The organism is Pseudomonas sp. P2S-1, from assembly GCF_057197725.1.
This window is the reverse complement of sequence record NZ_CM170068.1, coordinates 5698042-5813384: the sequence shown is the minus strand read 5'-3', so window position 1 is coordinate 5813384 and position 115343 is coordinate 5698042. Positions and strand designations below refer to the sequence as shown.

105 protein-coding genes (1 of these 105 running past the window's edge) are annotated in these 115343 nt (G+C 63.7%); 53 read left to right on the top strand and 52 right to left on the bottom strand.

Translation table 11 applies throughout. The features are described 5' to 3' along the window. Positions 1 to 6 precede the first annotated feature (6 nt). Together AC2CQI_RS26090 and AC2CQI_RS26085 are read right to left on the bottom strand one after the other, a co-directional pair. Positions 7 to 1353 (bottom strand): HAMP domain-containing sensor histidine kinase, encoded by a 1347-nt coding sequence (locus AC2CQI_RS26090; protein WP_484578320.1) that lies wholly within the window; start codon positions 1351 to 1353, stop codon positions 7 to 9. Next, a complete protein-coding gene (locus tag AC2CQI_RS26085; RefSeq protein ID WP_484578319.1) occupies positions 1353 to 2036 on the bottom strand; it encodes a response regulator transcription factor in 684 nt (227 codons plus the stop codon). The genes AC2CQI_RS26090 and AC2CQI_RS26085 overlap by 1 nt, the downstream gene beginning before the upstream one ends. A gap of 481 nt (positions 2037 to 2517) precedes the next feature. On the opposite strand from AC2CQI_RS26085, the gene AC2CQI_RS26080 reads away from it, so the two are divergent. From AC2CQI_RS26080 to AC2CQI_RS26060, 5 genes are all read left to right on the top strand, one after another. Next, positions 2518 to 3129, top strand: a complete 612-nt coding sequence (locus tag AC2CQI_RS26080) for a glutathione S-transferase family protein (RefSeq protein ID WP_484578318.1) — start codon at positions 2518 to 2520, stop codon at positions 3127 to 3129. Between the two features lie 33 nt (positions 3130 to 3162). Further along, entirely contained in the window at positions 3163 to 5196 is a 2034-nt protein-coding gene (locus AC2CQI_RS26075; protein ID WP_484578317.1) for a 2Fe-2S iron-sulfur cluster-binding protein, read from the top strand. Positions 5197 to 5211: 15 nt separating this feature from the next. Next, positions 5212 to 5676, top strand: coding sequence for a nuclear transport factor 2 family protein (locus AC2CQI_RS26070; RefSeq protein ID WP_484578316.1), 465 nt, complete (start codon positions 5212 to 5214; stop codon positions 5674 to 5676). Positions 5677 to 5780: 104 nt separating this feature from the next. Beyond that, positions 5781 to 6671 carry a LysR family transcriptional regulator gene (locus AC2CQI_RS26065; protein WP_484578315.1) on the top strand — a complete coding sequence of 297 codons (891 nt, stop codon included), beginning with the start codon at positions 5781 to 5783 and terminating at the stop codon, positions 6669 to 6671. Positions 6672 to 6776: 105 nt separating this feature from the next. Continuing rightward, positions 6777 to 7283: an acyltransferase gene (locus AC2CQI_RS26060; RefSeq protein WP_484578314.1), complete on the top strand. Its 507-nt coding sequence runs from the start codon at positions 6777 to 6779 to the stop codon at positions 7281 to 7283. Positions 7284 to 7357: 74 nt separating this feature from the next. On the opposite strand, the gene AC2CQI_RS26055 is transcribed toward AC2CQI_RS26060, so the two are convergent. After that, the gene (locus AC2CQI_RS26055; protein ID WP_484578313.1) at positions 7358 to 9241 is read right to left on the bottom strand and encodes an amidohydrolase; all 1884 of its coding nucleotides are present in this window, start codon (positions 9239 to 9241) and stop codon (positions 7358 to 7360) included. 218 nt (positions 9242 to 9459) lie between these two features. On the opposite strand from AC2CQI_RS26055, the gene AC2CQI_RS26050 reads away from it, so the two are divergent. The 4 genes from AC2CQI_RS26050 to AC2CQI_RS26035 are packed head-to-tail and all read left to right on the top strand — an operon-like array spanning position 9460 to position 14783. Continuing rightward, a complete protein-coding gene (locus AC2CQI_RS26050) occupies positions 9460 to 11658 on the top strand; it encodes a GNAT family N-acetyltransferase (RefSeq protein ID WP_484578312.1) in 2199 nt (732 codons plus the stop codon). A 1-nt stretch (position 11659) separates the two neighbouring features. Then, positions 11660 to 12229, top strand: a complete 570-nt coding sequence (locus AC2CQI_RS26045; RefSeq protein ID WP_484578311.1) for a hypothetical protein — start codon at positions 11660 to 11662, stop codon at positions 12227 to 12229. Further along, the gene (locus AC2CQI_RS26040) at positions 12226 to 13275 is read left to right on the top strand and encodes a peptidoglycan-binding protein (protein WP_484578310.1); all 1050 of its coding nucleotides are present in this window, start codon (positions 12226 to 12228) and stop codon (positions 13273 to 13275) included. Before AC2CQI_RS26045 ends, AC2CQI_RS26040 begins: the two co-directional genes overlap by 4 nt. Before the next feature lie 32 nt (positions 13276 to 13307). Further along, a complete protein-coding gene (locus AC2CQI_RS26035; RefSeq protein ID WP_484578309.1) occupies positions 13308 to 14783 on the top strand; it encodes a ComEC/Rec2 family competence protein in 1476 nt (491 codons plus the stop codon). 58 nt (positions 14784 to 14841) lie between these two features. On the opposite strand, the gene guaA is transcribed toward AC2CQI_RS26035, so the two are convergent. The 4 genes from guaA to AC2CQI_RS26015 form a co-directional block, all read right to left on the bottom strand. Beyond that, positions 14842 to 16419 (bottom strand): glutamine-hydrolyzing GMP synthase, encoded by a 1578-nt coding sequence (gene guaA / locus AC2CQI_RS26030; RefSeq protein ID WP_075806685.1) that lies wholly within the window; start codon positions 16417 to 16419, stop codon positions 14842 to 14844. Positions 16420 to 16538: 119 nt separating this feature from the next. After that, the gene (guaB, locus tag AC2CQI_RS26025) at positions 16539 to 18008 is read right to left on the bottom strand and encodes an IMP dehydrogenase (protein WP_484578308.1); all 1470 of its coding nucleotides are present in this window, start codon (positions 18006 to 18008) and stop codon (positions 16539 to 16541) included. A gap of 85 nt (positions 18009 to 18093) precedes the next feature. Further along, positions 18094 to 18651 (bottom strand): sugar ABC transporter ATPase, encoded by a 558-nt coding sequence (locus tag AC2CQI_RS26020; protein WP_075806683.1) that lies wholly within the window; start codon positions 18649 to 18651, stop codon positions 18094 to 18096. Between the two features lie 24 nt (positions 18652 to 18675). Further along, positions 18676 to 19440 (bottom strand): sulfite exporter TauE/SafE family protein, encoded by a 765-nt coding sequence (locus AC2CQI_RS26015; RefSeq protein WP_484580668.1) that lies wholly within the window; start codon positions 19438 to 19440, stop codon positions 18676 to 18678. 115 nt (positions 19441 to 19555) lie between these two features. Here AC2CQI_RS26015 and AC2CQI_RS26010 point away from each other — a divergent pair, with 115 nt between their 5' ends. Together AC2CQI_RS26010 and AC2CQI_RS26005 are read left to right on the top strand one after the other, a co-directional pair. Continuing rightward, the gene (locus tag AC2CQI_RS26010) at positions 19556 to 20446 is read left to right on the top strand and encodes a LysR family transcriptional regulator (protein WP_484578307.1); all 891 of its coding nucleotides are present in this window, start codon (positions 19556 to 19558) and stop codon (positions 20444 to 20446) included. Between the two features lie 51 nt (positions 20447 to 20497). Continuing rightward, positions 20498 to 21250 (top strand): transglutaminase-like domain-containing protein, encoded by a 753-nt coding sequence (locus AC2CQI_RS26005; protein ID WP_484578306.1) that lies wholly within the window; start codon positions 20498 to 20500, stop codon positions 21248 to 21250. Positions 21251 to 21538: 288 nt separating this feature from the next. On the opposite strand, the gene AC2CQI_RS26000 is transcribed toward AC2CQI_RS26005, so the two are convergent. From AC2CQI_RS26000 to AC2CQI_RS25965, 8 genes are read right to left on the bottom strand one after another with little or no spacing between them, the layout of a single operon-like run. Further along, on the bottom strand, positions 21539 to 22756 hold the full coding sequence (locus AC2CQI_RS26000; protein ID WP_484578305.1) for a DUF1302 family protein: 1218 nt from the start codon (positions 22754 to 22756) through the stop codon (positions 21539 to 21541). A gap of 3 nt (positions 22757 to 22759) precedes the next feature. Further along, positions 22760 to 25897, bottom strand: a complete 3138-nt coding sequence (locus AC2CQI_RS25995; protein ID WP_484578304.1) for an outer membrane lipoprotein-sorting protein — start codon at positions 25895 to 25897, stop codon at positions 22760 to 22762. A gap of 29 nt (positions 25898 to 25926) precedes the next feature. After that, complete coding sequence (locus tag AC2CQI_RS25990) at positions 25927 to 26976, bottom strand: flavin-containing monooxygenase (protein WP_484578303.1); 1050 nt, start codon at positions 26974 to 26976, stop codon at positions 25927 to 25929. Next, positions 26977 to 27321 carry an acyl carrier protein gene (locus tag AC2CQI_RS25985; protein ID WP_484578302.1) on the bottom strand — a complete coding sequence of 115 codons (345 nt, stop codon included), beginning with the start codon at positions 27319 to 27321 and terminating at the stop codon, positions 26977 to 26979. It abuts the gene before it with no gap. After that, the gene (locus tag AC2CQI_RS25980; RefSeq protein ID WP_484578301.1) at positions 27318 to 29030 is read right to left on the bottom strand and encodes a fatty acyl-AMP ligase; all 1713 of its coding nucleotides are present in this window, start codon (positions 29028 to 29030) and stop codon (positions 27318 to 27320) included. Before AC2CQI_RS25980 ends, AC2CQI_RS25985 begins: the two co-directional genes overlap by 4 nt. Further along, positions 29027 to 30217 (bottom strand): cysteine desulfurase family protein, encoded by a 1191-nt coding sequence (locus AC2CQI_RS25975; RefSeq protein WP_484578300.1) that lies wholly within the window; start codon positions 30215 to 30217, stop codon positions 29027 to 29029. Before AC2CQI_RS25975 ends, AC2CQI_RS25980 begins: the two co-directional genes overlap by 4 nt. Positions 30218 to 30228: 11 nt before the next feature. Next, a complete protein-coding gene (locus AC2CQI_RS25970; RefSeq protein ID WP_484578299.1) occupies positions 30229 to 30588 on the bottom strand; it encodes an iron-sulfur cluster assembly scaffold protein in 360 nt (119 codons plus the stop codon). Positions 30589 to 30617: 29 nt separating this feature from the next. Beyond that, positions 30618 to 31802 carry a LuxE/PaaK family acyltransferase gene (locus tag AC2CQI_RS25965; RefSeq protein ID WP_484578298.1) on the bottom strand — a complete coding sequence of 395 codons (1185 nt, stop codon included), beginning with the start codon at positions 31800 to 31802 and terminating at the stop codon, positions 30618 to 30620. Positions 31803 to 32212: 410 nt separating this feature from the next. Between AC2CQI_RS25965 and xseA the strand changes: the two genes are divergently transcribed. The 7 genes from xseA to AC2CQI_RS25930 all read left to right on the top strand — a co-directional run bounded on the left by xseA (position 32213) and on the right by AC2CQI_RS25930 (position 42346). Then, positions 32213 to 33592, top strand: coding sequence for an exodeoxyribonuclease VII large subunit (gene xseA, locus AC2CQI_RS25960; RefSeq protein ID WP_484578297.1), 1380 nt, complete (start codon positions 32213 to 32215; stop codon positions 33590 to 33592). A gap of 4 nt (positions 33593 to 33596) precedes the next feature. Beyond that, complete coding sequence (locus tag AC2CQI_RS25955) at positions 33597 to 34421, top strand: peptidoglycan DD-metalloendopeptidase family protein (RefSeq protein ID WP_484578296.1); 825 nt, start codon at positions 33597 to 33599, stop codon at positions 34419 to 34421. 323 nt (positions 34422 to 34744) lie between these two features. Next, positions 34745 to 36421, top strand: coding sequence for a 2-isopropylmalate synthase (gene leuA / locus AC2CQI_RS25950; protein ID WP_075806679.1), 1677 nt, complete (start codon positions 34745 to 34747; stop codon positions 36419 to 36421). Positions 36422 to 36678: 257 nt separating this feature from the next. Further along, on the top strand, positions 36679 to 38631 hold the full coding sequence (locus AC2CQI_RS25945; RefSeq protein ID WP_484578295.1) for a methyl-accepting chemotaxis protein: 1953 nt from the start codon (positions 36679 to 36681) through the stop codon (positions 38629 to 38631). Positions 38632 to 38775: 144 nt separating this feature from the next. Then, positions 38776 to 40170 (top strand): hypothetical protein, encoded by a 1395-nt coding sequence (locus tag AC2CQI_RS25940; protein WP_484578294.1) that lies wholly within the window; start codon positions 38776 to 38778, stop codon positions 40168 to 40170. Between the two features lie 8 nt (positions 40171 to 40178). Continuing rightward, complete coding sequence (locus tag AC2CQI_RS25935; protein ID WP_484578293.1) at positions 40179 to 41321, top strand: merozoite surface protein 3b; 1143 nt, start codon at positions 40179 to 40181, stop codon at positions 41319 to 41321. Continuing rightward, a complete protein-coding gene (locus tag AC2CQI_RS25930; protein ID WP_484578292.1) occupies positions 41318 to 42346 on the top strand; it encodes a DUF6384 family protein in 1029 nt (342 codons plus the stop codon). The genes AC2CQI_RS25935 and AC2CQI_RS25930 overlap by 4 nt, the downstream gene beginning before the upstream one ends. A gap of 145 nt (positions 42347 to 42491) precedes the next feature. Here the strand turns inward: AC2CQI_RS25930 and AC2CQI_RS25925 are convergent, their stop codons facing one another. Genes AC2CQI_RS25925 through zwf form a run of 3 tightly spaced genes read right to left on the bottom strand, consistent with a single transcriptional unit; the run spans position 42492 to position 45358 of the window. Then, positions 42492 to 43169: a bifunctional 4-hydroxy-2-oxoglutarate aldolase/2-dehydro-3-deoxy-phosphogluconate aldolase gene (locus tag AC2CQI_RS25925; RefSeq protein ID WP_075806674.1), complete on the bottom strand. Its 678-nt coding sequence runs from the start codon at positions 43167 to 43169 to the stop codon at positions 42492 to 42494. 16 nt (positions 43170 to 43185) lie between these two features. Next, positions 43186 to 43899, bottom strand: a complete 714-nt coding sequence (gene pgl, locus AC2CQI_RS25920; RefSeq protein WP_484578291.1) for a 6-phosphogluconolactonase — start codon at positions 43897 to 43899, stop codon at positions 43186 to 43188. Beyond that, positions 43886 to 45358, bottom strand: a complete 1473-nt coding sequence (gene zwf / locus AC2CQI_RS25915; protein ID WP_075806672.1) for a glucose-6-phosphate dehydrogenase — start codon at positions 45356 to 45358, stop codon at positions 43886 to 43888. Before zwf ends, pgl begins: the two co-directional genes overlap by 14 nt. A gap of 210 nt (positions 45359 to 45568) precedes the next feature. Between zwf and AC2CQI_RS25910 the strand changes: the two genes are divergently transcribed. Continuing rightward, positions 45569 to 46429, top strand: a complete 861-nt coding sequence (locus AC2CQI_RS25910) for a MurR/RpiR family transcriptional regulator (protein ID WP_178392090.1) — start codon at positions 45569 to 45571, stop codon at positions 46427 to 46429. 139 nt (positions 46430 to 46568) lie between these two features. Here the strand turns inward: AC2CQI_RS25910 and AC2CQI_RS25905 are convergent, their stop codons facing one another. From AC2CQI_RS25905 to edd, 9 genes are all read right to left on the bottom strand, one after another. Next, positions 46569 to 47876, bottom strand: a complete 1308-nt coding sequence (locus AC2CQI_RS25905; RefSeq protein ID WP_075806670.1) for a carbohydrate porin — start codon at positions 47874 to 47876, stop codon at positions 46569 to 46571. Next, positions 47846 to 49039: an ABC transporter ATP-binding protein gene (locus AC2CQI_RS25900; RefSeq protein ID WP_075806669.1), complete on the bottom strand. Its 1194-nt coding sequence runs from the start codon at positions 49037 to 49039 to the stop codon at positions 47846 to 47848. Before AC2CQI_RS25900 ends, AC2CQI_RS25905 begins: the two co-directional genes overlap by 31 nt. Positions 49040 to 49042: 3 nt before the next feature. Beyond that, positions 49043 to 49864 carry a carbohydrate ABC transporter permease gene (locus tag AC2CQI_RS25895; protein WP_075806668.1) on the bottom strand — a complete coding sequence of 274 codons (822 nt, stop codon included), beginning with the start codon at positions 49862 to 49864 and terminating at the stop codon, positions 49043 to 49045. Further along, complete coding sequence (locus AC2CQI_RS25890; protein WP_484578290.1) at positions 49857 to 50765, bottom strand: carbohydrate ABC transporter permease; 909 nt, start codon at positions 50763 to 50765, stop codon at positions 49857 to 49859. Before AC2CQI_RS25890 ends, AC2CQI_RS25895 begins: the two co-directional genes overlap by 8 nt. A gap of 126 nt (positions 50766 to 50891) precedes the next feature. After that, positions 50892 to 52157 (bottom strand): ABC transporter substrate-binding protein, encoded by a 1266-nt coding sequence (locus AC2CQI_RS25885; RefSeq protein WP_484578289.1) that lies wholly within the window; start codon positions 52155 to 52157, stop codon positions 50892 to 50894. A gap of 222 nt (positions 52158 to 52379) precedes the next feature. Further along, positions 52380 to 53795: an ATP-binding protein gene (locus AC2CQI_RS25880; protein ID WP_178392089.1), complete on the bottom strand. Its 1416-nt coding sequence runs from the start codon at positions 53793 to 53795 to the stop codon at positions 52380 to 52382. 19 nt (positions 53796 to 53814) lie between these two features. Next, on the bottom strand, positions 53815 to 54525 hold the full coding sequence (locus AC2CQI_RS25875; protein WP_075806664.1) for a response regulator: 711 nt from the start codon (positions 54523 to 54525) through the stop codon (positions 53815 to 53817). 27 nt (positions 54526 to 54552) lie between these two features. After that, entirely contained in the window at positions 54553 to 55524 is a 972-nt protein-coding gene (locus AC2CQI_RS25870; protein ID WP_075806663.1) for a glucokinase, read from the bottom strand. Beyond that, entirely contained in the window at positions 55521 to 57347 is a 1827-nt protein-coding gene (gene edd / locus AC2CQI_RS25865; protein WP_075806662.1) for a phosphogluconate dehydratase, read from the bottom strand. The genes AC2CQI_RS25870 and edd overlap by 4 nt, the downstream gene beginning before the upstream one ends. 221 nt (positions 57348 to 57568) lie before the next feature. Here edd and gap point away from each other — a divergent pair, with 221 nt between their 5' ends. The 4 genes from gap (at position 57569) to AC2CQI_RS25845 (ending at position 62952) form a co-directional block, all read left to right on the top strand. Continuing rightward, positions 57569 to 58570 (top strand): type I glyceraldehyde-3-phosphate dehydrogenase, encoded by a 1002-nt coding sequence (gap, locus tag AC2CQI_RS25860; protein ID WP_075806661.1) that lies wholly within the window; start codon positions 57569 to 57571, stop codon positions 58568 to 58570. 126 nt (positions 58571 to 58696) lie between these two features. Next, positions 58697 to 59215, top strand: coding sequence for an RNA polymerase sigma factor (locus tag AC2CQI_RS25855; RefSeq protein WP_075806723.1), 519 nt, complete (start codon positions 58697 to 58699; stop codon positions 59213 to 59215). A 78-nt stretch (positions 59216 to 59293) separates the two neighbouring features. Next, positions 59294 to 60253, top strand: coding sequence for a FecR family protein (locus AC2CQI_RS25850; RefSeq protein ID WP_075806660.1), 960 nt, complete (start codon positions 59294 to 59296; stop codon positions 60251 to 60253). A gap of 119 nt (positions 60254 to 60372) precedes the next feature. Continuing rightward, entirely contained in the window at positions 60373 to 62952 is a 2580-nt protein-coding gene (locus AC2CQI_RS25845) for a TonB-dependent receptor (RefSeq protein WP_075806659.1), read from the top strand. A gap of 134 nt (positions 62953 to 63086) precedes the next feature. Here the strand turns inward: AC2CQI_RS25845 and arcD (AC2CQI_RS25840) are convergent, their stop codons facing one another. Beyond that, a complete protein-coding gene (gene arcD, locus AC2CQI_RS25840; protein ID WP_075806658.1) occupies positions 63087 to 64514 on the bottom strand; it encodes an arginine-ornithine antiporter in 1428 nt (475 codons plus the stop codon). Between the two features lie 415 nt (positions 64515 to 64929). On the opposite strand from arcD (AC2CQI_RS25840), the gene arcD (AC2CQI_RS25835) reads away from it, so the two are divergent. The 12 genes from arcD (AC2CQI_RS25835) (at position 64930) to AC2CQI_RS25780 (ending at position 79156) form a co-directional block, all read left to right on the top strand. Next, positions 64930 to 66357, top strand: a complete 1428-nt coding sequence (gene arcD / locus AC2CQI_RS25835) for an arginine-ornithine antiporter (RefSeq protein WP_075806657.1) — start codon at positions 64930 to 64932, stop codon at positions 66355 to 66357. A gap of 33 nt (positions 66358 to 66390) precedes the next feature. Then, positions 66391 to 67647, top strand: coding sequence for an arginine deiminase (gene arcA, locus AC2CQI_RS25830; protein WP_075806656.1), 1257 nt, complete (start codon positions 66391 to 66393; stop codon positions 67645 to 67647). A gap of 69 nt (positions 67648 to 67716) precedes the next feature. Next, the gene (locus tag AC2CQI_RS25825) at positions 67717 to 68727 is read left to right on the top strand and encodes an ornithine carbamoyltransferase (RefSeq protein ID WP_484578288.1); all 1011 of its coding nucleotides are present in this window, start codon (positions 67717 to 67719) and stop codon (positions 68725 to 68727) included. Between the two features lie 113 nt (positions 68728 to 68840). Continuing rightward, a complete protein-coding gene (gene arcC, locus AC2CQI_RS25820; RefSeq protein ID WP_075806654.1) occupies positions 68841 to 69770 on the top strand; it encodes a carbamate kinase in 930 nt (309 codons plus the stop codon). Positions 69771 to 69827: 57 nt separating this feature from the next. Then, positions 69828 to 70190, top strand: a complete 363-nt coding sequence (locus AC2CQI_RS25815) for a DUF5064 family protein (protein WP_075806653.1) — start codon at positions 69828 to 69830, stop codon at positions 70188 to 70190. 95 nt (positions 70191 to 70285) lie between these two features. Further along, positions 70286 to 71794 carry a sigma-54-dependent transcriptional regulator gene (locus AC2CQI_RS25810; protein WP_075806652.1) on the top strand — a complete coding sequence of 503 codons (1509 nt, stop codon included), beginning with the start codon at positions 70286 to 70288 and terminating at the stop codon, positions 71792 to 71794. Positions 71795 to 72082: 288 nt separating this feature from the next. Continuing rightward, positions 72083 to 72466 (top strand): glycine cleavage system protein GcvH, encoded by a 384-nt coding sequence (gene gcvH, locus AC2CQI_RS25805; RefSeq protein WP_075806651.1) that lies wholly within the window; start codon positions 72083 to 72085, stop codon positions 72464 to 72466. A gap of 10 nt (positions 72467 to 72476) precedes the next feature. Next, on the top strand, positions 72477 to 75332 hold the full coding sequence (gene gcvP / locus AC2CQI_RS25800; protein ID WP_075806650.1) for an aminomethyl-transferring glycine dehydrogenase: 2856 nt from the start codon (positions 72477 to 72479) through the stop codon (positions 75330 to 75332). Between the two features lie 139 nt (positions 75333 to 75471). After that, positions 75472 to 76848, top strand: a complete 1377-nt coding sequence (locus AC2CQI_RS25795; RefSeq protein WP_075806649.1) for an L-serine ammonia-lyase — start codon at positions 75472 to 75474, stop codon at positions 76846 to 76848. A 27-nt stretch (positions 76849 to 76875) separates the two neighbouring features. Beyond that, entirely contained in the window at positions 76876 to 78000 is a 1125-nt protein-coding gene (gcvT, locus tag AC2CQI_RS25790) for a glycine cleavage system aminomethyltransferase GcvT (RefSeq protein ID WP_075806648.1), read from the top strand. A 356-nt stretch (positions 78001 to 78356) separates the two neighbouring features. Beyond that, a complete protein-coding gene (locus AC2CQI_RS25785; protein ID WP_010220199.1) occupies positions 78357 to 78569 on the top strand; it encodes a cold-shock protein in 213 nt (70 codons plus the stop codon). Positions 78570 to 78667: 98 nt separating this feature from the next. After that, positions 78668 to 79156: an RDD family protein gene (locus AC2CQI_RS25780; protein ID WP_484578287.1), complete on the top strand. Its 489-nt coding sequence runs from the start codon at positions 78668 to 78670 to the stop codon at positions 79154 to 79156. 164 nt (positions 79157 to 79320) lie between these two features. Here AC2CQI_RS25780 and lptG read toward each other — a convergent pair whose 3' ends face one another. Both lptG and lptF read right to left on the bottom strand, forming a co-directional pair. Beyond that, positions 79321 to 80382, bottom strand: a complete 1062-nt coding sequence (gene lptG, locus AC2CQI_RS25775) for an LPS export ABC transporter permease LptG (RefSeq protein ID WP_075806646.1) — start codon at positions 80380 to 80382, stop codon at positions 79321 to 79323. Further along, positions 80375 to 81490, bottom strand: a complete 1116-nt coding sequence (gene lptF / locus AC2CQI_RS25770; protein WP_075806645.1) for an LPS export ABC transporter permease LptF — start codon at positions 81488 to 81490, stop codon at positions 80375 to 80377. Before lptF ends, lptG begins: the two co-directional genes overlap by 8 nt. Positions 81491 to 81791: 301 nt before the next feature. On the opposite strand from lptF, the gene AC2CQI_RS25765 reads away from it, so the two are divergent. The 5 genes from AC2CQI_RS25765 (at position 81792) to rlmF (ending at position 88326) form a co-directional block, all read left to right on the top strand. Continuing rightward, positions 81792 to 83285 (top strand): leucyl aminopeptidase, encoded by a 1494-nt coding sequence (locus AC2CQI_RS25765; protein ID WP_484578286.1) that lies wholly within the window; start codon positions 81792 to 81794, stop codon positions 83283 to 83285. A gap of 42 nt (positions 83286 to 83327) precedes the next feature. After that, the gene (locus tag AC2CQI_RS25760) at positions 83328 to 83756 is read left to right on the top strand and encodes a DNA polymerase III subunit chi (protein ID WP_075806643.1); all 429 of its coding nucleotides are present in this window, start codon (positions 83328 to 83330) and stop codon (positions 83754 to 83756) included. Between the two features lie 5 nt (positions 83757 to 83761). Beyond that, positions 83762 to 84127 carry a DNA polymerase III subunit chi gene (locus tag AC2CQI_RS25755; protein ID WP_075806642.1) on the top strand — a complete coding sequence of 122 codons (366 nt, stop codon included), beginning with the start codon at positions 83762 to 83764 and terminating at the stop codon, positions 84125 to 84127. Between the two features lie 227 nt (positions 84128 to 84354). Next, positions 84355 to 87201, top strand: a complete 2847-nt coding sequence (locus AC2CQI_RS25750) for a valine--tRNA ligase (protein WP_484578285.1) — start codon at positions 84355 to 84357, stop codon at positions 87199 to 87201. Positions 87202 to 87363: 162 nt separating this feature from the next. Beyond that, positions 87364 to 88326 (top strand): 23S rRNA (adenine(1618)-N(6))-methyltransferase RlmF, encoded by a 963-nt coding sequence (gene rlmF, locus AC2CQI_RS25745; RefSeq protein ID WP_484578284.1) that lies wholly within the window; start codon positions 87364 to 87366, stop codon positions 88324 to 88326. A gap of 131 nt (positions 88327 to 88457) precedes the next feature. On the opposite strand, the gene AC2CQI_RS25740 is transcribed toward rlmF, so the two are convergent. After that, the gene (locus AC2CQI_RS25740; RefSeq protein ID WP_009398256.1) at positions 88458 to 88739 is read right to left on the bottom strand and encodes an HU family DNA-binding protein; all 282 of its coding nucleotides are present in this window, start codon (positions 88737 to 88739) and stop codon (positions 88458 to 88460) included. Positions 88740 to 89146: 407 nt separating this feature from the next. On the opposite strand from AC2CQI_RS25740, the gene yejK reads away from it, so the two are divergent. From yejK to AC2CQI_RS25725, 3 genes are all read left to right on the top strand, one after another. Further along, positions 89147 to 90154, top strand: coding sequence for a nucleoid-associated protein YejK (yejK, locus tag AC2CQI_RS25735; protein WP_075806639.1), 1008 nt, complete (start codon positions 89147 to 89149; stop codon positions 90152 to 90154). Positions 90155 to 90271: 117 nt separating this feature from the next. Next, the gene (locus AC2CQI_RS25730; protein ID WP_484578283.1) at positions 90272 to 91477 is read left to right on the top strand and encodes a DUF2599 domain-containing protein; all 1206 of its coding nucleotides are present in this window, start codon (positions 90272 to 90274) and stop codon (positions 91475 to 91477) included. Positions 91478 to 91529: 52 nt separating this feature from the next. Then, positions 91530 to 91958 carry a hypothetical protein gene (locus AC2CQI_RS25725; protein ID WP_075806637.1) on the top strand — a complete coding sequence of 143 codons (429 nt, stop codon included), beginning with the start codon at positions 91530 to 91532 and terminating at the stop codon, positions 91956 to 91958. Here AC2CQI_RS25725 and AC2CQI_RS25720 read toward each other — a convergent pair. From AC2CQI_RS25720 to AC2CQI_RS25655, 14 genes are all read right to left on the bottom strand, one after another. Beyond that, on the bottom strand, positions 91930 to 92244 hold the full coding sequence (locus tag AC2CQI_RS25720) for a GIY-YIG nuclease family protein (RefSeq protein ID WP_075806636.1): 315 nt from the start codon (positions 92242 to 92244) through the stop codon (positions 91930 to 91932). The two genes, AC2CQI_RS25725 and AC2CQI_RS25720, sit on opposite strands and share 29 nt — an antisense overlap. 44 nt (positions 92245 to 92288) lie before the next feature. Then, positions 92289 to 92759, bottom strand: coding sequence for a nuclear transport factor 2 family protein (locus AC2CQI_RS25715; protein ID WP_484578282.1), 471 nt, complete (start codon positions 92757 to 92759; stop codon positions 92289 to 92291). Between the two features lie 92 nt (positions 92760 to 92851). Then, positions 92852 to 94129 carry a CynX/NimT family MFS transporter gene (locus tag AC2CQI_RS25710; RefSeq protein ID WP_484578281.1) on the bottom strand — a complete coding sequence of 426 codons (1278 nt, stop codon included), beginning with the start codon at positions 94127 to 94129 and terminating at the stop codon, positions 92852 to 92854. A 15-nt stretch (positions 94130 to 94144) separates the two neighbouring features. After that, positions 94145 to 94789, bottom strand: coding sequence for a FadR/GntR family transcriptional regulator (locus AC2CQI_RS25705; RefSeq protein WP_372239152.1), 645 nt, complete (start codon positions 94787 to 94789; stop codon positions 94145 to 94147). A 184-nt stretch (positions 94790 to 94973) separates the two neighbouring features. After that, the gene (gene hisC / locus AC2CQI_RS25700) at positions 94974 to 96020 is read right to left on the bottom strand and encodes a histidinol-phosphate transaminase (protein WP_484578280.1); all 1047 of its coding nucleotides are present in this window, start codon (positions 96018 to 96020) and stop codon (positions 94974 to 94976) included. Between the two features lie 2 nt (positions 96021 to 96022). Beyond that, a complete protein-coding gene (hisD, locus tag AC2CQI_RS25695) occupies positions 96023 to 97348 on the bottom strand; it encodes a histidinol dehydrogenase (protein ID WP_075806631.1) in 1326 nt (441 codons plus the stop codon). Between the two features lie 126 nt (positions 97349 to 97474). Further along, positions 97475 to 98110, bottom strand: coding sequence for an ATP phosphoribosyltransferase (gene hisG, locus AC2CQI_RS25690; protein WP_075806630.1), 636 nt, complete (start codon positions 98108 to 98110; stop codon positions 97475 to 97477). Positions 98111 to 98205: 95 nt separating this feature from the next. Next, positions 98206 to 99471: a UDP-N-acetylglucosamine 1-carboxyvinyltransferase gene (gene murA, locus AC2CQI_RS25685; protein ID WP_075806629.1), complete on the bottom strand. Its 1266-nt coding sequence runs from the start codon at positions 99469 to 99471 to the stop codon at positions 98206 to 98208. Positions 99472 to 99496: 25 nt separating this feature from the next. Then, positions 99497 to 99736 carry a BolA family protein gene (locus AC2CQI_RS25680; RefSeq protein WP_009398240.1) on the bottom strand — a complete coding sequence of 80 codons (240 nt, stop codon included), beginning with the start codon at positions 99734 to 99736 and terminating at the stop codon, positions 99497 to 99499. A gap of 116 nt (positions 99737 to 99852) precedes the next feature. Then, positions 99853 to 100158, bottom strand: a complete 306-nt coding sequence (locus AC2CQI_RS25675; RefSeq protein WP_075806628.1) for an STAS domain-containing protein — start codon at positions 100156 to 100158, stop codon at positions 99853 to 99855. Further along, on the bottom strand, positions 100155 to 100808 hold the full coding sequence (locus AC2CQI_RS25670; RefSeq protein WP_484578279.1) for an MlaC/ttg2D family ABC transporter substrate-binding protein: 654 nt from the start codon (positions 100806 to 100808) through the stop codon (positions 100155 to 100157). Before AC2CQI_RS25670 ends, AC2CQI_RS25675 begins: the two co-directional genes overlap by 4 nt. 9 nt (positions 100809 to 100817) lie before the next feature. After that, on the bottom strand, positions 100818 to 101285 hold the full coding sequence (mlaD, locus tag AC2CQI_RS25665; protein WP_075806626.1) for an outer membrane lipid asymmetry maintenance protein MlaD: 468 nt from the start codon (positions 101283 to 101285) through the stop codon (positions 100818 to 100820). Beyond that, entirely contained in the window at positions 101285 to 102082 is a 798-nt protein-coding gene (gene mlaE / locus AC2CQI_RS25660) for a lipid asymmetry maintenance ABC transporter permease subunit MlaE (RefSeq protein ID WP_075806625.1), read from the bottom strand. The genes mlaD and mlaE overlap by 1 nt, the downstream gene beginning before the upstream one ends. After that, positions 102083 to 102892 (bottom strand): ATP-binding cassette domain-containing protein, encoded by an 810-nt coding sequence (locus tag AC2CQI_RS25655; RefSeq protein WP_075806624.1) that lies wholly within the window; start codon positions 102890 to 102892, stop codon positions 102083 to 102085. A gap of 290 nt (positions 102893 to 103182) precedes the next feature. On the opposite strand from AC2CQI_RS25655, the gene AC2CQI_RS25650 reads away from it, so the two are divergent. The 10 genes from AC2CQI_RS25650 to AC2CQI_RS25605 all read left to right on the top strand — a co-directional run bounded on the left by AC2CQI_RS25650 (position 103183) and on the right by AC2CQI_RS25605 (position 110181). Continuing rightward, entirely contained in the window at positions 103183 to 104157 is a 975-nt protein-coding gene (locus AC2CQI_RS25650; protein ID WP_075806623.1) for a KpsF/GutQ family sugar-phosphate isomerase, read from the top strand. Beyond that, positions 104157 to 104678 (top strand): KdsC family phosphatase, encoded by a 522-nt coding sequence (locus tag AC2CQI_RS25645; RefSeq protein ID WP_009398228.1) that lies wholly within the window; start codon positions 104157 to 104159, stop codon positions 104676 to 104678. Before AC2CQI_RS25650 ends, AC2CQI_RS25645 begins: the two co-directional genes overlap by 1 nt. Positions 104679 to 104686: 8 nt before the next feature. Continuing rightward, complete coding sequence (gene lptC / locus AC2CQI_RS25640; protein WP_075806622.1) at positions 104687 to 105259, top strand: LPS export ABC transporter periplasmic protein LptC; 573 nt, start codon at positions 104687 to 104689, stop codon at positions 105257 to 105259. Next, positions 105246 to 105770: a lipopolysaccharide transport periplasmic protein LptA gene (lptA, locus tag AC2CQI_RS25635; protein ID WP_075806621.1), complete on the top strand. Its 525-nt coding sequence runs from the start codon at positions 105246 to 105248 to the stop codon at positions 105768 to 105770. Before lptC ends, lptA begins: the two co-directional genes overlap by 14 nt. Beyond that, a complete protein-coding gene (gene lptB / locus AC2CQI_RS25630) occupies positions 105770 to 106495 on the top strand; it encodes an LPS export ABC transporter ATP-binding protein (protein ID WP_075806620.1) in 726 nt (241 codons plus the stop codon). Before lptA ends, lptB begins: the two co-directional genes overlap by 1 nt. 175 nt (positions 106496 to 106670) lie before the next feature. Continuing rightward, the gene (locus AC2CQI_RS25625) at positions 106671 to 108164 is read left to right on the top strand and encodes an RNA polymerase factor sigma-54 (protein ID WP_075806619.1); all 1494 of its coding nucleotides are present in this window, start codon (positions 106671 to 106673) and stop codon (positions 108162 to 108164) included. Between the two features lie 81 nt (positions 108165 to 108245). Next, positions 108246 to 108554: a ribosome hibernation-promoting factor, HPF/YfiA family gene (hpf, locus tag AC2CQI_RS25620; RefSeq protein ID WP_075806618.1), complete on the top strand. Its 309-nt coding sequence runs from the start codon at positions 108246 to 108248 to the stop codon at positions 108552 to 108554. A gap of 12 nt (positions 108555 to 108566) precedes the next feature. Beyond that, positions 108567 to 109031: a PTS IIA-like nitrogen regulatory protein PtsN gene (ptsN, locus tag AC2CQI_RS25615; RefSeq protein ID WP_484578278.1), complete on the top strand. Its 465-nt coding sequence runs from the start codon at positions 108567 to 108569 to the stop codon at positions 109029 to 109031. A gap of 2 nt (positions 109032 to 109033) precedes the next feature. After that, the gene (gene rapZ / locus AC2CQI_RS25610; protein ID WP_075806616.1) at positions 109034 to 109888 is read left to right on the top strand and encodes an RNase adapter RapZ; all 855 of its coding nucleotides are present in this window, start codon (positions 109034 to 109036) and stop codon (positions 109886 to 109888) included. 20 nt (positions 109889 to 109908) lie between these two features. Next, positions 109909 to 110181 (top strand): HPr family phosphocarrier protein, encoded by a 273-nt coding sequence (locus tag AC2CQI_RS25605; protein WP_484578277.1) that lies wholly within the window; start codon positions 109909 to 109911, stop codon positions 110179 to 110181. A 45-nt stretch (positions 110182 to 110226) separates the two neighbouring features. On the opposite strand, the gene AC2CQI_RS25600 is transcribed toward AC2CQI_RS25605, so the two are convergent. From AC2CQI_RS25600 to pmbA, 7 genes are all read right to left on the bottom strand, one after another. After that, complete coding sequence (locus tag AC2CQI_RS25600) at positions 110227 to 110418, bottom strand: hypothetical protein (RefSeq protein WP_484578276.1); 192 nt, start codon at positions 110416 to 110418, stop codon at positions 110227 to 110229. Between the two features lie 398 nt (positions 110419 to 110816). Continuing rightward, on the bottom strand, positions 110817 to 111710 hold the full coding sequence (locus AC2CQI_RS25595) for a ZIP family metal transporter (RefSeq protein WP_484578275.1): 894 nt from the start codon (positions 111708 to 111710) through the stop codon (positions 110817 to 110819). A gap of 11 nt (positions 111711 to 111721) precedes the next feature. After that, on the bottom strand, positions 111722 to 112333 hold the full coding sequence (locus tag AC2CQI_RS25590; RefSeq protein WP_075806612.1) for a superoxide dismutase: 612 nt from the start codon (positions 112331 to 112333) through the stop codon (positions 111722 to 111724). Further along, a complete protein-coding gene (locus AC2CQI_RS25585; protein ID WP_075806611.1) occupies positions 112333 to 112794 on the bottom strand; it encodes a tetratricopeptide repeat protein in 462 nt (153 codons plus the stop codon). The genes AC2CQI_RS25590 and AC2CQI_RS25585 overlap by 1 nt, the downstream gene beginning before the upstream one ends. A gap of 30 nt (positions 112795 to 112824) precedes the next feature. Next, a complete protein-coding gene (locus AC2CQI_RS25580) occupies positions 112825 to 114201 on the bottom strand; it encodes a class II fumarate hydratase (RefSeq protein WP_075806610.1) in 1377 nt (458 codons plus the stop codon). Then, the gene (locus tag AC2CQI_RS25575; RefSeq protein WP_075806609.1) at positions 114194 to 114586 is read right to left on the bottom strand and encodes a FagA protein; all 393 of its coding nucleotides are present in this window, start codon (positions 114584 to 114586) and stop codon (positions 114194 to 114196) included. The genes AC2CQI_RS25580 and AC2CQI_RS25575 overlap by 8 nt, the downstream gene beginning before the upstream one ends. Positions 114587 to 114790: 204 nt before the next feature. Next, positions 114791 to 115343, bottom strand: partial view of a metalloprotease PmbA gene (gene pmbA, locus AC2CQI_RS25570; RefSeq protein WP_075806608.1) — the final stretch only. 794 nt of this gene lie beyond the right edge of the window; only the last 553 of its 1347 coding nucleotides appear in the window; its start codon lies beyond the right edge, outside the window — the gene reads right to left on this strand; it ends in the stop codon at positions 114791 to 114793.

The window sequence follows — 115343 nt, the reverse complement described above, 5'->3', positions numbered from 1 at the left end:
AGCTCATTAACTTTCTAAACATTCCTCGCCGACGGGCAGTCGCAGGTGCAGGATCAGCCCAGGTTGGCCGTTGCTGGCCCAGAGCTGGCCGCCTTGCAGTTCGATGGCGCGGCGGGCGATGGCCAGGCCCAGGCCGAAACCGGCGCCGCTACCGGCCAGGCGCTGGTAGGGTTCGAAGATCCTTTGCAGATCTTCATCGGGCACGCCCGGTCCCTGGTCGCACAGCTGGAAATGCCAGAACTCGCCTTCGCGCTGTCCGCTGAAGGTCACCGTTGCGCCAGGTGGCGAATGGCGGATGGCGTTGCGCAGCAGGTTTTCCAGGGCCTGGGCCACGCTGTCCAGATGGCCGTGGATCCAGCAATCGGTGCTCAGGTCGCTGGGCAGGCGGGAACGTTCCCAGCCGCTCTCGAAGCAGCAGTCCTCGCACAAGGCTTCCCAGACCGAGAGCATCTGCACCGGTGCGCTGGGCAGTTGCGGCTTTTCCGTGTCCATCCAGGCCAGGTCGAGGGTGTCTTCCAGCAGGCGCTGCATATCGTCCACTTCCCGGTCCAGGCGCTGGCGCAACTGCTCGGGCGGCAGGCCGCTGTCATGGGCGATACGCAGGCGTGCCAGCGGGGTGCGCAACTCGTGGGACAAGGTGCGCAGCAACAGGCGCTGTTGTTCCAGGCTGCGGCGCAGGCGTCCGGCCATATGTTCGAAAGCCTGGGCCAGTTCGCCGAGTTCGTCGCGGCGGTTTTGCAGGGGAAGGCCCGGGCTGTCCAGGTCGTCCGCGCGCAGGGCATCGGCACGGTCGCGCAGGCGGTTGAGCGGTACGACAAGCTGGCGATAGAGCAGCAAGCCGAGGAGCAAGGCGAGCAGCGCCGGGGCCACGCCGTGGGTGACCACATGGGTCCAGGGGGTCAGGCCGGTGGGCAGCAGGCGTTCCGGCAACTGTATGACCAGGCGCCCGCTCTCGGGATGCTCGGGGAACTCGATGCTGACGTAGGGCAGTTCATCCTGCAGGCGCTTGCTCATGGGCCAGTCGAGCTTGCGCATGAAGGTCAGGTGGCTGGCCTCCTCGGCGCTGAACGGCGTGGTGCCGAGGCTTTGCAGCCAGGGCCCGACCAGCGCCACCCAGGTGTCCTCCTCGCTCGCCAGTTTCTGCCGGTAGGCCTCGGCGCCCTGCGCACCGCCTTCGCGCCAGGCCTGTTCCGCTTCCCCGGCGTAATGAGCCAGGTATTCCTGGTCGGCCGGACTGAGGAAGTAGGTGCTGCGCTCCACCGACAGGCCCCAGGTCCAGATCAGCCAGGTCAGCAGCAGGCAGAAGCCGACCAGCAGCAGCGCCAGCTTCCACAGCAAGGGATGACGGCGCATCAGGACGGCTCCGACTCCACCAAGATATAGCCCTGGCTGCGCACCGACTGGATCTGCAGATGCAGCGCACCGATGGCCGCCAGCTTGCGCCGCAGGTTGCACACGTGCACGTCGAGGCCGCGGTCGAGGCGGGTGTAAGCGCGGTGCAGCACGGTCTGGTAGAGAAAAGCCTTGCTCAGCGCCTCGCCGGGGTGGGCGCGCAGGGTCGCCAGCAGACGGTATTCGGAGCCGGTCAGGCCGGCATGGCGGCCTTGGTGCAGCACGTCCTGGCCGTCGTCGTCGAGGGTGGTCGCGGGCTTCTCGATACGCTTCTGGTCCAGCGCCACCCGGCGCAGCAGGGCATCGACCCGGGCATCCAGCTCGGCCAGGCTGAAGGGCTTGGGCAGGTAATCGTCGGCGCCGCGGGTGAAGCCGCTGATGCGGTCCTGTTCGGCGCCGAGGGCGGACATCAGCATCACCGGCACGGCCTGCTCGCGGCGCAAGCGGTCGAGCAGGGTCAGACCGTCGATGCCCGGGAGCATGATGTCCAGCAGGATCAGGTCGAAGGTGTCCTGCGCCAGCACCGCCTGCGCCTCGCTGCCGTTCTCGCAGGCGTGCACGCTGAAGCCGCGGCGCTGGAAATGCTGCTGGAGGTCCTGGCGCAGGTTGAGGTCGTCTTCGGCGAGGAGAAGTCTGGGAGGCACGGGTGGGCTCGGGGCGGGAAGTGATTGCAATTGCGAATCATCCCACTTCATTGGGGAGCTGAGCAACGCCTCCTGTCATATGCGTGAGAGCCAGCGAGCGACGCGTACCCTGTGGGAGCGGGTTCACCCGCGATAGGGTAGTGAGCCCACCACCGTAATCGCTGGCAAGCCAGCTCCCACAGTGACCGTGTCGTGCCCAAGATTGATGGCTGGCAGTGAACCCTGTGGGAGCTGGCTTGCCAGCGATTGCGGTGGTGAATCCAACATCGTAATCCCGGCGATCCGGTGAACCCGCTCCCATAGGGTTCCCTTACATTGCCTGGTCATTACAAAAGAATGACGAGCTCGTCCATCGATTATTCCACCTGAAGCAATAAAGAACTGCCCAGAAAGCGTATTCCGCCGAAATCCATCCAGTTCCACACTGTGCACACGGATCGGGACTCACCCCGCCCCGCTCACTACAGTCAGGAGCCGGACCATGAAGATTCATCACCACCCCCTCTCGGGCCATGCCCATCGCGCCGTGCTGTTCGCTTCGCTGCTGGGCGTGCCCCATGAGCTGGTCGAAGTGGACCTGGCCGCCGGGGCGCACAAGTCGCCGGCCTTCCTTGCCCTGAACCCCTTCGGGCAGATTCCGGTACTGGAAGATGGCGAGATCGTGATCGCCGATTCCAACGCGATGCTCGTCTACCTCGCCAAGAAAGCAGGCCGCACCGACTGGCTGCCGGAAGATGCCCTGGGCGCCGCACGGGTGCAGCGCTGGCTGTCGGTCGCGGCCGGCGAGCTGGCCTACGGCGCCTGCGCCGCACGCCTGATCACCGTATTCAACGCGCGCTTCAACGCCGAGGAAGTGATTGCCCGTGCCCACGTCATGCTCGGGCATCTGGAACAGCACCTGGCCGATCGCCAATGGCTCGCCGCCGACCATCCGACCCTGGCCGACGTGGCGATCTACAGCTACGTGGCCCAGGCGCCGGAAGGCAATGTCGACCTGTCCGACTACCCCGCCGTCAACGCCTTCCTGCGCCGCTTCGAAGCGCTGCAGGGCTTCGTGCCCTTCACCCAGAGCCGCGCCGGCCTGAGGGCCTGATATCCACTGAAGCACTCCGCAGGAGCCACGAACATGGCCGCACACCTGAGCAAACTCTCCACCTGGCATGAAGGCGAGAAATTCATCCAGGAGAAAGTCGGCGTCGCCGAACGCATGGAAGGTGTCGGCCAGCGCGTGGTCCGGGACTTCATGCCCGACCAGCATCGTGAGTTCTACGCCCAGTTGCCGTTCATGGTACTGGGCAGCGTGGACGCCGGGGGCGATGCCTGGGCGACGTTCCTTGAAGGCCAACCCGGCTTCATGCAATCGCCCTCGCCCACCCTCCTCGACATCGCTGCCCGCCCGGACCCGCTGGATCCGGCCGCGCCTGGGATGTTCGCCGGCGCGTCGGTCGGACTGCTCGGGATCGAACTGCATACCCGGCGGCGCAACCGCATGAACGGCGTACTCTCGCCGCTCGACAAGGGTTTTCGCGTCGAGGTGGACCAGAGCTTTGGCAACTGCCCCCGCTATATCCAGTTGCGCGACTTTTCCTTTGCCCGGGATCCGCAGGTTGCTGTCTCCGGGCAGCTTGAGGAGCTCGAGCAACTAGATGCGTCAGCCCGGAACCTGATCGAAGGTGCCGACGCGTTCTACGTCGCCACCTACGTCGACCGCGAGGAACGCCGGCAAGTCGATGTGTCCCATCGTGGCGGCAAGCCGGGCTTCGTCCGCGTGGGCGAAGACGGCCTGCTGACCATCCCGGATTTCAACGGCAACCTGTTCTTTTCGACCCTGGGCAATATCCATCTCAACGGCAAGGCCGGGCTGCTGTTCGTCGACTACCAACGTGGCGACGTGCTGCAGATGACCGGCGATGCCGAGGTGGTTTTCGATTCGCCGGAAATTGCCGCCTTCCAGGGTGCCGAGCGGCTGTGGACCTTCCGTGCCCGGCGCATCGTGCGCCGGCCCGGCGGGCTCGCCTTGCGCTGGGCGTTCCAGCAGGACGGCGAGGCAGAAAGCGCGCTGATGACCGGCGACTGGCAGCAGGCCGGGGTACGCCTGCGCGCTGCCGAACTGGCTACGCAATGGCGGCGCTTCAAGGTGGCACGGGTGGTGCGCGAGAGCGCGGCCATCCACTCCTTCCATCTGGAACCGGAGGATGGCGCGGGCGTGCTGCCTCATCTGGCCGGACAGCACTTGCCGATCCGCGTGAGGATCGCAGGCGCGGACAAGCCGTTGATCCGCACCTACACCCTGTCCACCGCACCCTCCGATGGGTATTACCGCATCAGCGTGAAGCGCGATGGGTTGGTGTCCACCTGGCTGCATGAAAACCTGCGCGAGGGCGACACGCTGGAAGCCCGTGCACCGGCAGGTGACTTCACCCTTGATGCTACAAGCAGTCGCCCGGTGGTCCTGCTGGCCGGCGGTGTCGGCATTACCCCGATGCTGGCGATGGCCCGACACCTGGCCTTCGAGGGCCGGCGTATCCAGCGGATGCGGCCGGTCACGCTGTTCTACGCTGTGCGTTCGAAACAGGAGCGGGCCTTCGACCGCGAACTGGGCGAGTTGGGTATCAAGGTTGTGCGGGTACTCAGCGACACCCGCGATGCCGAGGAAAGCACCGATTACGACGCGGCAGGCCGGATCGACATGCCGCTGCTGGGTCGACATCTGCCGTTCGGCGACTACGAGTTCTATCTGTGCGGTTCGCCGTCTTTCAGCCAGGGGCTTTACGACGGGTTGCGCAGTTATGGCGTGGCGGACGAGAGGATCCATGCCGAAGCCTTCGGGCCGGCGTCGCTGAAGCGTTCCGGTGGTGAGCAGCCAAGCGCACCGGCCGGCCCGCCGCCCGCCACCACGTCGATACCGGTGACCTTCATCGACTCATTGAAAGAGGCCCGCTGGGAACCCGGCTCCGGCACCTTGCTGGAGCTGGCCGAGGCCCGCGGTCTGGACCCCGCATTCAGCTGCCGTGAAGGCCATTGCGGCACCTGCAAGACCCGCCTGCTCAAGGGTGCGGTCAGCTACCTCAAGGAACCCGCCGCCAGGGTTGGCGACAATGAAGTCCTGATCTGCTGCGCGGTCCCCGCCGGCCAGGACCCGATTCAACTTTCACTGTGACCCAGGAGATCTGCCATGTCCCGTCCACCACTGCCCCCGTTCACCGAACAGAGCGCCATCGAGAAAGTCCGCCTGGCCGAGGATGGCTGGAACAGCCGCGATGCCGCCAAGGTCGCCTTGGCGTACACCCTCGACACCCGCTGGCGCAACCGTGCCGAGTTCGTCAACAACCGCGCCGACGCCGAGGCCTTCCTCACCCGCAAATGGAACCGCGAACTGGAGTACCGCCTGATCAAGGAACTCTGGGCCTTCACCGGCAACCGCATCGCCGTGCGCTATGCCTATGAATACCGCGACGACAGCGGCCAGTGGTTCCGTGCCTATGGCAACGAGAACTGGGAATTCGCCGAGGACGGCCTGATGCGCGCCCGCCACGCGAGCATCAACGAACAGCCGATCCGTGAAGAAGAGCGCCGCTTCCATTGGCCGCTGGGCCGTCGTCCGGACGATCATCCGGGCCTGAGCCACTTCGGTTTCTGACACTGGAGCAGGAAATGGCACATAATCCCGGGCACCCCGACGGTGTCCCGGGCCTCACCGGAGACACTCAAGACAAGCGATTGAAACGAAGGAAACACAGCGCAATGGATCGTTGGCTGGCAATGCGGGTGTTCGTCAAGGTGGCGGAAACCGAGAGCTTCGCCAAGACCGCCCGGGCGGTGCATATGAGCGCGCCGGCGGTGACGCGGATCATCGCCGCGCTGGAAGACCTGGTGGGTGCCCGCCTGCTGGTGCGCACCACCCGCTCGGTCAAGACCACCGAGGCCGGGGCGCGCTATCTGGCCGATTGCCGGCGCATCCTTGGCGATATCGCCGAAGCCGAGGCGGCAGCGGCCGGGCATTACCGCGAGCCGTCCGGCACCCTCGCGATCACCGCGCCAATCCTTTTCGGGCAGTTGCATGTGCTGCCGATCATCACCGAATACCTCGACGCCTACCCGGGCATGCACGCGCGCACGCTGTTCATCGACCGCCAGGTGAATATCGTCGAGGAAGGTCTCGATGTGGCCGTGCGCATCGGGCATCTGCCGGATTCGGGGTTGACTGCGGTGCGGGTCGGGGCGGTACGGCATGTGATCTGTGCCGCGCCGGGCTACCTGGAGAAACGTGGTACACCGCAAACCCCCGTCGACTTGAAGGACCACCGCATCGTCGCCTCCAACAGTTCCTGGGCTTCGCCGGAATGGCGCTTTGCCGGAGGGCAACGGGTCTCCATTGACCCTGTGCTGATGTGCAATACCAACCAGGCGGTGATCGATGCGGCGCGTTCGGGATGGGGCGTGACCCGAGTGCTGCATTACCAGATCGGGCCGGCGTTGCGGGAGGGGGAATTGCAGGTGGTACTGGAGGATTTCGAGGAGCCGCCGTTGCCGATACACCTGGTGTATCCCCAAGGACGGCAAGCTCCGGCCAAGATCAGGGCTTTCGTCGATCTCGCGGTTTCGCGACTGCGTGACAACCTGCTGTTCGCTTGAGGTAACATCGCTCGTTTCATCCCGTGTTCTCGCAGGCCATTACCTTGCACAAGGTCGAGTTCCGCCCGGCCACGGCATTTAGTCAGACATTCATAAGGAATGAGCATGAGCTCCCCGAAAGACACCCAGGACACCGCTGCCGCGAACAACTACTTCGTACATGCCCTGGCTGACGTACACGCAACGGCGATCGGCGAAAAAACCACGATCTGGCAGTACTGCGTCGTCCTCAAAGGCGCGCGCATTGGTAGCAACGTCAACATCTGCTCGCATTGTTTCATCGAGAACGACGTCGTTATCGGCGACAACGTAACCGTCAAGAACGGCATCTACGTCTTCGACGGCATCACTCTGGAAGACAACGTCTTCGTCGGCCCGAACGTCACCTTCACCAACGACAAGAGCCCACGTTCGAAGGTCTATCCGAGCGAGTTTCCGCGGACGCTGATCAAACGCGGTGCATCGATCGGCGGTGGGGCGGTAATCCTGCCAGGGATCACCATCGGCGAAAACGCCCTGGTCGGTGCCGGTGCCGTGGTAACCAAGGACGTGCCGGCCAACGCGGTGGTCTATGGCAACCCGGCGAAGGTCCAGCGGACGCTGGAAGGCTGAGTACTGAAAAGAAAGCCTGCAAGCATGCGGGCTTCCGAGGGCAATCCCCGGTGCAGCACCGGGGTGCACTTACTTCACAGCAGCACCGAATGCACCTTGCGACCACTTACCCAGGTCTCGAGTACACCGATATCACGCATGCCGGCGGCATGCTTCCTGGCGGGATGTTCGACAGGATGCTTCGCCTGCCACTGCAACGGATCCTGCGCGAGGATCACCAGGTCAGCCTGCTTGCCCTGGAGCAGCGAGCCGATCTGATGGTCAAGGTGGCATTGCCAGGCGGCATCGATGGTCACCGCACGCAGAGCCTGGTGCACATCCAAGCACTCATGCTCGTTGAGCACGATGTTCCGCCCCGGCACACCCACCGCGCCCTCCATCACCCGACCGATCGCCTGCTCCATGTAGCGCAACGGACCGAACGGGGTCACGAAGCGGTCGCTGTGCAGGCTGATACGCAGACCGCCTTTCAGGGCCGAAGCGCAACGGTCCAGCAGGTTCGCACGCTTCTCGCCCAAGATGGTGCCCTGGAACGCATTGCCCCAGTAGCCGACATGGCCGATCAGGAAACTTGGCGAGATCGCCATGCGCTGCATCTGGCCAATGGTCTCGTCATGCAGCAGCGAGCAGTGTTCGATACGGTGGCGCTGCTCGGCCCAGGACGGCTTGGTCGGGAACGGCTTATCGGGTAGCGGATCCTTCGCCGAGGGAATGTCGCACAGCGCCAACTGATAGGCGGAAAGCACGTTGGCGATGGCCTCGTCGCCGTTGGCGTGGGTCAGGATCGGCCAGCCGGCGGACGACACGATCTGCATCACATCCGCCAGTTGCCGCACCGGGTTGTAGTTGAACAGGCCGTAGGCGCCCACGCCTGGCACCGAGTGCTGGTGACAGCAGTTATAGGCTTCGCTTTGCAACCCGGTCAGGCCCTGGTTGGAACCATCGGCGATCAGCTTGATCGCCCGCACACTGAACAGCGTGTTGCCATCGCTGCCCAGTTCGGGCTTGTAGCAGTCGACCCAGGTCATCAGGTCATTGCTGTTGCCATACAGCGCCCCGCCGACACGCACCGTCAGCGCCGAGGTCTGCGCCAGGCCTTTCATCAGCGAGACCTCCTTGGTCCCCTGGAACAGCCCGACACTGGCGTCGAACACCGTGGTGACGCCGCGCTGGTTGGCCTCGGCGAAGACCTTCTTCAGGTTGGCGATCAGTTGGTCTGCACCCAGTGCAGGAATCACCGCGAGCATCTGCGCGGACTGCTGCTCGGTCAGCACGCCGCTGCCGAACTGCGCCGGATCGAGCTTGGCGGCGTTCAACGCCGCGGTGTTGACGTAGCTGATATGGCCGGAAGCGTTGAGCAGGAACATCTTCAGGTCCGGGCCGTAGCTGGCACTGATCTTGTCCAGGCGCTCGGCGTCGATATCCGTCCACTCCAGCATCAGCGAAGGATCGATACCGAAGCCGGTCACCCATTGCTCGGCTGCGCTCTTGCCCTTGACCTCGTCGGCCGCCTGGCGGATCCGCGCCTCGATCTCGGCGATGCTGTATTCCCGGTTCAGGTACTGGCCGTTCAGCGGCGACAGATCGGTCCAGTCATGGATCAGCGCACTGGACATCAGGTGCGCGTGGGCGTCGATCAGCCCTGGCAGCAAGGTTTCCTCGCCGGTCAACGGCCGGTCCACCGGGCTATAGGGCTGCATCGCCGCACGCACGTCTACGAGCGTGCCGCTGGCCTTGACCACGCCGTTGGCGATGCCGATGGCCTCGACCTTGTGCGTCGGGTGCTCAGGGTCCGGATAGATGCTCCCGCCAAAGAAGATCACCGCCTGCTGCGGCTCGACGGGCGCCTGTTCGGCAATGTCGTCGAGCAGTTCCTGCCAGGCGTCATGGTCATGCTGGTAGCGCGGCAGCATGTTGGGCGTACAGCAGGCACAGCCAAATTGGGGACGTTGCGACATGATGATTCCTTTCAGTTTCGGAGGTGATCTGAACTCGATCGCGGGGGTAACTTAGCACCACAAATCGTGTGTGCATTGACAATTTGGTCTGTGAACTTAGCAATTTCCTCACTCGCCACAGGGCCGGGAGAGGCGATATCAAGTAGCCATATTTTGCTTGCCCATGGCAGGGTTCCGGATAGACTGATTCGCCCATGGCACAACGGGGAGTTGCCTTGATGTCCGAGACTGCGCAGGCCGACTACAGCGCGTTTGCCCGATCCCCGCTCTGGGATCTGCAGCGCCAGTACTACAGCGAAAAAGGGCTGGATGCCTGGGCCGAGGCGCAGGTGCCGCACTATGTGACCAGCCACCCGGTGATGGCCAATGCCTATGCGCAGATCGTCCTGGGCTTCTGGCGCGACCTCAAGGCCCAGGGCCTGACCGGCGACCAGCCGCTGTACATCATCGAACTGGGCAGCGGCTGCGGGCGTTTCGCGTATCACTTCCTGCTGCAGTTCTTCGAGGCCTTCGATGCGATTCGCGGGCCGGAGGATCGGGTCTGCTATGTGATGACCGACTTCAGTGCCAGGACCCTGGAGCACTGGCGCGAGCGGTTGTTGACCAGGCTCGATCCGTTCATTCAGCAGGGGCGTCTGGACTTTGCGTTGTTCGATGTGGAAAGCGACAGCGAGGTGGTGTTGCAGAACCAGGGTATTACCCTGACGGCGGGCAGCCTGAGGTTGCCGCCGGTGGTTATTGCCAATTATGTGTTCGGCAGCATTCGCCAGGACTTGTTCTTTCTGGACAAGGAGCGCCTGTACGAAGGCTGGATGAAGGTCGAACCGGGCGTCGCGAGCGACCCCGACCAGCCGTTTGCGGGCATGACGCCGGCGTATCAGAAGCGCCGTATCACCGCACCGGGCTATCCCGATCAGGGCTGGGACCCTTTGATCGAGCATCACGCCAGACACCTGCGACCCTGCGTCCTGCTCTTTCCCGCCATGGCCTTGAGGGCACTGGACCGCTTGAGCCACCTGTACGACGGCAACCTGCTGCTGCTCAGCGCCGACCGTGGCAGCCACGCGCCAGAAGTCCTTGCCCGGCAGCAAGCACCCGAGTTCGCCTGCCACGGCAGTTTCACCCTCCCCGTCAACTTCCGGGTGCTGGCAGACATCATCCAGGGCCATGGCGGCACGTACTGGACCACCAGCGCCGAAGACGGCCTCACCCTCCTTGCGGGCTGCTGGCGGCCCGCCCCTGCCGGCACCTGGCGCGAAACGGCGTCGGCAGCGCAACACGCCCTGCAAGGCTTCAACCCCAACGATTACTACCGGATCAAACAGGCGCTGGAGCACGATGAGCTGTCAGTGAGCCCTGAACAGATACTGGCGTACCTGCGCCTTGGTCACTGGGATACCCGACTGTTCTACCTGTTACTCCCTCGCATCGAGGCCGTCCTCGCCCGCCTGCCTGGCGAGGCACAACGGCGGTGGTCCCAGGCGCTCGGTGAAATCTGGCGCTTTCACCTGCCGATCGGCGAAGACTACGATCTCGCCTTCGACCTGGCTTGCATGGCCACTGAACTCAATCGCTGGACGCTGGCCATCGAGTGGTTCGGCCAGTCCCTCGCTGCCGCCGATGCGCAGGAATACGATCAGGGCAGCAACTGGTTCAACCTGGGGATCGCGCACTGGCAGCTGGCGAACCACAGCCAGGCCGAAGCCTGCCTGCGCAGAGCGCTGGAACTGGAGTCAGAATCGGATGACGACCAGGACGACGAGGAAAACCGCAATTTCGACGTCCAACGCCAGCTCGCCGAACTCTCAGCCTGGCAAACGCGTTGCCAAGCCCTGCTGAGCGCGCAAACGTTGCATTTGCCGGCCGGGGAGTCGATATACGCCAGCCTGCTCGGCCCCCATCAGGCACGCTCGCTCTACCGTCTGCAACGCGACCCGGAACTGTGCGCACTGGCCGGCGTAGAGCGCCTGCGTGGTGTCGCCCACGCCAAGGAATGGCTGAGGCAACACCAGTCCGAGCACCGCCATGCCCTGGCAATCCTGCATCCGGAGCTCGGCCTGGTCGGTGTCGCGGCCCTGGAGTACACGCCGCAAGCCTTGGCCCCCGGCGGCAGCCAGAGCGCACGTTTCCACTACTGGATCGGCCGCGACTACCAGAACCGGGGCTACGGTGCCCAAGCCATGACGCTGCTGCACCAACTGGCTGACCTCAGGGGTATCCGCCACCTGTTCGGCAGCGTCGACATGTCGAATGCCAGCTCGCAGCGGATACTCGACAGACTGGGCTACCGGCGCCTGGCCTTGCAGCCGGTGGACGCGCCTCCCGACTGCCGCTACCACTACCTTGGTCCCGCGGAAGATGAGCAGGCGCTGCGCAGCGTCGTCAGCCTTTTCCTGGCCGAACAAGGGCCAGGCTAGCATGCTGATCATCCGCAACGCCCAGCTCCAGGCCCTGGCTCAGCCCGCTCGCGAGCAATTCATCAAGGACATGCTGGACCACGTCTACCGGTACTTCCCGACCCCTGCCTGGCTGTTGACCCCGGACGAACTACATAGCCGCGTCAGCGAGGCGATCGACCGCGCCGCCGGCCATCAACTGACCAGCCGACAGCAGGTCTGCCGCTTCATCAACCTCGCTGCAACCTATGGCTGGGCATTCGACAGCGACCCGGAACTGGCGTGGATGCGTGACATCCTCACCGATACTGCACTGGCCAACCCCGGCGAGCGCCTGGATCGCCTGGTGAACAGTTGCCTGCACCGGCAGAGCGTCGAAGCCCGCAATCTGGCGCAGCGCAGGGTACTGGGCCTGCTTGCGGACGAGTCGCCGCCGGCACTCGAACCCCAGGCGGCCGCGGACTTCTCGGGCCATGACAGCTATCGCATCACTCCACCTGGCGGCCTTGAGAGTGACGAACGGTTCAAGACCAATCCGTCCAGCCATCGTTCCAGCCTGGCGCTGCGCAGCGACGAGGAGTTTTTCCCGTGACCAACGATAATCCACTCGCCCAAGCAGAAAGCGCCGCCCAGGCCCAGAGCGACACGCAGACGGTAGGTGCCACCACCGTTGCATGCCCGGCGGCCGAACAGGCGTCGAACCAGATCATCGAGGTGAACGTGGTCGGCGAGGACGGCTCGGGACTCGACGGCATCGCGCTGGTGATAACCCGGGAAGACGGCCAGGCCCTCCTCGGCAAGACCAGCCCTGACGGCAGCTACCGGTTCAAGGGGCTGCCGCCGGGTAGCTACGAACTCAGCCTCTCGGAACTGGACGAAGAAGCATGGCAGGTGAAAACCACTGTGGACCTGCCGCCTGGGCAGGCCACCTGCACCACCCTCGCCACCTGGCAGGCAGCGCCCGAGGCAGCGCCTGCCGGCGAGCAGACCCATGTAATCCGGCAAGGCGAGTGCATAGGCAAGATCGCCGAGCGCTACGGTTTCTTCCCGGAGACCTTGTGGAACAACGAGGCGAACGCCGCGCTGAAGGAACGTCGCCACGACAACATGTACGTCCTCCTGGAAAACGACACTGTGGTGATCCCGGACAAACGCCTGAAAAAAGCAGTGGTCGAAACGGGCAAGCAACTGACGGTCGAGCGCAAGGGCGTACCGGAATCCTTGCACATCCGCTTCCTGGAGGACGATGAGACGCCCAGGGCCGGCGTGCCTTACTTGCTGAGCCTGAAGACGGATCAGGGCGAGCCGCCGGGTGACATCTCGGGTACCACGGATGACCAGGGCTTCGTCAACCAGGCAATCCCTGCCGACGTCACCCAGGCCACTATCGTGTTGAACCCTGGAGAGGAGGCCGAGACCCATGTGTTCAATATCGGCCATGTCGATCCGATCGATACGGTGTCGGGCTGGCAAGCCCGGCTCAACCGCCTCGGCTACGAATGCGGGGCTCAAGACGGTGAACTGGGAGAAAGAACGGAAATGGCGATCCGCGAGTTCCAGCGCTCCAGGCAGCTTGCCGTCACTGGCGCGATGGATGATGCGACCCAGTCAGCGCTACTAAGCATTGCGCTGTCCTAGGCCGCCCTATGAAGCACAGGAAGTAGCCAGCCATGCGATCAGCGAAAAAAACCGGCTCGACCCATTCCGCGCCGCGGACCAAGCAAGCCACGGTCAAGAAGACGGAGCGCCCTCTGGTACGCATCATCCACCTCGATTGCGGGTCGGGTGGGGATTGCTCGGTGCTCTATACCGACAGCGAGTTCATCGTCATCGACGGTGGCAAGGGAGGCACCGGTACACGACTGACAGCATTGATCAAGCTGCTGCTGGATGAAGGAAAGACACCCCTCGCGTTCATCGTGAGTCATTACGACCTTGATCACTACTACGGCCTTTTCAAAGCGATCCGTAGTATTTGCATAGACTCCGGCACGAAACCGCCACCGAAGAAACTGGTGGTCCTGACGCCTGCCGATATCACTATCATCAATAGGACAGGCAGCGTTTACCCCCCCGATATGGAAGAGGGCAGCAAGGCGTTCATCGCATGCCGGAACCTCAGCACCCACGCAAAGATTTACGGCGTCACGATGGATTACAGCCTTCCGACGCACCAGAGCTTCAAGAACGGGATGAAGCTCGAACTCAAAAGCTGGCCTATCCAATACACGCCTTCCAACTGCGAAGAGAACAATGCTTCAAGCCTGCAATGGATACTCAAGGACAGTAACGAAACGACCGAAACGACGTACTACACCGGTGGAGATTCGGAGTCAGGCCCGCTGGCCGCAACGATCATCAAACTTGACCACCACGGCTCGACCGTGGGCACCACGAATGCGAAGAAAGCAGCACTCAAAGAAGCGTCGCACTGGGTCATCATGGGCGCCGGACGCGTCCATAAGCATCCGGGACTGGATCTTCTGAAGGTAGCAGAAGCCAACCTGCCATGGATCCTGATGACGCAGCATCATTTCCAGGACGCATTCCTCGACAACGAGTGGCTGCATGTTGGGCGCGTTGGCTCGAAATGGGGCGATGTCGGCTTCGCGCTGTACAAGGACGAAAAGATCCTGGTCAACATCAGCGAAAAAAAGCATCTGCTCACCAATGGTGACGATTCGGAAACCATTTCCAGCAAGAAAAGCCTGCAACTGGACAAGGCGATGGACACCCTGCTCACGTCGATGCGAGAGATGGACGACTGCCCTGACGAAGAGCGCGGTCTCAGGACGGAAAAGCTAAAGACAGTAAAGGTCCTGAAGTGCGTGGTCCCCGGCTGTGATGATCCGGCCAGCCGGGTATTCGTCAGCATGCGCTCCGTTGACCTGATTGTCTGTGCATCGCACAAGGACGAGCAACTCCACCTGCAACGTGCACAACTCAAGAAGAAGCAGAGCCTCAACAACAAGAGAAATCGAAATGAGGACTGGAGTGACGGAGATGAGGATGAAGAATTAGAGGATGAGGATGACGAAATAGAGGATGAAGAGTATGACGAACCCGTGGTGAAACCCCGAGTGCGCAAGAAAGTGAAAAATGAAAAAAACAGCACTGCCACGGTTCAGAACGTAAAGAAGAAATAAACAAAAGCCCGCATTAAAGCGGGCTTCTGGTTTTCAGTGATCGATGGGGATCAGTCCCTCATTCCCACTCAATCGTCGCCGGCGGCTTGCTCGACACATCGTACGTCACCCGCGAAATCCCCTCGATCTCGTTGATGATCCGGCCGCTGACAGTCTCCAGCAGCTCGTACGGCAGGTGCGCCCAGCGCGCGGTCATGAAGTCCACGGTCTCGACGGCGCGCAGGGCGACGACCCAGGCGTAGCGACGGCCATCACCGACCACGCCCACCGATTTGACCGGCTGGAACACCACGAAGGCCTGGCTGGTCTTGTGGTACCAGTCGGCCTTGCGCAGTTCTTCGATGAAGATGTGGTCGGCACGACGCAGCAGGTCGGCGTATTCCTTCTTCACTTCGCCGAGGATGCGCACGCCCAGGCCCGGGCCCGGGAACGGGTGACGGTAGACCATGTCGTACGGCAGGCCCAGCTCGAGGCCGATCTTGCGTACTTCGTCCTTGAACAGTTCGCGCAGCGGCTCGACCAGCTTGAGGTTCATTTCCTCAGGCAGGCCACCGACGTTGTGGTGCGACTTGATCACATGAGCCTTGCCGCTCTTGGCGCCAGCCGACTCGATGACGTCCGGGTAGATGGTGCCCTGGGCAAGGAACTGGATGTTTTCCAGCTTGCTGGCTTCAGCATCGAAGATGTCGATGAAGGTGCGACCGATGATCTTGCGCTTCTTCTCCGGGTCGGCTTCGCCTTCCAGGTTGCCGAGGAACTGCGCTTCGGCGTCGGCACGGATGACCTTGACGCCCATGTTCTCCTTGAACATGGCCATGACCTGGTCACCTTCGTGCAGGCGCAGCAGGCCGTTGTCGACGAAGACGCAGGTCAACTGGTCGCCGATGGCGCGGTGCAGCAGCGCGGCAACCACGGAGGAGTCGACGCCGCCGGACAGGCCCAGCAGGACGTTGGCCGAACCCACCTGCTCGCGCACCTGGGCAATCGCGTCCTCGACGATGTTCGAGGCGGTCCACAGGGCTTCGCAGCCGCAGATGTCGAGGATGAAGCGGGACAGGATGCGACCGCCCTGCTTGGTGTGGGTCACTTCCGGGTGGAACTGCACGCCGTAGTAGCCGCGGGCATCGTCGAACATGCCGGCGATCGGGCAGCTCGGAGTGCTGGCCAGCACGTGGAAGTCTTCCGGCATGCGGGTGACCTTGTCACCGTGGCTCATCCACACGTCCAGGCCGAGGACGCCGTCGTCATCGACGTGGTCTTCGATGCCATCCAGCAGGCGGCTCTTGCCGACCACGTCGACACGGGCGTAGCCGAATTCGCGCAGCTCGGAACCTTCGACCTTGCCGCCCATCTGCTCGGCCATGGTCTGCATGCCGTAGCAGATGCCCAGGACCGGTACGTTCAGGTCGAACACGGCCTGCGGTGCACGCGGGCTGTTGGCTTCGTGGACCGACTCAGGACCGCCGGCGAGGATGATCCCGCGCGGGTTGAAGGCACGAATCGCTTCATCGTCCATGTCGAACGGGTGCAGCTCGCAGTACACGCCGATTTCGCGCACGCGGCGGGCGATCAGCTGGGTGTACTGGGAACCGAAGTCGAGAATCAGGATGCGGTGAGCGTGAATGTCGAGGGCCATGAGGAACTCTCTGATGCAGTTGCAAGCTTCAAGCCGCAAGCTGCAAGTTGATCGGGGAAAGCGCGGTAGTTGCTGCAGCGCAACTACCGCTTGGAGCTTGAAGCTTGCCGCTGGAGGCGTCAGCCGACCCGGTAGTTTGGCGCTTCCTTGGTGATCTGTACGTCATGCACGTGGGACTCGGCCATGCCGGCACCGGTGATGCGCACGAACTCTGGCTTGGTGCGCATCTCTTCGATGGTAGCGCTACCGGTGTAGCCCATCGAGGAGCGCAGGCCGCCCATCAGCTGGTGGATGATCGCGGCCAGTGCGCCCTTGTAAGGAACGCGGCCTTCGATGCCTTCCGGTACCAGCTTCTCGGCGCCGGCCGAGGAGTCCTGGAAGTAACGGTCCGAGGAACCCTGGGCCTGGGCCATTGCACCCAGCGAACCCATGCCGCGGTAGGCCTTGTAGGAACGGCCCTGGAACAGTTCGACTTCACCCGGGGCCTCTTCGGTACCGGCGAACATCGAACCCATCATCACGCACGAGGCGCCAGCAACGATGGCCTTGGACAGGTCACCGGAGAAGCGGATGCCACCGTCGGCGATCAGCGGAACGCCGGTGCCTTCAAGGGCTGCGGCGACGTTGGCGATGGCGCTGATCTGCGGCACGCCGACACCGGCAACGATACGGGTGGTGCAGATCGAGCCAGGGCCGATACCGACCTTGACCGCGTCGGCGCCGGCTTCAGCCAGGGCCTTGGCCGCAGCGCCGGTGGCGATGTTGCCGCCGATCACCTGCACTTGCGGGTAGGTTTCCTTGACCCAGCGAACGCGATCGATCACGCCTTTGGAGTGGCCGTGAGCGGTGTCCACGACGACCACGTCAACGCCGGCGGCAACCAGGGCGGCTACGCGCTCGCCGGTGTCCTTGCCGGTGCCGACCGCAGCGCCGACGCGCAGGCGACCCTGGTCGTCCTTGCTGGCCAGCGGGTAGGCCTTGGCCTTCTCGATGTCCTTGACGGTCATCATGCCCTTGAGGTTGAACTCGGCATCGACGATCAGGACTTTTTCCAGGCGGTGCTTGTGCAGCAGCTCGCGGACTTCGTTCTTGTTCGCACCTTCGCGGACGGTGACCAGGCGCTCTTTCGGAGTCATCACGTCACGCACGGCGACGTCCAGGCGGGTTTCGAAACGCACGTCGCGGGAGGTAACGATGCCGACCAGGTCGCCGTTGTGCAGCACCGGTACGCCGGAGATGTTGTTCAGGCGGGTCAGCTCGAAGAGGTCACGCACGGTGGCGTCGGCATCGATGGTGATCGGGTCCTTGACCACGCCGGCCTCGAACTTCTTGACCTTGCGGACTTCGCCGGCCTGCTGCTCGATGGTCATGTTCTTGTGGATGATGCCGATGCCGCCTTCCTGCGCCATGGCAATGGCCAGGCGGGCTTCGGTCACGGTATCCATGGCGGCGGAGACCAACGGAATGTTCAGCTCGATGCCACGGGTCAAACGGGTCTTGAGACTGACTTCGTTGGGCAGTACCTCGGAATAGCCAGGTACAAGGAGAATGTCGTCGAAGGTCAGGGCTTCTTGGCTGATACGCAGCATCGCGGGGGCTCCCGGGCGGGAAAAATGGAAGCGCGCCATTATACTCATGCGCGCCGTTTCGCTCAATGCAAAGATGGGCCTTCGGTCAGTTGCCGCCAAGCGTCCCGCGCACTACCGCCACGGGCTGGTCCAGCCAGTCGGCGAAGGCGTCGAGGAAGGCAGGTTTGAAACCGGCATCGGCCCACCCATTGAAGATGAAGCCGAGGTTGGAAAAGGCACACGGCTGGAGGAAAAGGAAGCCGTTGATGTCGTCTTCATGGCCGCATTCGGGGCAGGTGAAGTTGTCGGTCTGCGCCGGCATCCACTCTTCCAGGCTTTCGAACAGCGCCTCGCCGATCTCCCGGCGGCACTCCGGACAGCCGGCTTCCTCGAGGAAATCCTGCGACGGCGTATAGATGCAGCGCTTGGTGATGATCTCCAGGCCGTTGATGCGCTTGCCGAAGGGCAGCAGCTCGGGCCGTTCGACCACCTTGCGCGCGCCCTCGGCGATGGCATGGCCCATGCGGTTGCCGGTGCCGCCACAGGTGCTCAGGGCTTCCTCGACGATCTTCTCGCGCACCAGCCAGCGCAGGATGGCCCGTGCACGGGCTTCGTGCACGGGAATGGAGGACATTTTCGGAACGATGATGCTCTGGGTGATCATGACAGCGGTCGGGTCGGTTCAAAGTCACCAGTTTACCTGACTCAGCCAGCGACCGATCAGCGCCACGCCACTGGCCAGCACCAGCCAGGTCACCAGGCGCACGAAGGCCTCGCGGGACATGTTCAACGTCAGGCGCCGGCCCACCCGCAGGCCGAGGAACATCATCGGCAACAGGCACAGCGCCAGCAGCAACAGCGGCAGGTCGGCGTACACGCCCGCGATCAGGAACAGGCTCAGGCGCACCACGGTGCTGCAACTGATCAGCGCACTCTGGGTCGCCCGCGCCTGCTCGGTCGAGTCCAGCCGGGCATTCAGGTACAGCGCATAAAGAAAGCCGCCGCTGCCGAACAATGCACCGAACAGCCCGCCCACCGTCCCCGCCGGCACCGACCAGCCCGCCGCCAGGTTGGCCGGTTTGACCTTCACCGCCAGGCTATAGAGCGCGTAGGCGCTGATGAACAGGCCCATCAGCAGCATCAGCACATCGGCATGCAGGTTGAGCAGGAACACCACGCCCAGGGTGCAGCCCAGGGCCATGAACGGCAGCAAGCGCAACAGTTCGCCCTTGTTCACCGCCTTGCGCGCCGGCAGCCAGTTGCCGAAGGCGGCGACGAAATCCAGCAGCACCAACAACGGGATGATGCGCGACAGCGGCATGAAGTTGATCAGGATGGGGCCCGCCACCAGGGCGGTGCCGAAGCCGGCGATGCCGAACACCACATAGGCAGCGGCCACGCCTAACAGGATCGGCAGCCAGTCGAGCAGGGAAAACGGCAGTTGGGCAAACAGGTCAGCGAGCATCCGGGCAACACCTTGAATATGTTTTCAGCGCACCTTAACCAGCGGGCAGCCATGCCGACTAATATGCAATATCGCCATCAGCCATCTCGAAACGGCATAGCTCATGATCTCCACCCGCCAATTGCGCTACTTCGTTGAAATCGCCGAGAGCGGCAGCTTCAGTGCTGCGGCCGAGCGCCTGTATATCGCCCAGTCGGCGTTGAGCCGACAGATCCGCGAACTGGAACAGCAACTCGACACCGCGCTGTTCGAACGCACTGCCCGCCTCCCCCGTCTCACCGCTGCCGGCGCGGCCTTCCTGCCGCGGGCGCGCAACCTGTTGCTGGACCTGGACAAGGCCAGTGACCTGGCCCGCGCCGTCGGCCAGGGCCTGCGCGGCAGCCTGCGCCTGAGCCATTCCAGCACGGTGCCGCTGACCGGCGCCCTGTTGCAGCGGGTCAGCGGTTACCTGCACGAGAATGCCGGGGTCTCCATGGAGATAGCCCAGCTTTCCTCGGAAGGCCAGCTTGAAGAGCTGGCCGACGGGCGCCTGGATATCGGACTGTTGAGGTTGCCGGTGTTGCGCCAGCATGAAGGGTTGTGTGTCGAACCGCTGTTCGAGGAGCCGCTGTTGCTGGCGGTGGCCGAGGAGCATGAACTGGCAGGCCGCTATAGCGTGCGGCTGGCGGAGCTGGCCGGGCAGCCTTTCATCTCCATTCCGCATCGACAGCGTGGTGGCCTGAGTTATCTGTCGGCGGAGCTGTGCATGGCTGCCGGCTTCTTTCCTCGGCCAGCGCGGGTGGTGTCGCGCAAGACTACCCAGTTGCAGTTGATCCAGGCCGGATTTGGTGTGGCCCTGCTGCCGCGCTGCATGCAGGACATCGCCCCGGCGTCGCTGCGGTTTATCCCATTGGCGGATCCCGGTTGCGTCAGTACGGTAGCGATCGCCTACAGGCGTGATTCCGGTCCCTTGGTCAGAGAGTTCCTCGATCACATGCAAGAGAGACATCCTTGACCCTGAAGTAACTACAGGGTCCACCCTAGGCAAAAACACGGAGGCTTTGCCATGAGCACGCAACAGGATCAGGACTATCTGCAACGCACCGGGATACTCGATTTCGACGCCCCGACGATCACCCGCCTGATCGACGCCCGTGGCTGGCGCCGGTTGCCGGCCGAACAGGCGGCCCGTGCGGTCTACGAGTTCTGCCGCGACGAGATCCTCTTCGGCTACAACGCCGGCGCCGACAGCCTGCCCGCCTCGGCGATCCTCGACGAGGGCCTGGGCCACTGCAATACCAAGTCGAATCTGCTGATGGCCCTGCTCCGCGCCCTCGGCATTCCCTGCCGGCTGCGCGCCTTCACCATCGACAAGCGCCTGCAAAAAGGTGCGATGACGGCGTTCGTGTATTTCATGGCGCCACGGGAAATCCTCCACACCTGGGTCGAGGTCGAGTTGCAAGGGCAGTGGGTCGTCCTGGAGGGCGTGATCCTCGACGAGCAATACCTGCGGGCGGTGCAAAACAGGTTCAGCAACTGCCAGCACGCCTTCCTCGGCTATGCCGTGGCCACCCCGTCGCTGGCCGAGCCGGCGGTGCAGTGGACCGGACGCGACACCTATATCCAGCGCGAAGGCATCGCCCGCGAGCTGGGGCTGTACGACTCGCCGGATGACTTCTATCGCGAGCACAAGACCAATCTCAGCGGAGTGAAGGGCTGGCTGTACCACAACTTCTTCTACAAGGTGCTTAACGACAACGTGCGGAAGATCCGCGAAGGTGCTCCAGGTAGCCAGGCCTGCGATCATCAATCAGGTTGAAGCCTTCAAAGCACGCTGCGGACCTTGAGAGCAGGTTTTCCCGCTCCATATTATTGATTTGCATAGACCGCGTGGGAGCGAGCTTGCTCGCGAACGGCGGCGAAGCCGTCGCAAAACCTGAGTCCGCAACTTTCCTGACACAACGAGGTGGATGGCTTTGGGGCCGCTTTGCGGCCCTTCGCGAGCAAGCTCGCTCCCACAATGATTGCGGCGCGGCTCAATAACTGTTCTCTGCGCGACAGCGAAGCCTGCAAGGCTGGGCGGACGCCACAAGGTCCACCCCCGGTCCTAAAACACCAGGCTCACCTCCATGAATGTCACGCTGTTCTTCTTCCTCACCCCGAAGTAGCTCTGCCGGGCGCCATGGAAGTGATCCACCCCCGCCCCCAGCTTCACCGAATCGGTCAGCGCATAACTGGCCCGCGGCCGCACCACATAGCTGCTTCCGGTCAGATCGACCGCCGCCGACAGCTCCAGCTTCAGCCGCTCGTTCAGAAACATGTCGGAAACCCGCGTGGTCAGCCCCCAGTCGCGCTGGCCGAACTCGGAGTTGAGCCGGTCCGTACCCTCCTCGATCAGGCGCAGCAAACCGCTGTCGGCCGGCTCCCGATAATCACGGAACACCCCGAACAGCTGCAGGTTGAAGTTGGCCGATTCGCCGAAGTTGCGGTCGGCACCGACCACGATCCGGCTGACCTTGCGCCGCTCGTCCCGGCAGCCCGAGCACTCCAGTTGCAGACGCTCGTGGGCGAATTCGCCGCGGACCGTCCACTCCTCCGTCGCCCAGGCGAAGTCGGCGCCGACCGCCCGCTTGCGCTCGTAGGCACTGATGAAGCGCGGAGCCGGCGCCAGCACCGCCTGATAACGCGGCGCCCGCTCGTAGCCATCGAACCAGGACAGCGACCAGTCGAGACTGTCGCCGGCATGGTCCAGTTTCAGCGCCGCTTCCAGGGCATGGGGTTGCTCGCGTTTGTCGAGATTGGCAGGCAAGGTTCCGGTGGGCATGCGGTTGGCCTCGAAATCCGCCAGCACCGCCGTAAGCGACAGGCTGTCGTCGAAACCATGACGCACCTGCACGGCGTTGATTCCCAGGCGCTGTTCCTCGTCCTCGGGCACCAGCAGGGTCAGGTCGCGGGGCGACAGGTAGTCGGTGGGATTGATCCGGTCGGAGCGACCCCAGGCGATGATCTGCCGCCCCACCCGCCAGCGCCAGGCATCGTTGCCGGTCTCGACGTAGCCCTCGCGCAGGCGGCCGCTGTAGCCATCAGCCCTGGCACTGTCGTTGACCCCGGCGCGTGCGGCCAGCACCAGGCGCACCTCCTCGGCAAGATCGAGATTCCAGTTGACCAGGCAGGTGCCCTTGGCGATATCCCCACGGTCGTCCAGGTTGCGGCTGGATGACCAGTAACCCGTACGGCACTCGCCGTACGGCAGGCCCTGGGCACGGGCGCCGTCACTGAGGACGACCCCGGCGCTGGCCAGCAACATAAGCAGATGGGCGCGCATGATTCACTCTTGCCGTTCGAGGTAGCCGTTGCTGAAGTAGTTGTCGCTCACCACGACATTGGCGTCGAAGCTGTCCATGCGCACCGTGGTCGAGTGGCCGGTCTGGTGGTTGCTGACCTTCACCAGCATCGGCTGGTACTTCTGCCGCGCCGGGTCCACCGCTTTCAGCTCGCTGCTCAGCACGGTCTTCTGCAAGGCCTGGCCGGCATCGTAGAGCTCCGATTTCAGCGCCACGAAGGAGTCGTTGGCGACCCAGCTGATGCGTTTCGAATAGCCGGTATTGCTGGCGATCTCCGCGGTTTTCGGCAGCGACTCGATCACCCGGGTGGGCACGCCGTCCCAGGTTTCCTCGCGCAGCAAGCGATGAGTCCAGTCCTGTGGCTTGTGGCCGATCAGGTCGCCGTAGGTCAGGTCGGTGCCGACGAAGCTGCGGTTGTTGTTGCTGCTGGCCAGGCGCCGGGCCTTCTTCAGGGTCGGCAGGTAGACCCACACGTCATCCTGCGCGGCCTTCTCGATGATCAGCGTGGTGGTGTTGCGCACATCCCCCGGCGACAGGAAGCGGATGACCCGGCGGTTGTGCGCGCCATCGTCCTGCAGGCGGGTTGCGGCGAAGGTCTTGCGCACCCGCTCCTGGCCGGAGGCGCTGGTCAGGGTGAAGGTCGACTGCGACAGGGAGCTGTCCATGCGCGTGGCCTGGTAACTGCGCGCCATGATCTCGTCGGCCTCCGCGGCCTGGGCGGCATCTGGCCGGAACAGCCCGACGGCAACGACGAACAGCAACGGCAGGACCGCGCCGGAAAGTGGCTTTTTCATGCTCGGATCTCGCAGGAAGGACGGCGGAAAGGCCTTCATCAGCGCCGGGATCAGCACCAGGGCGCAGAGCGCGCTGACGATCATCGACAGGACGATGAGGAAGCCGAACCAGATATGGATGTAGAAGTTGAACGAGAGCATCAGCACCGAGTAGCCACCAGCGATCGCCGTGGCCACGTAGACCACCGCCTTGCCCGCAGTGCGCATGGTTTCCTGCAGGGCCTGGTCGAAATCGCCGACCCGGCGCAGTTCCTCGCGCATGCGGTAAAGGATGTAGATGGCGTAGTCGGCGCCGATGCCGATGGCCATGGCCGAGGCCACCGAGTTGGGGGTGTTGAGCGGGATGCCGGTGGCGCCCATCACGCCGAGGTTGACCAGTACCGTGACCGCCAGCGGGACCACCAGGTACAGGCCGCCGACCAGCGAACGGAACGCCAGGGCGCCGGCGAGGAAGATCACCCCCATCATCTGCAGGATGTTCATGATCTTGCCATGGACCAGGGTTTCGCTCAGCGCCGACGACTGTGGCACGCTGCCGCCGATCTGCACCTTGACCCCAGGCGGCAGGCGCTCCTCGACGTAACCGCGGATCGCCTCCACCAGCCCGGCGGCGTAGGTGCTGCTGTCGTTGCGGGTCCAGACGATCAGGCTGGCATTGCGGTATTCGTAGTCGATATAGGCGTCGAAGTCGGTCGGATCACCTGACATCGAGTACAGCAGCAGGTACTGCGAAACCATGTCCCGGGATTCCGGCACGCGGTAGTAACGCGGGTCGCCCTCGTTCATCGACTGGCTCATCTGCTTGATGAAGTCGACGATGGAGGTGGTCTTGCCCACCTCCGGCAGGGTCTCGACGAAGCGCTGGGTATCCTCGATCAGGCGCAGGGTACGCGGGTCCTTCAAGCTGTCGGCCTGGTCGCCCTGGAACACTACGTAGAGGGTGTTGGTGCCGGCCAGCTTGCGGTTGAGGAACTCGTCATCCTGGTACACCGCCAGGCGGCTGCCGAAATAGCTCTTGGTGGAGTTTTCCTTGTTGAGGAATTGCAGGCCGATCAGCGAGAGCAGCGCGGCGCCCATGAACAGCGAGACGATCAGGCCGCGGCGCTTGAGAATCAGCGAGGTCAGCCGGTCGGCGAGGCGATCCCAGACCCGTGGCCCGCTGGCGGCCTGGGGCTTGACCGCAGGGGCTGGCAGGTAGCTGCGCAAGGCCGGGATGAAGGTCAGTTCGATGAACAGCGCACTGAGAATGCCCAGGCCGGTGAACAGGCCAAAGGTGCGGATGGTGGCGATCTCGAACGTGACCAGGGAGAAAAAGCCCAGCGCCGCCACGCCGCCCGCCGTCAGCATCACCGGGGCGACCCGGCTCAGGGACTGGATGATCGCCCGGTCGTTGATGTGCTGCGGCGTACCACCGGTCCCCTCCCGGGTGAGGCGCTCGTATTCCTCGTAATAGCGCTTGAGGATCTGCACGGCATGCCCGGCGGCAACCGCCAGGATCAGGATCGGCGTGGTCGCGTTGAAGGCGTCCATCGGCACCCCGACCGCGCCCATGATGCCCAGGCCCCAGATGACCGCGAGCACGGCGGTGAGCAGGGGCAGGATCAGGCCTTGCACGGTGCGGAAGGCTTCCAGGTGGATCAGGCCGATGATCACCAGGGCGATGGGAAACAGGATCGCCATGCGCTGGGCGAAGCGTTCCACGGCGGCGAAGAACACCGGCGAACCGCTGGCGGTGATCCTGATGTCATCCGCCTGGTGCGCATCGATGGTGTTCTGCACACCGTCCATGATCTTGCGGAAGCCGCCCTGGTCGGCATGGATGGCGAACGACAGGGACACCAGGCTGCCGTCCTCCGAGACCAGGGTGCCGCGATACACCGGGTTGCTGGCGATGTGCTCTTGCAGGCGGGCGATGGCGCCGGCGTCGATGGGCGTGTCGAGCAGCGGGTCGACGTGCATCTCGTCGGCACTGCCTGCGATCGACTTGGCCTTGCCCGCCGTCACGCTCATCAGGGTATGCCCCTTGACCCCGGGCAACACCGCGACCTCGCGGGACAGCTGATCGAGCGTCCCGAGGATGCGCGGCGTCAGGGCGCTGCCGCCGTCCGCCGGACTGATCCCGATGACCACCACATGCTTGGAGCCGAACAGCGTCTCGGCCAGGTTGGTGCCGATCACGCTCGGGTGCGCCTGGGGCAACATGGTGTTGGGATTGATGACGATCTGCAGGTTGCGAACCTGGGTGGCGAACAGCACGGTGGCCAAACTCAGGGCAACAAGCACCCACAACCTGGATCTGACGATCCAGGCAACCGTATTTCCTATCATGATCAACTCATCCTTTAGATGAACTTCGATTAGTTGCCCAGATGTGCCCGGACATAGCCGACGACACGGGCCGCATCGTCATTGGCACCCACTACAAGTTCCGAAGCACGACAGCTCAGCCACTTGCGCCCCATCAGGAAAAAGCCCGGCTGCGGGGTCCGGCCCAGATGCCCGATACCAGCGCCAAACCCTTCTGCACCGGGCAATGCGAGCCAGCTGGTGTCTTCCCGGTAACCGTTGCACCAGATCACGCAATCGACCGCTTCGCGACTCTGGTCCTGGAACGCGAGAGCGCTGGCATCGGCATCGATGACACGGGGTTTTATGTGCACACCCAACTTTGCAAGTTGCGGATTATTGGCACTCGCCACCGGAATGGGATCACGCTTCCTGATAATCCCGGCCACCCGGCTATCGTGAGCGGCGGACAATATTCCCGCCTTGTTCAACCACCAGAACACGTCCTTGCCCAGGACCCGGTTGGGCACCAGCTTGCGCTGACGCCCGCAGGCCAGCAGCACCCGGTGCCGGCCGGCCAGTTCCTGGGCGATCTGGCGCCCGCTGGCACCGTCACCGACCACGGCGATCCGCGAACCGGCAGGCATGACGCCGGCGTCGCGAAACTGCCCGGCCGACAGTTGCACCACGTGTTCGTCCAGGGCACGGGCGAAGTCGGGAATCACCGGGGCCTGGTTGGAACCGGTGGCGTTGATCACGCTGCGGCACTGCAGGACTTCGCCCGTGTCGAGCAGCGCCTCGAAACCACCCGCGATCGCCCCCAGGCGCAGCACACGTGTGGCGAACGACACCCGCACCTGCTTGGTCGCGGCGAACGCCTCCAGGTAGTCGGCGAACTCCTGGCCCGAGGCGTAGCCCTGCGGATCCCCGGGCATGTCCAGGTCCGCCAGGCGGCAGAACTGCCGCGAGGTGAACAGGCGCAGGCTGGCCGGGCGTTGCCGCCAGACCTCGCCCCCCCGCGGGCCGGCATCGACCACCCAGTAGTCGATGCCGGCCCGCGCCAGGAGATGTCCACACAGCAGGCCCGATTGCCCGCCGCCGATAACGAGACAGTCGAGCATTCAAACCCCCAGGGTGGCTTTCAGGTCGAGGGATTCGCCGGACAGCTCGGACCAGACGAAGCTGGCCAGCGCACCGGCGGTGACGAAGTCATAGGCCGCTGTCGGATCGAGGGCGATATCCAGATGCCGTTCCAGCGCCGCGATCAGTTCGACCCGGGCCACCGAGTCGAGGCCGATATAGTCGAAGGACAGGTTGTCGTGGATCTCCTCGGCGAAGTCCGGCTGATGGACCCGCAGGTAGTCCCGCAGGCGGGTCTTGATCAGCGCGTTGACCGCGGCCAGGCCTTCCTCGCTGGACCAGGAAGCATCTGGCAGCGCAGTGGTGAGCATCGATTCGGCATTCATGGCGCGACGGCCTCCAGGCGGGATGGGGTGGATTGACGGGTGGAATGGAGCAGCAGGCGATGGCTCTCGATGCTGCCGTCCAGGTAGCGGGCGGCACACAGATGACGCTGCATCTTGCCGCTGGAGGTGCGGGGAATGGCACCCTGGTAAAGAAAGACGATGTCGTCCAGGCGCACTTCGTGGGCGCTCATCAGCGCAGCCCGCAGTTGCCGACCGAGCTGGGTGAAGTCCAGCCCGGCGGCACTGCGGTCGCGCCGCGGGAACTCAACGTAGGCAACCACCCGCGGCGCCACGCCATCCTCCACGGCGAACACCGCGACAGCCGCTTCGCCGGACGCCGGCAGCGCATCGCGCAGGCTGGCTTCCAGGTCATGGGGGTGGAAGTTGCGTCCGCGCAGGATGATCAGCTCCTTGATCCGTCCGGCGATATACAGGCCGCCGTCATGGATGAAGCCCAGGTCGCCAGTGCGCATCCACGGGCCCTGGCCGCAGGCCGTCAGCGCCGCGAAGGTGGCGGTGCTGGCCTCGGCGTTGGCCCAGTAGCCCGAAGCGACACTGGGGCCGGAGAACCACACCTCGCCGGTCTCGCCGTCGTCGAGCAGGGCGCGGGTTTCGGGATCGACGATCGCCACCCGGTGGTCGCGCACCGCCGGGCCACAGCTGACCAGCGCCTTGTGCTCACGCTCAAGGATCCGGCGGCCATCAGCCGCCACGCCGCCGGAGACGATCAAGGTGGCTTCGGCCAGCCCGTAGCAAGGCACGACCGTCCCGGGACGCAGCCCGAAAGCGGCGAACTTCTCCTCGAACCGCTGCAACACCGTGGCACTGATCGGTTCGGCCCCGCAAAAGACAATGCGCAGCACCGACAGATCCAGTTGCGCAGCGCTGCGCTCATCGACCTCGGCCTGCACGCACAGGGCCAGGGCGAAGTTCGGCGCTGCGGTGGCCACCGCCTTGCTCTGGCTGAGCAGGGCCAGCCAGCGCAGTGGCCGCTGCAGGAAATGCAGCGGCGACATGAACAGGTAGTGACCGCCCAGGGCGATGGGCTGCAACAACGCGCCGATCAGGCCCATGTCATGGAACTGCGGGAGCCAGCCGGCCCCCGTGAACCCTTCCTGCAAGCGCGATACCGACTGGATGGCGCGCTCGTTGGCAACCAGTTGCCCGTGCCGGATCATCACACCCTTGGGCATACCAGTGGAGCCGGAGGTGTACTGGATGAACGCCAGTTGCCCGGCGCCGGGCCGCTCCAGCGAAGAGGCAGCCTGGGCTGGCGCAGGCGGCTCGCAATAAAACGCCAGGTCATCGCGCTGGCCCAGGCCTTCGGCGATCGAGCCCTGAAGCTCGGCCACGGTCAGTACCGCCACGGCACCGGCGTTTTCCACGATCTGCCCGAGCCGGGTGAAGTGATGGCTGTTGCGCGCCAGATTGGCCGGGATCGATACCGCCTGCGCATAAGCGCAGGCAAAGAAACCGATGATGAAGTCCAGCCCGGTGGGGAACAGCAACAGCACATTGCGCTGCGCCAGGCCCGCCTGTTCCAGCACCGCCGCGTAAGCCGTGGCGCGCTGGTGCAGTTCGCCATAGCTGAGCACCTGGCGGTCATCGTCCTGGTGCCCGACGAAGGTGTAGGCCGGCGCCTCGGGTTGGCAGGCCGCGTAATGGTCGAGGCAGTCGAGGATGGTCATGGCGCGATCCAGAGGCATCATGCCGGCACCTCCCCGCTGATCCGCCGCAGCATGCCGATCCCCGCCTCGACCGCGTCGACGAAACGCTCCAGGCTGTGCTCGCAGGTCAGCGGGCCGAGGCTGACGCGCATCGTCGCCTGGATCGCCGCCTCGTCCAGGCCCATGGCCAGCAGCACATGGGACAGGGACTTGGCGTTGTTGCTGGAGCAGGCCGAACCGAGCGAGACCTGGATGCCATGCATCTGGTCCAGCAGGGCGGCCAGGGACTCGGCGCGGATCCCGGCGAAGCACAGGCTGAGGGTATTGGGTGCCTGCCTGGCCGGGTCCGCCGAGCCATGCACGGTCACCCCAGGGATACGCCGCTGCAATTGCTCGATCAGATGGGCACGATAGACGCCCATCCGCGCGATGGTGTCGGGCATGGCCGCAGCGGCCACTTCGGCGGCCACACCCATGGCGGTAACCAGGGCCGACGCCTCGGTTCCGCCGCGCAGGCCCCCCTCCTGGCCACCGCCGTGCAGCAGCGGTTCGAGCACCACGCCATTGCGCAGGTACAACCCGCCAATGCCCTTGGGCCCGCAGAACTTGTGGCCGGCGAATGACAGGGTATCGATGCCCAGCGCCTGCACATCCACCGGGATCTTGCCCACGGCCTGCACGCCATCGACATGGAAGTGGATACCGCGCCCCTTCAGCACCCGGGCGATCTCGCCCACCGGCTGCAAGGTGCCGACTTCATTGTTCATCAGCATGATCGAGACCAGCCGGGTGTCGTCGCGCAGCGCCTGGTGCACCCGTTCGGCGCTGACCAGGCCCTCGCGGTCTGGTGCCAGGCGGGTGACTTCGAACCCGAAGCAGCGCTCCAGATGAGCCGCGATCTCCAGGATCGAGGAATGCTCGATCGCCGAGATGACGATATGGGTCGGGCGGGCCACCCGACCGATGGCGCCGCAGGCCAGCAAGGCGCCCTTGATCGCCCAGTTGTTGGCCTCGGTGCCTCCCGAGGTGAAGGTCAGCTCGGCCGGCGCGCAGTTCATCAGACCGGCGACCTGTTGCCGTGCGGTGGCCAGGGCGTTGCGGTTCTGCCGGGCCAGCGTATAGACGCTCGACGGGTTGCCGAAATGCGCCAGGGCTTCACTCAGGGCGTGGGAAGCTTCCTTGTACATCGGCGTCGTGGCGTTGTAATCGAAATAACCGAGAGTCGACATCCTGTTCTTCCTCAGGCGGCGTTGTATTGCCGTAGCCGGGTAAAGAGTGAATTGAGCATTTCCAGGCAATGGTGTTGCGAAGGTTCGATCTCGCCCAGCATCCGTTGCATGTCGGTACTGTCGATATGCTCGATATGGTCCAGGGATTTACCGTCTATTTCGGCGCAGAATATATTTCCGGTGGCCAGGGAAGTTGCGCAGCCCCAGGCCTGGTAACGCACACCACGGATCGCGTTGTCGATCACTTCGAACTGCACGCGAATACGATCACCGCACACGGGATTGCCCAGTTCGATAGTCGCGGCCTGTTCATCAAGTTCCGCGGCATAGACGGGGTCGGAGAAGTTTCTGACAATAATATCGTTGAACATACAATGTCCTTTTGCGAGGTCCACACTTATCAACTGGCGATCGGGCACACCGACGCTTCGTCGGACGTTTGTCCATCCATGGTTTTTTCCAGGTTCACCGCACAGCAGCCGAACTCCAGGGAAGACGGCGCACGCATGATGTACTCCATGCGCTGGCCACTGCGGCCCGACGGGCTTTCACCCGGCAGCAGGACCACGATGTCCTCGGTCAGGATCATCCCCGGGGTGGCCAGTGCCAGCGGATCGAGAATCCCCAGCACGCCCTTCTCGCCCGGCGCCACTTCGCGGCTCAGGTCATTCATGTCGCGCACGGTGAAGTGCACGTAGGGCGAGACATGCTTGATCTGGTGCTCGTCATCGATGGCCATGACGTTGGATTCCACCAGGGCATAGATGTCCCGTACCGAGCCCGGATCGATGCCGAGGTATTCCTGGCACATCAGGTTGAATTCGCGGCGCGAGATCATCTGCCCGGTAAAGCGTTTCCAGCCGCCGAGGGTGATCACCCGGCTGCCACGGTCCAGGTCCAGGCGCTGGCCGGTCTGCTTGAGGAACTGCAGCAGGCGGTAGATCAGGAAGGGCGGGCCGATGATGTGGCGTGTGAACTGGTTTTCCCAGCCCTTGAGCTGGGCGATGGCCTGCTCGGGAACGAAGCGCTCCTCCTTGACCATGAATTCGTGAGTGTCGAGCAACCCGGCGAGCATGTTCAGCGCCTTGATCATGCCCATCTCCGGGATTTCCTCGGTGGACGGGCAGATATACAGGCCAGCGCCCTTGGAGATGCCGAGGAACTCGCGATACATCGCGTAGATGGCAACCACCGCGACATCCACGGTCTCGTGGCAACGCCGGGAAATGCTCGGGATACCGCTGGTGCCGGTACTGCGCATCTCGTGTTCGATCTGCGCCAGCGGCTTGGACAGCAGTTCATGGCTGCTGGCGGATTTGAACTTGGCGATCGGCACCAGCGGGATGCGGGTCAGGTCCTCGTAAGTTGCAATGCTGTGTTCATGGATGCCCTTGCTCTCGCAGGCCTGGCGGTAATAAGCGTTATTACGGTAATGAAAGCGGAAGGCCTCGACGATCAGCGAGGTTTTGATGTCATCGAGCCGCGCCTGCGGCAGGCGATAAAGTTCCGACACCGAAGCAACGGCCGCTTTAAGCGGGTCGATACCCAGCTCTTTCAGAGAAGCCGAAAAGTCACGGTTGTTCATGAAGTTCCTCATTTCCATTGATGGTTGTTTTAAGAACACACAAGCGCAGGGGACCACAGACCGAACAACCAGAGTTCGATCTTTTGTTGAATGTTTTTTCAGCGCCCGGCCGACAGCGCAACGACAGTCTTGAACAAGCAAGTCTGGTTGTACGAACGAACAGGCAAGTTTCCGAATCGATAAGATTTCGGATAATCAACGAGGGGCGTCAGGGATCTTTCATTGCATCAACATCCTTGTTGAAATTCACAAACCAGGGTGGTTTGCGGGGGCCTTGGGTACTTCGATGGATGGACGATAAACCCTCTAGTGACTTCAGGGTCAAGCCATGACCTGCAAGAAACCCTGTAATTTCTTCAAGGTTGGTTATCGTTCCCATGGGATTGCGCGATCCTTTATAGTCCCACCCCATGATCAGAGACCCTTTCGAACGCCTCGGCCTCGACCGTGAAGTGCTCACCGTCAGCCAACTCAACGGCCGCGCCCGCGTGCTGCTGGAAGATGTTTTCAGCAGCATCTGGGTCGAGGGCGAGATATCCAACCTCGCCCGCCCGGCTTCCGGCCATGTCTATTTCACCCTGAAGGACAGCGGTGCCCAGGTGCGCTGTGCGCTGTTCCGCAACAACGCCGCGCGGGTCCGCCAGGCCCTGCGTGACGGCCTGGCGGTCAAGGTGCGTGGCAAGGTCTCGCTGTTCGAGGGACGCGGCGACTACCAGCTGATCCTCGACACCGTCGAGCCGGCCGGTGATGGCGCCCTGCGCCTGGCCTTCGAGGCGCTGAAGGAAAAGCTCAGCGCCGAGGGCCTGTTCGCCGCCGAACGCAAACGCCCGTTGCCCGCCCACCCGCAGCGCATCGGCATCATCAGTTCGCCCACCGGCGCGGTGATCCGCGACATCATCAGCGTGTTCCGCCGTCGCGCCCCACAGGTCGAACTGAACCTGCTGCCCACCGCCGTGCAGGGCCGCGAAGCCATCGGGCAGATCGTCCGCGCCATCCAGAAGGCCGATGCCCAGGGCTTCGACGCGCTGATCCTGGCCCGCGGCGGCGGCTCGCTGGAAGACCTCTGGTGCTTCAACGAGGAAGTCGTGGCCCGCGCCATCGCCGCCTGCGTGACGCCGATCGTCAGCGCCGTGGGTCATGAAACCGATGTGTCGATCAGCGATTTCGTCGCCGACGTCCGCGCCCCGACCCCGTCCGCCGCAGCCGAACTGCTGGCGCCGGACAGCAGCGATCTGCAACGCCGCCTGGAAAGCCTGCAACGGCGCCTGCTGCTGCGCATGCAGAACCGCCTGATGCACGACCGCCTGCGCCTCGATGGCCTGAGCCGACGCCTGCGTCATCCGGGCGAGCGGCTGCGCCAGCAGGCCCAACGCCTTGATGACCTGGACATGCGCCTGCGCCGTGCCTTCGAGCGTCGCCTCGATCAGCGCCGCGAGCGCCTGGCCCGTCTCGACACCCGCCTCGCCGCGCAGCATCCGGGACGCGCCCTGGCCCTGCTCAAGCAGCGCCTGGACAACCTTTCCGAACGCCTGCCCCGGGCCATGCGCGAAACCCTCAAGGACCGCCGCCAGCACCTCCAGGCCCAGGTGCAGATGCTCGAAGTGGTCAGCCCGCTGGCGACCCTCGGCCGCGGCTACAGCATCCTCCTCGACGAGCGCGGCCAGGCGATTCGCAGCGCCGCGCAAACGCAGAACGGCCAGCGCCTGAAAGCCCGCCTCGGCGAAGGCGAACTGCTGGTGCGGGTCGAGGACAACCACCAGACTCCGGTCACGCTTTCCCTTCTGGACTGAACCCATGCCACGACTGCTTTGCGCCTTTCTCCTGCTGTGCCTGGCCTTCGCCAGCAGCGCCCAGGCCAGCTACATCACCCGCCAGTTGAACAAGCCGGTGCCCGGCGGCGTCGCGGTGGTCGACCTCGGCCCCTCGGCCCAGCCACTGACCGCACGCTTCGACGGCAAGCCGGTGCTGGTCGTGAAGGAACAGAACAACTGGCTGGCCATCGTCGGCATTCCCCTGACCCAAAAGCCCGGCAGCGCCAGCCTCACCCAGGGCAACCGCACCCTGAACTTCACCGTGGGCAGCAAGAAGTACCAGGAACAGCACATCACCCTGAAGAACCAGCGCCAGGTCAACCCGAACCCCGCCGACCTCAAGCGCATCGACGCCGAACTGGCCGAGCAGATCAAGGCCTACCGCAGCTTCAGCCCGGGCACCCCGAGCAACCTGATCCTCGACAAGCCGGTCAGCGGCCCGCTGTCCAGCCGTTTCGGCGTGCGCCGCTTCTTCAATGGCGAAGAACGCAACCCGCACTCGGGCCTGGACTTCGCCGTGCCCGCAGGCACACCGATCAAGACCCCGGCCAACGGCAAGGTGATCCTCACCGGCAACTACTTCTTCAATGGCAACACGGTGTTCGTCGATCACGGCCAGGGCTTCATCAGCATGTTCTGCCACCTGTCGAAGATCGATGTGAAACCGGGCCAGGTGCTGACCCGCGGTGCGGTGGTCGGCAAGGTCGGCTCTACCGGCCGGGCCACCGGACCGCACATGCACTGGAACATCAGCCTCAACGATGCGCGGGTTGACCCGGCGATTTTCATCGGTGCCTTCCAGCCCTGAGCAACAAGCCCGACGGCGCGGTTGCGCCAATCAAAAAGACCGCGCAACCGACGCGGTCTTTTTCGTTGCGGAACGCGATTAAATGCCGATAAAAGTCAGATCTCGCACATTTCTATCAATTTTTTCGAGGTGCTTGCCATCTTTCACCTCACTGGGTAGGGTTGAAGGCATGAAAACCTTTGAAACGCTTATCCTCCTTCGCCAACACCGCAGCCTTTGCCTGGTCAGTGCACGACTACCAAGCTGAATCGCGTCGCCTCGCCCATTCCAGAATTTCTATTTTCGGCAGGCCCGTTCCAGGCCGCATTTAAAGGATTGCTCTCATGTCCATGCTCAAAGACCCTTCGAAGAAATACCGCGCCTTCCCGACCATCGACCTGCCTGATCGTACCTGGCCGTCGAAGACCATCACCCAGGCGCCGATCTGGTGCAGCTCCGACCTGCGCGACGGCAACCAGTCGCTGATCGAGCCGATGGACTCGGAAAAGAAACTGCGCTTCTGGAAGACCCTGGTCAGCGTGGGCGTGAAGGAAATCGAAGCATCGTTCCCGTCCGCCTCGCAGACCGACTTCGACTTCGTCCGCACCCTGATCGAAGACGGCCACATCCCTGACGACACCACCATCCAGGTGCTGACCCAGGCCCGCGAAGACCTGATCTCGCGCACCTTCGAATCCCTGCGCGGGGCGAAGAAGGCCATCGTCCACCTGTACAACGCCACCAGCCCGTCGTTCCGCCGCATCGTCTTCAACCAGGACAAGCAAGGCGTGAAGGACATCGCGGTGAACGCGGCCAAGCTGTTCGTCAAGTACGCTGCCCAGCAGCCGGAAACCCAGTGGACCTTCCAGTACTCGCCGGAAACCTTCAGCGCCACTGAAATGGAATTCGCCAAGGAAGTCTGCGACGCAGTGATCGAGGTGTGGAACCCGACCCCGGAACACAAGATCATCCTCAACCTGCCGGCCACCGTCGAAGTCTCGACGCCGAACGTCTACGCCGACCAGATCGAGTGGTTCTGCCGCAACGTCAACCGTCGTGACAGCGTGCTGATCAGCCTGCACTGCCACAACGACCGCGGCACCGGCATCGCCGCCACCGAGCTGGGCCTGATGGCCGGCGCCGACCGCGCCGAAGGCTGCCTGTTCGGCAACGGCGAGCGTACCGGCAACGTCGATCTGGTGACCCTGGCCCTGAACCTCTACACCCAGGGCATCGACCCTGAGCTGGACTTCTCCGATATCGACGGCGTGCGCAAGGTCGTCGAGGAGTGCAACCAGTTGCCGGTGCACCCGCGTCACCCGTATGTCGGCGACCTGGTCCACACCGCGTTCTCCGGCTCGCACCAGGATGCCATCCGCAAGGGCTTCGCCCAGCAGAAGGAAGACACCCTGTGGGAAGTGCCGTACCTGCCGATCGACCCGGCCGACATCGGCCGCAGCTACGAGGCAGTGATCCGCGTCAACAGCCAGTCCGGCAAGGGCGGTATCACCTACCTGCTGGAACAGGAATACGGCATCAGCCTGCCGCGTCGCATGCAAATCGAGTTCAGCCAGGTGGTCCAGGGTGAAACCGACCGTCTCGGCCTGGAAATGACCGCCCAGCAGATCTACAACCTGCTGCACCGCGAATACCTGCAAGCCAACGCGCCGTACGCACTGGTCAGCCACCGCCTGCAGGAAGAGAACGGCCACAGCGCCGTGGAAGTGGAAGTCGCCGGCGAAGGCGAAACCACCCTGCACTGGCGCGGCAAGGGCAATGGCGCCCTGGAAGCCCTGGTCGCCGGCCTGCCGGTTGCCGTGGAGATCATGGACTACAACGAGCACGCCATCGGCGCCGGCACCAATGCCAAGGCCGCGGCGTACATTGAACTGCGCGTTGCCGGTGGCCGTCCGGTCCACGGCGTGGGCATCGATGAAAACATTACCACCGCCAGCTTCAAGGCCCTGTTCAGCGCGCTGAACCGTTCCCTGAGCCAGCAGGCCGCCAACAAGGCCGCGTGATGCGCTGAGTCACCGCGCGAACCAATGCCCGCCCATCCAGGCGGGCATTTTTTTTGCCCGCGATAAAGTAATGATCTGGATCAGCTGTTTTATTCATTTACAACACTTAATACAAACCCAATCACATTATCCCTACTTCCTGACTTCCATCACTTTCTGCACGGCCGTACCATAATGGCCATGCGCTATCACTCAAACAACAATATCAGCGCGCTCGTGTACGCCAACCCTTGCAGAACTTTTTCGGGAATAGAAACATGCTCACCAACCTGCCACTTCGCTATAAATTGTTATTGATCCTGATATTACCCTTAAGTGGATTCCTTATACTTTCCACCCTCTTCATCTCCAGCAACTTCAAGACCCACAGCGACATGCAGGCCACGGTTGACGCCAGTTCTGCGGCACAAACCCTCAGCCAGCTGATCACCACCCTGCAGCGTGAGCGCGGCGCCAGCGGCGTGTTCATCGGCAGTTCGGGCAAGAGCATGGGCGATCGCCTAAGCCAGATGCGCCAGGACAGCGACACAGGCGTAAGGGCACTTTCCGCCCTGCAGAACAGCGAGACGAAGAAACTGCTGGGCAGCCTGGAAGAACTGGGGCAATTACGTGCGCACGTCGACAAGCTGGCGATCACCAGCACAGTTTCCGGTGAGCGCTATACCGCACTCATTCAACGCCTGATCGGTTTTACCCATGAACTCGAAGGCCATGTAAGCGACCCCGGCGTCATTCGCGCACTGGGCGCACTCAATCAATTCATCGAACTCAAGGAACGTGCCGGCCGCGAGCGGGTGTTATTGGGCCTGGTCTTCAGCCAGGACCATTTCGACGCCAACCTGCTGTCGCGCTTCAGTCGCAACCTCGGTGAATATTCCGCCTATTCCGAAGGCTTCCGCCTCAAGGTCCCGGCCACCCTCCTCGACCAATATGACGCCCGTCTGCAGACCAGTGCCGCCAGCGATGTCAGCCGGCTGCAGCGCATGGCCTTCGAGATTCCGCTGGGGCAGTCCCTGGCGATCACCCCGGAAGCCTGGTTCGAAACCTCGACCCAGCGCATCGACCAGATGAGCGAAGTGGAGAAGAGCCTTGCACAGAATGTCGGTGCCCTCGCCCAGGAAGCGCTGGACCGCGCCAGCCAGGCGCTGTGGCTGACCGTCCTCGGCGCGCTGCTGGCGCTGCTGGTGGTGGCCCTGCTGTCGTGGATCATCATCCGCGCCATCGGCAACGCCGTGGTCGATATCAATGCCACCCTGAACGGCCTGTCCAACCGCGACCTCACTGTGCGCACCCACTACCGCAGCCGGGACGAATTCGGCCAGATCGCCGACAACCTCGACCGCATGGCCCGGGAGATGACCAGCGTCATCGAGGAAATCGGCAGCGCCACCACCCAGGTTGCCACGGCGGCCGAAGAGTCCTCGGCGGTCACCCTGCAGACCAGCCGCAGCGTCGAGCAACAGCGCATGAGCACCGAGTCGGTCGCCACCGCGATCAACGAAATGAGCGCCACGGTGCGCGATGTCGCCCACAGCACCAGCGACGCGGCGGACCTGTCGAAGCAGATCCACGCCAGCACCACCCAGGGCCGCGAAGAAATCGAAGGCACCATCCAGCTGATCCGCGAACTGTCCGGCCAGGCCGAGCAGACGGCGGACATCATCGACAACCTCAAGCAGGAAAGCGACGCCATCACCTCGGTGCTCGACGTGATCCGCGATATCGCCGACCAGACCAACCTGCTGGCGCTCAACGCAGCCATCGAGGCGGCCCGGGCCGGTGACCACGGTCGTGGCTTCGCCGTGGTCGCCACCGAGGTGCGCACCCTGGCCCAGCGCACCCAGGAATCCACCGGCAGCATCCAGCAGATGATCAGCAACCTGCAGACCGGCTCCGACCGCGCCAACGCCTCGATGCTCGACACCCTCGGCAAGGCCCAGGAAGGCGCCCAGCGCATCGGCCGCGCCGGCGAGCTGCTGGAGCGGATCACCGAAGGCGTGGCCAACATCAGCGACCGTACCCTGCAGATCGCCTCGGCCGTCGAGGAGCAGAGCGCGGTGTCCGAGGACATCAACCGCAACGTCAACGAGATCAACGACCTGGTCATCCAGGTCAGTGCCGGGGCCCAGCAGACGGCGGTGACCAGCCAGGAACTGGCACGCCTGGCGGAACACCAGCAGCAGTTGGTGAGCCGCTTCAAGGTGGCGTGATCCAGGTCGCGCGATCATTACAACCGCCGCTTGCCGGCGGTTTTTTATTTCCCCGTCGAAGGAAAACGCCATTAATTTGCCGCCACCACTGGGTATACTGCCGCCACTCTATTTACCCCTCACCGTATCGAGGTCATGGACGACGTGAGCACTGAAAACCTGACACCAGGGGCCTTGCTGGCCTTGGTGGAAGACAATGTCCGCCACTACGAAGTCATTCTTGGCGGGCATGAATCGGCGCAGCTCGATGCCTGGCACCGCCACACAAGTACGGTCCAGGACATCATCGCCGACCTGCGCCAGCAGCCGGACGTACCGCTGCACAATGCCCATCTTGAAAGCGAAGTCCGTCACGCCCTCGGACAACGCGCGGCGCTGGTGGCCAAGGCAAGCCAGGCCCTGAAGGCGATAGAACAGGACATCACCCGGCTGGTCGGAGAATTTCGCCTGCTGCTCGCCCAGCGCGAACAGCAGCAACTGCAACTCTGGCGCCAGTACCTGGAAAATCCCGACTTCGCCGACTACCAGCAACGTATCGATAACCTGTCTGCCGAACACGCACGCCTTGGCGAGTCCCAGGCCCGCCTCGCCAGGGAGCGGGACGAAAAGATGCCGGCGTACGAGCGCAACGGCTTCTACGTCTACCTGCGCAAGCGCCGTTATGGCACCGACGATTACGCCCGCAGCGGGCTGTGGCGGACGTTCGACGACTGGCTGGCGAGCAAGGTCAACTACCGCGAGAACCGCCGCAACGAGCTGATCCTGCGCTCCATGCCCGACGCCGTGAATGACCTGGTCAGTGAATGCGCCAAGCGCATCCAGGCCCTCGAGCACGGCAATGCGAGCTCCTGGCTCAGCGGCCTCGACAAGCTGAAAAGCGGCCCCGACGGCTTGCGTTTCACTTTGCTGGTCAAGCAGATCATTGCCGCCAAGCGGCGCGCCAACGATGCCTACGACGAGCTCGACGCCTTCAACGATGACGAACGGGACGAACTGGGCAACGAGATCACCCAGTGGGTGGATGAGCAGATCGCCGCAGAAGACCTCTACCAGGTCATGGAAATCCTCATCGAACGCCACCCCGATGACCGCCAGCCTTTCGACCGGCACTGGGAGGCGCTGAATGCGGTCAACGAAACGCTGGACAACAGCAACGAGCGCACCGGGCAGGCGATGGACGACTACGTGCACGCCAAGGAGCTGGAATGGGCCTTGCGCGACCTGCGCAAGACGGACAATACCTGCGATGCCTCGTGCAACTGCGCTTGTCACCACATCGTGCATGACGATGAAGAGGACGAAGACTTCGAAGCACAGTGCCCCTGCCTGTACAACGCCGAGCGCTTCTACAGCTACCCCGCCAGCCTCGACTATCCCGACCTGATCGCCAGCTACATGAAGCGCAACCTGAGCGCCGTCGACCTGATCGAAGTCTTCGACAAGCAGCGCCAGTGGTTCACCGACACCGAGCAGGCGCAACCCGCCAGCCTCGCCGCGCCTGACGCGCAGCGGATCACCGATCAAAGCCTCACCTCGTAAGGACACCCATGAGCCAATACCTCGAACGCGCCATCACCGGCCTGCGCGCCATCGGCGTGGACCTCGGCAAACCGGTCCAGGACGCCCCGGTCCTGGCCCTGCTGGACAAGGTCGCGCACTACGACAACGACAAGGTCACCGGCATCGCAGTGGTGCTGCAGCAGTCCACCAGTTTCAACAGCATGGTCCGCGAGCAGATCGAGGGCATGGACGTGTCCACCCGCTTCATGGACATCACCAACAGCTTCACCTCGATTCGCGAGGATGCCGCGTCCATGGCCTCGTGGATGGAGGATGGCCGCCTGGACACCATGGAACGCCTCAAGCTGACCTGGATGAACATGCGCCGCGGTTCGATCCCCAGCCGCTTCGAGGACATCCGCAAGCACTACCTGGAAGCGTGCAAGGCGGCCAATCAGCAGATCGCCCGGGAGAACGCGATCCTCGAGGCGTACATGGACTTCCGCCTGGCGATGAAGAATGCCGAGGTCAACGCCCAGGAAGTGCTGGCCGTGGCCCACCAGTCCATGGCCCGGCGCAGCGAGGAACTGGACGCCGCCAACCAGGCCGTGGCTACCACGGAAGAAGTCCCCGCCGCCGAACGTGCGGCGCTGGAGCTCAAGCGCGACCTGGCGGTGCGCGAACTGCAGAACGAAGACAAGCGTTTCCAGATCATCAAGGACATCGCCGATGACCTGCGGGTCGGCTACAACACCGCAGAAATGGTCTTCGCCCGCATCAGCCAGGTGCACATGGTCAAGGAGCGTCAGTACCAGCGCATGGTCTCGTTCTTCTCCACCAACGAAATCGTCCTGACCAGCCTGGCCGTGTCCTTCACCGCCAACCAGGGCATGGCCGAGGCCACCCACACCCTCAACGCCACTACCGAAGGCATCAGCAAGGGCCTGGAAGCCCTGGGCGCCAGCTCCCAGCACCAGCTCAACGATGCCCTCAAGGCCAGCTACGGCTCGACCCTGCGGGTCGACTCGGTGCGCGCCCTGGCCCAGGCCACCCTGGCCTTCCAGAGCGACATGAAGACCCTCACCGACAACTACCGCACCGAGGCCAGCAACGCCTCGCGGGACATCGCGATCGCCGTCGAGGACGCCAAACGCGCCTTCGCCGCACTGCTGACCAAGGCCGCGGAATGAGCAAGGGACTTCTCTCCGAACAGATGGGCGCCATGGCGCTGGTCGACGAGTTGCGCCACCGCCGCATGGAGGTCGAGGAGCACCTCGACCTGCCCCGGCGCGAAGCGGAAGTGGCGGAGCGGATTCGCGCGTACTACAAAGGCCAGGGCATCGACTGCGACGATGCCCTGGTCGCACAAGGGGTACGCGAGTTCTTCAGGCATCGCCTGGTGTTCGAGGCGCCAGCCATGACCCTGTGGCAGCGCTTTCTCGGGCGCCTGATCAGCAGCACCGCGTTCCGCTGCTGGATGCTGTTCATGCTGGCGTTCGCGGTGATGTTCGGGATGTCATTCGGCGTGTCGTTCTATCACGGTTTCAAGCGGGGCTTCGCCCAGGCCGTCGCGCCAGCCGCGCAGCCCGTGGTGGTAGTGGCGCCGCCGGCTGGCGGCAATGTCCCGGCCGTGGTGACGGGTGCACAAGCGGAAAAGAACGAAGCCCGCTTCGAGCAACTGCGCAGCCGCATGCTGGCGATGCCCCTGTCCGAGGGTGACCTGCAGCGCGGGCAACTGGAGTTCGCCACCCAGGCGATGTACCTGCCCCGTGGCGGCCAGCCACTGGAACAGGCCTTCGCCAAGCTCCAGGCCATGCTCGACTTCATCGAGCCCGAGCTGCAACTGTACGTGGCCAATGTCCCCGGGCTGCCCACCGGGGTCGAAGTCTGTCCGGAACCGAACTCCTGTGAAGGCAAGGGTTGGTTCATCTTCCTCAAGGCCTTCGATGCACAGGGCCGCAGCGTCGACTTCATCACCCCGACCAGCCGCTACAGCGGGCCGACGCCTGCGGTAGTCGCCGGGGTCGAGGTCAGCGAAGCGCAGTACCAGCGGATCAAGCAGGCAAAGCTCGACAATGTGCGGATCGACCGGGAACGCATGGGCAGCAGCCCGGCGTTCAGCTCACGGATGGAGTTCGGCGACCGGGCGCTGGACAAGTACCGGACCATTACCCAGGAGCGGCTGGCGACGGTGAAGGTGCTGGATTCGTTCTGACCGCCAGGTTTGTGCTGTTTGGACTGGCCTCATCGCTGGCAAGCCAGCTCCCACAGGGTTCTGCGGCGCACACGGACCCTGTGGGAGCTGGCTTGCCAGCGATGAGGCCCTAGAGATCGCCACAAATCCCGACCAGTTGCAAAAATTATCCCGCGAGCAGCGCCATCGCCTCGGCACTGCACTTCTCCACCGCAGCCCAGTCGCCATTGCGGATCCAGCTACTGTCCAGCATCCAGGTCCCGCCCACGCACATCACGTTCGGCAGGTTCATGTAGCTAAGCAGGTTATCCGGCCGCACCCCGCCCGTCGGGCAGAAGCGCACATCGGCAAAGGGCCCGGCATAGGCCTTGATCGCCGCAATACCGCCGCTGATTTCCGCCGGGAACAGCTTGAAGCGCCGGTAGCCGAGGGCATAGCCCATCATGATTTCCGACGGCGTGCTGATCCCCGGCAGCAGCGGGATATCACTCTCGACGCCCGCTTGCAGGATTTCCCGGGTCACCCCCGGCGTCACCACGAACTGCGCCCCCGCCTCCTCCACCGCATCGAACTGCGAGCGATCCAGCACCGTACCGGCACCGACACACAGCTCAGGACGCTGCTCGCGCAACACCTTGATGGCCTTGAGACCATGCTCGGAGCGCAGGGTCACTTCCAGGGTGCGGATGCCGCCGGCGGCCAGGGCATCGGCCAGGGGCAGGATGTCGGCCTCGCGGGCGATGGTGATCACCGGCAGGATGCGCGCCTGGTCGCAGATCGCGTCGATCCGGGCGATCTTTTCGGCCATGGTCAGCAATGGCGTTGGGCGTTCGAGCGTGGTCATGACAGGGGTCCTTGGCTCATGGGCACCAGTAGATGCTCAAAGGGTCGTGAAGAAAGGCGCGAATCGGCATCTGCGCCAGCTCGTTGCCCGCCAGCGCGGCGCGCAGGGTAGCGAGTTTGCCCGCACCTTGCACGGACAAGACGGTGAAGCCGGCCGTGGCCAATAGCCGCCGGGTCAGGCTGATGCGCTGATGCGGCACACTCGGCGCCAGCATCGGCAGGCAGCGACGCTCGCTCAGCAGACTCAGGCCGTCAGCAAGATTGGGGCTCTCGGGGAACAGCGAGGCTGTATGGCCGTCATCCCCCATACCCAGCACCAGCACATCGATCGGCGGCAGCTCGGCCAGGGCCTGGTCGGCGGCCTCGGCGGCGGCGTCGAGGCTCGCCGCACTGCGATAGAGGCCAACGAAGCGCGCCTTGGCCGCATTGCCTGTCAGCAGATGACGGCGCAGCAGACCCTCGTTGCTGTCGGCATGTTCCACCGGCACCCAGCGCTCGTCGGCAAGGCTGACGGTGACCTTCGACCAGTCCAGCGCCTCTTGTGCCAGGGCCTGGAAGAACGCCACCGGGCTGCGTCCGCCGGAGACCACCAGGGTCGCCCTGCCCTGCCCGGCAATCGCCGTGCGCAGGCGCCCGGCAACGTCCGTGGCCAACTGCCGGGCAAGTTGCTCGGCACTCTTCAATTCATGGAGCGTGACCGTTGCCGGCCACTGCACTTCAGATATCGCCATACCAGGACCTCCCATCGCGGGTAATCAGTGCCACCGCCGCCACCGGCCCCCAGGTTCCCGCAGCATAGGGTCGGGGCGGTTCGCCGGATTGTTTCCAGCCGGCGATCAGCTGGTCGCACCATTTCCACGCGTATTCGATTTCATCCTTGCGCACAAACAGGTTCTGATTGCCGCGCATCACCTCCAGCAGCAGCCGCTCATAGGCATCGGGGATCCGTGCGCTGCGAAAGGTGCCGTCGGAGAAATTCAGTTGCAGCGGGCTGCTGCGCAGTTGCATGCCCTTGTCCAGGCCCTGCTCCTTGGTCATCACCCGCAGCGAGATGCCCTCGTCGGGCTGCAGGCGGATGATCAGCTTGTTGCCGATCTGCAAACGCTGTTCCGCCGCGAAGATATAGTGCTGCGGTTCCTTGAAGTGGATGACGATCTGCGACAGCTTCTGCGGCATGCGCTTGCCGGTGCGCAGGTAGAACGGCACCCCGGCCCAGCGCCAGTTGCGGATATCGGCGCGCAGGGCGACGAAGGTTTCGGTGTCGCTGTGGGTGTTGGCATTGTCTTCGTCGAGGTAGCCCGGCAGCGCCCGGCCGTCACTGTGCCCGGCAATGTACTGGCCGCGCACCACCCGGGTGCCGAGGCCCTCGCCGGTGATCGGCGCCAGGGCCTTGAGCACCTTGACCTTCTCGTCGCGGATGCTGTCGGCGGAGAGGTCGCTGGGCGGGTCCATGGCGATCAGGCAGAGCAGTTGCAGCAGGTGGTTCTGGATCATGTCGCGCAGTTGCCCGGCCTTGTCGAAATAGCCCCAGCGCCCCTCGATGCCGACCTTCTCGGCGACGCTGATTTCCACATGGGAAATGGAGGTCTGGTTCCACTGGGTCTCGAACAGGCTGTTGGCAAAGCGCAGGGCGATCAGGTTCTGCACCGTTTCCTTGCCCAGGTAATGGTCGATGCGATAGATGCGGTTTTCCGGGAAGAACTGCGCCACCGCGTCGTTGACACGGCGCGACGACTCCAGGTCATGGCCGATGGGCTTTTCCAGTACCACCCGGGTGCGCTCGACCAGGCCGATTTTCGCCAGGTTCTCGCAGATTCCGCCATAGACTGCCGCCGGCGTGGCGAAATACGCGATCAGTGGCGCGTCGGGCGCGACCTGTTCGGCCAGCAGCGGATAGGCCCCGGCATCGAGGAAATCCATGTGCAGGTAGCTCAGGCGCGCGAGAAAACGCTGGAGAGCCGTGACTTCGATGGCCTCGGAAGCGACGAACTCATGCAGGTGCGCTTCGATCGACGCCAGGTGCTCCTGCACGCTGCCGGCCTCGCGGGCCAGGGCCAGCAGGCGCGTGCGCTCATGCAGCAGCCCGGCGCGGTCGAGCTGGTAGAGCGCCGGGAACAGCTTGCGCAAGGCCAGGTCGCCAAGGGCGCCGAACAGGGCAAAGGTGCAGGGCTCAACACTGATCGAAGACATGATGTAGGTTCTTTTACCAAGTGGTTGTAGAAATACCGCTTTCCATCACAGTTAGCAAGGTTAAATGTAGTAAGAACAACAACATTTGACCTGCAGTACAGATACCAGTGGTGGGTCTACCCTGCCATTAGTAGGATACGACCTTGTGAACCCGGCCCGTGCTTGCACGAATTGGCCGACTCCCCGACCGAAGGAACCCGAATGGACCGCGTGCGCAACCTCCTGGAGCAGATTCAGGGCCGTCTCGACGAGCTGAACAAGGCTGAACGCAAAGTCGCCGAAGTCATCCTCGCCGCCCCTCAACAGGCCACCCGCTTCAGCATCGCCGCACTGGCCCAGGCGGCCAAGGTCAGCGAACCGACGGTCAACCGCTTCTGCCGCTCCTTCGGCGTCAGTGGCTACCCGGAACTCAAGCTGCAACTGGCACAGAGCCTGGCCAGCGGTGCAGCCTACGTCAGTCGGGCGGTGGAGCCCAACGATGATCCGGCGGCGTTCACGCAAAAGATCTTCGGCAGCACCATCGCGTCCCTCGACAGTGCCTGGCAGCAGCTCGACCCGGTGCTGATCAGCCGCGCCGTGGACATGCTGATCCAGGCCCGGCAGATTCATTTCTTTGGCCTCGGGGCCTCGGCGCCGGTGGCGCTGGATGCCCAGCACAAGTTTTTCCGCTTCAACCTCGCGGTGTCGGCGCATGCCGATGTGCTGATGCAGCGCATGCTGGCGTCGGTGGCGCATACCGGGGATCTGTTCGTGATCATTTCCTACACCGGGCGTACCCGTGAGCTGGTGGAAGTGGCGCAACTGGCCCGGGACAACGGCGCCTCGGTGCTGGCCCTGACCGCCGCCAACTCGCCACTGGCCCGGGCCAGCAGCCTGAGCCTGAATATCCCGTTGCCGGAAGATACCGATATCTATATGCCGATGACTTCGCGGATCATCCAGCTGACGGTGCTGGATGTGCTGGCGACGGGCATGACCTTGCGCCGCGGAGCGGATTTCCAGCCGCATCTGAGGAAGATCAAGGAAAGCCTGAATGCCAGTCGGTATCCGCTGGATGATGAGTTGGGCTGATCCGGAATTTGCAGTGTTCTTGAGGGCCCTATCGCTGGCAAGCCAGCTCCCACAGGTTCCGTGTGCACCGCGAACCCTGTGGGAGCTGGCTTGCCAGCGATGAGGCCCTGAAGGTTTGTAAACTTACTACAAGGTTGCCTCAGAACGAGCTCTGCACCTTGATCCCCGCCACCAGTGCATTGTCCACCTCGTCCACCCCGCCCGGGCTCTTGATGTACTGCAGGTTCGGCCGCACGGTCAGCCAGCCGGTGACGTGGAAGCCGTAGTACAGCTCGGCGTTGTACTCGCTGCGCTGGATCGGCACGAAGGCCGGGTTGTCGTAGTCGTCGATGCCATTGCCGGCATTGATCAGCTCCGCCCGTTTCTTCACGTCATCGTTGACGTGGATCCGCGCCACGCCGACGCCGATATCGTCCTTGGGCCGCCCGTCGAACGCGCCTTTGTACACCATCCCCACCTGCTGGTAGTTGTCCACCACGTTGGTGTCCTTGTCGTGCACGGTAAAGTTGGCGAACAGGCTCAACCCGCGATTGGCGTCGCCCTCGTGCGCGGTAACCTGCTGCTGCGCCACCACCCACCAGCCGTGCTTGCTCGAATGGCTTTGCGACGGGTCGCGAATGTCGTCAGCCTTGGCCGTGCTGTAGTAGTACCCCAGCCGGTACTCACCCGGCAGCCCGCCGACCCGGGGCGACCAGACCAGCTCCACCGGCAGGATCATGCCCTTGGTCCCGCTGCCGCTGAGCTTGAAGCCGTTGCCGGTTTCCAGATTCGACGGATTCTGCTCGAACACCCCGACCTGGGCGAAGAACTCCGGGGTGAGGTTGTACTTGACCCGCATCGCCCACTGGCTGACCGGCCAGTTGTACCAGATGCCGCCGACCCAGTTGCCGACCTGGGAGCCACAGAACGCCAGGTTCTGGAAGTCGCAGGGGAAGCTGTTGAAATCCTCGCCCTCGCCAAAGCGCCCGACCTTCACATCGAGGGCGCCGTCAAAGTACTTCTGCTTGACCCACATCTGCGTCAGCCGCCAGGTCTGGCCGCGGCCCCAGACTTCCTGCACCGAGCTGAACTGCCCGGCACGCGGGTCGCTGATGCGGTCGTTGGACAGGTTGCGCCCGCTGCGCTCGGTGATCGCCAGCTTGAACTCGGCGTCCTGCCAGCCAAGGATCTTCTGCAGGTCGAGCTTCATGCCCAGGGCGAACTGGTCGCTGTAGCGCGCGGTACGGTCGTCGTTGTAGCCGCCGTGCAGGTTGGTGGCCGCCTCGCCGACATAGTCGAGGGTGAAGTCGTAGCCCTTTTCCAGCAATTCGGTACGGGTCCCGCCCCAGTCGCCGGTCATCCATTTCGACGACGACTCGAAGGCCCCGGCGGCCAGCGCCGGGTTGCTCGCCACCGCCACCAGCACGGCCAGCGGGATCACTCCTGAAGTGCGCTTGAAGTACTCCATCCGTTATTTCCTCGGTTTCTTGTTATCGATGGGGATTCGTGTACAGCGGGCGAAGCACCGATCGCGCCCAGGCGTTCGCCGCTGGCAGCGTCGAACAGCAGCACCCGGGCGGGATCGAATTGCAGGGTCAGGCTGTCGCCGACCCGTGCCGGTACATCCGGCGGCAGGCGGCAGCAGACCTTGGTCTGGTTGAGGGTGACGAACACCAGCAGGTCCGGGCCGGTGGGCTCGGTGATCTGCACTTCGGCACGGATGCTCGGCAGGCCGTTGCCTTCGCCGGGCGCCAGGCTGATCTGCTCCGGGCGGATACCCAGGATCACGTCTCGGTCCTCCAGTCCCGCCTCGCTCAGCCCCAACGGCAGCTCGCAGCGCGCCTGGCCGCTGTCGAGCAGCGCCTGCAGGCGCCCTTCGCGGCGTTGCAGGCGCAGCGGAATGAAGTTCATCGGTGGCGAGCCGATGAAGCTGGCGACGAACAGGTTGGCCGGATCGTTGTAGATCTGCTGCGGCGTGCCGAACTGCTGGATCAGCCCGTCCTTCATCACCGCCACCTTGTCGCCCAGGGTCATGGCCTCGATCTGGTCGTGGGTGACGTACACCGTGGTGGTTTTCAGGCGCTGGTGCATCAGCTTGATCTCGGTGCGCATCTCCACCCGCAGCTTGGCGTCGAGGTTCGACAGTGGCTCGTCGAACAGGTAGATCTTCGGCCGCCGCGCCAGCGCCCGGCCCATGGCCACGCGCTGCTGCTGGCCGCCGGAAAGCTGGCCGGGTTTTCGCGACAGCAGATGCTCGATCTGCAGCAGCCGCGAGACCCGCGCCACTTCCTCGTCGATGGCCGCCGCCGGCATCTTGCGGATCTTCAGGCCGAAGGCGATGTTGTCGCGTACGTTCATGGTCGGGTACAGCGCGTAGGACTGGAAGACCATGGCGATGTCCCGGTCCTTGGGGCTCATGCCGCTGATATCGGCGTCGTCCACCAGGATCGCCCCGCCGCTGATCTGCTCCAGCCCGGCGATGCAGTTCATCAGCGTGGATTTACCGCAGCCGGACGGGCCGACGAGGATCAGGAACTCCCCGGAATCGATCTTCAGCTCGATGTTTTTCAAGGTGTCCGGCAGCCCGCTGCCGTAGCTCTTGTTGACGTTGCGCAGTTCCAGCGTTGCCATGCTTCACCCCTTGACCGCGCCGGCCGTGAGCCCGCGCAGGAAGTATTTGCCCGCAAGGACATAGACCAGCAGGGTCGGCAGGCCGGCGATCATCGCCGCGGCCATGTCGACGTTGTATTCCTTGACCCCGGTGCTGGTGTTGACCAGGTTGTTCAGGGCCACGGTGATCGGTTGGGCGTCGCCGCTGGCGAACACCACGCCGAAGAGAAAGTCGTTCCAGATCTGGGTGAACTGCCAGATCAGGCAGACCATGATGATCGGCACCGACATGGGCAAAAGGATCCGCCCGAAGATCATGAAGAACCCCGCCCCGTCCAGCCGCGCCGCGCGCACCAGGGCCTCCGGCACACTGCAGTAGTAGTTGCGGAAGAACAGCGTGGTGAAGGCCAGGCCATAGACGATATGCACCAGCACCAGGCCGGTGGTGGTGCTGGCCAGGCCGAGCTTGCCGAGGGTGAAGGAGGCCGGCAGCAGTACGGTCTGGAACGGCAGGAAGCAGCCGAACAGGAGCAGGCCGAAGAACAGCTGCGAACCGCGGAAGCGCCACATCGACAGGACGTAGCCGTTGAGCGCGCCGAGCAGGGTCGAGATCAGCACGGCCGGCACGGTGATCTTCACCGAGTTCCAGAAGTAGCCGCCCACGGTGTCCCAGGCCTTGATCCAGCCGATCCCGGTGACCACTTCGGGCCAACTGAGCAGGTTGCCAGTGCGGATATCCTCGGGGCTCTTGAAGCTGGTCAGGAGCATCACCAGCAGCGGGATCAGGTACACCGCGCAGGCCGCCAGCAAGGTCGCGTAGATGGCAATGCGGGAAGCTCTAGTCATGGCGCTTGCCTCGCAGCTCCGAGTACAGGTACGGCACCAGGATCGCCAGGATCGCCCCCAGCATCAGGATCGCGCTGGCCGAGCCCATGCCCATCTGGCCACGGCTGAAGGTGAAGGAATACATGAACATCGCCGGCAGGTCGGAGGAGTAGCCCGGGCCGCCGGCGGTCATGGCCGCCACCAGGTCGAAGCTCTTGATCGCGATATGGGCGAGGATCATCAGCGCGCTGAAGAACACCGGGCGCAGGCTTGGCAGGACGATGCGCAGGTAGATCACCGGCAGGCTTGCGCCATCGACCTGGGCGGCGCGCACGATGGACGAATCAACGCCACGCAGGCCGGCGAGGAACAGCGCCATGACGAAGCCCGAGGCCTGCCACACGGCAGCGATCACCAGGCAGTAGACGACCCGGTCCGGGTCCACCAGCCAGTCGAAGCGAAAACCCTCCCAGCCCCAGTCGCGCAGCAGCTTGTCCAGGCCCAGGCCGGGGTTGAGCAGCCATTTCCAGGCGGTGCCGGTGACGATCATCGACAGCGCCATGGGGTACAGGTAGATCGTGCGGATAAAGCCTTCGCGGCGGATGCGCTGGTCCAGCAGCACGGCCAGAAGCACTCCGACCACCAGGCTGATGGCGATGAACAGTCCACCGAAGATCAGCAGATTCTTGCTCGCCACCCACCAGCGGTCGTTGTCCATCAGCCGTGCGTACTGGGCCAGGCCGACCCACTTGTAGCTGGGCATGAAGCTGGAGTTGGTGAAGGACAGGATGAAGGTCCAGAGGATGTAGCCATAGAAGCCCACCAGCACGATGAGCATGCTCGGGGCCAGGACCAGTTTCGGTAGCCAGCGCTGGAGAGCGTCCAGGGGAGAGGCTCGCAACGTTGCGGGAATAGTGTTCATGGTTGAGATCCTATGGGACCGCTTTGCGGTCCTTCGCGGGCAAGCCACGCTCCTACAGGGAATCGCGGGTGCCTTGTAGGAGCGTGGCTTGCCCGCGAAGGGCCGCGCAGCGGCCCCGGAACCTGCCTACTTGGCCGCCTTGATCGCCGCGTTAAGCTGCTTCACCGCCGTCGCCGGCTCGGCCTGCGGATCGTTGAGGAAGTTGGTCACCACATCGAAGATCGCCCCCTGCACCGCCAGGGTCGTGGCCATGTTGTGCGCCATGCTCGGTTGCAGGCCGTCACCCTTGGCCGCTTCCTTGAAGTCCGCCGCCGACTTCCGGGTGCAGGCGTCGAACGGGCTCATGTCCATGTCCTGGCGCACCGGCAGCGAGCCCTTGTTCTGGTTGAACACGGTCTGGAACTGCGGCTCCAGGGCGACCTTGGCCAGGTCGTTCTGCGCCTTGATGTCGTTGGCATCCTTGAGCTTGAACATCGCCAGCGAATCGATGTTGTAGGCGAAGCTGCCCTGGGTGCCGGGGAAGGCCACGCACTGGTAGTCCTTGCCCGCCACCTTGCCGGCGGCGCTCCATTCGCTCTTGGCCCAGTCGCCCATGATCTGCATGCCGGCCTTGCCGTTGATCACCTCGGCAGCGGCGATGTTCCAGTCACGCCCGGCGCGGTTGGGGTCCATGTAGGTGCCGAGGCGCTTGAGGGTGGCGAAGGCCTCGGTCATCTGTGGCCCGGTCAGGGTCTTCTCGTCCAGCTCGACGAAGGCGGCGTGATAGCCCTTGGGCCCGAGGATGCTCAGGACCAGGTCCTCGAACACCGTGCTGTCCTGCCACGGCTGGCCGCCATGGGCCAGGGGAATGAAGCCGGCGGCCTTGAGCTTGTCGGCAGCGGCGAAGAGTTCATCGAGGGTAGTGGGCACCTTGGCCCCGGCCTTGTCGAACACCTGCGGGTTGATCCACAGCCAGTTGACCCGGTGGATGTTCACCGGCACGGCGACGTAGTGGCCGTCGTACTTCATGATGTCGGCGACCTGCTTCGGCAGCAGGTCGTCCCACTGGTTGGCGGCGGCCACGTCGTCCAGTTCGGTGAGCAGGCCGAGGGCGCCCCATTCCTGGATATCCGGGCCCTTGATCTGGGCGGCGGAAGGCGGGTTGCCGGAGATGGCGCGGGTCTTCAGCACGGTCATGGCCGCGGCACCGCCGCCACCGGCGACGGCGTTGTCCTTCCAGATGAAACCATCTTTCTGGATCTGCTGCTTGAGGGTCTCGACGGCCTTGGCTTCGCCGCCGGAGGTCCACCAGTGGAGAACGTCCACGGTGCCGGGATTGTCGGCGGCCAGGGCAGAAAGGGGGAACAGCGAGGCGAGGGAAACGACGGCGGCGAGACGGGTGATCGCATTCATCGGGAAAAGCCTTTTTGTTGTTTTGCCTGGAGTCTAAACAGGGGATCTGAGGGTGGAGGTAACGAAGGGATGCGGGAATGTCACCAGGCAGTGACATTGGCTGTGATCCTTCAGGCCTCATCGCTGGCAAGCCAGCTCCCACAGGTTCCGCGTCGCTCACAAATTTTCTGGCTGGCCCAGAACCCTGTGGGAGCTGGCTTGCCAGCGATAGGGCCCGGAAGATCAATCAAGATATCTAGGCAGGCTCAGGCTCACTCTCAACCCACCCTCCCGCAGATTCCTCAGGCTCACCTCTCCGCCATGGCTATGGGCAATATTCCTGGCAATCCCCAACCCCAGCCCATACCCCTGCTGTTTCCCGGCCAGGCGGAAATGCGGCTCGAACACCTGCTCCAGTTGCTGCGCCGGCACCCCCGGCCCTTCGTCATCGACGTGCAGCACGAAGCTGTCCTCGCCATCGATGATCCGCAAGTGCGCACGCTCACCGTACTTCAGGGCGTTGTCGATCAGGTTGCCGATACAACGGCGCAACGCCAGCGGCTTGCCCGGATAGGCCGTCTCGGCACGCCCGCGGACGGTCACCCGGCCACTGGCAAGGTACGGCTCGACCAGGCATTCCAGCACCTGGTTCAGATCGATGGCTTCGATGTTCTCGTGGATATCCGTGTCCTTCACGCATTGCAGCGCGCCCTTCACCAGCATCTCCAGCTCATCCAGATCCCGCCCGAATTTCGCCTGGACCTGCTCGTCCTCCAGCAGCTCGACCCGCAGGCGCAAACGGGTGATGGGCGTACGCAGGTCATGGGAAATCGCGCTGAACAATTGGCTGCGCTCGGTGAGATAACGGCTGATGCGCTCATGCATGGCATTGAACGCCCGCCCCACTTCCTCCACCTCACTGCCGCCGCCCTCCACCACCGGCGCCACATCCGCGCCGAGGGACATCTCCCGCGCCGCCAGGGCCAGGCGCTTGAGCGGCCGGCTCTGCCAGTGCACCAGCAGGCCGATGAACAGCAGCAGGAAGAAACTGGTCAGGCCGATGAAGAGGATCTGCTGGCGCGGCAAGCCTTCGTCTTCGAGGGTGGTGTAGGGCTCCGGCAGCAGCGAGGCGATATACAGCCATTCACCTTCGGCCAGGCGGATCTGGGTCACCAGCACCGGCGGCTCCACCGGCTCCAGGGTCAACGCGTAGTGGGCCCAGGAGCGCGGCAATTCATCGAGCTTGAGGCCGCTGTTGAAGATCCGCAGGTCCTGCGGACTGACGAACTCCACCGAGATGCGCATTTCGCCCAGGCGCTGGCGCAACACCTCGTCCACCGCCGCAATCACCGCCTCCTTGCGCGGCGTGCTGGGCAGCACCTGCATGTCCAGCGGGCGATCGTTCAATGACACGAAGAAGCGCGTGCCGCCCATGCTGCGCAACTGGTCCAGCACCAGCGGCCGGTAGGCCAGGGGCAGCGAGCGGAAATAGCTGACGCTGGCGCTCATCGAATGGGCCAGGCTGCGGGCGCTGGCCACCAGGCCCTCGCGCTGGCTGGCGCGCAGTTGCGAGAGCCATATCAGGCTCGACAGGCCCTGGGCGAGCAGCACCACCAGCAAGGTCAGCAGCAGCATCCGCCCCAGCAGCGAACGCGGCAGCGGCAGGCGCCAGCGGCGCTCAGTGCGACGCAGCAACACTGGCCGCCAGCAGGTAACCACTGCCACGCACGGTACGGATCAGCCGCGGCGGCTTGTCGGTGTCGCGCAGGCGCTGGCGCAGGCGGCTGACCGCCATGTCGACGATGCGGTCCAGCGGCATCGGCTCGCGACCACGGGTGGCATTGCCGATGGTGTCGCGATCGAGGATCTGTTGCGGATGATCGAGAAACAGCTTGAGCAGGGCGAAGTCGGCCCCGGAGAGAATCACTTCCTCGCCATCGCGGTGGAACAGGCGATGGCTGATGGTATCCAGGCGCCAGTCATCGAACGCCAGCACCTCGCCGCCCGGGGCCTGGAACCCGGCCCGGCGCAGCAGCGCCTTGATCCGCGCCTGCAGCTCGCGGGGGCTGAAGGGCTTGCCGAGGTAGTCGTCGGCGCCCAGCTCCAGGCCGATCACCCGGTCGGCTTCGTCCGAGCTGGCCGTCAGCATGATGATCGGCACCTGCGCCTGGCGCGGGTGCTGGCGCACCCAGCGGCACAGGCTGAAACCGTCCTCGTCGGGTAGCATCACATCGAGGATCACCAGGTCGCTGCCCTCGGCATCCAGCGCCTGGCGAAAGGCCTGGCCGTCGGCCACGGCGCGCACCTGAAAACCGCAACGGCTCAGGTAGGCGTCCAGCAGTTCACGGATGTCCTGGTCGTCATCCACCAGCAGAATCGACTTGCTCACTACAGCGGTCCTTGTCTTGCCCGTGGGTCACACCTTAGACGTTCCCGCCAGCGCCTGCTGCAAGGCCACGCCGGCGCCGAGCAGACCGGAGAATTCGGCGGTCACCAGCCACACCGGGATGTCCTTGAAATAGCCGCTCATGCAGCCCTTTTCGGCGAAGCTTTCGGCAAAGCCGCTGCGCAGGAACAGGCGGCTGAAACGCGGTACCACGCCGCCGACGATATACACGCCGCCACGGCCGCCGAGGGTCAGCACATCGTTGCCGGCGACCCGGCCGAGGAAGCGACAGAACTGCTCGATCACTGCCAGCGCCAGGGGATCGCCGGACAGCGCGGCGTCGGTGATGGCGGCGGGGGTCGTCAGGGTCGGCGCATGGGCGTCGAGGGTGCAGATCGCCTGATACAGGCGCAGCAGGCCGCCACCACTCAATACGGTCTCGGCACTGACATGCCCGGTATGTTCGGAAATGGCCTGGCGGATCGCCGCCTCCCGAGCATCGTTCACCGGCAGATCGACATGCCCGCCCTCCCCCGGCATGGCCAGCCAGCGGCCCTCTTCCAGACGCAGCAGACTGGCGACACCCAGGCCGGTGCCTGGCCCGATGATCAATGCCGGGCGGGTCAGGTCGGCCTCGCCGGCACACACGCTGACCCGCTCCTCCGGACGCAGCCGGGTCATGCCCAGGGCCATGGCCGAGAAGTCGTTGATCAGCAGCAGGTGCTCGATCTGCAGGTTGGCGCAGAAAGTCGTGCGGTTGATCCGCCAGTGGCTGTTGGTGAAACGAAACTCGTCACCGGAGACCGGCCCGGCCACCGCCAGGCACACCGCTTCCAGTTCCCCCTTGGCTATGCCATGGGCCTGCAGATACACACCGATGGCCTGTTCCGGGCTGCTGTAGTCCGCCGTCGGAAAAACCTGCACATCATGCAGGGCATCGTCGCGCCAGAGGGCGAAACGGGCGTTGGTACCACCGAGATCACCGACCAGCGCAACCTTCATTTCAGGCCCTCCAGTGCCTGGGTGAAGGCGCTCGCGCCCTTCTCCGCCGGGCTGAAGGCCTGACGCATGAAACCGAAGAGTTCGCGACCACAGCCGAGGTCGTTGCCCAGGGGGGCGGGCGGGATCTCGCGGGAGGCCAGCTCTTCGTCCGAAACCCGCACCAGCAGGCTGCCGGTGACGCCATCGACACGCACGATATCGCCATCGCGCACCCGCGCCAGCGGTCCGCCGTCATAGGCTTCCGGGCAGACATGGATGGCCGCCGGGATCTTGCCCGAGGCGCCGGACATGCGCCCGTCGGTAACCAGCGCGACCTTGAAGCCACGGTCCTGCAGCACGCCGAGGAACGGGGTCATCTTGTGCAGCTCGGGCATGCCGTTGCAGCGCGGGCCCTGGAAGCGCATCACGGCGACGAAGTCGCACTCCAGCTCGCCGGCCTTGAACGCATCGGCCAGGGCCTGCTGGTCGTGGAAGACCCGAGCCGGGGCCTCCACCACCTGATGTTCGGGCGCGACGGCGGAGACCTTCATCACACCACGGCCGAGATTGCCTTCCATCACCCGCAGCCCGCCTTCCGGCGAGAATGGCCGGGCCACGGGACGCAGGATGGATTCATCGAGGCTCTGTTGCGGACCGTCACGCCAGACCAGCCTGTCGCCATCGAGGAACGGCTCCTCGACATAGCGGCGCAGGCCATGGCCGGCGACGGTATTCACATCCTCATGCAGCAACCCGGCATCCAGCAGTTCGCGAATCAGGAAGGCCATGCCCCCCGCCGCCTGGAAGTGGTTGATATCGGCCTTGCCGTTCGGATAGACGTGGCACAGGGTCGGCACCACCTCGGACAGCTCGGCCATGTCCTGCCAGGTCAGCTGGATGCCGGCGGCCTGGGCGATGGCCGGGATATGCAGGGTGTGGTTGGTGGAGCCGCCGGTGGCATGCAGGGCCACCACCGAGTTGACGATGACCTTCTCGTCGACGATTTCGCCGATCGGCATGAACGCGCCATTGGCCTTGGTCAGGCGGGTGACCTGCTGCGCCGCCGCCACGGTCAGGGCATCACGCAGCGGCGTGTACGGATTGACGAAGGAGGCGCCCGGCAGGTGCAGGCCCATCACTTCCATCAGCAACTGGTTGGTGTTGGCGGTGCCGTAGAAGGTGCAGGTGCCGGGGCTGTGGTAGGACTTCATCTCCGACTCCAGCAGTTGTTCGCGCGTGGCCTTGCCCTCGGCGTAGAGCTGGCGTACCTCGGCCTTTTCCTTGTTGGAAATCCCCGAGGGCATCGGCCCCCCAGGGACGAACAGCATCGGTAGATGACCGAAGCGCAGCGCGCCCATCATCAGGCCGGGGACGATCTTGTCGCAGATGCCGAGCATCAGCGCCGCATCGAACAGGTTGTGCGACAGCGCCACGGCGGTGGACATGGCGATCACCTCGCGGCTGGCGATGCCGATCTCCATGCCCGGCTCGCCCTGGGTCACGCCGTCGCACATGGCCGGCACACCGCCGGCGAACTGGCCGACCGAGCCGATCTCGCGCAGGGCCTGCTTGATCTGCTCGGGGTAGTGCTCGTAGGGCTGGTGCGCCGAAAGCAGGTCGTTGTAGGCGGAGACGATGGCGACGTTGGCCGAGTTGCTCAGGCGCAGGGTCTGCTTGTCGTCGGCGCCGCATCCGGCCACGGCGTGGGCGAAGTTGGCGCATTGCAGGCGGGCGCGCATCGGGCCGTCGCTGGCAGCGCCGCGGATCAGTTGCAGGTAGCGTTCACGGGTGGGACGGCTGCGGGCGATCAACCGTTCGGTGACCTCGACAATACGCGGATGCATGAACTCGACTCCAGGCTAAACGGTGGTTGCGACTCTCTGGCGGTTTCCCCTTCCAAACGATTGCGCCTAGGCTGAAGGACAGGCAATGGCAGAAAGGTCTCGATCGCTCTACGTGGTAATTCGAACAAAATACTGCCAGCAGAGAAGCTTGTTTTCTATGTATTTCCGATTAATCTTGTCATTAAAACAACAAAAGTCAGGACAGTACGCGAGGTGGCTCCATGACTATCCGTATCGCAATCAACGGCTTCGGCCGCATCGGCCGCAACCTGCTGCGCGCACTCTATACCCAAGGCTACCGGCAAGACCTGCAGGTCGTCGCGATCAATGACCTGGGCGACAGCGCGATCAACGCCCATCTGCTGCAATTCGACAGCGTCCACGGCCATTTTGCGGCAGAGGTGTCCTTCGACCAGGAGAGCCTGACCGTCAACGGTGACCGCATTGCCGTCAGCGCCATCCGCAATCCGGCTGACCTGCCCTGGCAGGCCGAAGGTGTCGACGTGGTGTTCGAATGCACCGGGCTGTTTACCGATCGTTCCAAGGCGGCGGCGCATCTGGCGGCCGGGGCACGCAAGGTGATCATCTCGGCACCGGCCAAGGGCGCGGATGCCACTGTAGTGCATGGCGTCAATCACGACATCCTGCGTGCTTCGCACCAGATCATTTCCAACGCTTCCTGCACCACCAACTGCCTGGCCCCGGTGGCCCAGGTGCTGCACCGCGAACTGGGCATCGAACAGGGCCTGATGACCACCATCCACGCCTACACCAATGACCAGAGCCTGACCGACGGCTACCACAGCGACCCGTACCGCGCCCGCGCCGCGACCCAGTCGATGATCCCGAGCAAGACCGGCGCCGCCGAGGCGGTGGGCCTGGTGCTGCCGGAACTGGCCGGCAAGCTGACCGGCATGGCGGTGCGCGTGCCGGTGATCAACGTGTCGCTGGTGGACCTGACCGTAACCCTGGCCCGGGAGACCACCGCCGAAGAGGTCAACGCGCTGTTCAAGGAGGCCAGCCGCGGCTCGAAGGTCCTCGGCTACAACGACCTGCCGCTGGTGTCCTGCGACTTCAACCATAACCCGCTGTCGTCGATCTTCGATGCCAACCACACCAAGGCCAGCGGCAAATTGCTCAAGGTCATGGCCTGGTACGACAACGAGTGGGGCTTTTCAAACCGCATGCTGGATAACTGCCTGGCGCTGTGGAACGCCCGCTAGACGGGGCTTGCAGCGATTTGGTGTCGGACGTTTCGATCAACGTCCGGCACCAGCGTCCTACTTAATGCTTGACCAATGCTGTTAATGACAATCAATATCATTGGCAAATTTCGGTCGGGTATCCCCGTGAGCCACTCTCACTTCAACTCCGTTTTCCTCGCCCAGCGGGTCACCCTGCTGCGCACGCTGCAGCGCATGGTGGACAACCCCAGCACCGCCGAGGACCTGCTGCAGGAAACTTATCTGCGGGTCACCCGCGCTCTCGGCGAGCGGCCCATCGAGCACCTCGAGCCTTTCGTTTTCCAGACGGCACGCAACCTCGCGCTGGATCATCTGCGCGCGCGCCGGGTGCAGGCGCGCACGGTGGTCGACGATGTGCCGGAGCAGGTCCTGCACAACGTCGCGGCGCCGGTCAGCAGCGCGGAAGACGCGGCCCATGCGGAGAAGCTGCTCAAGCGCCTGAGCAGTTCGCTGGCACAGCTGACCCCGCGCCAGCAGCGGATCTTCATCCTCAGCCGGCTGCACGGCGCCAGCTACCTGGAGATCGCCGAACAGCTGAAAGTCTCCGCCAGCACGGTACAGAAGGAACTGAAACTGATCATGGCGATCTGCATGGGAGTCGCCGATCGGCTCAACGGTAACTGATGGTTTCTTGCCTGATCCTTCGTTTGCCCCGATCATGACGCCCACTACAAGACCGCCGCCGCACCGCAAGGACTTCCCGTGACAGATCCCGCCCACCCGCGCCCCGCGCCGCCCGCAGCTGCCCGCGACCAGGCCATGGACGAGGCGCTGGACTGGCTGATCCGCCTGCAATGCCCCAGCGACGACGACACCCGCGCCTTCGAAGCCTGGCTGGAAGCCGACCCGGCCAATGCCCAGGCCTATGTCGATGCCGAAGCGCTGTGGAATGGTGGCAGCGTGCGTCAGGCTGCCGGCGTGCTGCATGAACAACGCAAACCCACCCGCCTGCAACGCCTGCGTCCGCATTGGAAACCGCTGTCCGCCGCCGCAGTGCTGCTGGTGGGGATCTTCACCGTCGGCAATCTGCCGGTGCGCCTGCAGGCCGATCATCTAACCGTGGTTGGCGAGCGCCAGCGGGTCGAGCTGGACGACGGCTCCAAGGTCCTGCTCAACACCAATTCGGCGTTCTCCAGCGATGTCGATAGCCGCCAGCGGGTCGCCCGCCTGTACCAGGGCGAGGCCTATTTCGAAGTGCCTGGCGGGCGCAACCAACCGCTCGAACTGCAAGCCGGACCGTTGCGCGCCAGCGTGCGCGACAGCGATTTCGCCGTGCGTTACCTCGATGGCGAAGCGTTGGTGAGGGTGCAGCGTGGCGATGTCGATGTGCTCGCCAGCAAGGACCAGCGCATCCGCCTGAGCAGCGGCGAAAGCATCCGCATCGGCCCCAATGGTTTCAGCGAGCGCGAGCGCGCCGACCTGCAAAAGGACCTGGCCTGGGTCAAGGGCCGGCTGATCTTCGAGAACTGCCCGCTCAGCGAAGTGCTGGCCGAACTGCGCCGCTACTACCCGGGCTGGATCATCAACACCAACGACAAGCTGGAACAGGTCGCGGTGACCGGCAACTACCGCCTCGACCAGCCGCTGGAAGCGGTGCGCTCCCTGGCCCACATCACCTCGGCCCAGGTCCGGGAATTCCCCGCCGTGGTCATCCTCAACTGAGCCAAAAGTTTTTTTACGCGATCCCCTGACGCCATACGTCTCGTTATAGCCAATGCAACTGATTCTTATTTTTGAGTCAGACGCATCCTACAACAACGCGCGACAGGGAGCGCCTTTCGATGTCTACCGGATCCACCCGCCGAGTTTCCAGCCCAGCCCGCACGCCGGGCCTGCAACGTTGCACGCTCTCCCTGTTGACCCTGGCCATGCTCGCCAGTGGCGCCGCCAGCCTGCCGGCCCTGGCCGCCGAGCCGGCCCAGGCCCCCGCGCAGCGCATGGGTGACTACCGCTTCAGCATCGCCCAGCAGCCGCTGGTGGCAGCGCTGAACGCCTTCACCTCGGTGACCGGCTGGCAGGTTGGCCTTTCCGCCGAGCTGGGGCAGAACGTGGTGTCGCCGGGCGTGCGCGGCTCGCTGCCGCCGGAGCAGGCCCTGCAACGCCTGCTGCTGGGCACCGGCCTGACCTATCGCAAGCTGGGCGACAACAACGTCGCCATCGAGCGCAGCCAGTCCCAGTCCATTGCCCTGCAACAGGTGACCATCAGCGCCACCCGCAGCGCCCAGGACGTCAGCCAGGTGCCAAGCACCGTGAGCGTGCAGACCCGCGAACAACTGGACCGCAACAACGTCAACGACATCAAGGACCTGGTGCGCTACGAACCGGGCGTCTCGGTCAGCGGCACCGGCCAGCGCAGCGGCCTGAACGGCTACAACATCCGCGGCATCGACGGCGAGCGGGTGCTGACCCAGATCGACGGCGTGGCGATCCCCGACAGCTACTTCTTCGGCCCCTACGCCCAGACCCAGCGCAACTACGTCGACCCGGAAATCGTCAAGCGCGTGGAAATCCTCCGCGGCCCGGCCTCGGTGCTCTACGGCAGCAACGCCATCGGCGGCGCGGTGAGCTACTTCACCCTCGATCCGGACGACATCATCAAGCCGGGCCAGGACGTCGGCGCCCGCCTGAAGACCGGCTACAGCTCGGCGGACGACAGCTGGCTGAAGTCCGCCACCGTCGCCGGCCGCGCGGGCGAGTTCGACGGCCTGCTGCACCTGAGCCGGCGTGATGGCCACGAGACCGAATCCTACGGCGAGCACGGCGGCACGGGCCTGAGCCGCACCGAGGCCAACCCGGCGGACGTGCAGACCACCAATGTCCTCGCCAAGCTCGGCTGGAACTACGCCGACGACGCGCGCCTGGCCGTGACCTACGAGCACTACAAGGATGATCGCGACTTCGACGAGAAGAGCTCGGTGGGTGGCCCGTTCACCCCGAGCCCGCTGAATTTCTACCAGAACCGCACCGGCAGCGACGTGGTCACCCGCGAGCGCTTCGGCATCGCCCACGACTTCGCCCTCGACAGCCTGCTGGCCGACAACGTGAAGTGGAGCCTGAACTACCAGATTGGCAAGACCGACCAGCGTGTTGCCGAGATCTATCGGCCGATCTACACCGTCGACCGCCAGCGCAAGACCACCTACAAGGACCGCCAGTGGGTCCTCGACGCCCAGGCAGACAAGGCTTTCAGCCTCGGCCCTACCGAGCACCTGGTGACCTATGGCGCGACCTTCAAGCGTAACGAGGTCACCGGCTCGCGCAGTGGTACCGCCACCTGCCTGACCACCGGTTTCGGTTGCGTCACAGGCAGGCCAAACGCTGCGGGCACCCTGGTCAAAGTCAGCGACTTCCCGGATCCAGTCGTGAAGACCTACAGCGTCTTCGCCCAGGACGAAATCCGCTGGAACCAGTGGACCTTCCTGCCGGCCCTGCGCTACGACCAGACCCGCATGCAGCCACACGCCACCGACGAGTTCCTGCGCGCAGTGGAAGGCACCAATGATCCGGTCAACCTGGACGAGAAGAAATGGCACCGCGTTTCGCCGAAGTTCGGCGTGACCTATGCCTTCAACGACAACTACACCTGGTACGGCCAGTACGCCGAGGGCTTCCGCACCCCGACCGCCAAGGCCATGTACGGGCGCTTCGAAAACCCGGCGGTCGGCTACAACGTGCAGGGCAACCCGAACCTCGAACCGGAAACCAGCAAGAGCTATGAAACCGGCCTGCGCGGCAACTTCGACGCGGGCAACTTCGACGTGGCGGTGTTCTATAACAAGTACCGCGACTTCATCAACGAAGATGCGGTCAAGGGCACCAACATCGGGCAGAACTTCGAAGCCAACAACATCAAGCACGCCACCATCAAGGGTGCCGAGTTCAAGGGCCGCCTGAACCTGGACGCCTTTGGCGCGCCGAACGGCCTCTACACCCAGGGCTCGCTGGCCTATGCCTGGGGCAAGAACGAAGACACCGGCAAGCCGATCAACAGCGTCAATCCGCTGACTGCGGTGATGGGCCTGGGCTACGAGCAGGAGCAGTACGGTGGCTTGCTCAGCTGGACCCTGGTCAAGCGCAAGAACCGCGTCGACGACACCACCTTCTATGCTCCGGACGGCACCAGCAAGCAGTTCCGCACCCCGGGTTATGGCGTGCTGGACCTGAGCGGGTTCTACAAGGTGACCGACGACGTGACGGTCAATGCCGGCCTGTACAACCTGACCGACAAGAAGTACTGGCAGTGGGATGACGTGCGCGGCTACGACGGCATCGGTGAAGCGGGTGCGACCGCGCCGGCCAACCTGGATCGCCTGACCATGCCGGGGCGCAACTTCTCGGTGAATGTGGTCTGGGATATCTGATCACTCCCAGACGCCACGCTCCCGCTTTGTAGGAGCGTGGCTTGCCCGCGAAGGAGTGCGAAGCACTCCCAAAATGGGTGTTGCCAGTGAAAATTTGGGACCGCTGCGCGGTCCTTCGCGGGCAAGCCACGCTCCTACAGAGTTAGCACGCCGCTATACAGACTGAAGGCCGCCAGCGCCGCACCTGCCACAACAGCCGCAAAAATCAGCTTCTCCCAACCGGTAAACAACTGCTTCCCCTGCTCCCGCTTGGCCCTTGCAAACAGGATCACCCCCGGCGCATACAGCAATGCCGAGAGCAGCAGGTACTTCAGCCCGCCCGCATACAGCAACCACACCGCATACAGCAGCGCCACCAGCCCGACCAGCAGGTCCTTGCGCCGCGCCCCGGCGAACCCTTCATAGGTTTCCCCACGCACCGCCAGCGACACTGCATAGGCCGCCGACCACAGGTACGGCACCAGGATCATCGACGACGCCAGGTAGATCAGGCTGGTGTAAGTCCCCGCCGAAACCAGTGTGATCAGCAGAAACACCTGGATCATGCAGTTGGTCAGCCACAGCGCATTGGCCGGCACCTGGTTGGCATTTTCCTTGGCCAGGAACCGCGGCATGGTCTTGTCCCGCGCCGTGGCGTAGAGAATCTCGGCACACAGCAAGGCCCACGACAGCAAGGCGCCGATCAGCGACACCGCCAGCCCGATACTGATCAGCAACGCGCCCCAAGGCCCGACGATATGCTCCAGCACCGAAGCCAGCGACGGGTTGTGCAGCGCCGCCAGCTCCGGCTGGGTCATCACCCCCAGCGACAGCACGTTGACCAGCACCAGCAAGGCAAGCACCCCGAGAAAACCGATCACCGTGGCCTTGCCCACGTCCGAGCGCTTCTGCGCCCGTCCGGAATAGATGCTCGCGCCTTCGATGCCGATAAACACGAACACCGTCACCAGCATCATGTTGCGCACCTGATCCAGCACGCTGCCGAAGCTCGGGTTGGCCAGGCCCCAGATATCGCGGGTGAAGATGTCCAGGCGAAACGCCGCCGCGGCAATCACGATGAACAGGATCAGCGGCACCACCTTGGCCACCGTGGTGACCTGGTTGATGAAAGCCGCTTCCTTGATCCCGCGCAGCACCAGGAAGTGCACCGACCACAGCAGCAGCGAGGCGCAGCCGATCGCCAGTGGCGTATTGCCCTCGCCGAACACCGGGAAGTACAGGCCGAGGGTACTGAACAGCAGGACGAAGTAGCCGACGTTGCCCAGCCAGGCGCTGATCCAGTAGCCCCAGGCCGAGGAGAACCCCATGTACTCGCCGAACCCGGCCTTGGCGTAGGCATACACCCCGGAGTCCAGTTGCGGTTTGCGATTGGCCAGGCTCTGGAAAACAAACGCCAGGGCCAGCATGCCGATCGCGGTGATCCCCCAACCAATCAGTACTGCACCTACATCGGCGCGCGCCGCCATGTTCTGTGGCAGGGAGAAAATCCCCCCGCCGATCATCGAGCCAACCACCAAGGCGATCAGCGCCCCAAGGCGCAGTTTCTGACCAGGCTCGGACATGAAATTCCCCTTTTTATTCCCTGTTTTTCAGTCAATGATCCTGATCTTCACGAGGTGCAAATCGAAGGTTATAAGCCTTTATATTTAATAACAAAGAACTCTAATAACGGCACAATCCTGTCAGAGTTTTGTGCACTAATTCCGCTTCGACAAGTCTAATCCGGATTTTTTCGTGAAAAATTTGCGAAAACCTTGAAACGGACTAGCTTCAAAGTTCTCAGGTGCTTTCGAGAACCCCTCTCATTTCTCGCAAAGCACCATTCTACAAGGCCTGCGCGGCATACAGCCGATCTTTCGCAAGCTCTTCCAGTCATTTGTTAACAATGGAATGTAGCAATGAACTGACCTGTATCAGCTTCCCTTCATTACATCCGTTTTACCTTCAAGTCTCTCTTTTCTGAAATGGAGCTTAACCATGTCAGAGGCTTCCGGAAAACTTCGACTCGGTGCGCTCGTCGCACTTGTAGTGGGATCGATGATTGGTGGCGGGATCTTTTCTCTGCCGCAAAACATGGCGGCCAGCGCCGACGTCGGCGCGGTACTGATCGGCTGGGCGATCACCGCCGTCGGCATGCTCACCCTGGCCTTCGTCTTCCAGACCCTGGCCAACCGCAAACCCGATCTGGATGGCGGGGTGTATGCCTACGCCAAGGCCGGGTTCGGTGATTACATGGGCTTTTCGTCGGCCTGGGGCTACTGGATCAGTGCCTGGCTCGGCAACGTTGGCTACTTCGTCCTGCTGTTCAGCACCCTCGGCTACTTCTTCCCGATCTTCGGCGAGGGTAATACCCCGGCGGCGGTGATCGGCGCCTCGGTGCTGCTCTGGGCCGTGCACTTCCTGGTGCTGCGCGGGATCAAGGAAGCGGCCTTCATCAACCTGGTCACCACCGTGGCCAAGGTGGTGCCGCTGGCCCTGTTCGTGCTGATCGCCCTGTTCGCCTTCAAGCTGGACATCTTCACCGCCGACATCTGGGGCAGCATGAACCCGGACCTGGGCAGCGTGATGAACCAGGTGCGCAACATGATGCTGGTCACCGTGTGGGTGTTCATCGGCATCGAGGGCGCGAGCATCTTCTCGGCCCGCGCGGAAAAACGCTCGGACGTCGGCAAGGCCACGGTCATCGGTTTCATCACCGTGCTGCTGTTCCTGGTCCTGGTCAACGTGCTGTCGCTGGGCATCATGACCCAGCCTGAACTGGCCAAGCTGCAGAACCCGTCGATGGCTGCCGTACTCGAACACGTGGTCGGCCACTGGGGCGCGGTGCTGATCAGCGTCGGCCTGATCATCTCGCTGCTGGGGGCCCTGCTGTCGTGGGTACTGCTGTGTGCGGAGATCATGTTCGCCGCCGCCAAGGACCACACCATGCCGGAGTTCCTGCGCCGCGAGAACGCCAACCATGTGCCGGCCAACGCCCTGTGGCTGACCAACGCCATGGTGCAGATCTTCCTGATCATCACCCTGTTCTCGGCCAGCACCTACCTGTCGCTGATCTACCTCGCCACCTCGATGATCCTGGTGCCTTACCTGTGGTCGGCGGCCTACGCGTTCCTCCTCGCCTTCCGTAGCGAGACCTACGAGAACGCCCTGGCCGAGCGCAAGAAAGACCTGATCATCGGCGGCATCGCGCTGATCTACGCGATCTGGCTGCTGTACGCCGGTGGCGTCAAGTACCTGCTGCTCTCCGCCCTGCTCTATGCCCCTGGCGCGATCCTGTTCGCCAAGGCCAAGCGCGAGGTCGGCCAACCTGTTTTTACCCACGTGGAGAAGTTGATATTCGCCGCCGTGGTCGTCGGCGCCCTGGTGGCGGCCTATGGCCTGTATGACGGCTTCCTTACGCTGTAACCCCCGTATTTCACACCTTTGGAGGAAATGATCATGTCCACGGATAAAGTTAAGTACGGCGTTCATTCCGAGGCGGGCAAACTGCGCAAAGTGATGGTTTGCTCCCCGGGCCTCGCGCACCAGCGCCTGACCCCGAGCAACTGCGACGAACTGCTGTTCGACGACGTCATCTGGGTCAACCAGGCCAAACGCGACCACTTCGACTTCGTCACCAAGATGCGCGAGCGCGGGGTCGAAGTCCTGGAAATGCACAACCTGCTGACCGAGACCATCCAGAACCCCGAAGCGCTGAAGTGGATCCTCGATCGCAAGATCACCCCCGACACCGTCGGCGTCGGCCTGACCAATGAAGTGCGCAGCTGGCTCGAAGGCCTGGAGCCGCGCCACCTGGCCGAATTCCTGATTGGCGGCGTGGCCGGCGAGGACCTGCCCGACAGCGAAGGCGCCAGCGTGATCAAGATGTACCGCGACTACCTGGGCCACTCCAGCTTCCTGCTGCCGCCACTGCCGAACACCCAGTTCACCCGCGACACCACCTGCTGGATCTACGGCGGCGTGACCCTGAACCCGATGTACTGGCCGGCGCGACGCCAGGAAACCCTGCTGGCCAGCGCCATCTACAAGTTCCACCCCGAGTTCACCAACGCTGATTTCGACGTCTGGTACGGCGACCCGGACAAGGACCACGGCCAGGCCACCCTGGAAGGTGGCGACGTCATGCCGATCGGCAATGGCGTGGTGCTGATCGGCATGGGCGAACGCTCGTCCCGCCAGGCCATCGGCCAACTGGCGCAGTCGCTGTTCGCCAAGGGCGCGGTGGAGAAAGTAGTGGTCGCCGGCCTGCCGAAATCCCGCGCGGCGATGCACCTGGACACCGTGTTCAGCTTCTGCGACCGCGACCTGGTAACGATCTTCCCGGAAGTGGTGAAGGAGATCGTGCCGTTCGTGATCCGTCCGGACAGCAGCAAGCCCTACGGCATGGATGTGCGCCGCGAGAACAAGTCGTTCCTCGAAGTGGTCGCCGACGTGCTCGGTCTGAAGGCCCTGCGCGTGGTGGAAACCGGCGGCAACAGCTTCGCTGCCGAGCGCGAGCAATGGGATGACGGCAACAACGTGGTGGCCCTGGAACCGGGCGTGGTCATTGGCTACGACCGCAACACCTACACCAACACCCTGCTGCGCAAGGCGGGCGTGGAGGTCATCACCATCAGCGCCGGCGAACTCGGCCGCGGTCGCGGCGGTGGCCACTGCATGACCTGCCCTATCGTCCGTGACCCTATCGATTACTAAACGCCCATCACCCCAGCAGGGCCTACCCGGCCCTGCTGGGCTCGATCACCGAATCCAAGGAGCATCCAAATGGCGTTCAACATCCACAACCGCAACCTGCTCAGCCTCGAACACCACTCCGAGCGCGAGTTGCGCTACCTGCTCGACCTGTCCCGCGACCTCAAGCGCGCCAAGTACACCGGTACCGAGCAGCAACACCTGAAGGGCAACAACATCGCCCTGATCTTCGAAAAAACCTCGACCCGCACCCGTTGCGCCTTCGAAGTGGCGGCCTATGACCAGGGCGCCAACGTCACCTACATCGATCCGAACTCCTCGCAGATCGGCCACAAGGAAAGCATGAAGGACACCGCCCGGGTGCTCGGGCGCATGTACGACGCCATCGAATACCGCGGCTTCAAGCAGGAGGTGGTGGAAGAGCTGGCGAAGTTCGCCGGGGTCCCGGTGTTCAACGGCCTGACCGACGAATACCACCCGACCCAGATGATCGCCGACGTGCTGACCATGCGCGAGCACGCCGACAAGCCGCTGCACGACATCAGCTACGCCTACCTGGGCGATGCGCGCAACAACATGGGCAACTCGCTGCTGCTGATCGGCGCCAAGCTCGGCATGGACGTGCGCATCGCCGCACCGAAGGCCCTGTGGCCCCATGACGATCTGGTAGCGCGCTGCAAGAAATACGCGGAAGACAGTGGTGCGCGCATCACCCTGACCGAGGACCCGAAAGCCGCGGTCAAGGGCGTGGACTTCGTGCACACCGACGTCTGGGTGTCCATGGGCGAACCGGTAGAAGCCTGGGGCGAGCGCATCCAGCAACTGCTGCCGTACCAGGTCAATGCCGAGCTGATGAAGGCCACAGGTAACCCTCGCTCGAAGTTCATGCACTGCCTGCCGGCGTTCCACAACTCGGAAACCAAGGTCGGCAAGCAGATCGCCGAGCAGTATCCGCACCTGGCCAATGGCATCGAAGTGACGGATGACGTCTTCGAGTCGCCGGCCTGCATCGCCTTCGAGCAGGCGGAAAACCGCATGCACACGATCAAGGCGATCCTGGTTTCGACCCTGGCTGATCTGTAACCCCAATCGCTGGCAAGCCAGCTCCCACAGGTCCGGTGTACGCCGTCCCCTGTGGGAGCTGGCTTGCCAGCGATGGCGGCCTCCCGTTCAACGAGATTCGAAGGACATTCCCCATGCGTATCGTTGTAGCACTAGGCGGTAACGCGCTGCTGCGCCGTGGCGAGCCCATGACCGCTGACAATCAGCGCGCCAATATCCGCATCGCCACCGAGCAGATCGCCAAGATCCATCCCGGCAACCAGCTGGTCATCGCCCACGGCAATGGCCCGCAGGTCGGCCTGCTGTCGCTGCAGGCGGCGGCCTATACCTCGGTCACCCCCTACCCGCTGGACGTGCTCGGTGCCGAGACCGAAGGCATGATCGGCTACATGATCGAACAGGAACTGGGCAACCTGCTGGACTTCGAGGTGCCCTTCGCCACCCTGCTCACCCAGGTCGAAGTCGACGCCAAGGACCCGGCCTTCCAGAACCCGACCAAGCCCATCGGCCCGGTCTACTCCAAGGAAGACGCCGAGCGCCTGGCGAAGGAGAAAGGCTGGGCCATCGCCCCCGACGGCGACAAATACCGCCGCGTGGTCGCCAGCCCGAAACCCAAGCGCATCTTCGAGATCCGTCCGATCAAATGGCTGCTGGAAAAGAGCAGTATCGTGATCTGTGCCGGTGGTGGCGGCATTCCAACGATGTATGGTGCCGACGGCAAGCTGCAGGGCATCGAGGCCGTGATCGACAAGGACCTGTGCTCGGCACTCCTGGCCGAACAGCTGGAGGCCGACCTGCTGGTGATCGCCACCGACGTCAACGCGGCCTATGTCGACTTCAACAAGCCGACCCAGAAAGCCATCGCCCAGGCCCATCCGGATGAACTGGAGCGCCTGGGCTTTGCCGCCGGCTCCATGGGGCCGAAGGTGCAAGCAGCTTGCGATTTCGCCCGTCACACAGGCAAAGTCGCGGTGATCGGCTCGCTGAGCGATATCGAGGATATCGTCAAAGGCACCGCCGGTACCCGGGTCAGCACGGCATCCCCAGGCCTCAGCTATCGTTGAAACGCCTCGGCGGGCCTGCTGGCAGGCCCGCCTGTTTCAACCGTACAAGGAGACCACATGGCACAGTTCACCCCAGGCCATCTGCATATCGAGCGCCATGCGCTGAACAAGGACGACCACAGCTACAACTACTGCGTCGATTACGACGTGGCCCAGGATCCCAGGGAAGGAAAAGGCATCGAGTTCCGCCTGCACGGGACCATCCAGGAAAAACCGGTGGACGAGAAGTTCTTTCTCGCCAAGGACCAGGCCTTCGACTTCGCCCGCTCCATCGACCGCATCACCCAGGCCCATGGCATGCCGGTCAAGGCCTTGGCCACCTCGGCGCACCGGATGCACTTCGACGAGATGTTCGAAGACATCCGCAGCAAGCTGAATGTGAAGTCCGGCGACCCGATCGATCCGGCCCACCTGGAATAACCCCCCAGGCCCTCACTGCTGGCAAGCCATTCGACCACCACGCAGCCGCAAGGCATACTTGCACGCTTCGCCAGCCGTGAACCCATCTCCCTCCCATGCGCATCCATGTCAGCTTCATCGACCGCGTCGGTATCACCCAGGAAGTGCTTGCCCTGCTGGGCGCGCGCAACCTCAACCTGGACGCCGTGGAGATGGTGCCGCCGAACGTCTATATCGATGCGCCGACGCTGAACCCCTTCGTCCTCGAGGAGCTCCACGACGCCCTGCTCAACGTGCATGGCGTGCAGACCGTGCGCGTGGTCGACATCCTTCCCGGGCAGCGTCGCCACCTGCAACTGGATGCCCTGCTCGCCGCCATGAGCGACCCGGTGCTGGCCCTCGACAGCGCCGGCAACGTGTTGCTGGCCAACCCGGCGCTGATCGCCCTGTGCGGCCAGGAGCCGGCGGGGCGCAGCATCGCCGAGCTGTTCGACGCGCCGGAACTGCTCGCCACCCTGATCGAACAGGGCTTCCACCTGCCGATGCGCGAAGTGGTGCTCAACGGCCAGACGTTGTTGCTCGACTCGACACCGATCACCGATGCCGGCGCGCTGGTCACCCTGTACCCGCCAAACCGCATCGGCGAGCGCCTGTCGGCCCTGCACCACGACCACGCCGAAGGCTTCGACGCCCTGCTAGGCGAGTCCCCGGCGATCCGCACCCTGAAAAGCCGCGCCCTGCGCGTCGCGGCCCTCGATGCGCCGCTGCTGATCCACGGTGAGACCGGCACCGGCAAGGAACTGGTGGCCCGCGCCTGCCATGCCATCAGCAGCCGGCATGCTGCGCCCTTCCTCGCCCTCAACTGCGCGGCGCTGCCGGAAAACCTGGCCGAGAGCGAACTGTTCGGCTACGCCCCTGGCGCCTTTACCGGCGCGCAGCGCGGCGGCAAGCCGGGGCTGATGGAGCTGGCCAACCAGGGCACGGTGTTTCTCGACGAGATCGGTGAGATGTCGCCGTACCTGCAGGCCAAGCTGCTGCGCTTTCTCAATGACGGCAGCTTCCGCCGGGTCGGCGGCGACCGCGAGGTCAAGGTCAATGTGCGGATCCTCAGCGCCACCCACCGCGACCTGGAAAAGATGGTCGCCGAAGGCAGCTTCCGCGAAGACCTGTTCTACCGCCTCAACGTCCTCAACCTGGAAGTGCCGCCGCTGCGCGAACGCGGCCAGGACATCCTCCTGCTGGCGCGCTATTTCATGCAGCAGGCCTGCACCCAGATCCAGCGCCCGCTGTGCCGCCTGGCCCCGGATACCTTCCCCGCCCTGCTCGGCAACCGCTGGCCGGGCAATGTGCGGCAGTTACAGAACGTGATCTTCCGCGCCGCCGCCATCAGCGAAAGCAGCCTGGTGGATATCGGCGACCTGGATATCGCCGGCACCTCGGTGGCCCGTGGGCACGACGGCGAAGTCGCCAGCCTGGAACAGGCGGTCGAGGACTTCGAAAAGAACCTGCTGGAAAAGCTCTACGCCGACTACCCCTCGACTCGCCAATTGGCCAGCCGCCTGCAGACTTCCCATACGGCGATCGCCCATCGCCTGCGCAAGTACGGAATTTCAGCGAAAAACTGAGCAAGCGTAGCGAAATCACTACAGCGTAGTGATTTCGCTACAACCTCTTGTAACAACGCTGTAGCAAGGTGTTGATCCCTCAAAGCTTTTTTCGCCCTCCCCGCACGTAGCGATTTCGTTACACCATTTTCTGAAAACGGTCAGGAAATATCCGTGAAACTCCCGATTTACGGGGCTTTCGCGGATATGGCCGCAAACTTGCTATGGAGATTCCAGCCCCGGCCTGCCGTGTTCATCCGGCGGGCCACTACCGCATCCGGCCGCGACGACGGCCTTCGAGGAGTTTCCATGAGCGAGTTGCGTTTTACCGAAGATCACGAGTGGCTGCGTGCCGAAGCCGACGGCAGTGTGACCGTGGGCATCACCGCCTTCGCGCAGAACGCCCTGGGCGACGTGGTCTATGTGCAACTGCCGGAGCTGCAGGCGTACGCCAAGGGCGCCGAAGCCTCCACCGTGGAATCGGTGAAAGCCGCCAGCGGCGTGTACATGCCGCTGGACGGTGAAGTGGTCGAGGTCAATCCGCAACTGGAAGACAGCCCGGAACTGGTCAACGAAGACCCGCTGGGCGAAGGCTGGTTCTTCCGCTTCGTTCCGGCCGACGCCGGCGCCGTCGCGCAACTGCTCGACCAGGACGCCTACGACCGCCTGATCAAAGCCAACGCCGACGCCTGAGGAACCTGCCATGACCATCAATCTCGGCACCGCCAACGAATTCATCGCCCGCCATATCGGCCCGCGCCAGGCCGATGAGCAGGCCATGCTCGCCACCCTCGGCTTCGACTCGCTGGACGCCATGAGCGCCGCGGTCATCCCCGACAGCATCAAGGGCACCAGCGTGCTGGACATGGGCCAGGGCCAGAGCGAGGCCGATGCCCTCGCCACGCTGAAAGCCATCGCCGGCAAGAACCAGCTGCTGAAAAGCGTTATCGGCCAGGGCTACTACAACTGCCACACCCCGGCGCCAATCCTGCGCAACCTCCTGGAAAACCCGGCCTGGTACACCGCCTATACCCCGTACCAGCCGGAGATTTCCCAGGGTCGCCTGGAAGCCCTGCTGAACTTCCAGACCCTGGTCAGCGACCTCACCGGCCTGCCGATCGCCAACGCCTCGCTGCTCGACGAAGCCACCGCCGTCGCCGAAGCCATGACCTTCTGCAAGCGCCTGAGCAAGAACAAGGGCAGCCACGCCTTCTTCGCCTCCGTGCATTGCCACCCGCAAACCCTCGACGTGCTGCGTACCCGTGCCGAGCCGCTGGGCATCGACGTGGTGGTCGGCGACGAGCGCGAACTGAGCGATGTCAGCCGCTTCTTCGGCGCCGTACTGCAATACCCGGCGAGCCATGGTGAAGTCTTCGACTACCGCGAGCTGGTCGAGCGCTTCCATGCTGCCAATGCCCTGGTCGCGGTCGCCGCCGACCTGCTGGCCCTGACCCTGCTGACCCCGCCGGGCGAATTCGGCGCCGACGTGGCCATCGGCAGCGCCCAGCGCTTCGGTGTCCCGCTGGGCTTCGGCGGCCCGCACGCGGCCTACTTCTCCACCCGCGATGCGTTCAAGCGTGATATGCCGGGCCGCCTGGTCGGCGTGTCCATCGACCGCTTCGGCAAGACCGCCCTGCGCCTGGCCATGCAGACCCGCGAGCAGCATATCCGCCGCGAGAAGGCCACCAGCAACATCTGCACCGCCCAGGTGCTGCTGGCCAATATCGCCAGCATGTACGCCGTCTACCACGGTCCGCAGGGCCTCAAGCAGATCGCTGCACGCACCCACCAACTGACCGCGATCCTCGCCGCCGGCCTCAACGGCCTGGGCGTGACCGTGGAAACCAGCGCCTTCTTCGACACCCTGACCCTGGCGACCGGCGCGGCCACTGCCGAGCTGCACGCACAAGCCCGCGCCGCCGGCTTCAACCTGCGCCAGATCGATGACCAGCGCGTGGGCCTGTCCCTCGACGAAACCAGCACCCAGGCCGATGTCGAAGCGCTGTGGGCACTGTTCGCCCAAGGCAAGACCGCCCCGGACTTCGCCGCCCTGGCCGCCAGCACCGCCGCGCAACTGCCGGTGGCCCTGCTGCGCCAGTCGGCGATCCTCGAGCACCCGGTGTTCAACCGCTACCACAGCGAAACCGAGCTGATGCGCTACCTGCGCCGCCTGGCCGACAAGGACCTGGCGCTGGATCGCACCATGATCCCGCTGGGCTCCTGCACCATGAAGCTCAACGCTGCCAGCGAGATGATCCCCGTGACCTGGGCCGAATTCGGCAGCCTGCACCCCTTCGCTCCGGCTGAACAAAGCCAGGGCTACCAGCAACTGACGTCCGAACTGGAAGCCATGCTCTGCGCCGCCACCGGCTACGACGCCGTGTCGCTGCAGCCGAACGCCGGCTCCCAGGGCGAGTACGCCGGCCTGCTGGCGATCCGCGCTTACCACCAGAGCCGTGGCGACGAGCGCCGCGATATCTGCCTGATTCCGTCCTCGGCCCACGGCACCAACCCGGCCACCGCCCATATGGCCGGCATGCGCGTGGTGGTGACCGCCTGTGACGCCCGCGGCAACGTGGACATCGACGACCTGCGGGCCAAGGCCATCGAGCACCGCGAGCACCTCGCCGCGCTGATGATCACCTACCCGTCGACCCACGGCGTGTTCGAGGAAGCCATCGGCGAGATCTGCGCGATCATCCATGACAACGGCGGCCAGGTGTACATCGACGGCGCCAACATGAATGCCATGGTCGGCCTCTGCGCCCCGGGCAAGTTCGGCGGCGACGTCTCGCACCTGAACCTGCACAAGACCTTCTGCATCCCTCACGGCGGTGGCGGCCCGGGCGTCGGCCCGATCGGCGTCAAGGCGCACCTGGCGCCATTCCTGCCGGGTCACGCGCACATGGAGAACAAGCAGGGCGCGGTCTGTGCGGCGCCGTTCGGCAGCGCCAGCATCCTGCCGATCACCTGGATGTACATCCGCATGATGGGTGGCGCCGGCCTCAAGCGTGCCTCGCAGATGGCGATCCTCAACGCCAACTACATCGCCCGTCGCCTGGAAGAGCACTATCCTGTGCTGTACACCGGCAGCAACGGCCTGGTTGCCCATGAATGCATCCTCGACCTGCGTCCGCTCAAGGACACCAGCGGCATCAGCGTCGACGACGTGGCCAAGCGCCTGATCGATTTCGGCTTCCATGCCCCGACCATGTCCTTCCCGGTCGCCGGCACCCTGATGATCGAACCGACCGAAAGCGAGTCCAAGGAAGAACTGGACCGCTTCTGCGAAGCGATGATCCGCATCCGCGAAGAGATTCGCGCGGTGGAGAACGGCAGCCTGGACAAGGACGACAACCCGCTGAAGAACGCCCCGCACACCGCGGCCGAACTGGCGGGCGAATGGCCGCATGCTTATAGCCGCGAGCAGGCGGTGTACCCGCTGCCATCGCTGGTTGAAGGCAAGTACTGGCCGCCGGTGGGTCGGGTCGACAACGTGTTCGGTGACCGCAACCTGGTGTGCGCTTGCCCGTCGATCGAGAGTTACCAGGAGGTTTGAGGTGTATTCGGGGACCGCTTTGCGGTCCTTCGCGGGCAAGCCACGCTCCTACAGAGGTACGCGGTGTTCTTGTAGGAGCGTGGCTTGCCCGCGAAGGGCCGCAAAGCGGCCCCAAAATCCCACACCCGGAGGAAGTCTGATGTCACTAAGCGTCTTCGACCTGTTCAAGATCGGCATCGGCCCCTCCAGCTCCCACACCGTCGGCCCGATGCGCGCGGCTGCGCGCTTCGCCGAGGGGCTGCGACGTGACGGCCTGCTGGCCGCCACCCACAGCGTCAAGGTCGAGCTGTACGGCTCGCTCGGCGCCACCGGCAAGGGCCACGGCAGCGACAAGGCCGTGCTCCTCGGGCTGGAAGGCGAGCACCCCGACAGCGTCGACACCAAGAGCATTCCCGCCCGTCTGCAGGCGATCCGCGACAGCGGCCGTCTCGACCTGCTCGGCGAGCACCCCATCGACTTCCAGGAAAAACAACACCTGGCGATGATCCGCAAACCCCTCGACTACCACCCCAACGGCATGATCTTCCGCGCCTTCGACAGCGCCGGCCTGCAACTGCGCAGCCGCGAGTACTACTCGGTGGGCGGCGGTTTCGTGGTCGACGAGGATGCCGCCGGGGCCAACCGTATCGTCGAGGACAAGACGCCCCTGGCCTATCCGTTCAAGACCGCCAAGGAACTGCTGGCCCACTGCAGCGCACAACACCTGTCGATCAGCCAGGTGATGCTGGCCAACGAAGCCGCCTGGCGCCCGGAAAGCGAAACCCGTGCCGGTCTGCTGAAGATCTGGCAGGTGATGCAGGACTGCGTCAGCGCTGGCTGTCGCAACGAAGGCATCCTGCCTGGAGGCCTGAAGGTCCGCCGCCGTGCCGCAGCGCTGTACCGCCAGCTCTGCGCCAGCCCGGAAGCCAGCCTGCGCGACGCCCTGTCGGTGCTCGACTGGGTCAACCTCTACGCCCTGGCGGTGAACGAAGAAAACGCCTTCGGCGGACGCGTCGTCACCGCCCCGACCAACGGCGCCGCCGGGATCGTCCCGGCCGTCCTGCACTACTACATGCGCTTTATCCCCGGCGCCAACGAAGACGGGGTGGTGCGCTTCCTGCTCACCGCTGCGGCCATCGGCATCCTCTACAAGGAAAACGCCTCCATCTCCGGTGCCGAAGTCGGCTGCCAGGGCGAGGTGGGCGTGGCCTGTTCGATGGCCGCCGGGGCCCTGTGCGAAGTCATGGGCGGCAGCGTGCAGCAAGTGGAGAACGCCGCGGAAATCGGCATGGAACACAACCTCGGCCTGACCTGCGACCCCATCGGCGGTCTGGTCCAGGTGCCCTGCATCGAGCGCAATGCCATGGGCTCGGTGAAGGCGATCAATGCGGTACGCATGGCCTTGCGCGGCGACGGGCAGCACTTCGTCTCCCTCGACAAGGTCATCCGCACCATGCGCCAGACCGGCGCAGATATGAAAAGCAAATACAAGGAGACCGCCCGCGGCGGTCTGGCCGTCAACATCATCGAATGCTGACATCCCTTTGCAACCCAGGAGTCCTACATGTCCACCGAAACACTGCTGAAAACCCCGCTGCATGCCCTGCACCTGGAACTGGGCGCGCGCATGGTGCCGTTCGCCGGCTACGACATGCCGGTGCAGTACCCGCTGGGGGTGATGAAGGAACACCTGCATACCCGTGAGCAGGCCGGCCTGTTCGATGTCTCGCACATGGGCCAGATCCGCCTGCGCGGCGCCGAAGCGGCCAAGGCCCTGGAAACCCTGGTGCCGGTGGACATCATCGACCTGCCGGTGGGCATGCAGCGCTACGCCATGTTCACCAACGAACAGGGCGGCATCCTCGATGACCTGATGGTCGCCAACCTGGGTGACGGCGAGTTGTTCCTGGTGGTCAACGCTGCCTGCAAGGAGCAGGACCTGGCCCATCTGCGCCAGCATATCGGCGGACAGTGCGAGATCGAGCCGCTGTTCGAGGAACGTGCCCTGCTCGCCCTGCAGGGCCCGGCGGCGGTGAGGGTGCTGGAGCGCCTGGCGCCGCAGGTGGCGAAGATGACCTTCATGCAGTTCGCGCCGGTGCAGTTGCTGGGCGAAGACTGCTATGTCAGCCGTTCCGGCTACACCGGCGAGGACGGCTACGAGATTTCCGTGCCGGCACACAAGGCCGAAGCCCTGGCCCGGCGCCTGCTGGAAGAACCGGAAGTGGCCGCCATCGGCCTGGGTGCCCGCGACTCGCTGCGCCTGGAAGCCGGCCTGTGCCTGTATGGCCATGACATGAACACCGAAACCACCCCGGTCGAGGCCAGCCTGCTCTGGGCCGTGTCCAAGCCACGGCGTGCCGATGGTGCCCGAGCCGGTGGATTCCCGGGTGCGGCGCAGGTCTTCGCCCAGCAGCAGTCCGGCGTCGCCCGCAAGCGCGTCGGCCTGCTGCCGCAGGAACGCACCCCGGTGCGTGAAGGCGCGGAGATCGTCGACGAGGCCGGCACCGTAATCGGCCAGGTGTGCAGCGGCGGCTTCGGTCCGACCCTGGGCGCACCGGTTGCCATGGGCTATCTGGATAGCGCTCACGCAGCACTGGACACCCCGGTCTGGGCCATAGTGCGCGGCAAGCGGGTGGCGATGAAGGTCGCCCGGATGCCGTTCGTGGCTCAGCGCTACTACCGAGGCTAAGCCGAGGACAACAGGTGTCATGATGCGTTCGGGATATTCGATTTCGAACGCACCGGCAAACTTTCGAACATGACGCGCTGCAACGCCCGAAAAAAGGGTGTTAAGGAACTGCCGATAACCGCCTAAAAAGCCTAAAACCTGCGGTCTCCAGGGCTTGTTTTTCCCTCGGAAGTTAGCGTAGAGTCATTGCACTGTGTTTGCATGGGTCGCGTGGTTAGTGACCTGGAACAGTAGGCTGAGATTCGCTACAACCGTTCGACGTCTCTTACTTTCCTGCAACCCAGCCCAGTGCTCTTTCATTACAAACCGATGAAAGAAACTGTAATCACAATTCAGAGTTTCAAAGGGAATAAGACATGTCTCAACGTCAGAGCGGTACCGTCAAGTGGTTTAACGACGAGAAAGGTTTCGGTTTCATCACTCCTGAGAGCGGTCCGGATCTGTTCGTACACTTCCGCGCCATTCAGGGCAACGGCTTCAAAAGCCTGAAAGAAGGCCAGAAAGTGACCTTCATCGCTGTGCAAGGCCAGAAAGGCATGCAAGCTGATGAGGTTATCGCTGAAGCCTAAGTCTTCGCGATACGAAAAAAGCCCCTGTTGATCACAGGGGCTTTTTTTTGCGCGCAATTCCGTAGAATGCAGGCTTTTGCGCCAGGAGCTTCATTCGCATGTCCAAACCACTGCTCCAGCCACAGGGCGACTTCCCGATTGCCGGACTGGGCCGCCGTTTCGCGGCGATGTTCTATGACTTCCTGCTGTGCACCGCATTGCTGATGGTCACCACGCTGGTCTACAAGATGGTCCAGATGGCGATCTTCGGTGAAACGCAGATGCGCGCCATGACCGAAGCCGGCGCCCTGGATGGCGATCCCTTGCTCTCGACCATCCTGCTGTTCGCCCTGTTCGGCTTCTTCGCCAAGTTCTGGACCCATGGTGGCCAGACCCTGGGCATGCAGGTCTGGGGCATCCGCGTGCAGAACCCCGACGGCACTGCGATCAGCCTGTGGCAGGCGCTGCTGCGCTTCATCGTCTCGATCGCCTCGTGGCTGTGCGTGGGGCTGGGCTTCTTCTGGGTGCTGTTCGACAAGCAGAAGCGCAGTTGGCATGACATGTATTCGGAAACACAGCTGGTGCGGATTCCCAAGCGCAAGAAGTGATGTTGTTCTCACTGGCCTCATCGCTGGCAAGCCAGCTCCCACAATGTCCGCGGCGCTAAAAAACCCTGTGGGAGCTGGCTTGCCAGCGATGAGGCCCGCACAGACAACAGAAATGAAAAAGCCGACCTCAAAGGGTCGGCTTTTTCACCTCTACAGGAAACGGTTCAACCCGCCCTGCGCAACAACCACACCCCCGCCAGCGCACAGATCGCCGCTGGCAACAGCACCGCCAGCAACGGCGGGAAGCCGAACACCTGGCTGGACGGCCCAAGCAGGTCCTGGGCAATGCGGAACACGAAGCCCACCAGCACGCCGGTGAACACCCGCTGGCCGAGGGTCACCGAGCGCAGCGGGCCGAAGATGAAGGAAATCGCCATCAGCACCAGCGCCGCTGTCACCAGCGGCTGCAGGACCTTGGTCCAGAACGCCAGCCAGTAGCGGTCGTTGTTCAGGCCCTGGTCGGACAGGTAGTGGATGTAGTCCCACAGCCCGGTGATCGACAGCGATTCCGGCGCCATGACCACGGTATTCAGCAGTTGCGGGGTCAGTGCCACGTCCCAGCGCTCTTCCGGGGTTTTCACGACTTCGGTGTGATCGCCACGGAACAGCGTGGTGGTGACGTCGGTGAGCAACCAGTGATCCTGCTGGTACTGCGCGCGACGGGCGAAGCTGGACGACTGCATGTGCCGCTCGGCATCGAAGCGGTAGCGGGTGACACCGAGCATCAGGCCATTGGGCTGCACGGTGTTGATGTGCACGAACTCTTCGCCCTCGCGATGCCACAGGCCACGCTTGGAGGTCTGTGCCTCGCCACCGCCCTGGGCCAGGGACCGATCGGCCTGGGCCTTGTTCTCGGTGACCGGGGCCACGTACTCGCCGATCAGCACGCCCGCGAGCATGAGGACCAGCATCGGCTTCATCACCGCCCAGACGATCCGGCCAATGGACACGCCGGCGGCACGCATGATGGTCAGCTCGCTGTTGCTGGCCAGGCTGCCCAGACCGATCAGGCAACCGATCAGACCGGCCATCGGCAGCATGTCGTAGAGCCGGCGCGGCGCGGTGAGCAGCACGAACTGGCTGGCATCCCACAAGGTGTAGGTGTCGCTGATATCGCCCATTTCGTCGATGAAGGCGAACAACGAGGCGAGGCCGAGGATGATCCCGAGCACGGCGAGGATCGCCAGGAACACGCTGCTGCCGATGTAACCGTCGAGCTTACGCATGCGGCACCTCCGCAGCGCGCGCGCGCATCTTCAGGCGCAGCGGCTCCCAGTACATCAGGCCGAGGCCGATCAGCAGGAACAGCAGGTGCACCGGCCACAACCCCACGGAAAGCGGGATCTTGCCCTTTTCCAGGGCGCCACGGGCGGCAATCAGGATCGTCAGGTAGGCCATATACAGAAGAATCGCCGGCAGCAGCTTGAGGAAGCGGCCCTGGCGCGGGTTGACCCGCGACAGCGGCACCGCCATCAGGGTCACGATGAACACCAGCAGCGGCAGCGACAGGCGCCACTCCAGCTCGGCCCGCTCGCGCGGGGCATCGCTCTTGAACAGCTCGGAGGTCGGGATGGCCTCGCGCTCGGTGATGTCCTGGCTGACTTCCGGCTTGGGCAGCAGCACGCCGTAGGTGTCGTACTTGATCGCCCGGTAGTCGGCCTGGCCCGGGTTGCCGTCGTAGCGGTAGCCGTTTTCCAGGATCAGGTAGCGGTTACCGTCGGCCTGGACCTCCTGGCGGCCTTTCTCGGCGACCAGCACGCTGATCCCGCGATCCTTGCTCTTGTCGCCGGAGAAGCGCTTCTCGGAAATGAACACCCCGGCCAGGTCGGAACGGTCATCGGACAACTGCTCGGTGTAGGTGACCCGGGTGCCATCGCGCAGGGTCTGGAAACGACCCGGAACCAGGGTATCGAACTCGGTCATGGCGTCCTGCTGGTTGATGATCTGCGCCACCTGCGCCACGCCCTGGGGCGCCAGGCTCAGGCTCAGCCAGGCAACGATCAGCGCCACCAGTGCCGCCGGGGCCATGGTCATGCGCAGCAGGCGTTGCTGGCTCATGCCGGTCGCGGAAAGCACGGTCATCTCGCTTTCCAGGTACAGGCGCCCGTAGGCCAGCAGGATCCCGAGGAACAGGCCCAGCGGCAGGATCAGCTGCAGGAAGCCCGGCAGGCGATAGCCCATGATAAGGAACAGCACGCCCGGATCGAGCATGCCCTGCGCGGCCTGGGCCAGGTATTTGATGAAGCGCCCGCTCATGATGATGACCAGCAGCACGGCGCTGACGGCACTCAAGGTCACCAGGACCTCGCGGGACAGATAACGGAAGACGATCAAACCAGCCACTCCTGGGTTGTCAGGCTCGGACAGCCAAACAAGGAAAACGTTGCAACCAACAAGATAGTTGCCGGTGCGTCAATGCACCCGGACTTCGAAGTGCGCGCATTATCCTGTGATTGACCCTGCCTGTCACTTGGCACCGCGCAATGCTTGAAAACGGGGTTGTCATCGGCGCCGCACCGGGCTCACACTGGCGGCTTTCCGTCTGGCCCGCCACTGGCGGCCAGGTCGCATCCAGCGCTCGCCACGATACTTCCACGGCAAGCCGCGCACTGACAGTTCATTCGGGGACCCTGACATGGAATTGGTTGTAAAAAGCGTAGCCGCAGCATCCTTGAAAACCGCCACCCTGGTCCTGCCCGTCGGCGAAGGCCGCAAGCTGGGCGCCAGCGCCAAGGCCGTCGATGACGCCAGCAAGGGCGCCCTGAGCGCGGTGCTCAAGCGCGGCGACATCGCCGGCAAGGTCGGCCAGACCCTGCTGCTGCAAGGCATCGCCGGGCTCAAGGCCGAGCGCGTGCTGCTGGTCGGCACCGGCAAGGACGAGGGCCTGGGTGATCGCAGCTGGCGCAAGGTCGCCAACGCCATCCTCGGCGTGCTCAAGGGCCTGAACGGTGCCGACGCGGTGCTGGCCCTGGAAGACATCGCCGTCAGCGGCCGCGATGCGCACTACGGCAAGGCCCGCCTGCTGGCGGAAACCCTGCTCGACGGCGAATACGTCTTCGACCGTTTCAAGAGCCAGAAGGCCGAACCCCGTGCCCTGAAGAAAATCACCCTGCTCGCCGACAAGGCCGGCCTGGCCGATACCGAGCGCGCGGTCAAGCACGCCGTGGCCATCACCAACGGCATGCGTTTCACCCGTGACCTGGGCAACCTGCCGCCGAACCTGTGCCACCCGACCTTCCTCGCCGAAGAAGCGAAGACCCTCGGCAAGGCCTTCAAGGGCCTCAAGGTCGAAGTCCTCGACGACAAGAAGATCAAGGACCTCGGCATGGGCGCCTTCTACGCCGTCGGCCAGGGCAGCGACCAGCCGCCACGCCTGATCGTGATGAACTACCAGGGCGGCAAGAAGAGCGACAAGCCGTTCGTGCTGGTGGGCAAGGGCATCACCTTCGACACAGGCGGCATCAGCCTGAAGCCGGGCGCCGGCATGGACGAGATGAAGTACGACATGTGCGGCGCCGCCAGCGTGTTCGGCACCCTGCGCGCCGTGCTCGAACTGCAGTTGCCGATCAACCTGGTGTGCCTGCTGGCCTGCGCCGAGAACATGCCGAGCGGCGGCGCCACCCGTCCGGGCGACATCGTCACCACCATGAGCGGGCAGACCGTGGAGATCCTCAACACCGACGCCGAAGGCCGCCTGGTGCTGTGCGACACCCTGACCTACGCCGAGCGCTTCAAGCCGCAGGCAGTGATCGACATCGCCACTCTGACCGGCGCCTGCATCGTTGCCCTGGGCAGCCACACCTCGGGCCTGATGGGCAACAACGACGAACTGGTCGAGCAACTGCTCAGCGCCGGCAAGCGTGCTGACGACCGCGCCTGGCAACTGCCGCTGTTCGACGAGTATCAGGAGCAACTGGACAGCCCGTTCGCCGACATCGCCAACATCGGCGGACCGAAGGCCGGCACCATCACCGCCGGCTGCTTCCTCTCGCGCTTCGCCAAGGCCTACCACTGGGCGCACCTGGACATCGCCGGCACCGCCTGGATCAGCGGCGGCAAGGACAAGGGCGCCACTGGCCGTCCGGTCCCGCTGCTGACCCAGTACCTGCTCGACCGCGCCAGCGCCTGACCCGGATGCCGACCGGTCCGCTGACCGGTCGGCGACTGCCTCATGAGCAAAGTCGACTTCTATATCCTGCCCAGTCCCTCACCCGCCGTGCGCCTGGATTTCGCCTGCAAGCTCTGCGAAAAGGCCTGGCGCCTGGGGCATCGGGTCTACCTCCATTGCAGCGACACCGCCCAGCGCGACGAGCTGGATGCACGCCTCTGGGCGTTCAAGGGCGAGGCCTTCGTGCCCCACAGCCATGCCGAGGAAGATGCGACGGCTGCGGTGGCGCTGGGCATCGGCGACGATGCCGGCGAGCACCAGGACCTGCTGGTCAATCTCGACCTGAAAGTCCCGCCGTTCGCCGGCCGCTTCGCCCGTATCGCCGAGATCGTGGTGGAGGATCCGGCGATCCGCCAGGCCACCCGAGAGAGTTTCCGCTTCTACCGCGAACAGGGCTATGCTCTGCAAGATCACCGCTTACAGCGATTCTGACGACGATGGACAAACGCCCGCCCCTGCCTCAATCCGCCCACCTGCTGGACGACCTGGAATCGATTCGCCAGTTGCTCGGCGATGAAACCCTGCAACCGCCGTTGCTGACCGACACCGTGGAAGAACAGATCCCGTTGCTGCTGGAGCCGGCCGAGGAGTTGGCCAAGCCAGCGCCCGCTGCTGCGCCGGCGGAGGAAGTCGATCCGCAGACCCGCCGCCAGGACACCTTGCTGCACCTGGATGCCGAACTGCGTGCTGCCGCACAGTTGATCATGCAGGACGTGATCGACGATTTCGCCCCGCATATCGAGAACGAGATCAAGCGCCGCCTGGATGCGCGCCTCGAGCGCCTGCTCAACCAGTCTTCCTGACTTACGCCAATCCCACAGTTGACTCATAACCCTGTGGGAGCTGGCTTGCCAGCGATTTGGCCAGACCTGGCAACATCATTGCCCTTGCCGGCCTCATCGCTGGCAAGCCAGCTCCCACAGGGATCAGCGTCGCTCAGCCCTTCCCCTTCCTGCTTATCGCCTCAACCCCCCGCCTCCGTTATACTTCCCGGCTTTCCCGAATAAATGCCATAGGGTCCCCCCGCGCAATGGATAAGACCTACCAGCCGCACGCCATCGAAACCTCCTGGTACAACACCTGGGAGTCCGAGAATTACTTCGCCCCGCAAGGCGCGGGTGAGTCGTACACCATCATGATCCCGCCGCCGAACGTGACCGGCAGCCTGCACATGGGCCACGGCTTCAACAACGCGATCATGGACGCCCTGATCCGTTTCCGCCGCATGCAGGGGCGCAACACCCTGTGGCAGCCGGGCACCGACCACGCCGGTATCGCCACCCAGATGCTGGTAGAGCGCCAGCTCGAAGCCAAGGGCCAGAACCGTCACGACCTGGGCCGCGAGAAGTTCCTGGAAAAGGTCTGGGAGTGGAAGGATCAGTCCGGTGGCAACATCAGCCGCCAGATCCGCCGCCTGGGCTCCTCCGTGGACTGGAGCCGCGAGCGCTTCACCATGGACGACGGCCTGTCCGAAGCGGTCAAGGAAGCCTTCGTGCGCCTGCATGAAGACGGCCTGATCTACCGCGGCAAGCGCCTGGTCAACTGGGACACCAAGCTGCACACGGCGATCTCCGACCTCGAAGTGGAAAACCACGACGAGAAGGGTCACCTGTGGAACCTGCGCTACCCGCTGGCCGACGGCGCGAAAACCGCTGAAGGCAACGATTACCTCGTAGTCGCCACCACCCGTCCGGAAACCATGCTCGGCGACGCCGCCGTGGCCGTTAACCCGAACGACGAGCGCTACCAGGCGCTGATCGGCAAGTTCGTCGAGCTGCCGCTGATCGGCCGCCGCATCCCGATCATCGCCGACGACTACTGCGACCCTGAATTCGGCACCGGCTGCGTGAAGATCACCCCGGCCCACGATTTCAACGACTACGAAGTCGGCAAGCGCCACAACCTGCCGCTGCTGAACATCTTCGACAAGAACGCCGCCGTCCTCGCGACCGCGCAGGTGTTCAACCTCGACGGCAGCCTCAACGAAGCCATCGATGGCAGCCTGCCAGCCCAGTACGCCGGCCTCGACCGCTTCGTCGCGCGCAAGCAGATCGTTGCCGACTTCGAAGCCCTGGGCCTGCTGGTCAGCGTCGACGACCACGCCCTGAAAGTGCCGAAAGGCGACCGCTCCGGCACCGTCATCGAGCCTTGGCTGACCGACCAGTGGTACGTCTCCACCAAGCCGCTGGCCGAGCCTGCGATCGCTGCCGTGGAAGATGGCCGCATCCAGTTCGTGCCGAAGCAGTACGAGAACATGTACTTCTCCTGGATGCGCGATATCCAGGACTGGTGCATCAGCCGCCAGCTGTGGTGGGGTCACCGCATCCCGGCCTGGTACGACGCTTCCGGCAAGGTCTACGTCGGCCGCAGCGAAGAAGAAGTCCGGGCGAAGAACAACCTCGGCGCCGACGTGGTCCTGAACCAGGACAACGACGTCCTCGACACCTGGTTCAGCTCCGGCCTGTGGACCTTCTCCACCCTTGGCTGGCCGCAGCAGACCGAATTCCTCAAGACCTTCCACTCCACCGACGTGCTGGTCACCGGCTTCGACATCATCTTCTTCTGGGTCGCCCGGATGATCATGCTGACCATGCACCTGGTGAAGAACGAGGACGGCACCCCGCAGGTACCGTTCAAGACCGTCTACGTCCACGGCCTGGTCCGCGATGGCCAGGGCCAGAAGATGTCCAAGTCCAAGGGCAACGTCCTTGACCCGCTGGATATCGTCGACGGCATCACCCTCGATGCCCTGCTGGAAAAACGCACCAGCGGCATGATGCAGCCCAAGCTGGCCGAGAAGATCGCTAAGCAGACCAAGGCCGAATTCCCCGAAGGTATCGCCAGCTACGGCACCGACGCCCTGCGTTTCACCTTCTGCTCGCTGGCATCCACCGGTCGCGACATCAAGTTCGACATGGGCCGCGTCGAGGGCTACCGCAACTTCTGCAACAAGATCTGGAACGCCGCCCGCTATGTGCTGGACAAGGGCGAGGACTGCGGCCAGAACGGCGAGGCCTACGAGCTGTCCCTGGCCGACCGCTGGATCATCTCGCAACTGCAGCGTACCGAAGCCGAAGTGACCCGCCAGCTGGAGCAGTTCCGCTTCGACCTGGCCGCCCAGGCGCTGTACGAGTTCATCTGGAACCAGTACTGCGACTGGTACCTGGAGCTGTCCAAGCCGGTACTGTGGGACGAGAACGCCCCGGTCGAGCGCGCCCGCGGCACCCGTCGCACCCTGGTGCGCGTGCTGGAAGTGGCCCTGCGCCTGGCGCATCCGTTCATGCCGTTCATCACCGAGGAAATCTGGCAGCGCCTGGCGCCGCTGGCCGGTATCGACGGCAAGACCATCATGCTGCAGCCATGGCCTGAAGCGAACGAGAGCCGCATCGATGCCGCTGCCGAAAGCGACATCGAGTGGGTCAAGGAGCTGATGCTCGGCGTGCGCAACATCCGTGGCGAGATGAACATCGGCCCGGGCAAGCCGCTGCAACTGTTCCTGAAGAACGCCAGTGCCGACGACCAGCGTCGCCTCGTCGAGAACGAAGCGCTGCTGAAGAAGCTGGCCAAGATCGAGTCGTTCACCGTGCTCGGCGAGCAGGACGAAGCACCGCTGAGCGCTACCGCGCTGGTCGGTGACCTGCAAGTGCTGGTACCGATGGCCGGCCTGATCGACAAGGATGCGGAACTGGCGCGCCTGAACAAGGAAATCCAGCGTCTGCAAGGCGAAGTCCAGCGTGTAGGCGGCAAGCTGTCCAACGCCGCCTTCGTCGACAAGGCACCGCCTGCGGTGATCGACAAGGAGCGCGCCAAGCTGGCCGAAGCCGAGCAGGCATTGGCCAACTTCACCGAGCAGCACGCGCGGATCGCGGCCCTTTAAATAAGGCGACAGCGACGCGGACCCTGTGGGAGCTGGCTTGCCAGCGATGGCGTCAGTGAATTCACTACCGCAATCGCTGGCAAGCCAGCTCCCACAGGTCTGCGGCAAGCCAACAAATCATGCGGTAATCCTTGAGAGCGGGCCTGGCCCGCTTTTGTATTCATGACCATGAACAAACCCACCCTGCACCCCCGTAACCGCCATCAAGGCCGCTACGACTTCCCCCAGCTGATCAAGAGCAGCCCGGAACTGGCGCGCTTCACCATCACCAATCCGTACGGCAAGCCGAGCATCGACTTCGCCGACCCGGAGGCGGTGCGGGTGTTCAACCGGGCGCTGCTCAAGGCCCAGTACGGCATCCAGTTCTGGGATATTCCTGCCGATTACCTGTGTCCGCCGATTCCGGGCCGTGCCGACTACCTGCACGCCCTGGCCGATCTGCTGGCCGAGGAGAACGCCGGGGAGATCCCTCGTGGTGCGCAGGTCCAGGCGCTGGACATCGGCGTCGGCGCCAACTGCATCTACCCGCTGTTGGGCAATGCCGATTACCGCTGGCGTTTCAGCGGCTCGGATATCGACCCGGTAGCGCTGGCCTCGGCCAGCGCCATCGTCCAGGCCAACCGCCTCGACAAGTTCATCAGCCTGCGCCAGCAGGGCAATCGCAAGCACATCCTCAGCGGCCTGCTGGCCGCCGAGGAACGTTTCGACCTGACCCTGTGCAACCCGCCCTTCCACGCCTCCCGCGAGGAAGCCACCCGCGGCAGCCAGCGTAAATGGCGAGCCCTGGGCAAGGCCGATCCCAAGCGCAAGCTGCCGGTGCTGAACTTTGGCGGGCAAAACAATGAGCTGTGGTGCGAGGGCGGCGAGATTCGTTTCGTCACCCAACTGGTGCAGGAGAGCAAGGCCCTGGGCCAGCAGGTGCTGTGGTTCAGCAGCCTGGTGTCGAAGGCTTCGAACCTGCCTGGCATCGAAGCGGCGCTGAAGAAGGCCGGCGCCGTGGAACAGCGGGTGATGGAAATGGGCCAGGGACAGAAACAGAGCCGCCTGGTAGCCTGGACCTTCCAGGACGCCAATGCTCGGCAGTTGTGGCGCCAGCAACGCTGGACTCCCAGCCACAAGCCTTAAGCGGCAAGCCGCAAGTAAAAAGCGCACCGCATCGCTTTGACTTATGACTTGCAGCTTGAAACTTGAAGCTCAAAAAAAAGAAAAACCGCATCAGGCTCGCGCCGGATGCGGTTTTTTATTGCTGCTTACAATTACTTGTTAACAGCGTCGGTCAGCACTTTGGCTGGCACGAACTTGACGACTTTCTTGGCAGCGATTTCGATGGCAGCGCCAGTCGAAGGGTTGCGGCCGGTACGGGCAGGACGCTCGGTGATTTTCAGCTTGCCAATGCCTGGCAGGGTGATTTCGCTGCCGTTTTCCAGTTGATCAGCAACGATCTGGCCCAGTTGCTCCAGTGCGTTACGCGCGGTGGTTTTTGGCGCGTCGATAGCTTCAGCGATATCGGCGATCAGTTGGTCTTTGGTCAATGCCATGGTGGTGTTCCTTCCCTAATCAAATTCAGTGAGTTTGCAGAGTGCCGCGTCAGCCATCGGGTCCGGCTCCGTCGTGCGGGCGGCCGGGGTACTTCCATTTGCCAATCGCGTATGTAGATACATAAAAATGCGATTGGTTCGACGTGACGCCAGCGGTCTGCCAGCTATGCGCCTTAAGGGGGGCGCAAGACCGGGCAAAACTACCACAGGAATAGATAAATATCCGCTTCGCCCAGGGCAAAAGTGCTGGTTTTTCGGGGGTTTACACAAAATATCGCAAAAAACAGAACGAAAAACGAACCTGGCTCGCCAAGGTCGGCCGCAGAACAGCGCCCGGCCCTGCAGCTGGGTTACACTTGGCAACTTTGCCCGGCCCCGCGCCGCGCCCTCACCGAGCCGAGAATTCCATGCCGATCCGTCATTGCATCGTCCACCTGATCGACAAGAAACCCGATGGCAGCCCTGCGGTGCTGCATGCGCGCGATTCCGAACTGGCCGAGTCGACGGCTATCGAGAACCTCCTCGCCGACCTGAACGACAGCTACAACGCCAAGCAGGGCAAAGCCTGGGGCCTGTTCCACGCCGAGTCCGGCGCCCATCCGTTCAGCGGCTGGCTGAAGGAATACCTGGACAGCGAAAAGACCTTCACCGAATTCAGCCGCATCGCGGTGGAACATCTGCAGAAGCTGATGGAAGAGTCGAACCTGTCGGTCGGCGGCCACGTGCTGTTCGCCCACTACCAGCAAGGCATGACCGACTACCTGGCCATCGCCCTCCTGCACCACAGCGAAGGCGTGGCGGTGAACGCCGAGCTGGATGTGACCCCGTCGCGCCACCTGGACCTGAGCCAGTTGCACCTGGCGGCTCGGATCAACATTTCCGAGTGGCGCAACAACGCCAACTCCAAGCAGTACATCTCCTTTATCAAGGGCAAGAACGGCAAGAAGGTCTCGGACTACTTCCGCGACTTCATCGGTTGCCAGGAAGGGGTCGACGGCCCGGGTGAGACCCGTACCCTGCTCAAGGCCTTCAGCGATTTCGTCGAAAGCGAGGACCTGCCCGAGGAAGCCGCCCGCGAGAAAACCCAGACCCTGGTCGACTACGCCACCAGCCAGACCCGCGCCGGCGAGCCGGTGACCCTCGAAGAGCTGTCCGGCCTGATCGACGAAGACCGGCCGAAAGCCTTCTACGACCATATCCGCAACAAGGACTACGGCCTATCGCCGGAGATCCCGGCGGACAAGCGTACCCTCAATCAATTCCGTCGCTTCACCGGCCGCGCCGAAGGCCTGTCGATCAGCTTCGAGGCCCATCTGCTGGGCTCGAAGATCGAGTATGACGAGGAAGCCGGGACCCTGATCATCAAGGGCCTGCCGACCCAGTTGACCGATCAGTTGAAGCGTCGCAAGGACTGAGCCGCTGGTCCGAACTGATATTTTTGTCAGTAGCGATGGACGGATCCGCCTGTATAGCCTGAAAGCTGCGCCGCGCCCCGCATCCTGTGAGGGCCGGCACGCTGGAGGGGACGCGACATGCGCATACTCGCAACGCTGGTTTGCCTATCACTGGCTTCAGGCGCGGCGCTCGCAGGCCCCGGCGAGGACACGGCCAACGCGCTGAATGCGCGCTACGCCAAGACCTCGCGCAATTGCGGCAGCACGTCGCAGCCGGCGTTCCTGTGTGAAGGTGTCATCGTGCGGGCCACCGCAGAGCCGAAATTCTGGGTACCCCAGGAAAAAAACCTCCAGTCCGGCGCTATATCCGTGTCCTACCTGCGCAAGGACGCGAAGTTCAAGACCCTGGTCTATCGCCGCAATAGCGGCTTCACCCTGTTCCCGGTGTTCAACAACCCGAGAAGCAAGAGCTACGAAGTGCTCTGCGCCTTCCCCAACGACGGCGGCACGGACAACCGCAAGGACCGGGGCTGTACGGACCACGTGCAAACGCCTGCGGTGGAAAGCAACTGCGATGTGATCGGCATCCGCACCGGACAGGATTTCATCAATCGTTTCCCTGCGGACAAGGTCAGGTACAGCGAGATATGCAGTTTCGACGTGCGTGACCGGCGCAACGACCACGCCGGCCCGGCCTTCATGGCCAGTATCGAAGCGCGTAACCTGGGGGGTGAAACGCTCTTCGCGGTGCAGAACGAATTGCGCGTCGCCACCTGGGGCAACACCCCGCCCAACGACCCGCCGGTGGAGAGCACCTTCTACACCGTGCCGCCCTCCTCCGACAGCCCGGGCCTGGAAAACGCGAGGGCCAACCAGATCGAGTGGTGGATCGCCGCCAGACGCTACCTGCCGCTGGTCAGGCTGGATCTGCCACAAACCCTGAGCGCCGACGCCAGGTTCAGCTACAAAGCCGAGGACCAGGCCATCCAGCCCACCACCGCGGCCAATGCCTGTGCCAGCTTCTTCGATAGCGCCCGCTTCGAGGACATCCCGGCAACAGCCACCTCCCCCGCGATGAAAAGCCTGAAGCTGGTGCCAAGCGCCTGCGGCCGCGAGGTGCGGGACGACCAGACCAACAACTTCTTCAACGAACTGGTCGCCCGCTACTACCGCGATACGGCCTGGCAAAGCACATCGACCCACAATCCGCAGAACATCTTGAGCATGCGTCGGCAACTGACCTGCCATTTCGTCTATCGACGCTACGCCCCGGAATGGACGCTGGAGCCCCATCGGGCCCTGATCGGTATCCAGGAATCAGGTGCCAGACAGTGCGACAACTGAACCGCTCACCAGGGAGCGATCCGGTTCAGTATCCCTTCAGCAGGAGGTCAATATGAACACCAGCAACCTCTCATGGATTGCCCTGAGCCTAGTCATTGCCGCAATCCCCCTGGAACGCGCCAGCGCGGCCATGAATTGTTCCGAACCCGTCCTCTCAGGGGAGTGGGGCGAAGAAGCGGTCGGCACCAGCTATTTCACCAAAGGCACCTACCCCAGCGTGCAGATCAGGCTGAACCACGCCGAATGCACGTACGGACCGGAGGACACCGAGGCGCTGCTTGAGCTGATCGTCGGGGAACACGAACAAGACCCTGAATGGAACAGCCCCAAACTGACCGCCCAGCAGATGCGCGACAGCGTCAGGTTTCAGCTGGAGTGCCAACTGAGCAAGTCACCAATCCCCGACCCGATCACCCTCGAACCGAGGCGCCAGGGGGTGTCTCTGGATGCCTTCAAGAAGATGAACTGCAACACCCCGTGACGGCCCCGGCCTGTCCCGCGAAGGAGGCGACCAGTGCCTCCTTCGCTTTTTTGCGCAAGGCCTTGATCAGGCGCTCATGACGCAGTGCCTGGGACTTGTCCGGCCAGGCCTCGACATAGACCAGCGCCACTGCGGGGCTGGTGCTGAAATAACGGGCCCCGCGCCCCTTCTGGTGAGCCGCGAAGCGCCGTTCGGGATTGTCGCTGATACCGCAGTACAGCGAGCCATTGGCGGCGCGCACCAGGTAGACGTACCAGGGTTTATCGGGTGCGGAGGCTTCGGTCACGGGCGCAAGAAACGGATGGTGGCAGGAGGTGACAGCTTACCCTCTCAGCGCCCGCTCTGGAACGCGCGCAGCCCCTTGAGCGCCTGCTGGCCCACCTTGTTGCGCAGGAAAGGCGTCCAGCCCAGCAACAGCCCCGGAGTACCCAGCGCCTGGCGGGACCAGCGCCAGAAATCGAAGACATCATGGTGCTCGACGATCAGGCCGTCGCGGATGACGAATGTCGCGCGGATATCGTTGACCACTACCCTGCCCGTCTGGCTGAACAGGTAGGTCGCCACCCAATGCGCCGAACCGCCACGCTCGTCCGCACGGACGCTGTCGAAGGTCAGGGAGAAGTCCTTGGCGCGGCTGGTCAGCATGCGCCACATATCGCCGGCGTCCTTGCCGCGCAGGGTGCCGAAGGCCGGGTCGCTGAAGACGATATCGGGGCTGTAGCAAGCGACCATCGCCTCGGCATCCAGGCGCTGGAAGGCCTGGTAGAAGCGGTTGATCAGGGCACTGTTGGCATCGCTCATGACGGGTTCCATCACCGGTAAGATCGAGGGATGCACGATAGTCCGGCTGGCGGCACAAGGCCAGCGCCATCAACCGGACTTATAAGGCGTCCTCAAATCCGCTCGCTGCTCGCCTGGACATACTGCGTGCGCCCGGCCTTCAGCCCGAAGACGATGGCAGCGGCGCCGATCACGGCGAAAATCCAGCCTACCGCGCCCCAGCCGCCGGAAAGATCGTGCACCAGGCCCACCGCGAACGGCCCGGCCGAGGCCAGGGTGTAACCGACGCCCTGAGCCATGCTCGACAGGTGCGCCGCAACATGAGCGTCCCTTGAACGCAGGACGATCAGGGTCAGGGCCAGGGCGAAGGTGCCGCCCTGGCCGATGCCGAGCACTACCGCCCAGCCCCACAGCCCGCCCAGCGGCGCATACAGGCAACCGAACAGACCGGCCAGGGTCAGGACCATGACGATCACGATCGCCAGGCGCTGGTCCTTGCCGCGGGTCGCCAGCATCGGTGCGGTCAGGGCGCTGAGCAGTTGCACGATCACCGAGCCGGACAGCACCAGCCCCGCTTCGGTCGGGCTCAGGCCGCGACCGATGAGGATCGACGGCAACCAGCCGAAAACGATATAGGCTAGGGACGATTGCAGGCCCATGTACAGGGTCACCTGCCAGGCCAGGCGGTCGCGCCACAGGCCGCGTACCTGGAAGGCCGCATGGTGGGCACCGTGGCCCTGACGCGCCTGGGGCAGCCAGATCAGCGCCGCCACCACCGCCGGAATCAGCCAGACACCGAGCCCAAGGCGCCAGTCATCACCGAAGTGATGGCTCAGCGGCACCGTCGCGCCTGCTGCCAGCGCCGCGCCGAGACACAGGGCCATGGTGTAGACGCCCATCAGGCTGCCGGCGTGGGCCGGGAAATCGCGCTTGACGATGCCCGGCAGCAGCACGCCGATCACCCCGATGCTGGCCCCGGCGATCAGGCTGCCGGCGAAGATGCCGAAGCTGCCGAAGTTGCTGCGCAAGGCGATACCGCCGGCCAGGCACAACAGCACGCCGAGGATCACCCGCTCGCTGCCGAAACGCCGCGCCAGCATCGGCGCCAGTGGCGCGAACAGGCCCAGGCAAAGCACCGGCAAGGTCGTCAGCAGGCCGGCCTGGGAACCACTCAGGCCCAGGCCGCTGGACACATCGCCCAGCACCGGGGCCATGCTCGACAGCGCCGGACGCAGGTTCAGCGCCACCAGTACCAGGCCCAGCAGAAGCAGCCAGGCGCTGGGTTGGCGGGCTGGCGGTTGCAATTCGGCATCGTCGACTTCGGCGTCGATCAGCAGTTCGTCAAGCACCGGCCCGTGGGGCGTCGGCTTGGTGGGAAGGTCTTGGCCCATGGCAGTCTCGAAAAGTCAGGGTTCGTTGATCAGTGTCCGGCTGAGGGCCTTGGCCCGTTCCGGATCTTGGCGCTCGACGGCGTCGAGGATCTGTTCATGCAGGTCGAATACCGCCTGCTTGCGCGGGGTGTGGCTCATGCTGTGCTCCAGCTTCATCGCCACCACGCTGGAGAAATAGCGGTACAGCTCGCTGAGTGCCGGGTTGTGCGCGGCGTCGACCAGGCGCTGGTGGAAGACCAGGTCGCAGCGGATGTAGTCGTCGAGTTCGCCGTGGAAATGGCTACCGCTGTGCGTAAGGGCTTCGTGCAGTCCGGCAAGGTCGGCCTCGGTACGACGCAAGGCCGCCAGGCCGATGGCTTCGGCTTCCAGCAGGTGCCGGGCTTCGCGGGCGTGCTCCAGACTGCAGGTGGACAGCACCTGCACCGCCGAGAGCGGATCGGAGGCGGTGCGCAGGTAGCTGCCATCGCCCTGGCGGATTTCCACCTGGCCGCTGAAGGCCAGCACGCGCATGGCCTCGCGCACGGTGTTGCGGCTGATACCGAGCTCGGCGGCGAGCTCTGGCTCGGTGGGCAGGCGCTGGCCGACGGTCCAGAAGCCTTGGCTGATGCGCTGGCGGAGTTGGTCGACGGCTTGTTCGACCAGGGAGCGTTTGATGAGCATTGGGCTATTACATCCAATCATCGGATGAATTCAGGAGGGGCAAGGGTAACGGGTTGTTTCAGGGAAATGCAAACATCAGGGGGATTTGTGGTGAATTTCAGGGCCTCATCGCTGGCAAGCCAGCTCCCACAGGGTCCGCAGTGCACGCAAAACCTTGTGGGCTTGCCAGCGATGGAGTTTCAGGTCAGTTCAGGGCGTCGAGCAACGCCTGGTTCTGCTCTTCGGTACCAATGCTGATACGCAGGAACTGGTCGATCCGCGGCAGCTTGAAGTGCCGCACGATCACACCTTGCTCGCGCAGCGCCGCGGCGATGCCGGCCGCATCCTTCTGCGGGTGACGGGCGAAGATGAAGTTGGCTGCCGAGGGCAGGACTTCGAAACCACGGCCAATCAGTTCGGCCACCAGTTTCTCGCGGCTGGCGATGACCTTGTTGCAGGTCTCCTCGAAGTACGCCTTGTCTTCGAACGCCGCAGCGGCACCGACGATGGCGACCCGGTCCAGCGGATAGGAGTTGAAGCTGTTCTTGATCCGCTCCAGCGCCTCGATCAGGTCCGGATGCCCCACCGCCAGGCCAACCCGCAGCCCCGCCAGGGAGCGCGACTTGGACAGGGTCTGGGTCACCAGCAGGTTCGGGTAGCGGTCCACCAGGCTGATGGCGGTTTCACCGCCAAAGTCGATGTACGCCTCATCCACCACCACCACCGATTCGGTGTTGGCCTTGAGCAGTTGCTCGATGGCCTCAAGGGCCAGCAGGCAGCCGGTCGGCGCATTCGGGTTGGGGAAGATGATCCCGGCATTCGGCTGCTGGTAGTCCTCGACACGGATCTGGAACTGCTCGTCCAGCGCCACCGGCGCCGACTGGATGCCGTACAGGCCGCAGTAGACCGGATAGAAGCTGTAGCTGATGTCCGGGAACAGCAGCGGCGCGTCGTGCTGGAACAGGCCGTGGAAGATGTGCGCCAGCACTTCGTCCGAGCCGTTGCCGAGGAACACCTGGTTGGTCTGCACGCCGTAGTAGCGAGCGACGGCCTGCTTGAGCAGGTCGCTGTTCGGATCCGGATACAGACGCAGGTTTTCACCCAGTTCGCCACGCATGGCTTCCAGCGCCTTCGGCGAAGGGCCATAGGGATTTTCGTTGGTGTTGAGCTTGACCAGTTTGGTCAGCTTCGGCTGCTCACCCGGTACGTAGGGCACCAGGTTCTTGACGAAGGGGCTCCAGAATTTGCTCATGTTCAGTTGCCCTCTTGATCGGCAAGGATGCGGTATTCGGCACTGCGCGCGTGGGCGCTGAGGGATTCGCCACGGGCCAGGACCGATGCGGTCTTGCCCAGTTCGGAAGCGCCCTGCTCGGAGCAGAAGATGATCGACGAACGCTTCTGGAAGTCGTAGACCCCCAGCGGCGAAGAGAAACGCGCGGTGCCGGAGGTCGGCAGCACGTGGTTGGGGCCGGCGCAGTAGTCGCCCAGGGCTTCGCTGGTGTGGCGGCCCATGAAGATCGCACCGGCGTGGCGGATCTTCGGCAGCCAGGCCTGCGGATCCGCAACCGACAGTTCCAGGTGCTCCGGAGCAATGCGGTTGGCGACTTCCATGGCCTGCTCCATGTCGCGGACATGGATCAGCGCGCCACGGCCATCGATGGAAGTGCGGATGATTTCGGCACGGTCCATGGTCGGCAGCAGCTTGTCGATGCTGGCGGCGACACGGTCGAGGAAGTCGGCGTCCGGGCTGACCAGGATCGACTGCGCGTCCTCGTCGTGCTCGGCCTGGGAGAACAGGTCCATGGCGATCCAGTCCGGATCGGTCTGACCATCGCAGACCACGAGGATCTCCGACGGGCCGGCGATCATGTCGATACCGACCTGGCCGAACACGTGCCGCTTGGCGGTAGCCACGTAGATATTGCCCGGGCCGACCACCTTGTCCACCTGCGGTACGCTTTCGGTGCCATAGGCCAGGGCCGCGACGGCCTGGGCGCCACCGATGGTGAAGACGCGGTCGACACCGGCGATGCAGGCCGCTGCCAGGACGATCTCGTTGATCTCGCCACGCGGGGTCGGCACCACCATCACCACCTCGCCGACGCCGGCAACCTTGGCCGGAATGGCGTTCATCAGCACGGAAGACGGGTACGACGCCTTGCCGCCCGGCACGTACAGGCCGGCGCGGTCCAGCGGAGTGACTTTCTGGCCGAGTACGGTACCGTCGGCTTCGGTGTAGCTCCAGGAGTCCTGCTTCTGCCGCTCGTGGTACAGGCGCACGCGCTCGGCGGCTTTTTCCAGAGCCTGGCGCTGCTCCGCAGTGATGCGGGTCAGGGCCAGTTCCAGGCGCTCGCGGCCGAGGATCAGGTCATCGATGGTCTTGGCGTCGACACCGTCGAAGCGCTGGGTGAACTCCACCAGCGCCGCATCGCCGCGCTCGCGCACGGCCTGGATGATGTCGAGAACCCGCTGGTTGACCGCGTCATCGGACACGCTTTCCCAGCTCAGCAGATGATCCAGATGTCGGGCGAAATCCGGGTCAGCGGCATTGAGTCGGCGAATTGCGGTGGACGTGGTCATAGCTAAGGCCTCGGTTATTTGGCGAATGCTCAGGCGCCCTGAAGCTACCAGACCATCCGCGCGGGCACCCGAGAAAATTGGCTATGACGCGGATAGACGGGCGCGGCTCAGATGCCGCGCGCAAGGTCAGCCGCGGTGTCGAGACTCCACGGCCTGACGCAGGGTGTCGATCAGGCTCTGGATACGGGCGTGCTGCATCTTCATCGATGCCTTGTTGACCACCAGGCGGGAGCTGATGGTAGCGATGAGTTCCTGGGGTTCCAGGCCATTGGCGCGCAGGGTGTTGCCGGTGTCGACGACGTCGATGATCTTGTCGGCGAGGTTGACCAGTGGCGCCAGCTCCATCGAGCCATAGAGCTTGATGATATCGACCTGACGGCCCTGCTCGGCATAGTAGCGCTTGGCGACGTTGACGAACTTGGTGGCGACGCGCAGGCGGCCCTTGGGCTCCGGCGCACCGATGGCACCGGCAGTCATCAGCTTGCAGCAGGCGATTTTCAGATCCAGCGGCTCGTACATGCCCTGGCCGCCGTATTCCATCAGCACGTCCTTGCCGGCCACACCCAGATCGGCGGCGCCATGCTCGACATAGGTCGGCACGTCGGTGGCCCGCACGATCAGCAGGCGTACGTCGTCCTGGGTCGTGGGGATGATCAGTTTGCGGCTCTTGTCCGGATTCTCGGTGGGCACGATGCCCGCTTCCGCCAACAGCGGCAGGGTATCGTCGAGAATGCGGCCCTTGGACAGCGCGATGGTCAACATGAAACGTCGGTCCTTATGCGGCTTGAAGCCGCCGGGGCCCGAAGGCCAGCGGCGGCGTTGTTCAATTCGTGGCGCGTCCCTGCGCCGTCGGCAGACTAGCCCGGTACGCGGCGGATCTTCGCGCCCAGCATCTGCAGTTTTTCCTCGATGCACTCGTAGCCACGGTCTATATGGTAGATACGGTCGATCAGGGTATCGCCTTCGGCAACCAGGGCCGACAGCACCAGGCTGGCCGAAGCCCGCAGGTCGGTGGCCATGACTGGCGCGCCTTTCAGGGCCTTGGTCCCGGTGACGATGGCGGTGTTGCCTTCGACCTGGATCTGCGCGCCCATGCGGTGCATTTCGTAGACGTGCATGAAGCGGTTTTCGAAGATCGTCTCGATCACCGCGCCAGTGCCTTCGGCAATGGCGTTGAGGGAGATGAACTGCGCTTGCATGTCGGTCGGGAACGCCGGGTACGGAGCGGTACGCAGGTTGACGGCTTTCGGCCGTTTGCCGTGCATGTCCAGTTCGATCCAGTCTTCACCGGTATTGATCTCGGCGCCAGCTTCCTTGAGCTTCTCGAGGACGGCTTCGAGGATGGTCGGATCGGTGTCCTTGACCTTGACGCGACCGCCGGTGACGGCAGCGGCGACCAGGTAGGTGCCGGTCTCGATACGGTCAGGCATGACGCGGTAGGTCGCCGAGCCCAGGCGCTCGACGCCATCGATGGTGATGGTGTCGGTGCCGGCACCCTGGATCTTCGCGCCCATGGCGATCAGGAAGTTGGCCAGGTCGACCACTTCCGGCTCGCGCGCGGCGTTCTGCAGGACGCTGCGGCCCTTGGCCAGGGCAGCGGCCATCATGATGTTCTCGGTACCGGTCACACTGACGGTGTCGAAGAAGAACTGCGCACCGCGCAGGCCGCCCTCAGGCGCCTTGGCCTTGATGTAGCCGCCTTCCACTTCGATCTTCGCGCCCATGGCCTCGAGGCCGCGGATGTGCAGGTCGACCGGACGCGAACCGATGGCGCAACCGCCAGGCAGGGCCACTTCGGCTTCGCCGAAACGGGCGACCATCGGGCCCAGCACCAGGATCGAGGCACGCATGGTCTTGACCAGCTCATACGGCGCGACCAGGGTCTTGATGGTGCGTGGATCGATCTCCACCGAGAGCTTCTCGTCGATCACCGGCTCGATGCCCATGCGCCCGAACAGCTCGATCATGGTGGTGATGTCGTGCAGGTGCGGCAGGTTGCCGACGGTGACCGGGCCATCGCACAGCAGGGTGGCCGACAGAATCGGCAGGGCCGCGTTCTTGGCACCGGAAATGCGGATCTCGCCATCAAGACGAGCGCCGCCAGTAATAATCAGTTTGTCCATTTCGATTCTCGCCGCCACAGGTGGCTCAGGTGCGCTCAGCCCAGGCTGCGCTGCTGAAAAATTTCATGGTGACCGCGTGGATGCGGCCATCGGTGATCCACGGATTAAGGTGAGCGTAGATCTGCTGCTGACGCTTGACCGGGCTCAGGGCCGCGATCTCGTCGCTGATCACGTTCAACTGGAAGTTGCAGCCTTCGCCCTCAACTTCGACCCGGGTTCCCGGCAACTTTTCTTCAAGGAAGTTCTTAACTTCTACGGCCTGCATGCTCAACCTCAATCGGCGCCCTGTGCGCGCGGGTCGGCCATCATACAAAAAAGCCCCACGCCTGCGAACCCCGTAAACGAGGACTCTGACAGAGGGGCTTCGGTTCTTTCAGCGAATCACTGCAACTTCAGGATGTCGTCCAGGCCGTAGACCTCGGCGATTTCCCGCATGCCGTGGGGCATGCCGCGGACTTCGCACGACTTGCCGGCCGCCTGGGCATCACGGATGAAGGCCAGCAGCAGGGACAGGCCGACGCTGCTGGACTGCTCCACGGCGCTGAAATCGAGCACCAGCGCCGCAGCCTTGCTCGACGCGATCAACGACCCGCCCTGCTTGCGCAGGCCAGGGCCCGAGCGGTAGTCGAGGATGCCGGCCAGGCTCAGGACACCCGGTTCGGCCAGTTGCACGCTGCCTACGCTCATTGCGCCTGCTTCTCCGCCGCGTCCTCGGTGACCGCCTTGGCCTTGGCCACTTCGCCGGCCCAGTTGTTGATGGTCTTGTCGAGGTCGTTGCCGTTGCGCTGCATGGCGTCGGCGAACTGGTCACGGAACAGCTTGCCGATGTTGATGCCGTTGACGATCACGTTGCGTACTTTCCACTCACCCTGAAGCTTCTGCAGGGTGTACTGCACCGGATAGACCGCACCGTTGGTACCGGTGACCTTCATGCCGACGCTCGCGCGATCGCCGTCCTCGGCCTTGGCAGGATCAACGGTGATGCCCTGGTTGTTGTACTCCAGCAGGGCGTTGCCATAGAACTGCATCAGGCTGCGCTTGAAGTTTTCCTGGAAGCGCTGCATCTGGTCCGGGCTCGCCTGGCGCGAGTACTTCACGGTCATGATGCTTTTCGAGATGCCGTCGGCATCCACCACCGGACCGAGGATGTTGTTCAGCGCATCGTAGAACTGGCTCGGGTTGGCCTTGTACTGCTCCTTGTTCGCCTTGAGGTCGGCGAGCAGTTGAGAGGTGGTGCCTTGGATCACGTCATGGGCCGATTGACCCGGTGCCGCCAGTGCCAGCATGGGCAGGGCCGCCAGCAACACCAGCAGGCCGCGTCGCAGGATGGAAATCATGGAAACTCCTTATTTAGCTTCTTTGCCTACGGTATTGAGCAGGAACTTGCCAATCAGATCTTCCAGGACCAGCGCCGACTGCGTGTCATGGATCACGCCGCCGTCCTTGAGCACGGTATCTTCCCCGCCGACGCTGATGCCGATGTACTTCTCGCCGAGCAACCCGGCGGTCAGGATCGAGGCAGTGGAGTCGACCGGGAGGTTATCCACGCTCTTGTCCAGTTGCAGGGTCACCCGACCGGTGTAGGTATCGCGGTCCAGATCGATGGCAGTGACCTTGCCGATGGTCACACCGGCCATGGTCACTTTTGCTCTGACAGTCAAACCGGCGATATTGTCGAAATTCGCATAAAGTTTATAGGTGTCGCTGCCAGGGCTGGCGGACAGGCCACTGACGCGCAGGGCCAGCAGGATCAGCGCCAGGATCCCGGCCAGGAGGAACAGGCCGACACCGATTTCCAGGGTGCGGTTTTGCATCAGAAATCTCCAAACATCAAGGCGGTCAGAATAAAGTCCAGTCCCAGGACTGCCAGCGAGGCGTAGACCACGGTTCTGGTGGTGGCCCGACTGATCCCCTCTGAAGTGGGCTCGCAGTCATAGCCTTGGAAAACGGCAATCCAGGTCACGACGAAGGCAAAGACGACGCTCTTGATCACGCCGTTGAGCACGTCATCGGTGAACGACACGCTGTTCTGCATGTTCGCCCAGAACGAGCCTTCATAGACCCCCAGCCAGTCCACCGCGACCCACGACCCGCCCCAGATGCCGACGACACTGAAGATCATCGCCAGCAGTGGCAGGGAGATGAAGCCGGCCCACAGGCGGGGCGCGACGATGTACTTGAGCGGGTCGACACCGATCATCTCCAGGCTGGAAAGCTGCTCGGTGGATTTCATGTTGCCGATCTCGGCGGTCAGCGCGGAACCGGCGCGGCCAGCGAACAGCAGCGCGGTCACCACCGGACCCAGTTCGCGCAGCAGGGTCAGGGCGACCATCTGCCCCACCGCCTGCTCCGAACCGTACTTGGTCAGGATGCTGAAGCCCTGCAGGGCCAGGACCATGCCGATGAACATGCCGGAGACGACGATGATCGCCAGCGACAGCACGCCGACCGAGTAGAGCTGGCGCACCAGCAACTGGAAGCCGCCACCGATACCGCCGCGACCCGCCAGCGCATGCAGCAGGAACAGGCAGGAACGCCCCATGACCGCGACCACGTCGATGGCCGAACGGCCGAAACGGCGGATACGTTCGAGTAAGGATTTTCTGCGCATCTAACGCTTCCCCAACAGATCGGCGCGGTAGTCTGGCGCAGGAAAATGGAAAGGCACCGGTCCGTCCGGGTCGCCCTTCATGAATTGGCGGATACGCGGGTTGTCCGAGTCCATCAGTTCCGCCGGGGTGCCCTGCCCCAGTACCTGGCCGTCGCCGACCACATAAATGTAGTCGGCGATGCTCGCGGTTTCCGCCAGGTCGTGGGAGACCACGATGCTGGTGATGCCGAGGGCATCGTTGAGCAGGCGGATCAGGCGCACCAGCACGCCCATGGCGATCGGGTCCTGGCCGACGAAAGGCTCGTCGTACATGAGGATCTGCGGGTCCAGGGCGATCGCCCGGGCCAGCGCCACGCGGCGCTTCATGCCACCGGACAGCTCATCCGGCATCAGTTCGATGGCGCCGCGCAGGCCAACGGCCTGGAGCTTCATCAGAACAATGTCACGAATCATTTCTTCGGAAAGCTGGGTATGGACGCGCAGCGGGAAAGCGACGTTCTCGAACACATCGAGGTCGGTGAACAGCGCGCCACTCTGGAACAGCACGCCCATCTGTTTGCGCGCGTCGAACAGGTCGCTGCGCGACAGCGCCGGCAGGTTCTGCCCGGCCACCCAGACTTCGCCGCTGGCCGGCCGCAACTGCGCGCCCATCAGGCGCAACAGCGTGGTCTTGCCGCATCCGGACGGCCCCATGATGCCGGTGACCTTGCCCTTGGGAATGCGTATATCGACATTATTGAAGATGCTGCGCGAGCCGCGCTTGAAGGTCACGCCCTTCAACTCGACCGCGTAGGCGTTATCCACGCTCATCTAGACTCCTTGCGATGCAGCCTTGTCCTCAGACGCACGCCCCCTTCATGGAGGCACGCAAGTATCGAGCAGGCCGAACTGGTGGCGAACTATAGCACCGCTGGCAAGGGCTTCCCAAGGCCATCGCACTGCCTGTTCAGGCCTCGTACAGGCATTTTCATGACATCCTCCAAGGGAACCGCGATGGCACAAAACGCTCAAACAGCCAGCCCGCGACCAATCCGCAGGTGAGGCTTTCGCGCATTACCGCTATAATCGCGACCTTTTCATCAGGCAACCCGATTTCCGACATGAGCCAATCTTCCGACCTGATCCAATCCGCACAGCGCACCATCCGCCTCGAAATCGAAGCGGTAGAAGGCCTGCTGGCCCATATCGACGCCGATTTCGTTAAGGCGTGCGAACTGATCCTGGGCAGCAAGGGCCGCGTTGTCGTGGTAGGCATGGGCAAATCCGGGCACATCGGCAACAAGATCGCCGCCACCCTGGCCAGCACCGGGACCCCGGCGTTCTTCGTCCACCCCGCCGAGGCCAGCCACGGCGACATGGGCATGATCACCCGGGACGACATCATCCTGGCCCTGTCCAACTCTGGTTCCACCGCCGAAATCGTCACCCTGCTGCCGTTGATCAAGCGCCTGGGCATCAAGCTCGTCAGCCTGACCGGCAACCCTGAGTCGCCGCTGGCCAAGGCCGCCGAAGTCAACCTGGACGCCCGCGTGGCCCAGGAAGCCTGCCCGCTGAACCTGGCCCCGACCTCCTCTACCACCGCCGCGCTGGTGCTGGGCGACGCCCTGGCCATCGCCCTGCTCGAAGCGCGCGGTTTCACTGCCGAAGACTTCGCCTTCTCGCACCCGGGCGGTGCCCTCGGCCGCCGTCTGCTGCTCAAGGTGGAGAACGTGATGCACGCCGGCGACGAGCTGCCGCAAGTGACCCGCGGCACCCTGCTCAAGGATGCACTGCTGGAAATGTCGCGCAAGGGCCTGGGCATGACCGTGGTCGCCGAGGCCGACGGCAGCCTGGCCGGGATCTTCACCGACGGTGACCTGCGCCGCAGCCTGGACCGCAACATCGACGTGCACAAGACCCTGATCGAAGAGGTCATGACCGTGCACGGCAAGACCGCCCGCGCCGAAATGCTCGCCGCCGAGGCCCTGAAAATCATGGAAGACCACAAGATCAGCGCGCTGGTCGTCGTCGACAAGGCCGACCGTCCGGTCGGCGCCTTGAACATGCACGATCTGCTGCGCGCCGGAGTGATGTGATGAATACCCTGTTGCAACGCGGCAAAGCGATCAAGCTGGCGGTTTTCGATGTGGACGGCGTGCTCACCGACGGGCGCCTGTACTTCCTCGAGGACGGCAGCGAGTTCAAGACCTTCAACACCCTCGACGGCCAGGGCATCAAGATGCTGATGAACTCCGGGGTGACCACGGCAATCATCAGCGGGCGCAAGACCCCGGTGGTCGAGCGCCGGGCGAAGAACCTCGGTATCCCGCACCTGTACCAGGGTCGTGAAGACAAGCTGGTGGTGCTGGACGAACTGCTCGCCCAGCTCGGCCTAAGCTATGAAGAAGTCGCCTACCTGGGCGATGACCTGCCCGACCTGCCGGTAATCCGCCGGGTCGGCCTGGGCATGGCGGTCGCCAATGCTGCCGCGTTCGTCCGCCAGCATGCCCATGGCGTGACCCAGGCCCGCGGCGGCGAAGGCGCGGCCCGTGAATTCTGCGAACTGATCCTGCAAGCCCAGGGCAACCTGGAAGCAGCAAACGCCCACTATCTGTAGAGCACGTCATGTTCAGCAAGAAGATCCGCAATATCGCGCTGTTCGGCGTGATCGCCCTGATTTTCGGGGCGATCGGCTACTGGAACATCGTGCCCGAGCGCTTCCTCGACCAGCCTGCGGCGCAGGTCGACGAAAGTGCCATCGACTACTATGCGATCAATGCCCACAGTGTGCAGTTCCTGCCCGATGGCAAGCTGCAATATGAAATGACTGCGGACAAGGTCGAGCACCTCAAGGCCAGCGAGGTCACCCTGCTGACCAAGCCGGACCTGCAGATGTATCGCGGCACCGCGTATCCCTGGCACGTGCAGAGCGAGCGCGGCGAAGTCAATCCGGACGGTACCGAGGTGGAACTGATCGATTCGGTGCGGGTCGCCCGCACCGACGACAAGGATCGCACCACCATCATTACCTCCAGCCGCATGACGGTATTCCCGCAGAAGCAATATGCGCAAACCGAGCAAGACGTTAGAATCGACGGCGCCGGTGGCGTGACTACGGGCAAGGGAATGAAAGCGTATTTGAAAGACGGCAGGATGGACCTGCTGTCCAACGTAAGAGGACAGTATGAGGCTCGTTAAAACCCTCCCCTATTTGCTCAGCCTGAGCGCGGCACTGGGAAGCGCGAGCGCCTGGGCTCTGCCGAACGATCGCGAGCAGCCTATCCGGATCCAGGCGGACAACGCCCAGCTGGACGACAAGAAAGGCATCGCCACCTACACCGGTGACGTGATCATCACCCAAGGTTCGATGAAGATCACCGGCAACACCGTGACCCTGACCCGCGCCGCCAACGGCGATATCGACGTGGTCACGTCGGTGGGTACCCGCGCCTACTTCGAGCAGCAGCAGTCCGCCGCCAAGCCGGACAAGATGCAAGGCTGGGCCAAGCAGATCCAGTACCAGGCCCAGAAAGACACCATCATCCTCACCGATGACGCCAAGGTAGTGAACGAAGGCAACACCACCGAAGGCGAGAAGATCGTCTACAACACCCAGACTCAGGTCGCTACCGCCGGTCGCGCACCGGGCGTCACCACGCCACGCCAGCGTATCGACATGGTGATCCAGCCGAAGAAGAAGGGCGAGTAATGGCGACCCTCAAAGCCCAGCACCTGGCCAAGAGCTACAAGAGCCGGCAAGTCGTGCGCGATGTCAGCCTGTCGATCGACAGCGGGCAGATCGTCGGCCTGCTCGGCCCCAACGGCGCCGGCAAGACCACCTGCTTTTACATGATCGTCGGCCTGGTCCAGGCGGACCAGGGCCGCGTGCTGATCGACGACCTGGATGTCAGCAACCAGCCGATGCACGGCCGCGCCCGTGCCGGTATCGGCTACCTGCCCCAGGAAGCCTCGATCTTCCGCAAGCTGTCGGTAGCCAACAACATCATGGCGATCCTGGAAACCCGCAAGGACCTGGACAGCGACGGCCGGCGCAAGGAGCTGGAAAGCCTCCTGCAGGAATTCCACATCAGCCATATCCGCGACAACCTCGGCATGAGCCTGTCCGGTGGTGAACGCCGCCGCGTTGAAATCGCCCGCGCCCTGGCCACCGCGCCCAAGTTCATCCTGCTCGACGAACCCTTCGCCGGTGTCGACCCGATCTCGGTCGGCGACATCAAGCAGATCATCCATCATCTGAAGGCCAAGGGCATCGGCGTCCTGATCACCGACCACAACGTCCGTGAAACCCTGGACATCTGCGAAACCGCGTACATCGTCAACGACGGCCAACTGATCGCCGAAGGCGACTCGGAAACCATCCTGGCCAACCAGTTGGTGAAAGAGGTGTACCTCGGCCACGAGTTCCGCCTGTAAGCCGCAATACCGGAGTGACGGAGCGCTGGCATTAGGCCATTATCCCGGCTTAATTGTTACAGCGCTCTAGGCAAACGCTACAATTTCAGGCATATATCTTGCTTAAAATTGGCGCCCAGCGCCCGTGTAGTAGATGGCGCATGCGCGCCGGCGAATAAGGTCTAAAGCCCCAGCCATGAAACCATCGCTCGTCCTAAGAATGGGCCAGCAACTGACGATGACCCCGCAGTTGCAACAGGCCATCCGTCTGCTCCAGCTTTCCACGCTGGACCTGCAGCAGGAAATCCAGGAAGCCCTGGAGTCCAATCCGATGCTCGAACGTCAGGAAGACGGCGACGACTTCGACAACAGCGACCCCATGGCCGACAACGCCGAGAGCAAGCCCGTCGCCGAGTCTCAGGAAAGCAGCTTCGAACAATCCGCGCCGACGGCGGAAAACCTCGAGGAAGGCGAATGGAACGAGCGCATCCCCAACGAATTGCCAGTCGACACCGCCTGGGAAGACATCTACCAGACCAGCGCCAGCAGCCTGCCGAGCAACGATGACGACGAGTGGGACTTCACCACCCGCACTTCGGCCGGCGAGAGCCTGCAAAGCCACCTGCTCTGGCAGCTCAACCTGGCGCCGATGTCGGACACCGACCGGCTGATCGCCGTCACCCTGATCGACTGCATCAACAACCAGGGCTATCTCGACGAGACCCTGGAAGAGATCTGCGAGTCCTTCGACCCCGAACTGGACATCGAACTGGACGAGATCGAAGCCGTCCTGCACCGCATCCAGCAGTTCGAGCCCGCGGGCATCGGCGCACGCAACCTCGGCGAATGCCTGTTGCTGCAACTGCGCCAGTTGCCTGGCAATACGCCGTGGATGACCGAAGCGCAGCGTCTGGTCAGCGACTACATCGACCTGCTCGGCAGCCGCGACTACAGCCAGCTGATGCGCCGTATGAAGCTCAAGGAAGATGAACTGCGCCAGGTCATCGAACTGGTCCAGAGCCTCAACCCGCGCCCTGGCTCGCAGATCGAATCCAGCGAGCCGGAGTACGTGGTGCCCGATGTGATCGTGCGCAAGGACAACGAGCGCTGGCTGGTCGAGCTGAACCAGGAAGCCGTGCCACGCCTGCGGGTCAATCCGCAGTACGCCGGCTTCGTCCGCCGCGCCGACACCAGCGCCGACAACACCTTCATGCGTAACCAGTTGCAGGAAGCGCGCTGGTTCATCAAGAGCCTTCAAAGCCGCAATGAAACCCTGATGAAGGTGGCGACCCAGATCGTCGAGCACCAGCGCGGTTTCCTCGACCATGGCGACGAGGCCATGAAGCCGCTGGTCCTGCACGACATCGCCGAAGCGGTGGGCATGCACGAGTCGACCATTTCCCGGGTGACCACGCAGAAATACATGCACACACCTCGCGGAATCTACGAGCTGAAGTACTTCTTCTCCAGCCACGTCAGCACTTCCGAAGGGGGGGAATGCTCCTCCACCGCCATTCGCGCGATCATCAAGAAACTGGTTGCTGCGGAAAATCAGAAAAAGCCATTGAGTGACAGCAAGATCGCTGGTTTACTGGAGGCACAAGGCATCCAGGTAGCACGTCGCACCGTCGCCAAGTACCGCGAGTCCCTCGGCATTGCACCTTCGAGTGAACGCAAGCGATTGATGTGACATTCCCTGAGATGTGCCATCGCAATTCAGTGGCAGGCGCAACACCTGCCTCTTTATGCACGGCAATAAAGGAGAAGCAGTATGCAAGTCAACATCAGTGGACAACATGTAGAAGTCACTCCTCCGCTTCGTGAATACGTCGAGCAGAAGCTCAAGCGCCTGGAGGGTCATTTCGATCGCATCACCAACGTCCAGGTCATCATGAAGGTCGAGAAACTCCAGCAGAAAGTGGAGGCGACCCTGCAGATCCCCGGTGGTGAGGTGGTGGCGAATGCCGAAGACGCCGACATGTATGCCGCCATCGACTCCTTGACCGACAAGCTCGACCGCCAACTGAAAAAACACAAGGAAAAACAGCAAAGCCTGCTGCAAGGCGCAGCGGCCCGCTGATCCCCCTCATCCATGATCCGACTTGAATCCATCCTGACCCCCGGCCGTTCCCTCGTGAACGTGCCGGGCGGCAGTAAAAAGCGCGTACTTGAACAGATCGCCTACCTGATCGGGACGGACGTTCCCGGCCTGGAAAAACAGGAAGTGTTCGAAAGCCTGATTGCCCGGGAAAAACTCGGCTCCACGGGTTTCGGCAACGGCATCGCCATTCCTCACTGCCGCCTCAAGGGCTGCGCAAGCCCGGTCAGCGCCCTGCTGCACCTGGATGCCCCCATCGATTTCGACGCCATCGACGGCGCCCCGGTCGACCTGCTGTTCGTCCTGCTGGTCCCGGAAGCCGCCACCGATGCGCACCTGGAGCTGCTGCGCCAGATTGCCAGCATGCTTGACCGCAAGGACGTTCGCGACAGGCTGCGGGCTGCCGACAGCAGTGCCGCCCTGTACCAGGTTGTCCTGGACGCACAGAACGAGACCTGAGCATGCGCCTGATCATTGTCAGCGGCCGTTCCGGATCCGGCAAAAGCACCGCCCTCGATGTCCTGGAAGACAATGGTTTCTACTGTATCGACAACCTCCCCGCCGGTCTGCTTCCGCAACTGGCGGAAAGCGCGCTGATCAACACCGAATTGCTGCAACCGCGGGTGGCGGTCTCGATCGACGCGCGCAACCTGCCGAGCCACCTGAGCCGCTTCCCCGAGTTGCTCGAAGAGGCCCGCTCCCGGCATATCCAGTGCGACGTGCTGTACCTGGACGCCGACGAAGACACCCTGCTCAAGCGTTTTTCCGAGACCCGCCGGCGTCACCCGCTGACCAATCAGGACCGCTCCCTCGGCGAAGCGATCCGGGTCGAAAGCGAGCTGCTCGGCCCCATCGCCGACCTGGCCGACCTGAAGATCGACACCACCAGCCTGAACCTGTATCAGCTGCGTGATTCGATCAAGCTGCGCCTGCTCAACCAGCCGGAACCCGGGACCGCCTTCCTGGTGGAGTCCTTCGGTTTCAAGCGGGGCATGCCGGTGGATGCCGACGTGGTGTTCGACGTGCGCTGCCTGCCGAATCCGTACTGGAAGCCTGAGCTGCGCGAGCACTCCGGGCTGGACGCGCCGGTCATCGAATACCTCGCTGCGCAGCCGGATGTGGAAGAGATGTTCCAGGACATCTCGTCCTACCTGCTGAAATGGTTGCCGCGCTTCGCTGCCAGCAATCGCGCCTACGTCACCATTGCCATTGGCTGCACGGGCGGTCACCATCGTTCGGTCTACCTGACCGAACGCCTGGGCCAGTTGCTGCAACCCATATTGAAGAACGTCCAGGTCCGCCACCGCGACCTCTAGTCCACAGGATCCCACCCGCGATGCCCGCCATTGAAATCGAGATCATCAACAAGCTGGGGCTGCATGCCCGTGCGGCTGCCAAGTTCGTCGGCGTGGCGGGCAAGTTTCCCTGCGCGGTCAAGGTTGGACGCGCGCCGGACAAGCTGGTCGACGGCAAGAGCATCATGGCGGTGATGATGCTGGCTGCGGGCAAAGGGACGACGGTGCACCTGTTTGCGGAAGGCGAGCAGGACAATGATGCGATTCAGGCGTTGGTGGAGTTGATCAATAATCGCTTTGATGAGGGTGAGTGAAGTCGCCACCCTTCAATGAAAAAGCCCGCCATTAGGCGGGCTTTTTCATGGCAGATTCTCGCTGGATGATTTCGGGACCGCTTCGCGCTCCATCGCAGCGGTGCGGCGGTCCGACAAGCCAGCTCCTACAAGGGCAGGGTCGACCGCGAGTTTTCGGGAATACACAAGCTCTTCCCTGTGAATCCTATCCATCTCGATCGTGCTTTCAACAAGACGGTTGAATAGATTCTCTTCCATCAACAACACCCTACTCGCTGGCGCTACAGACAGGGAATCCTGTGCCTTTGTATAGGATGGAACAAGCCGCTGACTTCCTCTTATTTGTCCTACCCCAGGAAAACTGAGGTAGGAAAATTCCAAAGCACCACGCGGACACTGTGGGAGCTGGCTTGCCAGCGATTGGCCGGACCTGACAACGGTGCTGTCATTGCCGGCCTCATCGCTGCATAGGTATCTCTGGGCTTGCGGCGGATTTGTAGGAGCGTGGCCCTTCGCGGGCAAGCCACGCTCCTACAGATCCAGCGCAAGCCCAAAATCTGAACCCGAACGAGAGATGTGTAGATACCCATGCTCATCGCTGGCAAGCCAGCTCCCACAGGATCTTCACAGCCTTTGAAAAGGGCGGTACCGCGCCATCACGACAGCGCGGTATCCATCACCATCATCAGGCAGAACCCGACGCACAACCCCAGGCTGGCCAATCGATGATGCCCATTGGCCCGGGACTCGGGAATGATTTCCTGGGTCACCACCAGCAGCATGGCCCCGGCCGCGAAGGCCAGCCCTAGCGGCAACAGCAGCTCCGCCACATTCACCAGCCAGGCACACACCAGCGCTGCCGCCGGCTCCACCAGGCCCGACGCCGCGCCGATCAGGAACGCCTTGAAGCGCGCCATCCCGGCGCCCGCCAGTACCAGGGCAATCACCAGGCCTTCCGGCACGTCCTGCAGGGCAATGCCCATCGCCAGGCTGTCCGCATCCGGCATGCCGCCGCCGGCAGACACACCAATGGCCATCCCCTCCGGAATGTTGTGGGCAATGATCGCAATGACGAAGATCCAGATCCGCGCCGGGATCACCGGCTGGGTTCCGGATGCCACCAGCGCCTCGGGCGAAGCACCGGAGACCTGGCGATCCACCAGGAACAGGCACAACGCACCGAACAGCAAGCCGAAGCTGACCAGGCCACCCGCGCCCCACTTGCCGAAGCCCACCGCCTGCGCGGCATCCAGCCCCGGGATGATCAACGAGAACGCGGTGGCCGCCAGCATCACGCCAGCACCGAACCCGAGCAGAGTATCGGCCAGCGCCACCGGCATGCTGCGGATCACCAGCACTGGCACCGCGCCAAGCGCCGTACCGAGGGCACACAGCGCCCCGCCCTCCAGCGCCCGCATCATCCGCGGTTCCAGGTCGAGCCAGGCGATGCCCTGGGCCACCAGCAAGGCGGTGCCCACCAGCAGCAACAGGGTGCCCAGCGCCAGGCGAAACAAGCGCACGCTACTTACGGACAAGACATCCGAGCGCATTCGCTTGTCACTCACGCCACGGCGGCAAGGTAGCGCCGCTCGACTTCAGCCCAGTCGACGACGTTGTAGAACGCGTTGATGTATTCCGGGCGACGGTTCTGGTACAGCAGGTAGTAGGCGTGCTCCCAGACGTCCAGGCCGAGGATCGGCGTATTGCCGTTCATCAGCGGGCTGTCCTGGTTGCCGCTGCTTTCCACCACGACTTTTTTCTCCGGGGTCACGCTCAGCCAGGCCCAGCCGCTGCCGAAACGGGTCAGCGCCGCCTTGGTAAAGGCGTCCTTGAAGGCCTCGAAGCCACCCAGTTGCTCATCGATGGCCTTGGCCACCGAACCTTGTGGCACGCCGCCGCCGGTTGGCGACATGACGGTCCAGAACAGGGTGTGGTTGGCGTGGCCGCCGCCCTGGTTGATCACCGCCGCCTGCAGGTTCTGCGGCAGTTGCTTGACCGCTGCCACCAGCTTCTCTACCGGCCATTCGGCCCACTCGGTGCCCTCGACGGCGGCATTGAGGTTGTTGATGTAGGTCTGGTGGTGCTTGGTGTGGTGGATCTGCATGGTCTGGGTATCGATGTGCGGTTCCAGCGCATCGTAGGCGTAAGGCAATGCAGGCAAGGTATGTGGCATCAGTGAATTCCTTGTTGGATGGCTTGGGTGATCACGGGGTCATGGCCGGCCAGCACACCGGGTTGCGGCTCCTGCCGGTACAGCAGGCGCTCGGTGCGCGGGTATTGGCCGTACTCGCTGATGAAGCTCAAGAGTTCGGTGTAGGTCTTGCCACTCTGGCGCAACGCCGCCTGGCGCAAGGACTCGGGCAGGCGCTGGTCCTGGCTGGCCGTGAGCAGCCGCTGGTGGATCGCGCAGAGATACTCGGCGCTTTCCTGGGGCTGCTTGAGGCGCAGGTGGAGGTCGGCCAGGTTGTGATGGGAAATCACACAGGCGGCTACCGCTTCGTCGGCGTCATGCCAGCGCTCGAACAGCACCTGGGCCAGGGCCAGGGCCTGCAGGTACAACTCGCGGGCATCGACCAGGTCGCCCTGGTTGAACAGGCGGTTGGCAATCTCGGTGGTACGTTTCCAGTGCTGCATGGCGAACCTCCAAAGCGGTAGGCGGCGGTATCAGATACCGCCGGCGGTGAGCTTCTCCGGATCCAGCAGGACTTCCAGCTGGGAACGCGACAGCTCGGTGTGTTCCAGGGCGACGTCGATGATCGGGCGGCCCTGCTTGTAGGCGGTCTTGGCGATCTCGGCAGCCTTCTGGTAACCGATGATCGGGTTCAGCGCGGTGACCAGGATCGGGTTGCGCGCCAGGGCTTCCTTGAGCTTCGGCTCGTTGACCTTGAAGCTGGCGATGGCCTTGTCGGCCAGCAGGCGGCTGGCGTTGGCCATCAGCTCGATGCTTTCCAGCAGGTTGCGAGCGATGACCGGCAGCATCACGTTCAATTCGAAGTTGCCCGACTGGCCGGCGATGGCGATGGTGGCGTCGTTGCCGATGACCTGGGCGGCGACCATGGCGGTGGCTTCCGGAATCACCGGGTTGACCTTGCCCGGCATGATCGAGGAGCCCGGCTGCAGGCCTTCCAGCTCGATTTCACCGAGGCCGGCCAGCGGACCGGAGTTCATCCAGCGCAGGTCGTTGGCGATCTTCATCAGCGCCACGGCGGTGGCCTTGAGCTGGCCGGACACGGCAACCGCAGTGTCCTGCGAGCCGATCAGGGCAAACAGGTTCTCGCCCGGCACGAAGTCGACCTGGGTCAGGCCGCTCAGCTGTTTGGCGAACAGCGCGGAGAATTGCGGGTGGGCGTTGATCCCGGTACCCACCGCAGTACCGCCCTGGGCCAGGGCCTGCAGGGCCGGCAGGGTGTTCTGCAGGTGCGCGATGCTGGCCTTGATCTGTTGCGCCCAGCCACCGAGGACCTGGCTCATGCGCACCGGCATGGCATCCATCAGGTGGGTACGGCCGGTCTTGACGAACGGATGCACCTCTACCGCCTTGGCCTCGATCACCTTGACCAGGTGATTCAGCGCCGGCAGCAGTTGCTCGTGCAGGGCCAGGGCGGCACTGACGTGGATGGTGGTGGGGATGATGTCGTTGCTGCTCTGGCCACAGTTGACGTGGTCATTGGCATTGACCTTGTCGGTGGCGACGCGGCTGGCGAGGGTGGCGATCACCTCGTTGGCGTTCATGTTGGAACTGGTGCCGGAACCGGTCTGGAACACATCCACCGGGAAGTGCTGCATGAAGTCACCGGCCAGCAGTTGCTCCACCGCCGCGACGATGGCCTGGCCCTGGGCCGGGGTGACCTGCTCCAGTTCGACGTTGGCCTTGGCGGCGGCGGCCTTGGCCAGCAGCAGCGCACGGATGAACTGGGTCGGCATGCGTTGCTGGCTGATCGGGAAGTTGTTGACCGCGCGCTGGGTCTGGGCGCCATACAGGGCCTCGGCCGGCACCTGCAGTTCACCCATGCTGTCACGCTCGATACGGGTATTACTCATCATCAAGTCCTTGCATCAGTTCAGCGGAAGAAATCGAAGGCAACAGCGTGCAATTCGCCAGTTGCAAGGCCAGCGGCTGCCAGCGCTGGCCGTGCTCGCCGCCATCGAGCTTGCGCAGTTGCAGCAATGGGCGCCACGCCTGGTCCAGGCACAGGCAGCGCCAATGCCACGGCAACATGCGGTCGCAGGCGGTATCGAGCAGAAGACGGAAAGAAGTCAGGGCGACGGTCCACGCCGAGGTGTCGGTGCAGCAGACCAGGTAGCGTCCTTCAGCGAGGTAGTGTTCGATCAGGCGCGGCTCGTCGGGCTCCAGCGCACAGCGGATGCGCCGGCTCAGCCAGCGCCAGTTTTCGAGGTAGGGCAGTTCGTGAAGGACGGATTTCATGGCACGAATATCATCACCTAGATAATGATATTCATTATTAATTGATAAATAGAATCAGTACAAGCCTCAAGCTTCAAGCGGCAAGAAAAAGCAGACCGAGTGATGACTGCTTTTTCTTGCCGCTTGAAGCTTGGAGCTTGCCGCTCGAAAGCCAAAAGCCCGGCGCAGTGGCCGGGCTTTCGGGTGAAACGGGCGAAGCGGCGATCAGCTGCCGGCAACCGTCATCCGTTCGATCAGGATCGAGCCGGTGTGGATATTGCTGCGGGTTTCCAGATCGCTGCCGATGGCCACAATCTGCTGGAACATGTCTTTCATATTCCCGGCGATCGTCACTTCCTGCACGGCGAACTGGATCTCGCCGTTCTCCACCCAGTAACCCGCTGCACCACGGGAGTAATCACCGGTCACCATGTTCAGGCCATGGCCCATCAGTTCGGTGACCAGCAGGCCGCGGCCCATGCGGCGGATCAACGCTGCCTGGTCCTCGACGCCATGGGTGACGAACAGGTTGTGCACGCCACCGGCGTTGGCGGTGCTGGGCAGGCCCAGCTTGCGACCGGAGTAGGTGCCCAGCACATAGGAAACCAGGTGACCATTTTCGACGAACGGCTTGGCGTAGGTCGCCAGGCCGTCACCATCGAACGCGGCGCTGCCCAGGGCACGCTGCAGATGCGGACGCTCGTCGAGGGTCAGCCAGCTCGGGAACAGACGCTGGCCGATGGTGCCTTCGAGGAACGATGATTTGCGGTACAGGTTG

Coding starts and splice junctions, on each gene's coding strand:
- AC2CQI_RS26090 (WP_484578320.1), bottom strand. CDS start 1,353: ATGCGCCGTCATCCCTTGCTGTGGAAGCTGGCGCTGCTGCTGGTCGGC.
- AC2CQI_RS26080 (WP_484578318.1), top strand. CDS start 2,518: ATGAAGATTCATCACCACCCCCTCTCGGGCCATGCCCATCGCGCCGTG.
- AC2CQI_RS26075 (WP_484578317.1), top strand. CDS start 3,163: ATGGCCGCACACCTGAGCAAACTCTCCACCTGGCATGAAGGCGAGAAA.
- AC2CQI_RS26070 (WP_484578316.1), top strand. CDS start 5,212: ATGTCCCGTCCACCACTGCCCCCGTTCACCGAACAGAGCGCCATCGAG.
- AC2CQI_RS26065 (WP_484578315.1), top strand. CDS start 5,781: ATGGATCGTTGGCTGGCAATGCGGGTGTTCGTCAAGGTGGCGGAAACC.
- AC2CQI_RS26060 (WP_484578314.1), top strand. CDS start 6,777: ATGAGCTCCCCGAAAGACACCCAGGACACCGCTGCCGCGAACAACTAC.
- AC2CQI_RS26055 (WP_484578313.1), bottom strand. CDS start 9,241: ATGTCGCAACGTCCCCAATTTGGCTGTGCCTGCTGTACGCCCAACATG.
- AC2CQI_RS26050 (WP_484578312.1), top strand. CDS start 9,460: ATGTCCGAGACTGCGCAGGCCGACTACAGCGCGTTTGCCCGATCCCCG.
- AC2CQI_RS26045 (WP_484578311.1), top strand. CDS start 11,660: ATGCTGATCATCCGCAACGCCCAGCTCCAGGCCCTGGCTCAGCCCGCT.
- AC2CQI_RS26035 (WP_484578309.1), top strand. CDS start 13,308: ATGCGATCAGCGAAAAAAACCGGCTCGACCCATTCCGCGCCGCGGACC.
- guaA (WP_075806685.1), bottom strand. CDS start 16,419: ATGGCCCTCGACATTCACGCTCACCGCATCCTGATTCTCGACTTCGGT.
- guaB (WP_484578308.1), bottom strand. CDS start 18,008: ATGCTGCGTATCAGCCAAGAAGCCCTGACCTTCGACGACATTCTCCTT.
- AC2CQI_RS26020 (WP_075806683.1), bottom strand. CDS start 18,651: ATGATCACCCAGAGCATCATCGTTCCGAAAATGTCCTCCATTCCCGTG.
- AC2CQI_RS26010 (WP_484578307.1), top strand. CDS start 19,556: ATGATCTCCACCCGCCAATTGCGCTACTTCGTTGAAATCGCCGAGAGC.
- AC2CQI_RS26005 (WP_484578306.1), top strand. CDS start 20,498: ATGAGCACGCAACAGGATCAGGACTATCTGCAACGCACCGGGATACTC.
- AC2CQI_RS26000 (WP_484578305.1), bottom strand. CDS start 22,756: ATGCGCGCCCATCTGCTTATGTTGCTGGCCAGCGCCGGGGTCGTCCTC.
- AC2CQI_RS25995 (WP_484578304.1), bottom strand. CDS start 25,897: ATGATAGGAAATACGGTTGCCTGGATCGTCAGATCCAGGTTGTGGGTG.
- AC2CQI_RS25990 (WP_484578303.1), bottom strand. CDS start 26,976: ATGCTCGACTGTCTCGTTATCGGCGGCGGGCAATCGGGCCTGCTGTGT.
- AC2CQI_RS25985 (WP_484578302.1), bottom strand. CDS start 27,321: ATGAATGCCGAATCGATGCTCACCACTGCGCTGCCAGATGCTTCCTGG.
- AC2CQI_RS25980 (WP_484578301.1), bottom strand. CDS start 29,030: ATGATGCCTCTGGATCGCGCCATGACCATCCTCGACTGCCTCGACCAT.
- AC2CQI_RS25975 (WP_484578300.1), bottom strand. CDS start 30,217: ATGTCGACTCTCGGTTATTTCGATTACAACGCCACGACGCCGATGTAC.
- AC2CQI_RS25970 (WP_484578299.1), bottom strand. CDS start 30,588: ATGTTCAACGATATTATTGTCAGAAACTTCTCCGACCCCGTCTATGCC.
- AC2CQI_RS25965 (WP_484578298.1), bottom strand. CDS start 31,802: ATGAACAACCGTGACTTTTCGGCTTCTCTGAAAGAGCTGGGTATCGAC.
- xseA (WP_484578297.1), top strand. CDS start 32,213: ATGATCAGAGACCCTTTCGAACGCCTCGGCCTCGACCGTGAAGTGCTC.
- AC2CQI_RS25955 (WP_484578296.1), top strand. CDS start 33,597: ATGCCACGACTGCTTTGCGCCTTTCTCCTGCTGTGCCTGGCCTTCGCC.
- leuA (WP_075806679.1), top strand. CDS start 34,745: ATGTCCATGCTCAAAGACCCTTCGAAGAAATACCGCGCCTTCCCGACC.
- AC2CQI_RS25945 (WP_484578295.1), top strand. CDS start 36,679: ATGCTCACCAACCTGCCACTTCGCTATAAATTGTTATTGATCCTGATA.
- AC2CQI_RS25935 (WP_484578293.1), top strand. CDS start 40,179: ATGAGCCAATACCTCGAACGCGCCATCACCGGCCTGCGCGCCATCGGC.
- AC2CQI_RS25930 (WP_484578292.1), top strand. CDS start 41,318: ATGAGCAAGGGACTTCTCTCCGAACAGATGGGCGCCATGGCGCTGGTC.
- AC2CQI_RS25925 (WP_075806674.1), bottom strand. CDS start 43,169: ATGACCACGCTCGAACGCCCAACGCCATTGCTGACCATGGCCGAAAAG.
- pgl (WP_484578291.1), bottom strand. CDS start 43,899: ATGGCGATATCTGAAGTGCAGTGGCCGGCAACGGTCACGCTCCATGAA.
- zwf (WP_075806672.1), bottom strand. CDS start 45,358: ATGTCTTCGATCAGTGTTGAGCCCTGCACCTTTGCCCTGTTCGGCGCC.
- AC2CQI_RS25905 (WP_075806670.1), bottom strand. CDS start 47,876: ATGGAGTACTTCAAGCGCACTTCAGGAGTGATCCCGCTGGCCGTGCTG.
- AC2CQI_RS25900 (WP_075806669.1), bottom strand. CDS start 49,039: ATGGCAACGCTGGAACTGCGCAACGTCAACAAGAGCTACGGCAGCGGG.
- AC2CQI_RS25895 (WP_075806668.1), bottom strand. CDS start 49,864: ATGACTAGAGCTTCCCGCATTGCCATCTACGCGACCTTGCTGGCGGCC.
- AC2CQI_RS25890 (WP_484578290.1), bottom strand. CDS start 50,765: ATGAACACTATTCCCGCAACGTTGCGAGCCTCTCCCCTGGACGCTCTC.
- AC2CQI_RS25885 (WP_484578289.1), bottom strand. CDS start 52,157: ATGAATGCGATCACCCGTCTCGCCGCCGTCGTTTCCCTCGCCTCGCTG.
- AC2CQI_RS25870 (WP_075806663.1), bottom strand. CDS start 55,524: ATGAAGGTTGCGCTGGTCGGTGATCTCGGTGGTACCAACGCCCGTTTC.
- edd (WP_075806662.1), bottom strand. CDS start 57,347: ATGCATCCGCGTATTGTCGAGGTCACCGAACGGTTGATCGCCCGCAGC.
- gap (WP_075806661.1), top strand. CDS start 57,569: ATGACTATCCGTATCGCAATCAACGGCTTCGGCCGCATCGGCCGCAAC.
- AC2CQI_RS25845 (WP_075806659.1), top strand. CDS start 60,373: ATGTCTACCGGATCCACCCGCCGAGTTTCCAGCCCAGCCCGCACGCCG.
- arcD (WP_075806658.1), bottom strand. CDS start 64,514: ATGTCCGAGCCTGGTCAGAAACTGCGCCTTGGGGCGCTGATCGCCTTG.
- arcD (WP_075806657.1), top strand. CDS start 64,930: ATGTCAGAGGCTTCCGGAAAACTTCGACTCGGTGCGCTCGTCGCACTT.
- arcA (WP_075806656.1), top strand. CDS start 66,391: ATGTCCACGGATAAAGTTAAGTACGGCGTTCATTCCGAGGCGGGCAAA.
- AC2CQI_RS25825 (WP_484578288.1), top strand. CDS start 67,717: ATGGCGTTCAACATCCACAACCGCAACCTGCTCAGCCTCGAACACCAC.
- arcC (WP_075806654.1), top strand. CDS start 68,841: ATGCGTATCGTTGTAGCACTAGGCGGTAACGCGCTGCTGCGCCGTGGC.
- AC2CQI_RS25815 (WP_075806653.1), top strand. CDS start 69,828: ATGGCACAGTTCACCCCAGGCCATCTGCATATCGAGCGCCATGCGCTG.
- AC2CQI_RS25810 (WP_075806652.1), top strand. CDS start 70,286: ATGCGCATCCATGTCAGCTTCATCGACCGCGTCGGTATCACCCAGGAA.
- gcvH (WP_075806651.1), top strand. CDS start 72,083: ATGAGCGAGTTGCGTTTTACCGAAGATCACGAGTGGCTGCGTGCCGAA.
- gcvP (WP_075806650.1), top strand. CDS start 72,477: ATGACCATCAATCTCGGCACCGCCAACGAATTCATCGCCCGCCATATC.
- AC2CQI_RS25795 (WP_075806649.1), top strand. CDS start 75,472: ATGTCACTAAGCGTCTTCGACCTGTTCAAGATCGGCATCGGCCCCTCC.
- gcvT (WP_075806648.1), top strand. CDS start 76,876: ATGTCCACCGAAACACTGCTGAAAACCCCGCTGCATGCCCTGCACCTG.
- AC2CQI_RS25785 (WP_010220199.1), top strand. CDS start 78,357: ATGTCTCAACGTCAGAGCGGTACCGTCAAGTGGTTTAACGACGAGAAA.
- AC2CQI_RS25780 (WP_484578287.1), top strand. CDS start 78,668: ATGTCCAAACCACTGCTCCAGCCACAGGGCGACTTCCCGATTGCCGGA.
- lptG (WP_075806646.1), bottom strand. CDS start 80,382: ATGCGTAAGCTCGACGGTTACATCGGCAGCAGCGTGTTCCTGGCGATC.
- AC2CQI_RS25765 (WP_484578286.1), top strand. CDS start 81,792: ATGGAATTGGTTGTAAAAAGCGTAGCCGCAGCATCCTTGAAAACCGCC.
- AC2CQI_RS25760 (WP_075806643.1), top strand. CDS start 83,328: ATGAGCAAAGTCGACTTCTATATCCTGCCCAGTCCCTCACCCGCCGTG.
- AC2CQI_RS25755 (WP_075806642.1), top strand. CDS start 83,762: ATGGACAAACGCCCGCCCCTGCCTCAATCCGCCCACCTGCTGGACGAC.
- AC2CQI_RS25750 (WP_484578285.1), top strand. CDS start 84,355: ATGGATAAGACCTACCAGCCGCACGCCATCGAAACCTCCTGGTACAAC.
- rlmF (WP_484578284.1), top strand. CDS start 87,364: ATGACCATGAACAAACCCACCCTGCACCCCCGTAACCGCCATCAAGGC.
- AC2CQI_RS25740 (WP_009398256.1), bottom strand. CDS start 88,739: ATGGCATTGACCAAAGACCAACTGATCGCCGATATCGCTGAAGCTATC.
- yejK (WP_075806639.1), top strand. CDS start 89,147: ATGCCGATCCGTCATTGCATCGTCCACCTGATCGACAAGAAACCCGAT.
- AC2CQI_RS25730 (WP_484578283.1), top strand. CDS start 90,272: ATGCGCATACTCGCAACGCTGGTTTGCCTATCACTGGCTTCAGGCGCG.
- AC2CQI_RS25725 (WP_075806637.1), top strand. CDS start 91,530: ATGAACACCAGCAACCTCTCATGGATTGCCCTGAGCCTAGTCATTGCC.
- AC2CQI_RS25715 (WP_484578282.1), bottom strand. CDS start 92,759: ATGAGCGATGCCAACAGTGCCCTGATCAACCGCTTCTACCAGGCCTTC.
- AC2CQI_RS25710 (WP_484578281.1), bottom strand. CDS start 94,129: ATGGGCCAAGACCTTCCCACCAAGCCGACGCCCCACGGGCCGGTGCTT.
- AC2CQI_RS25705 (WP_372239152.1), bottom strand. CDS start 94,789: ATGCTCATCAAACGCTCCCTGGTCGAACAAGCCGTCGACCAACTCCGC.
- hisC (WP_484578280.1), bottom strand. CDS start 96,020: ATGAGCAAATTCTGGAGCCCCTTCGTCAAGAACCTGGTGCCCTACGTA.
- hisD (WP_075806631.1), bottom strand. CDS start 97,348: ATGACCACGTCCACCGCAATTCGCCGACTCAATGCCGCTGACCCGGAT.
- hisG (WP_075806630.1), bottom strand. CDS start 98,110: ATGTTGACCATCGCGCTGTCCAAGGGCCGCATTCTCGACGATACCCTG.
- murA (WP_075806629.1), bottom strand. CDS start 99,471: ATGGACAAACTGATTATTACTGGCGGCGCTCGTCTTGATGGCGAGATC.
- AC2CQI_RS25680 (WP_009398240.1), bottom strand. CDS start 99,736: ATGCAGGCCGTAGAAGTTAAGAACTTCCTTGAAGAAAAGTTGCCGGGA.
- AC2CQI_RS25675 (WP_075806628.1), bottom strand. CDS start 100,158: ATGAGCGTAGGCAGCGTGCAACTGGCCGAACCGGGTGTCCTGAGCCTG.
- AC2CQI_RS25670 (WP_484578279.1), bottom strand. CDS start 100,808: ATGATTTCCATCCTGCGACGCGGCCTGCTGGTGTTGCTGGCGGCCCTG.
- mlaD (WP_075806626.1), bottom strand. CDS start 101,285: ATGCAAAACCGCACCCTGGAAATCGGTGTCGGCCTGTTCCTCCTGGCC.
- mlaE (WP_075806625.1), bottom strand. CDS start 102,082: ATGCGCAGAAAATCCTTACTCGAACGTATCCGCCGTTTCGGCCGTTCG.
- AC2CQI_RS25655 (WP_075806624.1), bottom strand. CDS start 102,892: ATGAGCGTGGATAACGCCTACGCGGTCGAGTTGAAGGGCGTGACCTTC.
- AC2CQI_RS25650 (WP_075806623.1), top strand. CDS start 103,183: ATGAGCCAATCTTCCGACCTGATCCAATCCGCACAGCGCACCATCCGC.
- AC2CQI_RS25645 (WP_009398228.1), top strand. CDS start 104,157: ATGAATACCCTGTTGCAACGCGGCAAAGCGATCAAGCTGGCGGTTTTC.
- lptC (WP_075806622.1), top strand. CDS start 104,687: ATGTTCAGCAAGAAGATCCGCAATATCGCGCTGTTCGGCGTGATCGCC.
- lptA (WP_075806621.1), top strand. CDS start 105,246: ATGAGGCTCGTTAAAACCCTCCCCTATTTGCTCAGCCTGAGCGCGGCA.
- lptB (WP_075806620.1), top strand. CDS start 105,770: ATGGCGACCCTCAAAGCCCAGCACCTGGCCAAGAGCTACAAGAGCCGG.
- AC2CQI_RS25625 (WP_075806619.1), top strand. CDS start 106,671: ATGAAACCATCGCTCGTCCTAAGAATGGGCCAGCAACTGACGATGACC.
- hpf (WP_075806618.1), top strand. CDS start 108,246: ATGCAAGTCAACATCAGTGGACAACATGTAGAAGTCACTCCTCCGCTT.
- ptsN (WP_484578278.1), top strand. CDS start 108,567: ATGATCCGACTTGAATCCATCCTGACCCCCGGCCGTTCCCTCGTGAAC.
- rapZ (WP_075806616.1), top strand. CDS start 109,034: ATGCGCCTGATCATTGTCAGCGGCCGTTCCGGATCCGGCAAAAGCACC.
- AC2CQI_RS25605 (WP_484578277.1), top strand. CDS start 109,909: ATGCCCGCCATTGAAATCGAGATCATCAACAAGCTGGGGCTGCATGCC.
- AC2CQI_RS25600 (WP_484578276.1), bottom strand. CDS start 110,418: ATGGAAGAGAATCTATTCAACCGTCTTGTTGAAAGCACGATCGAGATG.
- AC2CQI_RS25595 (WP_484578275.1), bottom strand. CDS start 111,710: ATGCGCTCGGATGTCTTGTCCGTAAGTAGCGTGCGCTTGTTTCGCCTG.
- AC2CQI_RS25590 (WP_075806612.1), bottom strand. CDS start 112,333: ATGCCACATACCTTGCCTGCATTGCCTTACGCCTACGATGCGCTGGAA.
- AC2CQI_RS25585 (WP_075806611.1), bottom strand. CDS start 112,794: ATGCAGCACTGGAAACGTACCACCGAGATTGCCAACCGCCTGTTCAAC.
- AC2CQI_RS25580 (WP_075806610.1), bottom strand. CDS start 114,201: ATGAGTAATACCCGTATCGAGCGTGACAGCATGGGTGAACTGCAGGTG.
- AC2CQI_RS25575 (WP_075806609.1), bottom strand. CDS start 114,586: ATGAAATCCGTCCTTCACGAACTGCCCTACCTCGAAAACTGGCGCTGG.